The 112,509-nt window shown below is 67.0% G+C and carries 100 protein-coding genes and 1 pseudogene (1 of these 101 only partly in view); 44 read left to right on the top strand and 57 right to left on the bottom strand.

Features of this window, described 5'->3' with window-relative positions; translation table 11 throughout:
• From K4043_RS11195 to K4043_RS11170, 6 genes are all read left to right on the top strand, one after another.
• Window positions 1-750, top strand: the 3' portion of a protein-coding gene (locus K4043_RS11195) for an aminotransferase class IV family protein (RefSeq protein WP_265309384.1). 39 nt of this gene lie to the left of the window's left edge; 750 of the gene's 789 nt are visible here — the last part of the coding sequence; the start codon falls outside the window, past its left edge; its stop codon occupies window positions 748-750.
• 127 nt (window positions 751-877) lie between these two features.
• A complete protein-coding gene (gene rpsP, locus K4043_RS11190; RefSeq protein ID WP_017356068.1) occupies window positions 878-1,138 on the top strand; it encodes a 30S ribosomal protein S16 in 261 nt (86 codons plus the stop codon).
• A 42-nt stretch (window positions 1,139-1,180) separates the two neighbouring features.
• Window positions 1,181-1,693 carry a ribosome maturation factor RimM gene (gene rimM, locus K4043_RS11185; RefSeq protein WP_121043481.1) on the top strand — a complete coding sequence of 171 codons (513 nt, stop codon included), beginning with the start codon at window positions 1,181-1,183 and terminating at the stop codon, window positions 1,691-1,693.
• 5 nt (window positions 1,694-1,698) lie between these two features.
• Window positions 1,699-2,457: a tRNA (guanosine(37)-N1)-methyltransferase TrmD gene (gene trmD, locus K4043_RS11180; RefSeq protein WP_123728688.1), complete on the top strand. Its 759-nt coding sequence runs from the start codon at window positions 1,699-1,701 to the stop codon at window positions 2,455-2,457.
• Window positions 2,458-2,612: 155 nt separating this feature from the next.
• The gene (gene rplS / locus K4043_RS11175) at window positions 2,613-3,020 is read left to right on the top strand and encodes a 50S ribosomal protein L19 (protein ID WP_019184486.1); all 408 of its coding nucleotides are present in this window, start codon (window positions 2,613-2,615) and stop codon (window positions 3,018-3,020) included.
• An 85-nt stretch (window positions 3,021-3,105) separates the two neighbouring features.
• The gene (locus K4043_RS11170; RefSeq protein ID WP_265309383.1) at window positions 3,106-3,483 is read left to right on the top strand and encodes a DUF6404 family protein; all 378 of its coding nucleotides are present in this window, start codon (window positions 3,106-3,108) and stop codon (window positions 3,481-3,483) included.
• On the opposite strand, the gene K4043_RS11165 is transcribed toward K4043_RS11170, so the two are convergent.
• Window positions 3,480-4,967 carry an MATE family efflux transporter gene (locus tag K4043_RS11165; protein WP_265309382.1) on the bottom strand — a complete coding sequence of 496 codons (1,488 nt, stop codon included), beginning with the start codon at window positions 4,965-4,967 and terminating at the stop codon, window positions 3,480-3,482. The genes K4043_RS11170 and K4043_RS11165 overlap by 4 nt on opposite strands.
• Before the next feature lie 109 nt (window positions 4,968-5,076).
• Between K4043_RS11165 and K4043_RS11160 the strand changes: the two genes are divergently transcribed.
• A complete protein-coding gene (locus K4043_RS11160) occupies window positions 5,077-5,373 on the top strand; it encodes a hypothetical protein (protein ID WP_321160149.1) in 297 nt (98 codons plus the stop codon).
• A complete protein-coding gene (locus tag K4043_RS11155) occupies window positions 5,366-5,770 on the top strand; it encodes a S4 domain-containing protein (protein ID WP_265309380.1) in 405 nt (134 codons plus the stop codon). Before K4043_RS11160 ends, K4043_RS11155 begins: the two co-directional genes overlap by 8 nt.
• A gap of 69 nt (window positions 5,771-5,839) precedes the next feature.
• On the opposite strand, the gene katG is transcribed toward K4043_RS11155, so the two are convergent.
• From katG to mutS, 3 genes are all read right to left on the bottom strand, one after another.
• Complete coding sequence (katG, locus tag K4043_RS11150) at window positions 5,840-8,074, bottom strand: catalase/peroxidase HPI (protein ID WP_265309379.1); 2,235 nt, start codon at window positions 8,072-8,074, stop codon at window positions 5,840-5,842.
• Between the two features lie 201 nt (window positions 8,075-8,275).
• Entirely contained in the window at window positions 8,276-8,887 is a 612-nt protein-coding gene (locus K4043_RS11145; protein ID WP_265309378.1) for a DUF937 domain-containing protein, read from the bottom strand.
• A gap of 168 nt (window positions 8,888-9,055) precedes the next feature.
• Entirely contained in the window at window positions 9,056-11,611 is a 2,556-nt protein-coding gene (gene mutS / locus K4043_RS11140) for a DNA mismatch repair protein MutS (RefSeq protein ID WP_265309377.1), read from the bottom strand.
• A 151-nt stretch (window positions 11,612-11,762) separates the two neighbouring features.
• Here mutS and K4043_RS11135 point away from each other — a divergent pair, with 151 nt between their 5' ends.
• Together K4043_RS11135 and K4043_RS11130 are read left to right on the top strand one after the other, a co-directional pair.
• Window positions 11,763-12,548, top strand: a complete 786-nt coding sequence (locus tag K4043_RS11135; RefSeq protein ID WP_265309376.1) for a DUF6491 family protein — start codon at window positions 11,763-11,765, stop codon at window positions 12,546-12,548.
• A 181-nt stretch (window positions 12,549-12,729) separates the two neighbouring features.
• Window positions 12,730-13,092, top strand: a complete 363-nt coding sequence (locus tag K4043_RS11130; protein ID WP_019184476.1) for a glycine zipper 2TM domain-containing protein — start codon at window positions 12,730-12,732, stop codon at window positions 13,090-13,092.
• A 97-nt stretch (window positions 13,093-13,189) separates the two neighbouring features.
• On the opposite strand, the gene K4043_RS11125 is transcribed toward K4043_RS11130, so the two are convergent.
• The 6 genes from K4043_RS11125 to fabR all read right to left on the bottom strand — a co-directional run bounded on the left by K4043_RS11125 (window position 13,190) and on the right by fabR (window position 18,491).
• Window positions 13,190-15,457, bottom strand: a complete 2,268-nt coding sequence (locus tag K4043_RS11125; protein WP_265309375.1) for a hypothetical protein — start codon at window positions 15,455-15,457, stop codon at window positions 13,190-13,192.
• Between the two features lie 56 nt (window positions 15,458-15,513).
• Window positions 15,514-16,200, bottom strand: coding sequence for a hypothetical protein (locus K4043_RS11120; protein WP_265309374.1), 687 nt, complete (start codon window positions 16,198-16,200; stop codon window positions 15,514-15,516).
• A gap of 5 nt (window positions 16,201-16,205) precedes the next feature.
• A complete protein-coding gene (locus K4043_RS11115) occupies window positions 16,206-16,643 on the bottom strand; it encodes a hypothetical protein (protein WP_148045905.1) in 438 nt (145 codons plus the stop codon).
• Window positions 16,627-17,136, bottom strand: a complete 510-nt coding sequence (locus tag K4043_RS11110; RefSeq protein WP_265309373.1) for a prepilin-type N-terminal cleavage/methylation domain-containing protein — start codon at window positions 17,134-17,136, stop codon at window positions 16,627-16,629. The genes K4043_RS11115 and K4043_RS11110 overlap by 17 nt, the downstream gene beginning before the upstream one ends.
• 5 nt (window positions 17,137-17,141) lie before the next feature.
• Window positions 17,142-17,561: a type IV pilin protein gene (locus tag K4043_RS11105; protein WP_321160142.1), complete on the bottom strand. Its 420-nt coding sequence runs from the start codon at window positions 17,559-17,561 to the stop codon at window positions 17,142-17,144.
• A gap of 267 nt (window positions 17,562-17,828) precedes the next feature.
• On the bottom strand, window positions 17,829-18,491 hold the full coding sequence (gene fabR, locus K4043_RS11100; RefSeq protein WP_123729694.1) for an HTH-type transcriptional repressor FabR: 663 nt from the start codon (window positions 18,489-18,491) through the stop codon (window positions 17,829-17,831).
• A 93-nt stretch (window positions 18,492-18,584) separates the two neighbouring features.
• Between fabR and K4043_RS11095 the strand changes: the two genes are divergently transcribed.
• Together K4043_RS11095 and K4043_RS11090 are read left to right on the top strand one after the other, a co-directional pair.
• Window positions 18,585-19,658, top strand: a complete 1,074-nt coding sequence (locus K4043_RS11095; RefSeq protein WP_265309372.1) for a ferredoxin reductase — start codon at window positions 18,585-18,587, stop codon at window positions 19,656-19,658.
• Between the two features lie 2 nt (window positions 19,659-19,660).
• Complete coding sequence (locus K4043_RS11090; RefSeq protein WP_123728700.1) at window positions 19,661-20,794, top strand: acyl-CoA desaturase; 1,134 nt, start codon at window positions 19,661-19,663, stop codon at window positions 20,792-20,794.
• Here the strand turns inward: K4043_RS11090 and K4043_RS11085 are convergent, their stop codons facing one another.
• The 3 genes from K4043_RS11085 to K4043_RS11075 form a co-directional block, all read right to left on the bottom strand.
• Window positions 20,795-22,966, bottom strand: coding sequence for a TonB-dependent receptor (locus tag K4043_RS11085; protein WP_265309371.1), 2,172 nt, complete (start codon window positions 22,964-22,966; stop codon window positions 20,795-20,797).
• 108 nt (window positions 22,967-23,074) lie between these two features.
• Window positions 23,075-24,574: a M23/M56 family metallopeptidase gene (locus K4043_RS11080; protein ID WP_265309370.1), complete on the bottom strand. Its 1,500-nt coding sequence runs from the start codon at window positions 24,572-24,574 to the stop codon at window positions 23,075-23,077.
• Window positions 24,571-24,957: a BlaI/MecI/CopY family transcriptional regulator gene (locus tag K4043_RS11075; RefSeq protein ID WP_123728703.1), complete on the bottom strand. Its 387-nt coding sequence runs from the start codon at window positions 24,955-24,957 to the stop codon at window positions 24,571-24,573. Before K4043_RS11075 ends, K4043_RS11080 begins: the two co-directional genes overlap by 4 nt.
• Window positions 24,958-25,075: 118 nt before the next feature.
• Between K4043_RS11075 and K4043_RS11070 the strand changes: the two genes are divergently transcribed.
• The 3 genes from K4043_RS11070 to K4043_RS11060 all read left to right on the top strand — a co-directional run bounded on the left by K4043_RS11070 (window position 25,076) and on the right by K4043_RS11060 (window position 28,641).
• Window positions 25,076-25,678, top strand: a complete 603-nt coding sequence (locus tag K4043_RS11070) for an ECF-type sigma factor (RefSeq protein ID WP_265309369.1) — start codon at window positions 25,076-25,078, stop codon at window positions 25,676-25,678.
• Complete coding sequence (locus tag K4043_RS11065; protein ID WP_265309368.1) at window positions 25,675-28,371, top strand: serine/threonine-protein kinase; 2,697 nt, start codon at window positions 25,675-25,677, stop codon at window positions 28,369-28,371. Before K4043_RS11070 ends, K4043_RS11065 begins: the two co-directional genes overlap by 4 nt.
• Before the next feature lie 69 nt (window positions 28,372-28,440).
• A complete protein-coding gene (locus K4043_RS11060; RefSeq protein WP_265309367.1) occupies window positions 28,441-28,641 on the top strand; it encodes a hypothetical protein in 201 nt (66 codons plus the stop codon).
• A 6-nt stretch (window positions 28,642-28,647) separates the two neighbouring features.
• On the opposite strand, the gene K4043_RS11055 is transcribed toward K4043_RS11060, so the two are convergent.
• A complete protein-coding gene (locus tag K4043_RS11055) occupies window positions 28,648-29,781 on the bottom strand; it encodes a metallophosphoesterase (protein ID WP_265309366.1) in 1,134 nt (377 codons plus the stop codon).
• A 169-nt stretch (window positions 29,782-29,950) separates the two neighbouring features.
• Between K4043_RS11055 and K4043_RS11050 the strand changes: the two genes are divergently transcribed.
• Complete coding sequence (locus K4043_RS11050) at window positions 29,951-30,997, top strand: cation diffusion facilitator family transporter (protein WP_265309365.1); 1,047 nt, start codon at window positions 29,951-29,953, stop codon at window positions 30,995-30,997.
• An 86-nt stretch (window positions 30,998-31,083) separates the two neighbouring features.
• Window positions 31,084-31,833: a 2,3-diphosphoglycerate-dependent phosphoglycerate mutase gene (gene gpmA / locus K4043_RS11045; protein ID WP_070426899.1), complete on the top strand. Its 750-nt coding sequence runs from the start codon at window positions 31,084-31,086 to the stop codon at window positions 31,831-31,833.
• Window positions 31,834-31,950: 117 nt separating this feature from the next.
• Here gpmA and K4043_RS11040 read toward each other — a convergent pair whose 3' ends face one another.
• Window positions 31,951-32,727: a hypothetical protein gene (locus K4043_RS11040; protein WP_265309364.1), complete on the bottom strand. Its 777-nt coding sequence runs from the start codon at window positions 32,725-32,727 to the stop codon at window positions 31,951-31,953.
• A 286-nt stretch (window positions 32,728-33,013) separates the two neighbouring features.
• Between K4043_RS11040 and K4043_RS11035 the strand changes: the two genes are divergently transcribed.
• Entirely contained in the window at window positions 33,014-35,107 is a 2,094-nt protein-coding gene (locus tag K4043_RS11035; RefSeq protein ID WP_265309363.1) for a M13 family metallopeptidase, read from the top strand.
• Between the two features lie 72 nt (window positions 35,108-35,179).
• Here K4043_RS11035 and K4043_RS11030 read toward each other — a convergent pair whose 3' ends face one another.
• The 4 genes from K4043_RS11030 to rlmJ all read right to left on the bottom strand — a co-directional run bounded on the left by K4043_RS11030 (window position 35,180) and on the right by rlmJ (window position 41,054).
• Complete coding sequence (locus K4043_RS11030) at window positions 35,180-35,761, bottom strand: HD domain-containing phosphohydrolase (RefSeq protein ID WP_123728710.1); 582 nt, start codon at window positions 35,759-35,761, stop codon at window positions 35,180-35,182.
• Window positions 35,762-35,875: 114 nt separating this feature from the next.
• Window positions 35,876-39,343 (bottom strand): transcription-repair coupling factor, encoded by a 3,468-nt coding sequence (mfd, locus tag K4043_RS11025; protein ID WP_265309362.1) that lies wholly within the window; start codon window positions 39,341-39,343, stop codon window positions 35,876-35,878.
• Between the two features lie 180 nt (window positions 39,344-39,523).
• Window positions 39,524-40,069 carry a GNAT family N-acetyltransferase gene (locus K4043_RS11020; protein WP_019184458.1) on the bottom strand — a complete coding sequence of 182 codons (546 nt, stop codon included), beginning with the start codon at window positions 40,067-40,069 and terminating at the stop codon, window positions 39,524-39,526.
• 127 nt (window positions 40,070-40,196) lie between these two features.
• Window positions 40,197-41,054, bottom strand: coding sequence for a 23S rRNA (adenine(2030)-N(6))-methyltransferase RlmJ (rlmJ, locus tag K4043_RS11015; protein WP_123728712.1), 858 nt, complete (start codon window positions 41,052-41,054; stop codon window positions 40,197-40,199).
• A 45-nt stretch (window positions 41,055-41,099) separates the two neighbouring features.
• Between rlmJ and creB the strand changes: the two genes are divergently transcribed.
• The 5 genes from creB (at window position 41,100) to K4043_RS10990 (ending at window position 46,789) form a co-directional block, all read left to right on the top strand.
• Window positions 41,100-41,789, top strand: coding sequence for a two-component system response regulator CreB (gene creB / locus K4043_RS11010; protein ID WP_123728713.1), 690 nt, complete (start codon window positions 41,100-41,102; stop codon window positions 41,787-41,789).
• Between the two features lie 2 nt (window positions 41,790-41,791).
• Window positions 41,792-43,249 (top strand): two-component system sensor histidine kinase CreC, encoded by a 1,458-nt coding sequence (gene creC, locus K4043_RS11005; protein WP_265309361.1) that lies wholly within the window; start codon window positions 41,792-41,794, stop codon window positions 43,247-43,249.
• A 92-nt stretch (window positions 43,250-43,341) separates the two neighbouring features.
• Window positions 43,342-44,661 carry a cell envelope integrity protein CreD gene (gene creD, locus K4043_RS11000; RefSeq protein ID WP_265309360.1) on the top strand — a complete coding sequence of 440 codons (1,320 nt, stop codon included), beginning with the start codon at window positions 43,342-43,344 and terminating at the stop codon, window positions 44,659-44,661.
• Window positions 44,662-44,670: 9 nt separating this feature from the next.
• Window positions 44,671-45,102, top strand: a complete 432-nt coding sequence (locus tag K4043_RS10995) for a hypothetical protein (RefSeq protein ID WP_265309359.1) — start codon at window positions 44,671-44,673, stop codon at window positions 45,100-45,102.
• A 100-nt stretch (window positions 45,103-45,202) separates the two neighbouring features.
• Window positions 45,203-46,789, top strand: a complete 1,587-nt coding sequence (locus K4043_RS10990; protein WP_265309806.1) for a M20/M25/M40 family metallo-hydrolase — start codon at window positions 45,203-45,205, stop codon at window positions 46,787-46,789.
• A 7-nt stretch (window positions 46,790-46,796) separates the two neighbouring features.
• On the opposite strand, the gene K4043_RS10985 is transcribed toward K4043_RS10990, so the two are convergent.
• Window positions 46,797-47,528: a hypothetical protein gene (locus K4043_RS10985; RefSeq protein WP_265309358.1), complete on the bottom strand. Its 732-nt coding sequence runs from the start codon at window positions 47,526-47,528 to the stop codon at window positions 46,797-46,799.
• A 106-nt stretch (window positions 47,529-47,634) separates the two neighbouring features.
• On the opposite strand from K4043_RS10985, the gene gltX reads away from it, so the two are divergent.
• Together gltX and K4043_RS10975 are read left to right on the top strand one after the other, a co-directional pair.
• On the top strand, window positions 47,635-49,038 hold the full coding sequence (gltX, locus tag K4043_RS10980; RefSeq protein WP_123728718.1) for a glutamate--tRNA ligase: 1,404 nt from the start codon (window positions 47,635-47,637) through the stop codon (window positions 49,036-49,038).
• 16 nt (window positions 49,039-49,054) lie between these two features.
• Entirely contained in the window at window positions 49,055-49,540 is a 486-nt protein-coding gene (locus K4043_RS10975) for a Fur family transcriptional regulator (RefSeq protein WP_019184450.1), read from the top strand.
• Window positions 49,541-49,808: 268 nt separating this feature from the next.
• Here K4043_RS10975 and K4043_RS10970 read toward each other — a convergent pair whose 3' ends face one another.
• The 6 genes from K4043_RS10970 to K4043_RS10945 form a co-directional block, all read right to left on the bottom strand.
• Window positions 49,809-50,993 carry an HlyD family secretion protein gene (locus K4043_RS10970; RefSeq protein ID WP_265309357.1) on the bottom strand — a complete coding sequence of 395 codons (1,185 nt, stop codon included), beginning with the start codon at window positions 50,991-50,993 and terminating at the stop codon, window positions 49,809-49,811.
• Between the two features lie 8 nt (window positions 50,994-51,001).
• Entirely contained in the window at window positions 51,002-52,687 is a 1,686-nt protein-coding gene (locus tag K4043_RS10965; protein ID WP_321160141.1) for an MFS transporter, read from the bottom strand.
• A complete protein-coding gene (locus tag K4043_RS10960; protein ID WP_265309355.1) occupies window positions 52,684-53,250 on the bottom strand; it encodes a TetR/AcrR family transcriptional regulator in 567 nt (188 codons plus the stop codon). Before K4043_RS10960 ends, K4043_RS10965 begins: the two co-directional genes overlap by 4 nt.
• Window positions 53,251-53,349: 99 nt before the next feature.
• The gene (locus K4043_RS10955) at window positions 53,350-54,591 is read right to left on the bottom strand and encodes an MFS transporter (RefSeq protein ID WP_265309354.1); all 1,242 of its coding nucleotides are present in this window, start codon (window positions 54,589-54,591) and stop codon (window positions 53,350-53,352) included.
• A complete protein-coding gene (locus K4043_RS10950) occupies window positions 54,588-55,022 on the bottom strand; it encodes a MarR family winged helix-turn-helix transcriptional regulator (protein WP_265309353.1) in 435 nt (144 codons plus the stop codon). The genes K4043_RS10955 and K4043_RS10950 overlap by 4 nt, the downstream gene beginning before the upstream one ends.
• A gap of 115 nt (window positions 55,023-55,137) precedes the next feature.
• Window positions 55,138-57,333, bottom strand: coding sequence for a TonB-dependent receptor (locus tag K4043_RS10945; RefSeq protein WP_265309352.1), 2,196 nt, complete (start codon window positions 57,331-57,333; stop codon window positions 55,138-55,140).
• Window positions 57,334-57,490: 157 nt separating this feature from the next.
• Here K4043_RS10945 and K4043_RS10940 point away from each other — a divergent pair, with 157 nt between their 5' ends.
• Together K4043_RS10940 and K4043_RS10935 are read left to right on the top strand one after the other, a co-directional pair.
• Window positions 57,491-57,904, top strand: a complete 414-nt coding sequence (locus tag K4043_RS10940; protein ID WP_265309351.1) for a MerC domain-containing protein — start codon at window positions 57,491-57,493, stop codon at window positions 57,902-57,904.
• Window positions 57,905-58,022: 118 nt separating this feature from the next.
• Complete coding sequence (locus tag K4043_RS10935) at window positions 58,023-58,205, top strand: 30S ribosomal protein THX (protein WP_019184443.1); 183 nt, start codon at window positions 58,023-58,025, stop codon at window positions 58,203-58,205.
• An 82-nt stretch (window positions 58,206-58,287) separates the two neighbouring features.
• Here the strand turns inward: K4043_RS10935 and K4043_RS10930 are convergent, their stop codons facing one another.
• The 3 genes from K4043_RS10930 to K4043_RS10920 form a co-directional block, all read right to left on the bottom strand.
• On the bottom strand, window positions 58,288-59,550 hold the full coding sequence (locus tag K4043_RS10930) for an ectonucleotide pyrophosphatase/phosphodiesterase (protein WP_265309350.1): 1,263 nt from the start codon (window positions 59,548-59,550) through the stop codon (window positions 58,288-58,290).
• Window positions 59,551-59,638: 88 nt separating this feature from the next.
• Window positions 59,639-60,130: a methylated-DNA--[protein]-cysteine S-methyltransferase gene (locus K4043_RS10925; RefSeq protein ID WP_265309349.1), complete on the bottom strand. Its 492-nt coding sequence runs from the start codon at window positions 60,128-60,130 to the stop codon at window positions 59,639-59,641.
• Window positions 60,127-61,593 carry a DNA-3-methyladenine glycosylase 2 gene (locus K4043_RS10920; protein WP_265309348.1) on the bottom strand — a complete coding sequence of 489 codons (1,467 nt, stop codon included), beginning with the start codon at window positions 61,591-61,593 and terminating at the stop codon, window positions 60,127-60,129. The genes K4043_RS10925 and K4043_RS10920 overlap by 4 nt, the downstream gene beginning before the upstream one ends.
• 176 nt (window positions 61,594-61,769) lie before the next feature.
• On the opposite strand from K4043_RS10920, the gene K4043_RS10915 reads away from it, so the two are divergent.
• From K4043_RS10915 to ubiM, 4 genes are all read left to right on the top strand, one after another.
• Window positions 61,770-62,912 carry a hypothetical protein gene (locus K4043_RS10915; protein ID WP_265309805.1) on the top strand — a complete coding sequence of 381 codons (1,143 nt, stop codon included), beginning with the start codon at window positions 61,770-61,772 and terminating at the stop codon, window positions 62,910-62,912.
• Between the two features lie 61 nt (window positions 62,913-62,973).
• Window positions 62,974-63,519, top strand: a complete 546-nt coding sequence (locus K4043_RS10910; protein WP_265309347.1) for a DUF4019 domain-containing protein — start codon at window positions 62,974-62,976, stop codon at window positions 63,517-63,519.
• A gap of 18 nt (window positions 63,520-63,537) precedes the next feature.
• Complete coding sequence (locus K4043_RS10905) at window positions 63,538-63,927, top strand: MAPEG family protein (RefSeq protein WP_123728730.1); 390 nt, start codon at window positions 63,538-63,540, stop codon at window positions 63,925-63,927.
• A gap of 89 nt (window positions 63,928-64,016) precedes the next feature.
• A complete protein-coding gene (gene ubiM, locus K4043_RS10900; RefSeq protein WP_265309346.1) occupies window positions 64,017-65,201 on the top strand; it encodes a 5-demethoxyubiquinol-8 5-hydroxylase UbiM in 1,185 nt (394 codons plus the stop codon).
• A 15-nt stretch (window positions 65,202-65,216) separates the two neighbouring features.
• Here ubiM and K4043_RS10895 read toward each other — a convergent pair whose 3' ends face one another.
• Window positions 65,217-65,447, bottom strand: a complete 231-nt coding sequence (locus tag K4043_RS10895; protein ID WP_019184435.1) for an RNA-binding S4 domain-containing protein — start codon at window positions 65,445-65,447, stop codon at window positions 65,217-65,219.
• A gap of 267 nt (window positions 65,448-65,714) precedes the next feature.
• Between K4043_RS10895 and K4043_RS10890 the strand changes: the two genes are divergently transcribed.
• From K4043_RS10890 to K4043_RS10870, 5 genes are all read left to right on the top strand, one after another.
• Window positions 65,715-67,658, top strand: coding sequence for a DEAD/DEAH box helicase (locus tag K4043_RS10890; RefSeq protein WP_265309345.1), 1,944 nt, complete (start codon window positions 65,715-65,717; stop codon window positions 67,656-67,658).
• Between the two features lie 177 nt (window positions 67,659-67,835).
• Window positions 67,836-70,265 (top strand): EAL domain-containing protein, encoded by a 2,430-nt coding sequence (locus K4043_RS10885; RefSeq protein ID WP_265309344.1) that lies wholly within the window; start codon window positions 67,836-67,838, stop codon window positions 70,263-70,265.
• A gap of 111 nt (window positions 70,266-70,376) precedes the next feature.
• Window positions 70,377-72,002 carry a diguanylate cyclase gene (locus tag K4043_RS10880; protein WP_265309343.1) on the top strand — a complete coding sequence of 542 codons (1,626 nt, stop codon included), beginning with the start codon at window positions 70,377-70,379 and terminating at the stop codon, window positions 72,000-72,002.
• A gap of 57 nt (window positions 72,003-72,059) precedes the next feature.
• Window positions 72,060-72,782, top strand: a complete 723-nt coding sequence (locus K4043_RS10875) for a pseudouridine synthase (RefSeq protein WP_265309342.1) — start codon at window positions 72,060-72,062, stop codon at window positions 72,780-72,782.
• 47 nt (window positions 72,783-72,829) lie between these two features.
• A complete protein-coding gene (locus tag K4043_RS10870) occupies window positions 72,830-73,900 on the top strand; it encodes a sensor domain-containing diguanylate cyclase (protein WP_123728736.1) in 1,071 nt (356 codons plus the stop codon).
• Window positions 73,901-73,924: 24 nt separating this feature from the next.
• Here K4043_RS10870 and K4043_RS10865 read toward each other — a convergent pair whose 3' ends face one another.
• Window positions 73,925-74,872, bottom strand: a complete 948-nt coding sequence (locus K4043_RS10865) for a DMT family transporter (protein WP_265309341.1) — start codon at window positions 74,870-74,872, stop codon at window positions 73,925-73,927.
• Between the two features lie 78 nt (window positions 74,873-74,950).
• On the opposite strand from K4043_RS10865, the gene K4043_RS10860 reads away from it, so the two are divergent.
• Window positions 74,951-75,607 carry a Pr6Pr family membrane protein gene (locus K4043_RS10860; RefSeq protein ID WP_123728737.1) on the top strand — a complete coding sequence of 219 codons (657 nt, stop codon included), beginning with the start codon at window positions 74,951-74,953 and terminating at the stop codon, window positions 75,605-75,607.
• Between the two features lie 4 nt (window positions 75,608-75,611).
• Here K4043_RS10860 and K4043_RS10855 read toward each other — a convergent pair whose 3' ends face one another.
• Entirely contained in the window at window positions 75,612-76,430 is an 819-nt protein-coding gene (locus tag K4043_RS10855) for a DUF72 domain-containing protein (protein ID WP_265309340.1), read from the bottom strand.
• Window positions 76,427-76,867, bottom strand: a complete 441-nt coding sequence (locus K4043_RS10850) for a VOC family protein (RefSeq protein WP_265309339.1) — start codon at window positions 76,865-76,867, stop codon at window positions 76,427-76,429. The genes K4043_RS10855 and K4043_RS10850 overlap by 4 nt, the downstream gene beginning before the upstream one ends.
• A gap of 111 nt (window positions 76,868-76,978) precedes the next feature.
• Here K4043_RS10850 and K4043_RS10845 point away from each other — a divergent pair, with 111 nt between their 5' ends.
• Both K4043_RS10845 and smrA read left to right on the top strand, forming a co-directional pair.
• Entirely contained in the window at window positions 76,979-78,556 is a 1,578-nt protein-coding gene (locus tag K4043_RS10845; protein ID WP_265309338.1) for a serine hydrolase, read from the top strand.
• Window positions 78,557-78,645: 89 nt separating this feature from the next.
• Complete coding sequence (smrA, locus tag K4043_RS10840) at window positions 78,646-80,478, top strand: multidrug efflux ABC transporter SmrA (RefSeq protein ID WP_265309337.1); 1,833 nt, start codon at window positions 78,646-78,648, stop codon at window positions 80,476-80,478.
• An 85-nt stretch (window positions 80,479-80,563) separates the two neighbouring features.
• Here smrA and K4043_RS10835 read toward each other — a convergent pair whose 3' ends face one another.
• Window positions 80,564-82,372 (bottom strand): DUF885 domain-containing protein, encoded by a 1,809-nt coding sequence (locus tag K4043_RS10835; protein WP_265309336.1) that lies wholly within the window; start codon window positions 82,370-82,372, stop codon window positions 80,564-80,566.
• Window positions 82,373-82,528: 156 nt separating this feature from the next.
• On the opposite strand from K4043_RS10835, the gene K4043_RS10830 reads away from it, so the two are divergent.
• Window positions 82,529-83,299 (top strand): DUF4349 domain-containing protein, encoded by a 771-nt coding sequence (locus K4043_RS10830; RefSeq protein WP_265309804.1) that lies wholly within the window; start codon window positions 82,529-82,531, stop codon window positions 83,297-83,299.
• Window positions 83,300-83,343: 44 nt separating this feature from the next.
• Here the strand turns inward: K4043_RS10830 and K4043_RS10825 are convergent, their stop codons facing one another.
• Entirely contained in the window at window positions 83,344-83,637 is a 294-nt protein-coding gene (locus K4043_RS10825) for a hypothetical protein (RefSeq protein ID WP_019184421.1), read from the bottom strand.
• A gap of 87 nt (window positions 83,638-83,724) precedes the next feature.
• Complete coding sequence (locus K4043_RS10820; RefSeq protein WP_123729697.1) at window positions 83,725-84,675, bottom strand: LysR substrate-binding domain-containing protein; 951 nt, start codon at window positions 84,673-84,675, stop codon at window positions 83,725-83,727.
• 159 nt (window positions 84,676-84,834) lie between these two features.
• Here K4043_RS10820 and K4043_RS10815 point away from each other — a divergent pair, with 159 nt between their 5' ends.
• The gene (locus K4043_RS10815) at window positions 84,835-85,713 is read left to right on the top strand and encodes a DMT family transporter (protein WP_123728745.1); all 879 of its coding nucleotides are present in this window, start codon (window positions 84,835-84,837) and stop codon (window positions 85,711-85,713) included.
• 79 nt (window positions 85,714-85,792) lie between these two features.
• Here the strand turns inward: K4043_RS10815 and K4043_RS10810 are convergent, their stop codons facing one another.
• Both K4043_RS10810 and K4043_RS10805 read right to left on the bottom strand, forming a co-directional pair.
• The gene (locus K4043_RS10810; protein ID WP_265309803.1) at window positions 85,793-86,692 is read right to left on the bottom strand and encodes a peptidylprolyl isomerase; all 900 of its coding nucleotides are present in this window, start codon (window positions 86,690-86,692) and stop codon (window positions 85,793-85,795) included.
• 78 nt (window positions 86,693-86,770) lie between these two features.
• Entirely contained in the window at window positions 86,771-87,226 is a 456-nt protein-coding gene (locus K4043_RS10805; protein ID WP_265309335.1) for a hypothetical protein, read from the bottom strand.
• A 156-nt stretch (window positions 87,227-87,382) separates the two neighbouring features.
• Between K4043_RS10805 and K4043_RS10800 the strand changes: the two genes are divergently transcribed.
• Both K4043_RS10800 and K4043_RS10795 read left to right on the top strand, forming a co-directional pair.
• Window positions 87,383-87,748 (top strand): PadR family transcriptional regulator, encoded by a 366-nt coding sequence (locus K4043_RS10800; protein ID WP_123728747.1) that lies wholly within the window; start codon window positions 87,383-87,385, stop codon window positions 87,746-87,748.
• Window positions 87,745-88,722, top strand: a complete 978-nt coding sequence (locus K4043_RS10795; protein WP_265309334.1) for a sensor domain-containing protein — start codon at window positions 87,745-87,747, stop codon at window positions 88,720-88,722. Before K4043_RS10800 ends, K4043_RS10795 begins: the two co-directional genes overlap by 4 nt.
• A gap of 102 nt (window positions 88,723-88,824) precedes the next feature.
• Here K4043_RS10795 and phaZ read toward each other — a convergent pair whose 3' ends face one another.
• Both phaZ and K4043_RS10785 read right to left on the bottom strand, forming a co-directional pair.
• A complete protein-coding gene (gene phaZ / locus K4043_RS10790) occupies window positions 88,825-90,180 on the bottom strand; it encodes a polyhydroxyalkanoate depolymerase (protein ID WP_259260133.1) in 1,356 nt (451 codons plus the stop codon).
• A gap of 57 nt (window positions 90,181-90,237) precedes the next feature.
• The gene (locus K4043_RS10785; protein WP_265309333.1) at window positions 90,238-90,834 is read right to left on the bottom strand and encodes a class I SAM-dependent methyltransferase; all 597 of its coding nucleotides are present in this window, start codon (window positions 90,832-90,834) and stop codon (window positions 90,238-90,240) included.
• Window positions 90,835-90,994: 160 nt separating this feature from the next.
• Here K4043_RS10785 and K4043_RS10780 point away from each other — a divergent pair, with 160 nt between their 5' ends.
• A complete protein-coding gene (locus K4043_RS10780) occupies window positions 90,995-91,450 on the top strand; it encodes a CopD family protein (protein WP_259260134.1) in 456 nt (151 codons plus the stop codon).
• Between the two features lie 53 nt (window positions 91,451-91,503).
• On the opposite strand, the gene K4043_RS10775 is transcribed toward K4043_RS10780, so the two are convergent.
• The 17 genes and pseudogenes from K4043_RS10775 to K4043_RS10695 form a co-directional block, all read right to left on the bottom strand.
• Window positions 91,504-92,463: an acetyl-CoA carboxylase carboxyltransferase subunit alpha gene (locus K4043_RS10775; protein ID WP_123728752.1), complete on the bottom strand. Its 960-nt coding sequence runs from the start codon at window positions 92,461-92,463 to the stop codon at window positions 91,504-91,506.
• Between the two features lie 113 nt (window positions 92,464-92,576).
• A complete protein-coding gene (locus K4043_RS10770; protein ID WP_265309332.1) occupies window positions 92,577-93,449 on the bottom strand; it encodes a hypothetical protein in 873 nt (290 codons plus the stop codon).
• Window positions 93,450-93,480: 31 nt separating this feature from the next.
• Window positions 93,481-97,062: a DNA polymerase III subunit alpha gene (gene dnaE, locus K4043_RS10765; protein ID WP_123728754.1), complete on the bottom strand. Its 3,582-nt coding sequence runs from the start codon at window positions 97,060-97,062 to the stop codon at window positions 93,481-93,483.
• A 577-nt stretch (window positions 97,063-97,639) separates the two neighbouring features.
• On the bottom strand, window positions 97,640-98,302 hold the full coding sequence (locus K4043_RS10760) for a ribonuclease HII (protein ID WP_265309331.1): 663 nt from the start codon (window positions 98,300-98,302) through the stop codon (window positions 97,640-97,642).
• Window positions 98,299-99,471: pseudogene (gene lpxB, locus K4043_RS10755) on the bottom strand (lipid-A-disaccharide synthase); the annotation flags it as partial. The pseudogene lpxB and the gene K4043_RS10760, both read right to left, overlap by 4 nt.
• 104 nt (window positions 99,472-99,575) lie before the next feature.
• Complete coding sequence (gene lpxA, locus K4043_RS10750) at window positions 99,576-100,367, bottom strand: acyl-ACP--UDP-N-acetylglucosamine O-acyltransferase (RefSeq protein ID WP_265309330.1); 792 nt, start codon at window positions 100,365-100,367, stop codon at window positions 99,576-99,578.
• 19 nt (window positions 100,368-100,386) lie between these two features.
• The gene (gene fabZ, locus K4043_RS10745) at window positions 100,387-100,842 is read right to left on the bottom strand and encodes a 3-hydroxyacyl-ACP dehydratase FabZ (RefSeq protein WP_265309329.1); all 456 of its coding nucleotides are present in this window, start codon (window positions 100,840-100,842) and stop codon (window positions 100,387-100,389) included.
• Complete coding sequence (gene lpxD / locus K4043_RS10740; RefSeq protein WP_265309328.1) at window positions 100,839-101,861, bottom strand: UDP-3-O-(3-hydroxymyristoyl)glucosamine N-acyltransferase; 1,023 nt, start codon at window positions 101,859-101,861, stop codon at window positions 100,839-100,841. The genes fabZ and lpxD overlap by 4 nt, the downstream gene beginning before the upstream one ends.
• Before the next feature lie 507 nt (window positions 101,862-102,368).
• Window positions 102,369-104,792: an outer membrane protein assembly factor BamA gene (bamA, locus tag K4043_RS10735; RefSeq protein ID WP_184997041.1), complete on the bottom strand. Its 2,424-nt coding sequence runs from the start codon at window positions 104,790-104,792 to the stop codon at window positions 102,369-102,371.
• 73 nt (window positions 104,793-104,865) lie between these two features.
• On the bottom strand, window positions 104,866-106,224 hold the full coding sequence (gene rseP / locus K4043_RS10730; RefSeq protein WP_265309327.1) for an RIP metalloprotease RseP: 1,359 nt from the start codon (window positions 106,222-106,224) through the stop codon (window positions 104,866-104,868).
• A 34-nt stretch (window positions 106,225-106,258) separates the two neighbouring features.
• Window positions 106,259-107,449: a 1-deoxy-D-xylulose-5-phosphate reductoisomerase gene (locus K4043_RS10725; protein ID WP_265309326.1), complete on the bottom strand. Its 1,191-nt coding sequence runs from the start codon at window positions 107,447-107,449 to the stop codon at window positions 106,259-106,261.
• A 2-nt stretch (window positions 107,450-107,451) separates the two neighbouring features.
• A complete protein-coding gene (locus K4043_RS10720; protein ID WP_123728763.1) occupies window positions 107,452-108,276 on the bottom strand; it encodes a phosphatidate cytidylyltransferase in 825 nt (274 codons plus the stop codon).
• Window positions 108,273-109,007: a polyprenyl diphosphate synthase gene (gene uppS / locus K4043_RS10715; protein WP_123729699.1), complete on the bottom strand. Its 735-nt coding sequence runs from the start codon at window positions 109,005-109,007 to the stop codon at window positions 108,273-108,275. The genes K4043_RS10720 and uppS overlap by 4 nt, the downstream gene beginning before the upstream one ends.
• A 41-nt stretch (window positions 109,008-109,048) precedes the next feature.
• Window positions 109,049-109,606, bottom strand: coding sequence for a ribosome recycling factor (gene frr / locus K4043_RS10710; RefSeq protein ID WP_123728764.1), 558 nt, complete (start codon window positions 109,604-109,606; stop codon window positions 109,049-109,051).
• Window positions 109,607-109,704: 98 nt separating this feature from the next.
• The gene (gene pyrH, locus K4043_RS10705; RefSeq protein ID WP_123728765.1) at window positions 109,705-110,433 is read right to left on the bottom strand and encodes a UMP kinase; all 729 of its coding nucleotides are present in this window, start codon (window positions 110,431-110,433) and stop codon (window positions 109,705-109,707) included.
• 133 nt (window positions 110,434-110,566) lie between these two features.
• The gene (locus K4043_RS10700; protein WP_123728766.1) at window positions 110,567-112,066 is read right to left on the bottom strand and encodes a GGDEF domain-containing protein; all 1,500 of its coding nucleotides are present in this window, start codon (window positions 112,064-112,066) and stop codon (window positions 110,567-110,569) included.
• A gap of 184 nt (window positions 112,067-112,250) precedes the next feature.
• Window positions 112,251-112,509: integrase core domain-containing protein (locus K4043_RS10695; protein ID WP_265309325.1), on the bottom strand; the 259-nt coding region annotated here is incomplete at its 5' end.

Genomic DNA, 112,509 nt, shown 5'->3' with positions numbered 1-112,509 from the left:
GACCTTGCCGGTGCACTGACCAACTACGGTCATTTCACCTCGCTGCAGGTGCGCAATGGCGCGGTGCAGGGGCTGGATCTGCATCTGCAGCGTCTGCAGGAGGGCACGGTGGAGCTGTTCGGCACCGCGCTGGATCCGCTGCAGGTGCGGGCCTGGATGCACGGCGCGCTGCAGGCCGACGGTGCGGTCGATGCCTCGCTGCGGGTGACCGTGTTTTCACGGCAGTTCGATTTCCGGCAGCCGCTGCAGTCCGTCGCCGTCGATGTACTGGTCGCCGTCGCGCCACCGGTCGATCTGCCGCCGATAGCACGGCGACTGCGGACGGTGCGCTACCAGCGTGAGCTGCCGCACGTGAAGCATGTGGGCACGTTCGCGCTGTTCCAGCATCGCCGCGAGGCCTTGCTGGCCGGGGTGGACGACGCGCTGTTCGTCGGTGACGACGGGCTGGTCAGTGAAGGCACCACCTGGAACATCGCCTTCGCCTCGGGTGACACGTTGATCTGGCCGCAGGCGCCCGCGCTGCGCGGTACCCAGGAGCGCCTGCTGCAGGCCGGGTGGGGCAGCGATCAGCAGGTGCGGCCGGTCGCCCTGGCGGACCTGACTGGATTCGACGCGGCCATTGCCTGCAACGCGGCCGGCATCTGGCCGATCGCGGTGATCGATGGGGGCGTACTGGCGAACTCGGCGGCGTTGTGCGCCAAGGCCCGGCAGGTACTGGCGGCGGCACCCTGGCAGCCGTTGGTGGCCTGAACCACCTGATCGGCAGGCCCTGTTCAGCTTTCCCGGCCTTCACAGGCTTGGAATGACCGGAGGCCGCCGCTATAATCGCCGGCTTACCGCGCCATCCTGGCGACTGGGCAATTGAGGAAACAACACCATGGTCAAGATTCGACTGACCCGCGGCGGCGCCAAGAAGCGTCCCTTCTACCACATCATCGTGACCGATTCGCGCAGCGCCCGTGATGGCCGCAACATCGAGCGCGTCGGTTACTACAACCCGGTTGCCCAGGGTGCCGAGTCCCGCATCGTGCTGGACCTGCCGCTGGTCGACAAGTGGGTCGCCAACGGCGCCCAGATGACCGACAAGGTTCGCAACCTGTACAAGGAAGCGACCAAGGCCCAGGCCTCCGCGGCCTGATCCTGAAGGGCCGCGCCTGCCGCGGCCCATCGGTCTATACAGATGAAAGATACCGAGCGCCGCATCCTGCTGGGCAGGATTGTCGGCGCTTTTGGTGTGCGAGGCGAGATCAAGCTCGAGTCCTGGACCGAGCCGCGTACCGCCATTTTCCACTATCAGCCCTGGATCCTGCGGACCCCCGCCGGCCAGGAGAGCACGCTGACCGGTGCACGCGGACGTCAGTCCGGCAAGCATCTGGTCGCTGTGTTTCCCGACATCACCGACCGCGATGTGGTCGAGGCGATGTACGGGACCGAAGTCTATGTCGCGCGCAGCGCGCTGCCGCCCCCGAAGCCCGATGAGTATTACTGGGTCGATCTGGAGGGCTTGCAGGTGCGTACCGTCGAGGGTGTCGAACTTGGGCGGGCGTCACACCTGTTCTCGACCGGCTCCAACGACGTGCTCGTGGTGCAGGGAGATCGTGAGCGGATGATTCCGTTCGTGCAGCCCGAATTCGTCGTCTCGGTGGATTTCGAGGCCAACCTGATCGTGGTCGACTGGGATCCGGAGTTCTAAGCCGGATGCGTATCGACGTCGTCACGTTGTTCCCCGAGTTCATGGCGCAGTCGGCCGCGCTGGGCGTGGTCGGCCGTGCTGCCGAGCGCGGTCTGCTGGAACTGCACGGCTGGAATCCGCGTGACTATGCCGAAGGCAACTACCGCCGGGTGGACGACCGTCCATTCGGGGGTGGCCCGGGCATGGTCATGCTGATCGAGCCGCTGCGGGCCTGTCTGGCGGCCGCGAAAGCCGCCGATCCGGCGCCCGCGCCAGTGATCTACCTCAGCCCGCAGGGCAGGCCGCTGACCCAGGCCAAGGTCCGGGAGCTGGCGGCACTGCCGCGCATGATCCTGCTCTGCGGCCGCTATGAGGGCATCGACGAGCGCTTCCTCGAGGCCGAGGTCACCGAGGAAATCTCTCTCGGCGATTACGTCCTGTCCGGCGGTGAGCTGGGTGCGGCGGTGATCGTCGATGCGGTGACCCGCCTGCAGGACGGGGCCCTCGGCGATGCCGAATCGGCCGCCCAGGACAGTTTCGAAGGCCCGCAGGGGCTGCTGGACTGCCCGCATTACAGCCATCCGGCCCAGCATGAATGGGGCACTGTCCCGGACGTGCTGCGCTCGGGCAACCATGCCGCCATCGCCCGCTGGCGCCGGCAGCAGTCGTTGCTGCGCACAGCGCTGCGGCGGCCGGATCTGCTTGACGAAGGCCAGTTGTCCAAGGCCGACCGCCTCCTGCTGGAGCAGGCACGGCAGGCCCTTGCCAAGGATCCAACCCCCTAGCGCGGGGGCGGGATCTTGTTTACAATTCGGGATTGCCATCGGCCTTTTGGGGCCCGTTGGCAGGAACCCCTACAAAAAACGTGCAGCACAGTCCGGTGACTGCATGAGCCCACGTTGTCGAACGACACGATCACCCGAACACTATCGGTGCACCCATGAGCAAGCTGAACAAATCCATCCTCTCGGACTTCGAATCCGCCCAGATCACCCGCGAGCTGCCGAAGTTCAGCCAGGGTGACACCGTCGTCGTCAACGTGAAGGTGAAGGAAGGCAACCGTGAGCGCGTGCAGGCTTACGAAGGCGTCGTCATCGGCACCAAGAACGCCGGCCTGAACTCCGCGTTCACCGTCCGCAAGATCTCGCACGGCTACGGCGTCGAGCGCGTCTTCCAGACCCACAGCGCCATCATCGACTCGGTCGAAGTGAAGCGTCGTGGCAAGGTCCGCGCCGGCAAGCTGTACTACCTGCGTGGTCTGGAAGGCAAGGCTGCCCGCATCAAGGAAGATCTGGCTGCTGCTGCGCAGGCCAAGGCCGCGCGCCTGGCTGCCAAGGCTGCCCAGTAATTCCCGGCCGACGACTTCTGTTGTCGCCTCAAACGGCCACCTTCGGGTGGCCGTTTGCATTTGTGGCCTCGTGATGGAGAAACACATGAACCGTTATCCCGCCGATGTTCGTCATGCGCTGCAGGCCATGGCCGACGCCAACGTGCCCGCCGGCATGCGTGCACCGCCGATGCATCGGCTGCTGTGGCGCATGGGCCTGCGCGTGCCGCCACCGCTGCTCGCCAGCTTCAGCGCCAACCTGTTCGTGATGGGCGGGCTGTTTGGCGTGTTGTGGGGCGTGTTGTGGCGCGCCTTGATGTGGCTGGTCCTGGAGCCTGGCTCGCTGACGCTGGGTATCACCATCGGCAGTGCTGTCATGGCCGGGCTGTTGTTCGGCGTGATGATGGCGCTGCTGATGCGCTACCAGCGCCGGCGCTACCAACTGCCTGCCTGGAAGACGCTGCTGCAGGGGCGCGTGGCTTAATCCGGGCGGGCAGTGCCGGCCGGGGCGGGCTGCAGCGGCGTGGCCGGGTTCGGGTCCGCCACCGGTGACGGCGGCGAAGCAGGGACCTCGGCCGGGGCGGCCAGTTCCTCGTGATGGCTGGGCAGCATGCGCGCCTTGCGCCAGCCGCCCCAGCGGTAGTACGCCAGCGACATCAACATCGCGCAGAACGAGCTGACCGGGAAACTCCACCACACCGCGTCTGCCCCCCAGCGGTCCTGCAGCAGTTCGGCGAACGGCACGCGGATGCCCCACAGCGAGGCCGCCAGGATCAGCAGCGGCGGAATCACCGCGCCGGTCGAGCGCACCACGCCGGAGATCACGAAGTTCACGCCGAAGAACAGGAACGACCACACCGCGATGTGGTTGAGGTGGCGCGCCACCTCCAGCGCCTGGCTGCCCTCGGGCAGGAACAGGGCAAGCGTGTAACGATCGAGCAGGATCAGCGGCAGGATCAACACGCCGGTCAGCAGGAAGTTGTAGAGCACGCCGCTGCGGGCGGTACCACGCACGCGGTCCCAGCGCTGCGCGCCGACATTCTGCGCGGCCATGGTCGAGCACGCCGCACCGATCGCCATCGCCGGCATCTGCACGTACGTCCACAGCTGCAGCGAGGCGCCATACGCGGCGGCGGTATCGGTACCGTAGCTGTTGACCATGGTCATCATCAGGATCATCGACAGCGAGATCAGCACCATCTGCAGGCCCATCGGTACGCCTTTGACCACCAGCGCGCGCAGGATCTCGCCATCGATCTTGAGCAGCGCCATGTCCTTGCGCCCCAGCCACAGCACGTGGCGCTTGTTGCGCATGTACCAGAGCAGGCCGAGCAGTGAGAGGGTCTGCGCGATCAACGTGGCCCAGGCCGCGCCGGCGATGCCCAGCTGCGGGAACGGGCCGATGCCGAAGATCAGCAGCGGGTTGAAGCCGATATCCAGCACCACCGAGAGCAGCAGGAAACGGAACGGCGTGCGTGAGTCACCCACACCGCGCAGTGCCGAACTGAGGAAGGCGAAGGCATACAGCGTTGGCATCGCCAGGAAGATGATGCGCAGGTAGGCCTCGGCCAGCGGCAGCGATTCGGCCGGTGTGCCCATCGCCGCCAGCAACGGATGCGACAACCACCAGCCGGCGATCGCGATCACCACCGACAGACCGATGAAGAACGTCGCACTGGTGCCCATCACGCGCCGGGCCTGGGGCAGGTCGCGCGCGCCCATCGACTGGCCGATCAGGATCGAGGCAGCCATGCCGATCCCGAATACCGAGCCGATCAGGAAGAACATGATGTTGTTGGCGTTCGCGGTGGCGGTCAGCGCCGCCTCGCCGAGGAAGCGGCCGACCCAGATCGCGTTCACCGAGCCGTTCATCGACTGGGCGATGTTGCCGGCCAGGATCGGCAGGGCGAACAGGAACAGATTGCGCCCGATCGGGCCCGTGGTCAGGTCAAGCGGCGCTTTGGCCATGTGCGCTGGAGATCAAGCTCAGAGAGCGGCACACTAGCACCAAGCCCATCAAGGGGATATCGCGATGCGCACTTCCGCGTCTCAACGCACGTCAGCCGCTCCCCCGGTAGTGCCGGCCGCTGGCCGGCTGCAGATCCTCCCGGCTGACCGGTTCATCCCCGCCGCGCTGGCCCTCTTGATTGGCGCCGCGCTGGCCGCATGTTCGAGTACGGACGACCGCCTGCGCGATGCGCAGGTGCGGCCGATGGACCGACCGGAATGCCAGGTTGGCAGCCAGCGCCGCGATCTGGATGCCGGGGTACCGGCACTGATCGGTGGCACCGGGTGCCGCGGTAATCCGGACGCGACGCAACCCCTGAACCGACAACCGGCCAACGCCGTGGAGCTGGGTAGAAAGCATGACTGATGCAACACCGGTGGCCGCCGTGCGGCTGGATGTGTGGCTGTGGGCCGCACGGTTCTACCGAACCCGCAGCCTGGCCAAACAGGCGGTGGAAACTGGCAAGGTGGACGTCGCCGGGCAGCGCCCGAAGTCCTCGCGCGCGGTGCGCGTGGGCGAAGCGCTGCAGATCAGCCGTGGCGATGAAGTGTTCGAGGTCGAAGTGCGTGGCCTGAGCGAGATGCGCGGCCCGGCGCCGGTGGCGCAGCAGTTGTACGCCGAGAGCGAGGCCTCGCTTGCGCGCCGCGCGGAACTGCGCCTGCAGCGTGCGGCAGCGAAGAATGGTTACCAGCCGCCGGAGCACAAGCCGGACAAGCGTGCGCGTCGGTTGATCCGCGCGCTGGGGGATCTGGACGCGCTGTGATCTGCATACTGCACGCATGAAAAGACCGGGCCATGCGGCCCGGTCTTTGTCTGTGCCTACGGTGTTGAATCAACGCAGGTCGTAACGGTCCAGCTCCATCACCCGCGCCCAGGCGGCCACGAAGTCACGGACGAACTTCTTCTCACCGTCCGCGCTGGCGTAGACCTCGGCCAGGGCGCGCAGCACCGAGTTCGAACCGAACACCAGATCCACGCGGCTGCCGCTCCAGCGCTGCGCGCCGGTACTGCGGTCGCGGCCGCTGTAGCCATCGCCACTGGCGACCCACTGCGTCCCCATGTCGAGCAGGTTGACGAAGAAGTCGTTGCTCAACGTGCCGACGCGATCGGTGAACACGCCGTCCTTGCTGCCGCCGACGTTGGTGCCGATCACCCGCAGGCCGCCGACCAGGGCGGTCATCTCCGGTGCGGTCAGCGTGAGCAGCTGTGCACGGTCGATCAGCAGCGCCTCGGCCGGCACGCTGTAGCGAGCCTTGACGTAGTTGCGGAAGCCATCGGCATACGGTTCCAGCACGGCGAAGGACGCCACATCGGTCTGCTCCTGGCTGGCATCGGTGCGGCCCGGGTTGAACGGCACGCTGACCTCATGGCCACCGGCCCTGGCCGCCTGCTCGACGCCGACATTGCCGGCCAGCACGATCAGATCGGCCAACGAGACCGGCGCACCGCCAGTGCCCTTGAAGCCGGCCTGGATCTTCTCCAGCGCGGCCAGCACCTTGCCCAGCTGCTGCGGCTGGTTGACGGCCCAGTCCTTCTGCGGGGCCAGGCGCACACGCGCACCGTTGGCGCCGCCACGCTTGTCCGAGCCGCGGAAGGTCGAGGCCGAGGCCCAGGCGGTGGAAACCAGTTCGCCCGCGCTCAGGCCGGCCGCGGCGATCTGCTGCTTCAGCGCGGTGATGTCCTGTGCGCTGAGCGTGGTCTGCGGGGCCGCCGGCACCGGGTCCTGCCAGACGAATTCTTCGGCCGGGATCTCCGGGCCGAGGTAGCGTGCACGCGGGCCCATGTCGCGATGGGTCAGCTTGAACCACGCGCGGGCGAAGGCGTCGGCGAAGGCCTGCGGATCGGCCAGGAAGCGGCGTGAGATCTTTTCGTAGGCCGGGTCCACACGCAGCGACAGGTCGGTGGTGAGCATGGTCGGGCGGTGCTTCTTCGAGGGATCGTGCGCGTCGGGAATGATCGCCTCGCTGTCCTTGGCCACCCACTGGTGCGCACCGGCCGGGCTCTTGGTCAGCTCCCACTCGTGGCCGAACAGGATCTCGAAGAAGTCATGGCTCCACTGCGCCGGGGTGCGCGTCCAGGTCACTTCCAGGCCACTGGTGATGGTGTCGCCGCCCTTGCCGGTGCCGAATCGGTTGGCCCAGCCCAGGCCCTGGCTTTCCAGGCCCGCGGCTTCCGGTTCCACATCGACGTTGTCGGCCGGGCCGGCGCCGTGGGTCTTGCCGAAGCTGTGGCCACCGGCGATCAGCGCGACGGTTTCCTCGTCGTCCATCGCCATGCGTCCGAACGTATCGCGGATGTCGAAGGCCGCCTTGAGCGGATCGGGATTGCCATCCGGGCCTTCCGGATTGACGTAGATCAGGCCCATCTGCACCGCGGCCAGCGGGTTCTCCAGATCGCGCGAGTGGATGTCGCCGTCGGCGTCATCATCGGAGACCAGCACGCCGTGGTCTTCCTGCACGCCTTCGGAGCCATGCGCATAGCGCACATCACCGCCGAGCCAGGTGGTCTCGCGGCCCCAGTACACATCCTGGTCGGGTTCCCAGGTATCCGGGCGGCCGCCGGCGAAGCCCAGTGTCTTGAAGCCCATCGATTCGAGCGCGACGTTGCCGGTGAGCACCAGCAGGTCCGCCCAGGAGATCGCCTGGCCGTACTTCTGCTTGATCGGCCACAGCAGGCGGCGTGCCTTGTCCAGGCTGACGTTGTCCGGCCAGCTGTTGAGCGGAGCGAAGCGCTGCTGGCCACGCCCGGCGCCGCCACGGCCATCGCCGATGCGGTAGGTGCCGGCGCTGTGCCAGGCCATGCGCACAAACAGGCCGCCGTAGTGGCCGAAGTCGGCCGGCCACCAGTCCTGCGAATCGGTCATCAAGGCCTTGAGGTCGGTCTTGAGCGCGGCGTAATCCAGGCCCTTGAAAGCCTCGGCGTAATCGAATGCCTCATCCAGCGGATGCGACCGGGTCGAGTGCTGGTTGAGCAGGTCCACCCGCAGCTGCTTGGGCCACCAGTCGCGGTTGGTGGTGGCATCGCCGACGAGGGCGTGGTTGAACGGGCACTTGGCTTCGCTTTTCATGGGTATCTACCTGTGTACTGGCGAACGTGGCCACCATCGGCGTGGGGGAGGCGATGGCGACGTCGGAAAGGTTGCCTGCACATCGGGCCGTGGGGCACCGCGATGTGAAGGCGTGCCTACACGTTAGCCATTGCTGTTCATTCGGTACATTCGAATGAATCAACTAATGCGATAGGCGCAGGCTATTTCGAGCGCGTGCCCTCAGCGCTTGCCGAACAGGCCGCCGCCGAGCTTGAGCAGATCGCCGACGCCCAGCTGCCCATCGCCGTCCTGGTCCAGCACGGAGGTCAGCAGGCCACCACTGTTGGCGCTCTGCGCTTCCTGGCCGAGGGCCTGGCTGAGCTGACCCGGGTTGGCGTTGCCGCCGCTGGCGAAGCGCTGGGCGAGATAGGACATGACGATGGGGGCGAGGATGGCGAGCAGCTGGCTGGTCTTGCTGCTGTCCAGCCCGGTGGCCTGGCTCAAGCCCTGGGTGGCGCGGTCAGTGTTGCCGCCGAAGACGTGGCCGAGGATCCCGGCACCGTTGGTGGCATTGCCGCCACCGCCGCCCAGCACGCTGCCGAGCAGCCCGCCCAGATCGAAGCCGCCCGCACTGGCAGGGGCATGATCACGCTGCAGCGCGCCCAGCAGTGCCTGTGCACCTTGAGGTTCCTGCGCATTGCGGCCCATCGCGCCGAGCAGCAGGGGCAGGGCAGCGCCCACCGCGGTGCTGGCTTGGTTGGGGGCGATGCCAAGCTGCTGGGACACCTGCTGCAGGCCTTGGCCCTGCTGCAGTTGCTGGAAGAGGGACGCGGCAAGTGATTCGGTGTTCACGGCGGGCTCCGGGGCAGGGATGGGAACGGCCCGAGCATAGCGCTGCGTTCACTACGGGAATGCGAAGAATTCACGCGGGGCCGCACGGACACCCGACCAACGGTCGGGTGCTACCGGTCCTGCGGCGAGCCGGCCAGCGGCCGGCACTACCGCTATCTCAGCATGCGGTCAGAGCAGCGTCTTCAACCTGTACAGCGCTTCCAGTGCCTGCTTCGGGGTGAGCTCGTCCGGATCGATCGCAGCCAGCGCGTCCTGCGCGGCGGTGTTGGGCGCGTTGAACAGGCCGAACTGCTGCGGTGCATCCAGCGCCTGCGCGGCCACCACCGCCGATTGTGTCTCGTGGCTGCGCTGTTCCAGCTCGGCCAGGCGACGACGCGCCTGTGCGACGGTGGATTTCGGCAGGCCGGCCAATGCGGCCACCTGCAGGCCGAAGCTGCGATTGGCCGGGCCATCCTTCACCGCGTGCATGAACACCAGCGCGTCGCCATGTTCCACCGCATCCAGATGCACGTTGGCAATGCCGCTGGCGCCGCCTTCGTGCTGTTCGTCGGCCAGTGCGGTCAGCTCGAAATAGTGCGTGGCGAACAGCGTGTAGCAGCGGTTCTGATAGGCCAGATGCCGTGCGACGGCATCGGCAAGCGCCAGGCCATCATAGGTGGACGTGCCGCGGCCGATCTCGTCCATCAGCACCAGCGACTGTGCGCTGGCGTGATGCAGGATGTAGCTGGTCTCGGCCATTTCGACCATGAAGGTCGACTGCCCACGAGCGAGATCGTCGCCGGCGCCGATGCGGGTCAGGATGCGGTCGATCGGGCCGATCACCGCGCGGCTGGCCGGCACGAAGCTGCCGATGTGGGCCAGCAGCACGATCAGCGCGTTCTGTCGCATGTAAGTGGATTTACCGCCCATGTTCGGGCCGGTGATGACCAGCATGCGGCGGTCCGGATGCAGGTCCAGATCGTTCGGTTCGAACGGCTGCTCGCGTACTGCTTCGACCACCGGATGACGCCCACGCTCGATCTTCAGGCACGGCGCGGTTTCCAGTTCCGGGCGCGCCCAGTCCAGCGCCTGCGCGCGTTCGGCGAAGCCGGCCAGCACGTCCAGTTCGCTCAGTGCGGCGGCACACTGCTTGAGCGGCTCGAGCCCGCTGGCGAGGATGTCCAGCAGTTGTTCGTACAGGAACTTCTCGCGGGTCAGCGAACGTTCGCGTGCGGACAGCACCTTGTCCTCGAAAGACTTCAGCTCTTCGGTGATGTAGCGCTCGGCATTGGTCAGGGTCTGGCGGCGCGTGTAATGCACCGGCGCCTTCTCGGACTGCCCTTTGCTGATCTCGATGTAGTAACCGTGCACGCGGTTGTAGCCGACCTTCAGCGTGGCGATGCCGCTGCTGATGCGCTCGCGCTGTTCCAGATCGATCAGGAACTGGTCCGCATGCGTGGAGAGGCGACGCAGTTCGTCCAGCTCGGCGTCGTAGCCTTCGGCGATCACGCCGCCATCGCTGAGCTTCAGCGGCGGGGTCGGGGCGATCGCGCTGGCCAGCAGATGCGCGCACTCGTCATGCGAGCCCAGTGCAGCGTGCAGCGCGATCAGCCGCGGCGAATCCAGCGGTGCGAGCACCGCGCGCACCTCGGGCAGCAGGCCCAGGCCATCGCGCAGCGTGGAGAAATCGCGCGGGCGCGCCGAGCGCAGGGCCACGCGGGTGAGGATGCGTTCCAGATCGCCCAGCGCCCGGAAGGCATCGCGCACGTCGCCATCGGCGCCGCGATCGATCAGTGTGGCGACCGCATCGTGGCGATGCACCAGCACTTCGCGCAGGCGCAGCGGGCGGTGCAGCCAGCGCCGCAGCAGGCGACCGCCCATCGGCGTCACCGTGGTATCGAGCACGCCGAGCAGGGTGTTGCGGGTATCGCCATCGACCCGCGTATCCAGCTCCAGATGGCGGCGCGTGGCCGCGTTCATGGCGATGGCTTCGCTCGCGGTTTCGGTGGCGATCGCGGTGAGGTGCGGCAGGCGTTGCTTCTGGGTTTCTTCGACATAGCCGAGCAGGGCACCGGCGGCCGCGGTGGCGCGTGGCTTGTCGTCGATGCCGAAGCCGGTCAGGTCATGCAGCTTGAAGAAGTTCAGCAGCTGTCGGCGGCCGCTGTCGGCATCGAACAGCCACGGCGCGCGGCGACGGATGCCACTGCGGTACTGCAGGAAGGCCGGCCAGTTTTCTTCATCGGGCACCAGCAGCTCGGCCGGCTCCAGACGCGCGAGCTCTGCTTCCAGCGCGTCCTCCGAATCCACCTCGTTGACCAGGAAGCGGCCGCCGGCCAGATCAGCCCACGCCAGGCCATAGCCGTTCTTCCCCCGCGAGAGGGCCATCAGCAGCGTGTCGCGGCGTTCATCCAGCAGCGCTTCGTCAGTGACGGTGCCGGGGGTGACGATGCGCACCACCTTGCGTTCCACCAGGCCTTTGGCCAGCGCCGGGTCGCCGATCTGCTCGCAGATCGCCACCGACTCGCCCAAGGCGACCAGACGCGCCAGGTAGCCTTCGTAGGCATGCACCGGCACCCCGGCCATCGGGATCGGCGCGCCGCCCGAGCTGCCGCGCTGGGTCAGGGTGATGTCCAGCAGCCGCGCTGCCTTGCGGGCGTCGTCGTAGAACAGCTCGTAGAAGTCGCCCATGCGGAAGAACAGCAGCAGGTCCGGGTAGTCGGACTTGGCGGCGAAAAACTGCTTCATGAGCGGAGTGTGTTCGGGCGGCTTCTGGGTCACGCGGGGTCCATCGAATAAGTCGGCGTCAGGGGGCGGCGCCGGGTGGGCCATTGTAGGGGAGGGGGCTGTGCCCGGGTGCGTGGTAGATTCGCGGCAGTCTCCGTGCAAGGAAAGCATCGTGATCGCATCGCTGCCGTGGGTTCCACTCGTTCTGGCCGGATTGGCCGCTTCCGCCGCTGTGCAGGTGCAGGCGGCGCCCCCGACGGGTGAGGTACGCATGCCGCCTGCGCCGCATTGCCTGGATGCGCGTGGCGTGCGCCAGGTGGAGCAGGCAACGCCCGGTTCCATCGCGGTGCGAGGCGCCAATGGGCAGGCGTATCGGGTGGACTTCAGCGCGGACTGTCCGGGCATCAACGCGGCGGCCGAGGTGCGCCTGGATGCACCCGCCGGGTGGGCCTGCGGTCGCCCCAGTGAACAGGTGACGGTAGACGGGCACCGTTGTGCGATCAGCGCGGTCAGCGTGATCGACAACCGTGACTTCGCCGAGGCGGCGCGCGAAAGCAGCCGCCAGTTCGCGACGACCCTGCCGACGGTGACCGTCACCGGCAGCGCAGGTCAGCGCAGCAGCCCGCGACGCACGTTCCATGGCACGCCGGAGTTCTGTTTCGCCACGCGCAATGTGCGCAGCTGGAGTGAAGACCCGCAGGGTGTGGTGGTGGAAACCAACCCGCGCCGTAACGGGGGGCATCGCTTCTACCGGGTGGAACTCGGCGGCAGCTGCAGCATCCTGGCGGGGGCAAATGAGGTCGACTTCCAGTCCGGCTTCCAGAATGGCCTGATCTGTGGCAATCCCGGCGACCGCATCGTCATGGCGTCCTCCGGCATCCAGGGCGATGGCCGCTCCAGCACGCCACGCTTCGCTCGCCCGGGGTGCGCGGTGATGGCGGTCTATCCGAAGCAATAGGCGCGAGAGGGTGTGCAGGCTTTCCGGTGGTATGGCCCTCGAGCGCGTGTACGCCAGTCTCATCACACTGGCTGTGCCCTGAACTCCGCGAGGCGTGTTGACGCGACGTGGACGCATATTCACCCCGGCTTGCCCTTGGCAGGCAGACACTCAGGCCATGTTCCATAAACAGGGATCGACCATGAAGACGAGCATCCGCGTGTTGTGCCTGGGCAGTCTGCTCGCTGTATCGGCCGTCGCCGGGGCCCAGACCTATGGCCCGAAGGACGAAGGGCGCCGCTTCAACGACGGCAGCAAAGTGGTATGCCACAACGTCGAGGTGCAGCGTAATTCCAAGGATCCCAACCGGATAACCGGCACCGCGACCGGCGCAGTGGTGGGGGGGCTGCTGGGCAACCAGGTCGGCGGTGGCAACGGCAAGAAGCTCGCCACGGTGGCCGGTGCGGTGGCAGGCGGTGCCGCAGGTCGCCAGATCCAGGGCAACCAGCAGTCGAAGAACGGTGACCGCGTGGTCGAGCGTCGCTGCGAGCGTCAGTACCGCTGATCACAACGTTCGTAGCCCAAGGCGCGGCAATCTTGCCTTGGCAAGACGAAAAAAGGCGACCTCCTGGTCGCCTTTTCCATGAGTGGCTCTCGAGACATCAGCGGTACCGACTCCATCGCACCGTTGCCATCGCTGCCGCGCCCGGCGTGGTCGGCGGTGTTTCGCAGATGCCCGGGTTGTAGTGGTTGTCGCCATTCTGTGGAACGATCACCTGTGCGCCACCCTGCTGCACCGTGGTGCTGCTCCCCGGGGCATTGGTGCCGACGGTCAGGCTGCCGTGGATCACGGTGGTCTGTGCGGCGGTAGCCAGGGTCGAGCCGAGGATCACATTGCCGTGGATTTCCCACCCGGAGAGCTGTGCACCGCTTTCAGTGACCAGCGCGACATTGCCGATCGGCAGGCCGCGGTGCGAGGCGCCGGCGGTATCCGTCCATGCGGTGAACTGCGATGAGGTGCCGGTCTTGTCGCACAGGTTGCCCGGGTAGAAGTCACCATCGCAGAGCAGGGCCGGGGTGGAGAAGTTCGGGGCGATCAGCTTGTCATGACCCGACTGCGTCAGCGTTACGTAGCCCTTGGTGATCAAGGCACTGAGCAGATCGCGGTTGCCATCGCTGTCGCGCAGCTCGGTGCCATCGATCTTGAGCGCGTTGTCGAACCAGAAGACCCCGCGTGGCAGATGGGTCAGGCCGGTGATGGTCCAGGCGCTGGTCGCGGTCTTGTCGCGGAAGCAGTGCGCGGCCGCATTGCCGGCCTGGTTCCAGTTGCAGGTCAGGAACTGCGCGCCGCTGGCAGGCAGGCGGCGCACGTCCTGGGTGGCGAGGTTGTAGACGCCATCGATCGACGCGCCCGAGGCGCTGCGCACGTTGCGGATGGTCAGGTGCGGCGCGTTGTCGATCCACTCGAAGATGTAGTTGGCACTGCCCCGGTAGGCGGTGACGTCGATCGCATCCACGCGCGTATCGCAGAACGGAATGCCGGGCAGGCCGGGGCTGGTGCCGGTCTGCTGGGTCCGCAGGCCGGGCATTGCCGCGCCGATGTTCGGAACTGCCTGGCGGGCCGTACCGTACTTCAATTGACCTGCGACATTGCCGGTGCTGACCGACGGGAAACTCCAGTAGAGGCCGGCCTGGGTAGCGGTGATGTCGCCTCCGCCCACCAGCGTCCCGATGGTGCCGGTGACAATGTCCAGGTCGCCATTGGCCAGGATGGTGGTGTAACGGCCGCCCCAGCCACTGATCGTCAGGTAGTGGCCCCACAGCTGGTCGATGGTGAGGGTCGCCAGATGGATGGTGCCGCCAGCGATGCGGGTGGAGCGGAAACTGAGCTGGTCGTCGAGCGGCGAGGTGCCGTCGCCGGCGATGCGCTGTGCTGCTGCGGCACCGGTGACGATGCCCGTGGTGGCGTCGATGCTCACCGAGGCCATGTCCAGCAGGAACACGTCGCCGCTTGCCAGCGTGATGACGATCCGTCCGGTGCCCAACGGGGACACCGTGCCGACGCTCCAGGGCAGGGCACCGGTCACGGTCGATGCGATGAGCTTGCCGCCCAGTTCGGTGGTGCCGATCAACGTCGCACCGTTGTAGACATTGGCGGTGAACGCGCCGGCCTTGACCGCGGCGTAGTTGCCGCCACTGACACCGCTGCCGATCGTCACATCGCGTCCCCACAGCGTGGTGTTGCTGGGGTTGGCCATCTGGTTGATGTGGATGGTGCCCTGCGAGTGGACATGCCCACCGCTGAGGATGCCGCCGCCGCTGAGCGTGACATTGCCCTTCGCACAGCCGGAGAAGGTCGCCTGGCTGGCGCTGGACAGGGTGATGTCGCCTGCCACCGCGATGTTCTCGAAGCCAGCGGGATTGACCACGCCAAGCGAGCCGCCCGTGATGTTGAGGTCACCGTTGAACACCATCGGTGCGGCCGGGATGCTCGCGCACACCGGCGTGTTGGTGCCGCCCTGGCTGCCCGGGGTGATGTCATACAGCACTTCCACGGTCGCGCTGGTGGTCGTGCTGCCGCTGCCGGACAACGCGGTGATCGTCGCCGAGACCTGGTACTGATTACCGGTGCCGCTCAGCGCGGTGATGCGTGCGTTGCCATCCGGAATGCCGATGTCGGCAAGGCCGGTCACGGTGGCGGGAAGCGGCAGGCCGCCACTGGACTGGCCCCACAGCGCCATCGTGGCCGGATCCACGCCGAGCAGATAGCGACGCAGTACTTCCACACCGCGCCACGCCGCTGCCTGTGCCGAGGTCACCGAATGGGTGGTGACCTGGCGTTGCTGGTTGCCGCGCAGCGAATAGACCGAGGCCGCGACCGTGACCGATACCGCCAGGCCCACCATCAAGATGATCCAGAGCGTGGCCATGCCTTTCTGTCTGGCAGGGCCAGGCGAATGCATCCGTTTCATCGCAGGGCGTCCCATCATGTGGCGGGGGTGAAGGCGAGGTTGGGCAGGCAGACCGAGAACAGCACGTCGTCGACGGATTGGCGCAGGGTGATGCGCTGGCCCGCCTGCTCGACGGTGTCCTGTTGCTGATAGGGCATGCAGGTATCGGCGACGGCATGGAAGGCGTAGCCGCCCTGGAGGGTCAGCGCACCTATTTCGCGCTCAGCGCCGTCATAGGTGGTGCCATCCTTGCGTGTGGGCTCGAAGAAGGCGGCTTCGGAGGCAACCGGCTGCAGTTGGTTGCTGGACCAGCTCAGGCCCACCACGCTGCTGCAGGCTTTCGGTGCCAGGCGATACAGGCCACGCGCGGGGCCCCCTTCTTCGTCGCTGTCGACCAGGCGCAGGCCGGCGCATTGGTCGGCCTGGCCGAGCTCGTGCTTGAAGCGCCAGCTGACCTGTTTGCCATCGCTGCTGACCGACAGCCGGGTGTCCAGCCCGTCCTGCATCGGAATGCCGAAGCCGGCTTCCTGCAGCTCTGACTGTGCCGCCAGCAGCGCGGAGGACACCTGTCCATCGCGCAGCGCCGAACGCGAAGCGTTGCCCGATGACTCGATGATGTTCTTGTACAGCACCAGCATCGCGGCGATGGTCAGCAGTGAAATCACCAGCCCCACCATCATGCTGATCAAGCTCTGGCCGGATTGCCGGTAGCGCGTGGTCATGCGCATCACTGGTGGCTCGACAGCAGAAGATCGACCGCGCCCGCGCCGGCAGTGTCGCCGTCCAGCTCCAGATCGGCGGCTGACACGGTCAGTCCCACCTGGCGCGGTGCATCCACGTCGATCGCGGTGCCGCCCAGACCCACGCTGAGCGTTTGCACCGCCCCACACTGGACGCTGGCGTTACGGCTGAGCTCGGCCGAAAGGGTGAGGTCCACCGTGCCGCTGTCGCACAGCGCGGTGCCGCGGCTCTGCAGTTGTTCGCGCAGTTGGCCGACCACCAGCCGCTCGACCTTGGTCGCCCGTTGGGTGTCCATCAGCCGGGCCTGCACGTGTACCAGACCGGCAGCGATCAGCGATGTGATCAACACCCCGACCAGCGCTTCCAGCAGCATCTCACCGCGCTGTCGGCGCGGCGACCTGCGCAGCTCACAACATGTCGACATAAAGCGGATCCTGGTTGGCGAGTCCCACGGCGATCTGGCCCAGCGTGCCGCTGCTGTCACTGCAGCCTCCGGCTCCAGGCAGGCGCAGGCCGCGCGAATCGAAATTGATGCAGTCCAAGGTCGGGTTGCTGCTCGTGCCCATGCTGCCGGCATCGGCGAAACCGCCGCCGTCCACCAGCTTGAAGGTCACGTCCTGGCGGACGACGGCGGACCAGAGCGGCGTGTCGTTGTCCGGCACCACGACCTCCAGCCGGCCGTTGCTCAGGCGCAGCGTGGCCGAGGGCTCCGCTGCGCGGCGCGCGGACGGGTTGCGCAGTGCCATCGCGCGCGCCTGCGACACGGCTTCCCACATCAACCCGCGCGCCTGCATCTGGCGGTTGCTGTTGACCCAGTACTGCCCCAGCGGGAGGGCCGCCATCAACAGCATGGCCATGATGAAGATGCCGATCATCAACTCGATCAGGGTGACGCCGCGTTGGCGAAGCGGAGCCATGGTCGTTACCAGGCGTCAACGCCGACAGCGCCACAGGCGCTGCTGACGCTTCGCTGGTTGCTGTCGGTCAGGGTCAGGGTGCAGCCACTGGCGCTGCCAAGCGTGCTGCCACCCTCGGCCGTCAAGCTGTAGCCGCCATTTGTCGTCGCGTACCCGAAGGTGAAATCGGCGCTGCTCGCGGCCGGCGTCCAGCCACGTTTCGCGGCCGTGGCATCGGCGGGGTAGCTCAGGGTGCGCTGGCGGACGTTCTCGACGTTGGCTGACAGGGCGAGGAGGTCGCTCTGCGCCAACCGGATCTTGGAGCGCAGCACATAGTTCCGGTACGACGGCAGCGCAATGGCGGCCAGAATGGCGATGATCGCCACCACCACCATCAGCTCAAGGAGCGTGAAGCCGCGCATGCCGCGCCGCGAACGAGGTGCCACTACGGTATCCATCAACGCCTGCCTTCCCTGGGGCCTGGAGCCGTCACTGCGACACGCCACACGACAGGCGCACGGCCTGCAGGCGGATGTCTCCGGTACGCCTGGATGCGCTCAGGACCCCAATTCCCGAGAAGCAGCCGGCAGACAGTGGCGGAGTTACGTTTGTGAGGAATTTCACACTTTATTAGCGGCTGACGCCCGGTGTCAATCGAAATTGGTGCGGCGCAGCGTCGCACCGCAAAGGGCGTTGCGCGTGCGTCGGCCCCGTCAGCGCAGCGGTGGGCTGCCGGCCAGGGTCCGCGCCCCGGTGATGATCATTCGCAGCATCTGTGTCAGCTGATCGATCAATTCGGGGTCTTTTTCCGGTGGCAGGTCCACTGCGGTGGCGCCCATGGCAAAGACCAGCCGGGTGATCGCCTTGGAGGCCAGCGCCGGTTCGTGCAGGCGCGCGCCGTCGGCGGCGGCGAGGCGGATGAGGTCGACCCGCAGTTCGTCTTCGAAGTAGTTCAGTTCGCGATCGACCGCGTGCTTGAACGCATCCGAGCCGGCCGTGCCTTCGCGCAGCAGCACGTGCAGCAGGCGGTCATCGGCACGCAGCTGCTCCATGAAGGTTTCCACCGAGAGCCGGATCACGCTGCGGTCCGAGGAGGCCGCGCGCTGGCGGGCCTCGCCGATGATCGTACGCAGCGAGCGGCCGGCCAGGTCGATCAGCGCCACGGTGAGTTCGTCCATGTCGCGGAACTGACGGTAGAACGAGTTCGGGGCGATCCCGGCTTCACGCGCGACCTCGCGCAGGCTCAACGTGGAGACGCTGCGGTGCGGCCCGATGAGGGCCAATGCCGCGGCCAGCAGATCCTCGCGTGAGATGGAGGCTTTGCGCGCGGGATGGGCGTCGTCGGAGGCAGGCAGGGGCAGGTCTGGGGAGGTCATCGGGGGCAGGGCGGTCAAGTCCCTGAATCATAGCGGGTCCGGGAGGTGTACACCTGTATACACAGCTGTATGCTCGGCCGTATAGTGCGCAGCATGAGCACCGTCCCGCGCATTGCTGCCCGCCGTCACCCCGCCAGCCCCCGCCGCTGGGTCTCCGAAGAGCTGTTCGACTTCTGGGGGACCCGCCTGCATCCGCTGTGGACGCTGCGCCGCCCGTTGGCCCGTCTGGTGTCGCGCACCGCCGAAAGCGCAGATGCCGTCACCCTGGTGCTCAAGCCCAACCGTCATTTCCGCGGGCTGCTGCCCGGCCAGCACGTCACCTTGGGCGTGGAAGTCGATGGCCGTCGGTTGTCGCGCAGTTACAGCCCGACCGTGCTGGCCGACGGACGCCTGGCGATCACCGTCAAGACGATCGCTGGCGGTGCCGTCAGCCAGCATCTGGCCCATGCCGCGGTAACGGGTGAGGTGTTCGAGCTCGGCCAGGCGTTCGGTGAGATGACCTTGCCGGCAGCCTCCAGCGAGCGCTTGTTACTGCTCGCCGCCGGCAGCGGCATCACCCCGATGCGCGCACTGCTGCGCCAGCTCGATGACGCCGGGATGCCGGGGACGGTGGATCTGGTGTACTGGGCACGCCGCCGCGAAGAACTCTGCTTCGCCGAGGAGCTCGCCGCGATGGCAGAACGCCATCCGTCTTTCGACCTGCACATCGCGCTGACCCGCGACCCCGCTGCACCGGCGTCGCGCGTGGATGCATTCGCCTTCGAGGCGCTGGGGGATCTGAGCAGCGCCCGCACTCTGGTATGCGGCCCGGGCGGGTTCGTGGATGCGGCGCAGGCGCGGCTGCAGGACCAGGTTGCTTCGCTGCAGTCCGAAGCCTTCACCCCGCCGGTGCTGGCGGGTGCGGAAACGGGCACGGTGCAGGTCGAACTGCGCCGCAGTGGCCGCACGCTTGCCCTGCCGCGCGGCACCTCCCTGCTCCAGGCGCTGGAGGCCGAAGGGCTGCGCCCGGCCAGTGGCTGCCGCATGGGCATCTGCAATACCTGTGTCTGCGGGAAGGTATCCGGCGTCACCCGCCACACCTTGACCGGCGAACACGCGGCCGAACCGGCTACGCAAGTAAAGCTGTGCGTGAACAGCGCCAGCACCGACCTGATCCTGGAGCTGTGACCATGTCTTCCGTGCACAACCGCGCGCTGTCCCCGGCCGAACTGCAGGCCTTCGGCGATGAACTCGATGCCCTGCGCGCACGCCAGCTGGCCACGCTCGGCGCGCGCGATGCGCGCTACATCCGTCGCGTCGTGGCCGCAGTGCGCTGGACCGGCGTGGCCGGCCGCGCGCTGCTGTTCCTGGGTGCGTTCGTGCACAGCGTGCTGATTCCGGCGTGGATTGCCGGTGTGGTGATGCTGGCGCTGTCCAAGATCCTGGAAAACATGGAGCTGGCGCACAACGTGATTCATGGCCAGTACGACTGGATGGGCGACCCGCAGCTGCAGGGCAGCACGTACGAGTGGGATATCGTCGGCACCGCCGACAGCTGGCGCAAGACCCACAACTTCCGCCATCACACCTACACCAATGTGCGCGGATTGGACGACGATATCGGTTACGGGCTGCTGCGCATTTTCCCCGAGCAGCGCTGGCGCCCGTTCTACCTGATGCAGCCGGTCGTGGCGGTGGTGTTCGCGCTGCTGTTCGAATGGGGCATCGCGATCCAGGACCTGCGCCTGGGCCGCGTGTTTGCCGGCAAGATGACGCTCAAGCAGCTGGGCAAGCAGTTCCGCCCGGTCGGCCGCAAGATGGGCAAGCAGATGTTCAAGGACTACCTGCTGTTCCCGGCACTGGCCGGTCCGTTCTTCCTGCCGGTGCTGCTGGGCAACGTGGTGGCCAACCTGATCCGCAACGTGTGGACCTACGTGATCATCTTCTGCGGTCATTTCACCGCCGAGGCCGAGACGTTCCCGAAGGAATGCGTGCGCGATGAGAGTCGCGGCCACTGGTATCTGCGCCAGCTGCGCGGTTCGTCGAACCTGACCGGTGGCAAGCTGATGAACGTCATGTCGGGCAACCTCAGCCACCAGATCGAGCACCACTTCTATCCGGATATCCCGGCCAACCGCTATGCCGCGATCGCGGTCGAAGTGAAGGACATCTGCGCGCGCTACGGCCAGCACTACAACACCGGTTCGCTGCCGCGACAGTTCGGTCAGGTGATGTGGCGGATCGTGCGCCATGCCTTCCCGAGCAAGCCGGGCCGTGTGCGCGCGCTGCCGGCGATGACCGAGGCCAGCCGCCAGCCGGGTTGATCAGAGCGGCAGCTCCAGTTGCAGGCGCCACAGCGGTGACGCCCTGCGCTGGCGTCGCAGCTGCTCGGTGCCATCGTCGCTGACCCGCGATTGCCCGGTATGCAATGCCCGGTGCAGCGCATTGCTGAGGCTCAACCGCAATTTGCCGCGTGTGCCCAGCGTCCACAGCGAGTAGAGGTCCAGCTCGCGCCCATAGCTGGCGATCTCGAATTGGCCCGGGCTGATCTGTACCGTGCCGCCGGTACGGTAGGTGTAACTGCCGCCCACGGTCCACCCCGAGCGGATCTGACGGTCCGCCCCGAGCGTGCTGCTGAAGCGCACCTGCTCATCGAGGCGGTTGTCGGGGCCGGGCACATCCTCCACGCGCGAATCGTTGGCGGTCGCATTGAAGCGGAGCGCTACATCCGGTGCGCCGGCGATCAGCTGCGGCAGGCGCAACGCAGTATCCATCTCCACGCCCCAGGTCATCGCCGTGCCGCCGTTCACCGGTGAGGCAACCCAACGCCCGTCCTGCAGCTGGGTTTCGGTGCGGATCACATGGGTGATACGGCGGACATAGCCCCCCAGGCTGAGCTGCGTGCCGTCCTTGCCGTAGGTCTCATAGGACAGGTCCATCCCGGTCGCCAATTCCGGGCGCAGCGCCGGGTTGCCGCGTTCGTCGGGATTGAGTGGGCGGTTGTTGGTGGAGGTATACGGACGCGGGATCAGCGAGGCCAGCGTCGGTGAGCGGTAGGTGCGGGTCAGCGCGATGCGCAGCTGATCGCCTGGGGTGCCAGGGAGTTTCCAGAGCGACTGCAGCACCGGCGAAAGCACCTGCTCACGTCGGTGGATGCCGCTGAACCCGCTGCCCTCACTGCGCGTCGTGATCTGCTCCCAACGCGCCCCGGCATAGACCGACCAGCGCTCGCTGAGGGTGATGTCGTCCTGCGCGTACAGCGCCAGCCGTCGGATGCGGGCGTCGAAGGCCAGGTCACTGAACCACGCCGCTTCATCGCCGACCGGCAGCAGACGCTGCATCCGTGATTCGTCACGACGGTCCTCGCTGCCTTCCCAACCCAACTGCAGTGCATGTCGTCCGCTGGCTGGCAGGGTGTACTTGCCGGTGCTGTTGAGGTCGCCCACGGTCAGTCGCGCATCGGTATGGTCCTGCAGGTTCTGTCGACCGTCCGGCGCCTGGCCCTGCTCGCGGTAGGTATAGCGCTCGCGGTTGCCGCCCAGGCGCAGCTTGGTGGTGAACGTGCCGCCCAGCTCGAACGCACGTGTCCACGTTGCGCTGCCGTTGGCCTGTGCGACGTCGATGCGCGTGCGTTGCTGGTACCGGGTCGTGCGCAGCGGGGCACCAAGCGAGGTCATCCAGTCGATGTCGGTGACGCGGTCGAAGCGGCTGGCATCGACCACCGCCTGCAATGCAAGGGTGTCGCCGTTCTCCAGCGTGGTTTCCAGGCTGGGGGCCAGCGAAAGCACATCGCGCGTTCCGCTGGCACGCAGGGCGGTGTCGCGCAACACCGTCGGCGTCCCCTGTGGGTCCCACGCACGTTCGGTGCCGGTTTCTTCAACGAGGAACGCGCGGCGCGATGCGGTCGCCGTGATCGCGCTGCTGCGATGGCCGGCGCGCCGGTTGCGCTGCCAGCTGATCGACGGCGTATTCCGTCCCTGGCTGTTGCCCCAGGCCAACGATAGCTGCTCAGTATCCTTGCGTGCCCCAGCGGCCAGCACGATGTTGATCGAACCGGCGATCGCCTCGCCACGCTGGTCGGCCGTCGGCGCACGAAGAATCTCCACCCGCTCGACCATCTCCGGGGTGAGTGAATCCAGATCGAAGCCGGTGGGCGCCTTCTGGCCATTGAGCAGGATCTGCGTGTAGCCCGCGCCCAACCCGCGCAGCGACAGCGCGCCGCTACGGCCGGGGGCGCCGGTGCCGACGGTGATGCCAGGCAGACGCTTGAGCGCATCGACCAGGCCGAGGTCGCCGTACTGGCGCAGTGTTTCGCTGCCGACCACGATCCGGGTGGCGGTGTCATCGCGGCGGATGTCGTAGGCCTGCGCCTGCACCTGCACGGTGTCCAGCGCGGTGGTCGGCGGGGCCGCTGGCGCAGGCAGTGACTGCGCAGCGCTCGAGAACGCGGTGCATAGCGGGGCCAGGGCCAGGACGGTGCGGAACGAAGGAGTCATGGGCGATCCGTGCAGAAGGGCAGAGTTCGCATTTCGCCGGGCAATACGCGCCCCTCCTGTGGCCAGGAAAACGAAATGCAGCGGTGGTTCGGGGAGCGGCTTAGCGGGTCATGGCAGGTATGCCTGCGGATCGACGCGCTCACCATCGCGCAGCATCTCCAGATGCAGATGCGGGCCGGTCACGCGTCCGGTGCTGCCGACCCGTGCGATCTGCTCGCCGGCGTGCACCTGCTGGCCAACCGCCACGTCCACGCCCTGCAGGTGCGCATACAACGTCTGCCAGCCTTGGCCATGGTCGATCACCACGACGGTGCCGTACTGGGGACCGTCCGGGTAGGCGGTCGTGGCAGCGACAATGCGACCATCCGCAGGGGCCAGTACCGGCGTGCCGGGGCGAGCACCGAAATCGGTGCCGCGGTGCGCACGTTGCCGGATGCTGCCGGTATCGCCGAACGGGCTGGTGATGCGGGGTGCGGCCAACGGGGCCTGGAACCGGACCCCGGCAGGGGTGTCGCGTACCGGCGGCAGCGGCAGTGCGGTAACCGTCGTTGCAACGCGGATCGGGTCGGCACCGACAGCAGCCTCCCGCAGCGGACGTGCGGTACTGGCCTGCATCACCAGCAGCAGGCCGCCGGTCAGCAGCGTGCTGCCCAGCAGCAGGACGCGGCGTGGTCCCGACAGCGGTCGTGCGCCGTCGCCGTGCAACATGTGGCGGATGCGGACTTCATGTCCGGCCAGGTCGCGGTGGGTCAGTGCAGTGGATGGCGTGTGGGTCGCTGCGGTCAGCCGCAGCGTGCGGACATACGCCGCGGCGAAGTCGCGCCCACCGTGTACATCTTCGGCGAGCGCATGTGCGTCACAGCGCAGCTCGGTCGCCAACTGCACGCGTGCGCTGATCCGAAGCAGGAACGGGTTGAACCACAGCAGCGCATTGAACACCGCCATCAGTCCGGCGCGCTGCGGATCGCGGCGCGCAAGATGGGCCGCTTCATGGCCGAGGATCAGGCACAGCGCACGATCGTCCAGTTGATCCAATGCCGAGGCAGGGAGCACGATCAAGGGCTGTGGCCAGCGCACCGCGAACGGGCTCACCGGCAGCACACTGCCCCGGCACGTGATGCCCGCCGCCAGCAGACGCCGTGCTGCAGCACGGCTGCGTGGACCCGGCCATGCCGCCGTTGTGATCGGCGTGGTCGCACGGCACAGCTGGCCGGTGCGCCGCGTGCCGACCAGCACGCGCAGCAGTGCGACGCCGGCACCGATGGCATAGAGCACAGCCAGCCACGTGGCGGCAGACGGAGGTGCCCACGCGGCGGCAACGTGTGCAACGCCTGCCGCACCGGCATCGCCCAGGTCCAGCGCGACCGGCAGCGGCATGATCAAGGCCGCTGGCAACGCCACCAGCGGGGCGGGCGCCCACAGCGCTACTGCCGCGGACAGCAGTACCGGCATCACCGCCAACAGCCACAACCCCATCCAGTAGCCATACGCGGCGTGGGAGAGGCCCAACCACCGATGCAGGCGCTGGCCGGCTGCCCAGGCCAACCCGCCACCGGCCAGGGCGCCAGCGGCGTGCACCACCCAGAACCCCAGCGTCGGCAGGCTCATTCCGGGTCATCCTTGGCGGGAGCGCGCAGCAGCGCATCCAACTGCTGCAGCTCCTGCTCGCTGAGCAGGCGGCTGTCGGCGAACGCCTGTGCCGGCAACGCGCCATCGATCTCCAGCACCCGGCGGGCGAAGTCGGTGCTGAGCGCAGCCAGCGTGGCGACCTTGCCCACCTTCGCGCGGTACATGTTCAACCCATGCTCGACGGTTTCCTCCACCAGACCCTTGTCGACCATGCGCTCAAGCGTCTTGCGGGTGGAGGAGTAGGACCAGTCGAGCGCGTCGGCGGCCCCGTTATGGACTTCGCGCGCACTGCAGGCACCCTGGCGCCACAACGCTTTGAGCAGCTCCAGTTCGGCATTGGAAGGGGTAGGCGGCACGGACATGGTGATCCCGATGTGGCGAGGTGTCGCAAGTGTGCGACATGTGTCGCATTGCGTGCAAGAGGGCCGTCACCGATACTGCGTGTTCGATGCCTGCTGTGACGCACGGATAACGTCCCACATGTCTTTTGATGCGACACCTCCTGTTGCCGAGCGCCAGGAGGTCACCTGCCTGTTGCGCCGCTGGAGCGAGCAGCAGGACATTGCCGCCCGCGATCAGCTGCTTGCGTTGCTCTACACGCAGTTGCGGGGCATGGCCGTGGCCCGGCTGGGCAATCCCCGGGACGGCGTACTGCAACCGACGGTGCTCGTGCACGAAGCGCTGATGCGGATGATCGACGGTGAGGTCGGTTACCGCGACCGCGTGCACTTCCTGTCCTTGGCAGCGCTGAAGATGCGCAGCGTGCTGGTCGATCATGCCCGTGCGATGGCCGCCTCCAAGCGCGGCGGTGGTGTGGTCAATCTGACTCTGTCCTCTGCCGACCTGGAGGTCAGCCCCGACCACGATGCTTTCGAGGTGCTGGCCTTGAACCGGGCGTTGGAGGAACTGACCGCGCTGGATCCGCGCGCGGCGCGGACGGTGGAATGGATGTACTTCGGTGGCATGGGTCGCGAAGAGATCGCCATGGCGCTGGAGGTGTCGGTGCCCACGGTCGACCGCGATCTGCGCTTTGCCAAGGCGTGGTTGAACCGCCACCTGGCCGGGCCGGCGACCCGCGCATGACCGACGCTGCCCGCTGGCAGATGGTGCGCGGACTGTTCGATGCGGTCTGTGATCTGCCCGAGGCGCGCTGGCGCCCGGCGCTGCGCGCGCTGTGCGATGACCCCGCGGCGATCGACGAGACGCTGCAACTGCTGCACGCGCAGACTGGGGATCTGGGGCGGATCGAACAGGCGCTCGCGGCTGTCATGGCCGATATGGACGATCCGTCCGCACTGGTCGGGCAGCGGCTCGGGCCGTGGCGCCTCAGCCGGTTGCTGGCGGTCGGCGGGATGGGGGTGGTGTTCCTGGCCGAGCGTGCCGACGCGCTGTACCGGCGTGAGGTCGCCATCAAGCTGATGCGCCGCACGTACGATCCGGTGTTGGCCACGCGGCTGGCCAGTGAAAGCCAGATCCTGGCGGACCTGCAGCACCCGCACATCGCCCGGCTGTACGACGTCGGCGTGGCCGAGGGCGGCCAGCCGTATCTGGTGATGGAGTACGTGCAGGGCGAGCCGCTGGACGTGGCCTGCAGCACTCTCGGCCTGCCGCTGGCGGCGCGCCTGCGGCTGTTCTCGCAGATATGCCGCGCGGTGCAGGCCGCGCATTCGCAATCGGTGGTGCACTGCGACCTCAAGCCGGCCAACGTGCTGGTGCGGCCCGATGGGCAGCCGGTGCTGCTGGATTTCGGCATCGCCCATCTGCTGGGTGACGCCGGTGATGCCGTGGACTACCTCACTCCGGCCTACGCCAGTCCGGAACGGCTGGCCGGGCGACCGGCCAGCATCGCCGGCGATGTCTACAGCCTGGGCGTGATGCTGGAGACCCTGCTCAGCGATCGCGCCCCGGGCGATGGCCGCGCGGTGCCGACCGACCTGCGCGCAATCGCGGCGAAGGCGCGCGCGGCCGACCCGGTCGAACGCTATGCCTCTGCCGAGGCGCTGGCTGAAGACCTGGAACGGTATCTGGCGCATCGCCCGGTGCGCGCGCGCCGCCCCAGCCGTTGGCATCGCGCACGCCTGCTGCTGCGACGGCAGTGGCGCGTCGGCCTGGTCGCTGCGCTGGTGGCAGCGATGGGGGTGGTGTTCGTGCTGCGCCTGAGCGAGGCCCGCCGCCAGGCCGAGCAGAACGCGGTGGCCGCCGCTGGCATTGCCGATGTCCTGGTGGCCGCCTTCGATGCGGCCGATCCCGGCCTGCGCAACGGCACACCGATGACCGCCCGCGAGGTGCTCGACCTCGGTGCACGCCGGATCGAGCATGACCGCACCGTGTCGCCTGCGTTGCGCGCACGCATGCAGGCTGCGCTGGGGCGGGCCTACCAGAACCTGGGTCAACCCCAGGATGCCGAGGCCCTGCTGCGCGACAGTGTGGCCGGGCTGGTGCGTACCGGTGCGGCGGCGCACGAGATCGCCGACGCCTGGGCCAGCCTGTCGGCGCAGCAGCTCAGCGCCGGCCGTGACAAGGACGCGCTGATCAGTGCCGAGCGCGCCTTGGCGCTGCTTGATAAGGACGACGTGCCGACGGTCAGGATGAAGGCCCTCAACGCGCAGGGCCTGGCGCATGCGCAGCTGGAAGAACACGCGCCTGCCGAGCAGGCGTTCCGCGCCGCACTGGCACTGAGCCGAGGCAGCAACGACGCCCCACTGCAGCGGGGCAGCATGGCCGCGATGGCCAACCTCGGCGATCTCTACCGAAGCCAGGGAGAACTCGGCAAGGCCGAGGCGATCCTGCGCGAGGCACTGGCCGAGGCATCGCGCGAACACGGCGTGCAGGGCGCGGAATACCAGCGTGTGCTGCGCGCCTTGTCCGCCACGCTGCTCAACCAGGGCCGCATCGATGAAGCGCTGGCATTGGCCGAACGCAGTTTCGCGCTGACCCGGCAGATGTTCGGCGCGAACAGCAGCTATACCGCCTCGGCCGAGGCCGGACTGGCGGGCCAGTACCTCGATCTTGGCCGCTATCTGGCCGCCGATCAGCACTTCCGCAACAGCCTGCAGACCAGTGCCGCGGTCGATGGCGTGGACAGCCGAGCCTATACGGTCAAGCAGTACGCCCACGGCCTCATGGAGGAAGCGCGCGGCGATTACGCCCAGGCCGAGCAGAACTACCGCGCAGCGCTGACGCGCTATCGGCGCCTGCTCGGCCCCGAGCACGCCGATACCCTTGATGTGGAGATGGTGCTGGCCCGGCTGCTGCTGCGTACCCACCGGACGGCCGAAGCACAGGCGCCGCTGCAGCAGGTCGCGACCCTGTGGCGGCGCGATCTGCCCGCCGATTCACCGCAGTTGCTGGTGCTGCGGCTGGTCGAGATCGAATGGCTGATCCGGGCAGGACAACATGCCGAGGCCGGCCGGGCGCTGGCGGCGTTCGGCCAGGCCCATCCCACCCTGCCGCCCTGGCTGGCGCTGCGCATGCAGATGCAGCAGGCGCTGCTGGCCCAGCGCCGCGCCGACCCGGCGGCGGTGCCGCTGTCGGCCCAGCTGGTGGAGACCTTCACCGGTTTCTATGGTGCCGATTCCACCGCCACCGCCAAGTGGCGGGTGCCGCTGGCCGAGGCACTGCTCGACAACGGTGATGCCGCCGGCGCCCGCGCGCAGATGGCTCGGGCCCGTCCACACCTGCAGGAACTGGCTCCCTCGTCGGAATTTCTGAGTCGTATCAATGCGCTGGAGTTGCGCTTGGACAATCCGGGGCAGGGCCGCACCGGAGGGCGATAGTTCTGTGATGGTTTTCACGGTTTATCGATCAGGAGGCCGATCCCGGGCCTCATTGATCGAAGAGACGCCATGTCAAACCATCTCCATCCCGATCCCCGCGCCGTTGACGCGCTGCGTGCCTTCAGCAAGGCCTACCGCAAGGCGCGCGACTGGCACTGCTCGCCCGGGCGCGCCTGGATCGTGGCACTGCGGTTCGCCCTGACCGGTGACAGCGGCCGCTTCCGCAGCCATGGCGGCTGGATGGTCTCGCGCATCTACACGCCGCGTTGAATCCGGTCAGTCGCTCTCGCCGATCCGGCCTTCGGCCAGCGGCACCCGCGAGCCATCGAGCAGGCCACGGCTGAGCGTGCCGTTCTCGATGAACAGCAGCTCGCCGTTCTCACCGTTCTTGATGCTGCTGTCGATGGCGATGATGCGGTCGCCATGGAAGCTGCTGACATGCGGCATCGAGGTGTGGCCGACGACGATGCGGGCGAGGTCCAGCTGCTTGAGCAGGGTATGGACCTGGGCGGTGTCCATGCGGCCATCGAAGTAGCCGCGGTACCAGATCGGACTGGCCTTGCCGTCGAACAGGCGCGCAGTGTCCGGCGCGGCCTTGACCTGCTCCTTGGGCAGCCCGACCGCGGCCTGATACCCGGCATTGGTGGCATCCATATCGCGCACCAGATCCAGATTCTCCGGTGCGATGCCACCATGCAGGAACAGGGTGTCGCCGATGCGCAGCAGCACCGGGCGGGTGCGCAGCCACTGGCCGAGGGTCGAGTCCGGCCCGTACAGCGCGGGGTAGGAACGGCCGAGCAGCTGCGCGGTCCTGAGGTACGTCGGGTGGACGTAGCGCAGATCGTTGTAGAGCACCATCGTCTCGTGATTGCCGAGCACGAAGTGCACCGCGCCGCCGGCGGCCGTGGCCTGCTGCTGCAGGCTGTACAGCAGCCAGAACGCCTCGGTGACCTGCGGCCCGCGGTCGAATACATCGCCGGCCACCACCAGCGTGGCGTCGCCCAGCGACCAGCGGTCGTCACTGTCGATCACGTGGTGGGCGCGCAGCAGCTTCACCAGCAGGCGGTACTGCCCGTGGATGTCCGACAACGCGACGATCCGCGGCGTGGCGGGGAACCGCGCGACCTCGGCCGTGCGCGGTGGCAGCACGGTCAGCGCATGCGGGTAGCCACATTCGGGAGCGACTACCGTGCCCCCGTCGCGCGCCGGCAGCTCGCGGCGGATCACATGGTCGTTGCACACCCAGGCCGCCTCCAGCCCGGTGGGGGTGCGGAAGACGTAGGGGCCGTCGGCCTCGACGTGCTCGGCCGGCGCAGCCACCTCGCGCGCAGTGGCCAACAACGGCGACATCAGCAACGCCGACTGGAACAGGAGCAGGGCAGGGCGGGTCAAGGCGCGGCGGATCGACATCGGGGGTGTTCCTGTAACGGACGGCAGTGCCGCGATGCTACGCCGCACGTGCCGCTGCGGACATGCGCCATTGGTCAGCGGGTGAACGGTGCACTGAACGCCGCACCAAGTGTAATAGTCTCCGCGCAAAGCGCTGCTTACCCTGCCGGCATTGTCCAGGAGAGCTTTCATGGGTCACGACCACGACCATCTGCCCAGCGAGATCCGCCACGAGAAACCGCTGTGGTGGGCACTGGGCCTGACCACCACCTTTCTGCTGGTGGAGGTCATCGGCGCGTTCTGGACCAACAGCCTGGCGCTGTTGTCCGATGCCGCGCACATGGCCACCGACACGCTCGCATTGATGATCGCACTGGTCGCGGTCCGGCTCAGCCGGCGCCCGCCCGATGCCAAGCGCACTTACGGCTACGCGCGGCTGGAGGCGCTCGGCGCGATGATCAATGGCGGCATGCTGTTCGTGGTGGCCGGCTACATTCTGTGGGAGGCGGTGCAGCGTTTCCGCGCGCCGCAGGAGATCGCCTCCACCGGCATGCTGGCGATCGCGGTGTTCGGCCTGGTCATCAACCTGATCTCGATGCGCCTGCTGCGCGCCGGCAGCGGCGAGAGCCTCAACGTCAAGGGTGCGTATCTGGAGGTCTGGGCGGACATGCTCGGTTCGGTCGCGGTGATCGTGGGCGCGCTGCTGATCCGCTGGACCGGCTGGAAGCCGATCGATCCGATCCTGGCCGTGCTGATCGGCCTGTGGGTGCTGCCGCGCACGTGGGTGTTGATGCGCGAGGCGATCAACGTGCTGCTGGAAGGCGTGCCCAAGGGCATGGATGTCGTTGCGGTACGCAGCACCCTGTGCGCCCACGATGGGGTGGTGGATGTGCACGACCTTCACGTGTGGGCGCTGGCCTCCAGTACGCCGGCACTGACCGCGCACGTGGTGATGGGCACCGGCGTGGATGCGGACCGCCTGCGCCGCGAGCTGGGCACCCGCTTGCACGAGCAGCACGGCATCGATCATGTGACCCTGCAGATCGAGGCGGATCATTGCGGTGATCCCTGCAGCGTGGGCAGCCCGCGCGAGCGGCATGCTGATGACCATGCCGGGCACGACCACGCCGCCCATGATCATGCCGGTCATGCGCATGACCGCCACGCGCACGGCAGCAACGACAGCCGCCGCGCTGCACCGGACGCGCAGGGCCATCACGCACATCCGCATCCCTGAGGTCAGGGGAGGCCCTCCGGCGGACGGGCAGGGCAGGGTTGCCGCTACAATGCGGGTCTGCCTTGCCATCTGTCGGAGATACTGCAGTGACCCGGAAACTCGTACTGTTGCGCCACGGCCAGAGCCAGTGGAACCTGGACAACCGCTTCACCGGCTGGGTGGACGTGGAACTGACCGAGCAGGGCCGCCGCGAGGCCGCCGCCGCCGGCCGCCTGATGCGTGAAGAGGGCCTGCAGTTCGATGTAGCGCATACCTCGGTGCTCAAGCGCGCCATCCACACTCTGCAGGGTGCCCTGGCCGAACTGGACCAGGACTGGCTGCCGGTCAGCAAGAGCTGGCGCTTGAACGAGCGTCACTACGGCGGGCTGCAGGGCCTGGACAAGGCCGAGACCGCCGCCAAGCACGGCGAGGACCAGGTCAAGATCTGGCGCCGCTCCTACGACATCCCGCCGCCGGCGATGGACATCGAGGACCCGGGCCACCCGATCCATGACCGCCGCTATGCCGGCCTGGACCGCAACGCGCTGCCGGGCACCGAATCGCTGGCCACCACGCTGGACCGCGTGCTGCCGTACTGGTTCGATTCGATCGCCCCGCAGCTCAAGGACGGCAAGACCGTGCTGGTCACCGCCCACGGCAATTCGCTGCGCGCGCTGTACAAGTACCTCAACAATGTCTCGCAGGAAGCCATCCTGGAACTCAACATCCCGACCGGCATCCCGCTCCTGTTTGAACTCAACGACGACCTGACGGTGCAGTCGTTCCGCTACCTGGGCGACCCGGAAGCGGCCCGCAAGGCGGCTGAGGCCGTGGCGAACCAGGGCAAGGCGAAATAACAACGAAAGGCCGGCGCAAGCCGGCCTTTTCGCCTGACTCTGGATTTGGGATTTGCCACAAATGGCTGATCTAATCTTCTTTGATTTTAGCCAGAAGAAACCAAGTGGCTGGCATCGTCAGCTGCACAAATTGCATTGATGGACGAGCTTAACCCCACTGTCGTTCGAGCAAGATTTCGTTTGGGTGCCTGACGGGTGCTCCGCCACTTCTATCAGTTGCATTCCGCCAAAAACAAGAGAATTTGCTGGGTAACTTGGCTGTTGCTGGTAGTTTGGAATGAGCGCTTTTAGGACTTCATGGCAAACTTGCCTTAGCGCAGCTTTCTCGGGGCCCTTCAAGTCTATCGTTGGGCCGCCATCGTGTTGAAATGTCCATCCTAGCGAGTTATTTCGCGAAAGATCTGCGTACGCGGTATCCAGTGACGGGTCAACATGTGCCCCACCATCTTGATTTGCAACCACCAGAACCAAGTCGCGCCTCGATAGCGTTCGTTTCAGGGTGTCCACAAAAACGATCTGATTCCACCAATGTTCGAAGGAGACCCTGTTGGGTGACGAGAATCCGTTGTCCAAAAATGCATGGTAGGTGGCGCGCTGCGAGTTCATTGCGCTAACCACTAGTCCGCTATGCGACGTAAGACTTGCTATCTCAAGTGGCCCCGAGGTGTCCCAGAAATCAATGCCCTTTAAGTTGAGTTGAGAAAGAAGTGACTTGCATTTTTTAGTATCATGCAAAAGAACTCTGACTGCTGTCGCTATCCTCTTCGACTCTCCCTCGTATCCATCATCGAAAGAACGTGCTGAGGACTCTAGGAACGATATTTGATCCTGCAAGTGATTTTCAAGTTCTTCGCGTGATTGCTGATGCCTCGGTGAATCGTCTGCTTCGTTCATGCCTTCCCTCCGTGGGTATGCAAAGTTTCGTTTTTTATATCGCTTGGTGGCGCACTTCCTTTGCCAGATCCGTCAAATTCTATTACTTAAAAGTAGAGTTTGCCTTCGGCAACTGTCTATTTTTTGGTGGGCTGAAAAGGAGAGGGAATGCATCCTCCGTGGGGTGCGTAGGCTTGTGTATCAACTCTTGGGGCATGACCTTTGGGAGGGCAGCGCGCACGCGCAAAGTCGTTATCCTCTTCGGTTCGCCGCGTGAACGCGGTCACATCTGTAGCCGGAGAGTCGAATGAAGTTTTCCAAGCTGGTCCCGCTGGGCCTGACCGCCGCCATCGCCTTGTCGCTGGCCTCCTGCGGCAAGACCGATACCGCGCCTGCCGCCACCGCCGATGCCAAGCCGGCGTTTGATCAGTCGCAGATCAAGACCGCGCTGATCTCGCTCAACAGCGCCGATCTGGATACCGCCATCGCCGCCTGTACCGACCTCAACGGGTTCGTGAACAGCAAGTGGCTCCAGGCCAACCCGGTCCCGAACGACCAGACCACGTGGGGCAGCTTCGAAATCCTGCGCGAGCGCTCGCTGGAAGTGCAGCACGCGCTGGTCCAGCAGGCCGCCGCCAGCCAGGCCAAGGCCGGCACGGTGGAAGCCAAGATCGGTGACATCTGGAAGACCGGTTCGGACGAAGCCAAGATCGACGCCGCCGGCATCACCCCGCTGCAGCCGCAGCTGGACAAGATCGCCGCGCTGAACGACACCGCCGCCATTACCCAGTACCTGCGCGACAGCCAGGCCGTGGGCCAGGGCGTGCTGTTCTCGCTGTTCGCCAATGCCGATTACAAGGATTCGGCCAACGTCATCGCCTATGTCGGCCAGGGCGGCCTCGGCCTGCCGGAGAAGGGCTACTACTTCGACGAGTCGCAGGCCAAGATCCGCGACGCGTACGTTGCCTACATCGCGCAGGTGCTGACCCTGTCCGGCGTCGATGCCGAGCAGGCCAAGACGCAGGCCAAGGCTGTGATGGAGTTCGAAACGCGTCTGGCGAAGGCGTCGATGTCGCGCATCGAAATGCGTGACCCGGCCAAGCGTTACAACCCGGTCAGCGCGGCCGACGCGGACAAGCTGACCCCGAACTTCAGCTGGACCGCGCTGTTCGACACCCTGAAGGTGCCGGCCGCGCAGAAGTTCTCGATGGCCCAGCCGGCCTTCTTCGGTGAAGTGGACAAGATGCTGGCCGACGTACCGGCCGCCACCTGGCAGGCCTACCTGCGCTTCCACACCATCGACGACGCCTCGCCGTACCTGAGCAGCGCCTTCGAAAAGGCCAACTTCGATTTCTACAGCACCACCCTGCGTGGCCAGAAGGAAATGCAGCCGCGCTGGAAGCGCGTGCTGGAGTCGGTCAACGGTGCCATCGGCGAAGGCCTGGGCCAGATATATGTCGACGCCGTGTTCCCGGCCGACTCCAAGGTGCAGATGCAGCACCTGGTGGAGAACCTCTCGGTGGCGCTGAAGGCGCGCCTGGAGAAGCTGGAGTGGATGAGCGAAGACACCCGCAGGAAGGCACTGGAAAAGTGGGCCAGCTTCACCCCGAAGATCGGCTATCCGGACAAGTGGCGTGACTGGTCGGGCCTGGAAACCAACGGCGACAGCTACCTGGGCAACATGCAGGCCGCGCGCACGTTCAACTACCGCTTCATGCTCAACAAGATCGGCAAGCCGGTCGACAAGACCGAGTGGGGCATGACCCCGCAGACCGTCAACGCCTACTACAACGCCACCAAGAACGAGATCGTGTTCCCGGCGGCGATCCTGCAGGCGCCGTTCTTCGACGCCAAGGCCGATCCGGCGCTGAACTACGGCGGCATCGGTGCGGTCATCGGCCACGAGATGATGCATGGCTACGACGACTCGGGCAGCCAGTTCGCGGCCAACGGCAACTTCGACAACTGGTGGACCGACAGCGATCGTGCCGCCTTCACCCAGCGTACCGACCAGCTGGTCGCGCAGTTCGACGGCTATGAGTCGCTGCCGGGCGTGAACGTGAAGGGCAAGCTGACCCTGGGCGAGAACATCGGCGACCTGGGTGGCCTGACCGTGGCCTACGACGCGCTGCAGATGGCGCTCAAGGAAAACCCGAAGGCCAACGTCGAGGTGGACGGTTATTCGCAGGACCAGCGCTTCTTCATGAACTGGGCCACCGTGTGGCGCCGCAACTTCAATGAAGGCGAGCTGCGCGTGCGTCTGAACACCGATCCGCACGCCCCGGCGAACTTCCGTGCCAACGGCGCGCCGTCGAACATGCCGGCGTACGCACAGGCGTTCGAGTGCAAGGCGGGCGATGCGATGGTGCGTGCCGACGACAAGCGCGTTGTGATCTGGTGATCGCACGCGGTTGAGTGATACGAAAAACCCGGCGAACGCCGGGTTTTTTTTCAGGCCCCACCTGGCGTAGGGCTAGCCGGCGGAGGCCATCATCCGAGTGAACAGGCCGAACACCTCCGGATCCACCAGGCCACCCTGCTGCCCGGCAAGGATGCCCATCGCCTTGGCATGCGGCATCGGGCCGCGGTAGGGGCGGGTGGTGGTCATGGCGTCGTAACCATCAACGATGGTGAGCACGCGCGCGCCCAGCGGAATGTCGCTGCCTTTCAGGCCATCCGGATAACCACTGCCATCGAACGCCTCGTGATGGCTGCGGATCAGCCGCGCCACCTCGGCGGCGTCACTGCGCCCGGTGGTGGCGAAGATGCGCTCACCGCGCTCGGGGTGAGTACGCATGATCGCGCGCTGTGCGTCGTCCAGGCGCGCGGGATACAACAGCACGTTGTCGGGAATGCCGATCTTGCCGATGTCATGGAAGCGGGCCGCCAGCGCCAGATGCGCGCGCTGCGTGTCGTCCAGATCGCACAGACGCCCCAGCTGATCGCCGAGCAGGCCGACCCGGTCGCAGTGGAAACGGGTGTACTGGTCGCGCATCTGCAACGACATCGACAGCGCATCGATGGAGCAGACCTGCGAAGGGGCGTCGTCGAACATGGCGGCGGTCACGTGGGGTCGGATGGCCGGCCGTCAGTGCCGGGGTCGGGCAGGCCGCCACGTGGCGCCTGCCCATCGAACGATAGCCCCTGGCGACCGGCGCCAGGCGTGAAATCAACGCGGGGAGAGGGTCAGCAACAAGGCCTTGGCGGCGCTGAAGCGGTCTTCCGGCAGCGGCAAGGGGTGCTTGATGCGCAGCTTGTCCGGCCCATCCATCGTGTACAGTTTGGGCTGCTTCTGGATCAGCTGGATGACCGCCATCGGGTCGATCTCCGGCTTGGCGTTGAACACGATGCGCCCGCCGTTCTCGCCCAGCTCCAGCTTGCGGATGCCCAGCACATTGGCCTGCAGCTTGAGCTCGGCGATCGCGAACAGGTGCTTGGCCGGGTCCGGCAGCAGGCCGAAGCGGTCGATCATCTCCACCTGCAGTTCGCGCAGCTCAGCACTGTCACGCGCACTGCTGATGCGCTTGTACAGGGTCAGGCGGGTGTGCACGTCAGGCAGGTAGGCGTCGGGGATCAAGGCGGGCACGTGCAGCTCGACCTCGGCACCGCGTGCCTCTTCGCCGGCGTCCAGATCGGGCAGCTTGCCCAGGCGGATGCTGCGCACCGCACGTTCCAGCAGCTCGGTGTACAGGCTGAAGCCGACCTCGGCCATCTGGCCGCTCTGGTCCTCGCCGAGCAGCTCGCCGGCACCGCGGATTTCCAGATCGTGGGTGGCCAGGGTAAAGCCGGCACCGAGTTCGTCCATCGAGGCGATCGCCTCCAGGCGCTTCTCGGCATCGGGCGTCATCGCGCGCTTGTCCGGCACCACCAGGTAGGCGTACGCCCGGTGGTGCGAGCGACCGACGCGGCCACGCAGCTGGTGCAGCTGGGCCAGGCCGAAGCGGTCGGCGCGATTGATGATGATGGTATTGGCGTTGGGGATGTCGATGCCCGATTCGATGATCGTGGTCGACAGCAGCACGTTGAAGCGCTGCTTCTGGAAGTCCAGCATCACCCGCTCCAGCTCGCGCTCGGGCATCTGCCCATGGGCGATGCCGATGCGTGCTTCGGGCACCAGCTCGGCCAGCTCGCGCTGCATGCGGCCGATGCTCTCAACATCGTTGTGCAGGAAGTACAGCTGGCCACCACGGGCCAGTTCGCGCTGGAAGGCTTCGCGCAGCAGCGCGTTGTCCCAGGCGGTGATGAACGTCTTGACCGCCAGCCGGTTCGGCGGCGGCGTGGCGATGATCGACAGATCACGCAGCCCGGCCATGGCCATGTTGAGCGTGCGGGGAATCGGCGTGGCGGTCAGGGTCAGCAGATGCACGTTGGCGCGCATCGCTTTGAGCGCTTCCTTCTGGCGCACACCGAAGCGCTGCTCCTCATCGACCACGACCAGACCGAGGTCCTTGAACTTCACGTCCGGCTGCAGCAGGCGATGGGTACCGATGATGACGTCGATGGTGCCGGCGGCGACCTTCTCCAGTTCGGCCTTGATCTCCTTGGTGGATTTGAAGCGCGACAGCACCTCCACCTTGAGCGGCCAATCGGCGAAGCGATCGCGGAAATTGCGGTAATGCTGTTCGGCCAGCAGGGTGGTCGGCACCAGCACGGCGACCTGCTTGCCGGCGCTGGCGGCGGCGAACGCGGCGCGCACGGCGACCTCGGTCTTGCCGAAGCCGACGTCACCGCAGACCACACGGTCCATCGGCTGGCTGCTGGCCAGATCGCGCAGGGTCGCGTCGATCGCGGCCAGCTGATCCGGCGTTTCCTCGAACGGGAACCCGGCCGCGAACGGCTCGTACATCGCGCGGTCCACGTGCAGCGCAAGGCCGGCACGGGCACGGCGACGCGCCTGGATTTCCAGCAGCTCGGCGGCGACGTCGCGGACCTTTTCGGCCGCCTTGCGCTTGGCCTTGGTCCACTGCTCGCCACCCAGCGAATGCAGTGGCGCGGTCTCCGGCGAGGCACCCGAGTAGCGGCTGATCAGGTGCAGCTGGGCGACCGGCACATACAGGCGGTCGCCCTTGGCGTATTCGATTTCCAGGAACTCGCCGGGCATGCCGCCGGCATCGAGCACGATCAGGCCGCGGTAGCGGCCGACACCGTGGTCTTCATGCACGATCGGCGAGCCTTCGCTGAGCTCGCCGAGGTCGCGGATGATCGCTTCCGGCTCGCGCCCGGCACGGCGGCTGCGGCGCTGCTGGCCGGCGCGTTCGGGGAACAGCTGGCGCTCGGTCAGCACCGCGATCGGCGGGCTTTCCAGTGCGAAACCGTCTTCCAGCGGCGCCACGGTGATGCCGAAGCGCACGCTGTCGTCGGCCAGGAAACCGGGCAGATCAGCGACCACCGGCGGCTTCAGCTCGGCGGCGAGCAGCACTTCCAGCAGGGCTTCGCGACGGCCGGCGGAATCGGCGGCGATCAGCACGCGGCCCGGATAATGACCGATGAAGGATTTCAGCGCCTCGGCGGCCGGGGCATCGCGTGCGGCCACCGGCAGCGGCGGCAGGGGCTGGTCACCCAGCGGCTGTGCATCGCCGATGCGGTCGTGATCCAGCGGCCAGACTTCGACGCGGGCCAGGCCGTTGAGCGTGGCGCGCAGTTGCTCGGGGCTGGCATACAGTTCTTCCGGCGCCAGCAGCGGGCGCTCGACATCGTGGCGGCGCTGCTCGTAGCGGTTCTGCGTCTGCGCCCAGAAGGCGGCCGCAGCATCGAACACGTTCGGCGCCAGTACCGGCAGCACGTTGGGCTGCAGGTAATCGAGCAGGGTCGCGGTCCTGTCGAAGAACAACGGCAGGTAATACTCGATGCCGGCCGGCGCGATACCGGCCTTGAGATCCTGGTACAGCGCGCTGCGCCGGGTATCCACATCGAAGCGCTCGCGCAGCGTGTTGAGCACGCGCGAGACGCTGAGATCATCCAGTGGTACTTCACGGCCGGGCAGCATGTGCACCGCCTCGACCTTGTCCAGCGAGCGCTGCGATTCCGGATCGAACGCGCGGATCGAATCGATGTCTTCGTCGAGCAGTTCCACCCGCAGCGGCGCCTCGGCCCCCATCGGGTAGACATCGAGCAAACCGCCACGCACGGCGAAATCACCCGGGTCCATCACCTGCGGCACGTTACGGTAGCCGGCCGATTCCAGGCGGCGTTTTTCCGCGTCCAGATCCAGACGCTGGCCGACCGTCAGGTCGAAGCTGCCGCCGATGACGTATTTGAGCGGTGCCAACTGCTGCAGCAGCGTCTGCACCGGCACCACCACGATGCCGCGCTTCAGCGCTGGCAGGGCATGCAGCGCGGCCAGGCGCTGGGAAATGATGTCCGGGTGCGGGCTGAAGGCGTCGTAGGGCAGGGTTTCCCAATCCGGGAAGGCCACGATCGGCACGTCGTCGGCACTGCCGAGCAGGGTGTGCAGATCGGCTTCGATCTGGTTCGCGCCATGGTTGTCGCGGGCGACTACCAGCAACGGCCCGTCGTGCGACTGTGCCGCGCGGGCGATGTACCACGCCAGCGCTGTCGCCGAAGCGGGAGCGCGCCACCAGGCGCGGAGCTGTCCAGGACGTGGCAGCGGCGGAACGGGATAGGAGGTGCGTGACATGAACCGTCGATTTTAGCAGACCGCAGCGTGGCGGCTGCGTCATCCGGCGGCAGGCAAGCGTACAGCCGATCCGCGTTACCGGTAGTGGCCGGCCGCTGGCCGGCTCCAGGCGATGCGTGACGTACGGGCAGCCGGCCAGCGGCCGGCGCTACCGATCAGGGCGCGGACAGGCGCCCCGCGTCAGCTGTCGAGTTCGAGCACCATGCGCACCAGGCCCGGCGTACCGTTCGGGTGCGGGATCGGCTGGAAGCCCAGCGAGGCGGCCAGCTGCTTCATCGGCTCGTTCTCTTCGGCAACATCCCCGTACAGACGATCCAGGTACTTGCCGCGCGCCCACTTGACCAGCTTGCGCATCAACTGCCGGCCCAGGCCCTGGCCGACCAGGAAGCGGCTGACCAGGATTGCGTATTCGGCCTCGCGGGTGCCGGGGATGATCGAGGCGCGCGCGACCGCACCCACCACGGCTTCACCGGCGGGCAGCGACTCGGCCGCGACCAGGGTGATTTCGCTCTTGGGATTGGGGTGGGTCAGGCGCTGCGTGGTTTCCGGCGACAGCTCGGTCACCGACTGCAGGAAACGATCGCGGATCTCCTCCGGCCCGAACAGGCTGAAGGCGGCATGCAGCGGCGGGCCGTCTTCCGGCCGGATGGGGCGGATCAGCAGCTCGTGGCCACTGGGTGCCTTGAAAATTTCGTGCCAGGGCGGCATGCGGTTACGGGTAGCCATACCGGTGATTCCTTGGTGGTCTCAGGATTCTCGCATCCCGGGTGCAGCGTTCCGTGAACGGATCACTCACGCCGATCCGGCCGGGAGGAGTCGGTCAGGCCGGGATCCCGGCCTGACCTGAAGGGGGTCATTCGGCCTGCTTGAGCCACTGCAGGCGGGTCGAGGCGCCTGCCTCGCCCAGGTGCTGCTTGAGCGCCGGCATGGCCGGGGCCAGGACCTGGTCGAACTGCCACGGCGGGTTCAGCAGCAGCATGCCGCTGCCATTGAGCCGCAGCGGGGAGTCGTCCGGGCGGATCAGCAGCTCGGCGGTCAGCACCGATTTCACCGGCAGGGCACAGGCCTTGCGCAGGAAATGCAGGACGGTCCGGCGCTGCTTGATGGGGAACCAGATCGCAAAGCTCGCCTGCGGCCAACGGCTCAGGATCTCGGTCACCGAAGCCAGGATGGCCTGGTACTCGGCGTCCTGCCCCTCGTAGGGCGGGTCGATCAGGACCAGCCCACGGCCGATCTTCACGCCGTTGGCCTTGGGCGGCAGCAGTTTCTTGTTCTGGGCATAGCCATCGGCGTGATACACGGCCACCCGGCTGTCATGGGCGAACAGTGCCTTCAGCGCCGTGGCTTCGGCATCCTGCACTTCGCACACGGCCATGCGGTCCTGCTCGCGCAGGGTCTGGGCGGTCAGCAGCGGCGAGCCGGGGTAGCTGATCATCGCCCCGACCGGGTTGTCGGCCTGGACCGCCTTGAGGTAGCGCTCCACCACCGCAGGCAGCTGCGGCTGGGCCATCAGGCGCATCACGCCGTCTTCGGCCTCCAGCGTCTTGCGGCTTTCCTCGCTGGCCAGCAGGTAGCGGCCTGCGCCGCCGTGGGTGTCCAGCACGAAGAACGGGCTGTCCTTGCGCTTGAAGGTGTCGAGCAGGGCAAGCTGCACGATGTGCTTGAGCACATCGGCATGGTTGCCGGCATGGAAGGCGTGGCGGTAATTCATCGGCGCAGTGTACGGGGCGGCGGGCCCAGCGGCTATGCTGCGCGCATGAGCCACCCCCTGCACAACGTCCTGGTGGTCGAGGACGAAACCGCCATCGCCGACACCGTTCTGTATGCACTGCGCAGTGATGGCTACGGCGCCCAGCATTGCCTGCTCGGCGGAGAGGCGCTGGCCCGCCTGCGCCAGCACGCCTTCGATGTGGTGGTGCTGGATGTCGGCCTGCCGGACATGAGCGGTTTCGAGGTCTGCCGCACGCTGCGCACCTTCAGCGAGGTGCCGGTGATCTTCCTGACCGCCCGTAATGACGAGTTCGACCGGGTGCTCGGCCTGGAGCTGGGGGCGGACGACTATATGGCCAAGCCGTTCTCGCCGCGGGAGCTGGTAGCGCGGGTGCGCGCGCGCCTGCGCCGGTCCGCGGCCCCTGCCGATACCACCGGCTGGCAGCAGCTTGGCCGCTTCTCGATCGACCGCGAGGGCAGCCGGATCCGCTTCGGTGACCAGCCGCTGGATCTGACCCGCTACGAATACGCGCTGATGGCGGCCCTGCTGCAGCGCCCCGGCGCGATCCTCAGCCGCGCCCAGCTGATGGACCGCGGCTGGGACAGCGACGCCGACAGCGCCGACCGCACCGTGGATACCCACGTCAAAACCCTGCGCGCCAAGCTGCGTGCCGCGGGCGCCGAGACCGACCCGATCCGCACCCACCGTGGCCTGGGCTACGCACTGGAGGTGTAGGCATGCGGCTGGGCCTGAAACTGTTCCTGGGCTTCTTCCTGATCGTGGGTATCGCCGCGTTCTTCGTGATGCGCATTTTCGTCAACGAAGTGAAGCCCGGCGTGCGCCAGGCGATGGAGTCCACGTTGGTCGATGCAGCCAACGTGCTGGCGGAAATGGCCGCGGCCGATCTCAAGGCCGGGCACATCCGCGACGGCCGCTTCGTCGCCGATCTGGCGCGCGCCAAGCGCCGCGACCCGAAGGCGATGGTGTGGCGTTTTCCCAAGCGCACGCTGGATTACCAGGTCACCATCACCGATGCCAAGGGCATCGTGGTGTACGACTCGACCGGCCGTGATGTGGGGCGCGACAACTCACGCTGGAACGATGTGTACCGCACCCTGCGTGGCGAATACGGCGCGCGCTCCAGCCCGGAGACGCCCGGCGACGACACCCACTCGGTGATGCACGTGGCCGCGCCGATCTTCGATCCGGCCGACGGACGCCGCTTGATCGGTGTGCTCAGCCTGGCCCAGCCCAACCGCAGCATCGATCCGTTCATCGCGGCCAGCCAGCGCGCCATCATGAAGCGCGGTGCGTGGTTGATCGGCCTTTCAGCGCTCATCGGCCTGCTGATGACCGCGTGGCTGATGCACGGCGTGAATCGGCTCAACCGCTATGCCAAGGCGGTCAGCGCCGGTGAGCCGGTGCCGCCGCCGAAGCCGCGCCGCGATGAGATCGGCGATCTGGGCCAGGCGCTGGAAACCATGCGTCGCAAGCTGGAAGGCAAGGCCTACGTCGAGCAGTACGTGCAGTCGCTGACGCATGAAATGAAGAGCCCGCTGGCTGCGATCCGCGGCGCGGCCGAGCTGCTGCAGGAACCGCTGCCGGATGCCGACCGTGCGCACTTCGCGCGCAGCATCGAAGGCCAGGCGCAGCGCCTCACCGAGACCATCGACAAGCTGCTGGCGCTGGCCGAGGTGGAACAGTACGGCTGGTTGCAGAAGCACGAGCGGCTTGCACTGGCGGCGTTGCTGCAGTCCGCCGCCGACGCAGTGGCGGTGCGTGCGCAGGCCGCCGGGGTCACGATCGCGGTGGAGGCGCAGGCCGAGAGCGTGCAGGGCGACGGCTATCTGCTGCGCCAGGCACTCAACAATCTGCTGGAGAATGCCGTGGCCTTCTCACCGGCGGGCAGCACCATCACGCTCGGTGCCGGTGCGGAAGGTGAGGGCATCGCACTGACCGTGGCCGACTGCGGCAGTGGCGTGCCGGACTACGCGCTTGATCGCGTGTTCGAGCGCTTCTATTCCCTGGCGCGACCGGGCACCGGCCAGCGCAGCTCCGGCCTCGGCCTGTCGTTCGTGCAGGAAGTCGCCCGCCTGCACGGCGGCCGTGTCAGCCTGCGCAACCGCGATGACGGCGGTGCACAGGCGGTGTTGTGGCTGCCGTCGCGCCTGCCCTCTGTACCGCCGCGGCGCTGATCGCTGCCGCACTTCACACAGACTTCAAACTCGGCACAAACCCCGCACACCGGCGCGCGGGAAGCTGGCCCCCTCCCAACCGAGGACGGGTCATGAAATCCCTGAAGATGCTGTTGCGGTTCGCCATTGTCGGCGGGCTGATCCTGTTGCTGCTGATTCCGCTGAGCCTGATCAAGGGCGTGATCCGCGAGCGTGAGGCGTACCGCGACGAGGCCTACCAGCGCGTCGCGCAGAGCCGCGCCGGCGCGCAGATTCTGACCGGCCCGATCCGCGTGGTGCCGTGGACCGAGACGCGCGAGGTCGAGGTGGTGGATGCGGCCGGTACCAAGAAGAAGGAAAAGCAGGTCGAGCAGGGCCAGTGGCTGCAGATGCCAGCCACGCTCACGGTGGACGGTGTGATGCAGCCGGACGAGCGCCGGGTCGGCCTGTTCCGCGTGCCGGTCTATAGCTGGAAGGCCACGATCAGTGCCGCGTTCGCCGATGACGACTACCCGGTGAAAGCAGGCCGCGTGTATGGCACGCCCTTCCTGACCGTGGGCATCGCCGATGTGCGTGGCCTGGTCGGTTCGCCGAACCTGCGCGTGGATGGCAACGCCGTGACGCTGTTGCCCGATGCCGGCGGCGTCAGTGGCATCGGCACCGGCCTGCATGTCGGCTTGCCGGGCCTGGCGGATGAACGGGGTGGTGTGCTCAAGGGCAGCAAAGTCGAGCTGGAGCTGGTGCTGGATGGCACCCGGTCGCTGTCGGTGGTGCCGGTGGGCGATGACAGCCGCATCGCGCTGCGCTCGCCGTGGCCGCATCCGCTGTTCGGTGGCAGCTTCCTGCCCAACGAGCGCAAAGTGGACGCGCAGGGCTTCGACGCCCAGTGGGCGGTGTCCTCGCTGGCCTCGCGTGCCCAGCACCAGCTGCGCAACCGCCCGGACATCGACGCTGAAGCGGTGAGCGTCGAGCTGGTGAATCCGGTCGATGTGTATACCCAGGCCGACCGCGCCAGCAAGTACGGCATCCTCTTCATCCTGCTCACCTTCGTCGGCTTCATCCTGTTCGAGCTGATCAAGCAGCTGCGCATCCACCCGCTGCAGTACCTGATGGTCGGCCTGGCGCTGGCGATCTTCTTCCTGTTGCTGCTCAGCCTCTCCGAGCACATCGCGTTCTGGCAGGCCTATGCGCTCTCGGCACTGGCGTGCATCGGCGTCCAGACCGTGTACCTGTCCGGCGTATTGAAGAGCTGGAAACGCGGCCTGGGCTTTGCGCTGATGCTCAGCGCCCTGTACGGCGCGCTGTATGGGCTGCTGATCTCGGAGAACAACGCGCTGCTGATGGGCTCGCTGCTGCTGTTCGGCGTGCTGGCCGCGGTGATGTGGGTGACCCGCCGGGTCGATTGGTACGAACTCGGCGCAAGCCTGAAGTAAGGAGCGACCATGAGCTGGCGTCGTTGTCTGCATGAACGTGTGCGTCGGGCGTTGCCCGCCCGGCTGGAGGTGGCCTCGCTGCTGGACGGCGAGGTGTCGGGATGGCCTTCGCCGTTGAGCGCGCTACCGGGCGTGCAGGCCGCCCCGGGGCTGGTCCGCTTCGGCTTGGCGCCGGTCACGTGTGACGCGATCACGGCGCATGGCCTGCGCTTTCTGGAACAGGCACGGCAGGCGCGGGGGCGCCTGCCACTGCCGCGATGGTGTGGCGCGTATCGGCCGTGGCGCGAAGGCGCCCAGGCCCTGCGCGAGATCGGTATCGGCGGGCTGCCGCTGGACTGGCCCGTGCATGCCCCGGTCTACGCCAGCGCCTCGGTGGACCACAGCCGCTGGCTGCTGGTGCTGCCTTCCCGTGGCCAGCTCTGGTACGGCTGGTTGGAATGACCATGACTCTTGGCCCGGGGGCGCCGGGACAACGCTCGATAGACTCGGGGATTGTTCGTGGTCTGGCCGAAAGGCGGGGGTAATCGTGTTCAAGTGGGGCATGTTGAGCGTGGCATTGGCATTGAGCGGCGTCGCCGATGCACAGACGAGAGAAACGGTGGACCTGGACATGGTCAGCCGGATCCGCCAGGAAGCCTTCCACCGGTCGCAGGTGATGGCGACCTTCAGCCATCTGACCGAGCAGATCGGCCCGCGCCTGACCAATTCGCCCGCGATGGGCGAGGCCAACACCTGGACCCGCAGCAAGTTCAACGAGTGGGGCCTGGTCAACGTGCATGACGAGGCCTTCGATGCGTTCGGTCGCGGCTGGGAGTTCAGCAACGCCAGCGTGGAACTGCTGAGCCCGCGCGTGGTGCCGCTGTATGCGCTGCCGAAGGCCTGGACGCCGGGTACCCATGGCCCGGTCGAGGGTGAAGTGATCAAGGTCGAGATCAAGAAGCTCGCCGATCTGGATCAGTACAAGGGCAAGATCGCCGGCAGAATCCTGCTGCTCAACGATGCGCGCGATTACGAACGGGCCACCAAGTCCGATTCGCACCGCCACGATGACGCCGGCCTGGCCGAGCTGCAGGTGTTCGCGGTGCCCAAGGACGTTGCCGATGCCAAGGCCGACCGTGCCAAGAAGGCCAAGGAATACCTGGAGAAACAGGAGCTGACCCGCGCCACCAACGCCTTCTTCGCCGAGCAGGGCGTGCTGGCCACGATCAGCATCAGCGGCTGGGACAACGGCATCATCCGTGTCGGTGGCGGTGGCTCGCGCAAGGCCGGTGAACCGGTCGGCGTGCCCGAACTGGCGATGATGGCCGAGCACTACAACCAGCTGGTGCGGGCGGTCGACCAGAAGCAGGCGGTCAAGCTGCGCGTGAATGTCGAGGCCCGTTTCACCGATGCGCAGGACCAGCCAGGCTACAACACGCTGGCCGAGATCCGCGGCAGCGGCAAGGCTGATGAGATCGTGATGCTTGGCGCGCACATGGATTCCTGGCATACCGGCACCGGCGCGGCCGACAACGCGGCCGGCGTGGCGGTGATGATGGAAGCCATGCGCATCCTCAAGGCGGTGGGTGCCAAGCCCAAGCGCACCATCCGCGTGGCGCTGTGGAGTGGCGAGGAGCAGGGGCTGATCGGCTCCCAGGACTACGTGTCCAAGCACTTCGCGCGCTACCCCGAGCCGACCGACCCGGCGCAGCTCAAGTTGCCGGCCTCGATGCGTGAACCCACCGGCGCCCTGCAGCGCCAGCGCGATTACGACAAGTTCTCGGCGTACTTCAACATGGACAACGGCTCGGGCCGCTTCCGCGGCATCTACGCGCAGGAGAACCTGGCCGCGGTGCCGATCTTCGAAGCGTGGCTGGCCCCGTTCCACGATGTGGGCGCCACCGCCGTGGCCACGCGCAACACCGGCAGCACCGACCACATCGCGTTCGATCGCGTCGGCCTGCCCGGGTTCCAATTCATCCAGGATCGGCTGGATTACTTCACCAACGTCCACCACAGCAACCTGGATACGTGGGACCACGCCGAGCCGGAAGACCTGAAGCAGGCCGCCGCGATCGTGGCCTCGTTCGTCTACAACGCGGCCATGCGTGAGGAAAAGCTGCCGCGCAAGCCGTTGCTGACGCCCTGAGGGCGGTCTACCGGGCCGGCGACGGCCCGGTGCGGAGCGTGGGATCGAGCGAGAAGGCGAGGCGGTAGACTGTGGGCTCGCCGTCTGCGGAGAGAATGCTGCGCACCATCGCTTCGTTGACCGGCAACTGGCGGCCTACCGCATCACGGGGTGCCCCGAACAGCACGGACGGATTCTCCAGCGTGCCGGTGACCTCGCCCAGACAATGGGAAATGCCGCAGTGCAGGCGGCTCAGCCGCGGCGCGTCCGGGCCGGTGCCCAGCCGTTGCTGCAAGGCGTGCTGATAGCTGCTGCGGACGTCCTGCGCGTCCCCATCGGCGGCGTAGGCGAGGTCCAGCGCCGCCATGGCCTGGTCGAAGCGCGGGCCGTCATTGAGCAACTGCCGCAGCGCATCCGAAGACAGGCCATCGGCCAGGCCAAGCGCCCGTTCCGTGTCTCCGGCGACCGCCGAGGCGTTGACGGCTGGCGTCTGCCTGCCAGCGAGCGTGCGCGAAGGGGGCGTGCCAGGCGGCAGCGCGGATGCGCTGGGCCCCACGTCCGCCGGTAGCGCCTGCTGGGCGGGTGGGTTTGTGGCCACCGCAGCAGCCGCCGCGCCGTCGGTGCCCGGTGCAGAACACGCGCCCAGTGCGGCGAGCAGGATCAGGGCGGTGGCGGCGCGGGTAGCGGCATGGCGCAGTGACGGCGGCTCAACGCGGGCAGTTGTCATGGTCGATGGATGAAAAGCGGACAATCCCGCCATCAGACCATGTCCACGCGCAGCAGACTGTAGGGATTCTCCGATTTAGGCAGGGTCCGGCCCGGACAGGTAAAATTGCCGGGATTCCGTTTCCCGCCCTGAGCCCTCCATGACCTGCCGCACCCGTTTTGCCCCCAGTCCCACCGGCTACCTGCACATTGGTGGCGCCCGCACGGCGCTGTACTGCTGGCTGGAGGCCCGTCACCGTGGCGGCGAATTCGTGCTGCGCATCGAAGACACCGACCGCGAGCGCAGCACCCAGGGCGCGATCGACGCGATCCTGGAGGCGATGGAGTGGCTGGGCCTGGGCTATGACGAAGGCCCGATCTACCAGACCCAGCGCGTGGCCCGTTACCTGGAAGTGGCCGAGCAGCTGGTCGCGCAGGGCAAGGCGTACTACGCCTACGAGACCAGGGAAGAACTGGACGCGATGCGCGAGGCCGCCATGGCCAAGCAGGAAAAGCCGCGTTACAACGGCGCCGCGCGTGACCTGGGCCTGCCGTACAAGGACGACCCGAACCGCGTGATCCGTTTCAAGAATCCGCTCGAGGGCACGGTCGTGTTCGACGACCTGATCAAGGGCCGCATCGAGATCGCCAACAGCGAGCTGGATGACATGGTGATCTTCCGCCCGGATGGTTTCCCCACCTACAACTTCGCGGTGGTGGTGGACGATTGGGACATGCGCATCAGCGAGGTCATCCGCGGCGACGACCACATCAACAACACCCCGCGCCAGATCAATCTGTACGAGGGCATCGGCGCCCCCGTGCCTAAGTTCGGCCATATGCCGATGATCCTGGACGAGCAGGGCGCCAAGCTGTCCAAGCGCACCGGCGCGGCCGACGTGATGCAGTACAAGGACGCCGGCTACCTGCCCGACGCGCTGCTGAGCTATCTGGCCCGCCTGGGCTGGTCGCATGGCGACCAGGAGCTGTTCAGCCGCCAGGAGCTGATCGATCTGTTCGATGTGACCCACTGCAACTCCAAGGCCGCGCGCCTGGATATGGCCAAGCTGGGCTGGGTCAACCAGCACTTCCTGAAGACTGAAGCGCCGGCCGACATCGCCCCGCACCTGGTCTACCAGCTGAACAAGCTGGGCCTGGATCTGAACGCCGGTCCTGCGCCGGCGGACGTGGTGGTGGCGCTGCGCGATCGTGTGCAGACGCTGAAGGAAATGGCCGAGAAGGCGGTGGTCTGGTACCAGCCGTTGACCGAGTACGACGAAGCCGCCGTGGCCAAGCACTTCAAGCCGGGCGCGGAACTGGCGCTGGGCAAGGCCCGCGAGCTGTTGGGCGCGGCCGGGGAATGGACGGTGGAGAGCGTCTCGGCGGCACTGCACGACGTGGCCACGGCGCTGGAGATCGGCATGGGCAAGGTGGCGCAGCCGCTGCGCGTGGCCATCACCGGCACCCAGGTCAGCCCGGACATCTCGCAGACCGTGTTCCTGGCCGGGCGTGAAGAGGCCTTGAAACGCATCGAGGTCGCACTCACTAAAGTACCGACTGCCTGACCACAGGAGACCGCGCATGTCCGCAAAGACCGCTTGTACCGCTCCGCACCATCACGTTCACGACGCCTCCGACTTCGTGAAGGTGGTCGAACGCGTGTGCTCGGAACGCGGGCTGCGGCTGACGCCGATCCGCGCGAACGTACTGCGCCTGATCGCCGAGGCCGGCAAGCCGGTCAAGGCGTATGAGTTGCTGGAGTGGGTGCGCAACGGCAAGGGCGTCGGTGCCGACGCTCCGCCGACGGTATACCGCGCGTTGGATTTCCTGATGGCCAACGGCTTCGTGCACAAGCTGGAATCGGTGAATGCGTTCGTGGCGTGCCACCATCCGAGCAGTGCGCAGCATTCGGTGCCGTTCCTGATCTGCAACAGCTGCCACAGCGCGGTGGAGCTGGAGGACAAGGAGATTGTCAGCCAGCTGGAGAAGCGGGCGAAGGAGCTGGGGTTCCAGCCGCAGGCGCAGACGCTGGAAGTGCATGGCCTGTGCGCGCGCTGTGCGGGGTAGGTACCGACCGTTGGTCGGTACGCTGTTGATGTTGAAAAGCCGCGCATCTGCGCGGCTTTTTCGTTTCTGCTGCGAAAGCAGCCACTCTGTTTCCCGCTGCGGAAGCGAGCCGGGCAACCTGGAGCGGGACGCGCCGTAAACCCATCCTTGGGGGCTCGTGAGCGGCATCCATGCCGCTCCAACGGTCCCGTTCCAGGCTGCCCAACTCGCTTCCCTATGGTTTCGGACTGGGGTGGGGAAAGGCGTTGGCCTTCTGCGCGCGGGCGCGTTACGGCTTCGCACCGGCCGGCTCGTGCCCTTCGGCGGCGGTATCCACCTTGACGATCACCGACATGCCCGGACGCAGACGCGGTGCCAGCGGCTGATCGGGATCGATGGCGATGCGGATCGGCAGGCGCTGGACGACCTTGGTGAAGTTGCCACTGGCGTTGTCCGGACGCAGGACACTGAATTCGGATCCGGTCGCTGGGGCGATCTGTTCGATGTGGCCGTGCAGCTTCTGGCCATCGAAGGCATCCACGGAGAAGGTGGCCGGTTGCCCGATGCGCATCTTCCAGGTCTGGCCTTCCTTGAAGTTGGCGACCACCCACAAGGCATCGGGCACCAGGAACAGCAGCTGCGAACCGGCGGTGACGTATTGGCCCAGGCGCACCGAGGCTTCGCTGACCTGACCGTCGCGCGGCGCCTGGATCACTGTGTTGGCGAGGTCGATCGTCGCCAGTTCCAGCTGGGCCTGGGCGGTCTCGACGCGGGCTTCCAGACCTTTGCGGGCGACCTGGGTGGAGGTCAGGGTTTCCTCGGCGATGCGGATCTGGGCCTGCGACTGCAGCACGCTGGCCTGCGCCGATTGCGTGGTGGTGCGGAACTTGTCGCGGTCGTTGAGGGCGACCAGTTGCTGGTCGGCGAGTTCTTCGTAGCGCTTGAGTTCGGTACGCGAGCGCGAGAGCTCGGCCTGGCCAGCAGACAGGTTGGCCTGCGCGGCCTGGATCTGCGCGCGGTTCTGCGCCTGGGATTGGTCGGAGTTGGCCAGCGCGGCCTTGGCGCTGTCCAGGTCGGCTTCGGCCTGGACGACCTTCTCGCGGTAGATGCGGTCGTCGATGCGCAGCAGCGGTTCGCCTTGTTTGACGTGCTGGAAGTCCTTGACCAGCACCTCGGTGACATAGCCGCTGACCTGCGGGGCGAGCACGGTGATCTGGCCGCGCACGTAGGCGTTGTCGGTGGTCACCCGGGACGTCTCGAACGGCCACAGGGACCACGCGCGCAGGATCAGCGCGATGCCGATCAGGGCGATCACTATCATGATGATCACGGCACGCAGGCTCGGCTTGAGGTACTTGGGCGCGCCAGACGGTGCAGCGGCCGGTGCCGGCGCAGGGGCGGGCGCGGCGTCCGTCGGCGGCGGTGGATTGACGTTTACCGGGGCGGTATCGTCGTGCGGGGGTTGGGTCGACATGGGCGGGCTCATCGGGGCGCGACGCTGCCAGGCGTCGGCGCGGAAAGGGGAGATGTCGGCGCGTGGCGTTTGCGCCACTGCTTGAGCACGGCGGTGCGCACCGCCAGCAGCAGCAACCAGCCAAGGAAGACCAGCGCGACGCGGCCGCTGAGCGCGAACACGTCATTGAACGCGCGCACGTTGGCTTCGCGACGGGTGATCTGCGCCAGTTGCGCGGTGCCCTGCGCGCTGCGCTGCACCGGGTCGGTGATCAGCCTGGCGTAGAGCTGCTGTTGCTGTTTCAGGCGTTGGGCGACCACGGTGTCCGCGGGATCCAGCTGGCTCACCAGCGCGCCGGAGTACACCTGCTCGCGGTGCAGTTGATAGGTGCCCAGCACGGCCGAGCCAGCCAGCCCGCCCAGGGTCTGGGTGATGGAGAGCGTGACCAGGAAGGTGATCATGTGGTCCACGCCCTGCTTCAAGGCTTGGGTGATGCCGAGCATGATCAGCGGCCCCATGAACATGCCGGCGCCGACGGACGCCAGGAACTGGCTGGCAAAGAAATCGTGCGGGCGATCCAGGCTGGTGCGGCTCTGGTCGAGCAGGGCCGCGCTGCCCAGCAGCAGGATGGCCATCAGCAGCTGCGGAATGAGCCGTTTCGGCCCGAAGGTCAGCGAGCTGGCAGCGATGCCGGTGATGACGCCGGCCAGGATCACCGCGAACAACGGGCGCATCTGGTCCGGGCCCATCCCGAGCGCGCGCATCAGGCCGACCACGCCATAGGACTGCTCGGTGGTCAGGAAGCGGATCAGGAACGCACCGATGATGAAGTGGATCACCGGCAGGCTGGCAAGCCAGCGCGTCTGCAGCAACGGGTTGCGGCGGTAGTGCTCGATGATGAAGGCGGTGGTGGACAGCGCGATCGAGGCGACCAGTGCCCAGCCCAGCCACGGCGTATCCAGCCACCAGCGGGTGTAGCCCTGCGCGAGGACGACGACCAGCAGGCCGACGGCTGGGGCGAGCAGCGCGAAGGTGAGGAAATCCATCGGTTCGAACGCCTTGATCTGCGCACCCGGCGGCAGCTTCAACACCACCACGGCGGCAAACGCACACAGCGCGAGTCCCGCTTCGAACAGATACAGGTTGTGCCACTGCCCGGTGTCCACCAGCCCGGGCGAGACCAGCCACGCGATCGGTACCGCAAGCTGTGAGATGCCCACACCGATCACCAGCAGGTTGCCGGTGTACTTGCGCGGCAACGACTGCAGCATGTACAGCGTGCCCAGGGTGGTGCAGGCTGCGCCGGCGAATCCGCTGGCCGCGCGCATCAACACGGTCGTTTCAAAGGTGCCGACGAACAGATGCAGCACCGCCAGTGCGGCATACAGGCCCAGGCCGATCTCGGCGAACAGGCGGATGCCGTATTGCTGACGGAACTTGAAGGCGAGCAGGTTGGCGGTGACGTTGACCATGGCATACGCGGCCACCAGCCAGCTGCCCTGCGCCGGGGTGAGCCCGAGCTGGCCCTGCAGGAACGGCAGGTTGGCGCTGACCAGGGCATTGCCCAGGCCGCCGGTGATGCCGACCAGCAGCGCCACCAGTGCATACGCAAGGCGACGGTGCGGCGGATGCCACGGCATCGACGCCGAGCCCGGCAGGGTCGGTTTTTCGTGCTCCTCCCAGTCCGGAACCGGCTTGAGGTACTGCGGCATCATCCCTCCCCGTCGGCAGGCCCCCGCAATCCGCCACGCAGCAATTGCAGGGCGCGCGTGGCCAACTGGGCGCGTTCGTCACGCGTTTTGCCACGCAGCGCGGCTCCCAGCATGCCTGAGATCAGTGAAATGTCCGTCGTTTCCAGATCGGGGCGGCACAGGCCGGCGGCGACCGCACGGGCGATCGGTTCGCGCAGCAGTTCGAAGATGGTTTCGCGCGCGGCCCGGATCGGGATCTGATCCGGATCGACCGCGCGCCAGTAGTCCGACAGCGCCGGCGACTGCACGATCCGGTTGGCCATCCCTTCCAGCACCTCGAACAGTGCGTCGTCGCGGTCGCCGAGGGTCTGCACCTGGCGGGCGATGCGGTTGACGGTGCGCTGGAGCAGCGCCTCGACCAGTGCGGTGCGGTCAGGGAAGTTGCGGTAGAGGGTGGCGCGCCCGACCTGGGCGCGCTCGACCACCAGGTCCAGCGGGGCGGTAACACCATGCTGGCCGAAGACCGCATCGGCAGCGTCGAGAATCTGGGCGCGGCGGGCGGCTGCGTCGGCACGTTGGGTAGGCATGCGCCATCATCGGACAGAACTGTCCGGGGCGGAAGGGGATCTGTCGCTTACCGCGCGCCTTGGTTGGCGCGCGCTTGGCAATGTGGACGGCAGGTGAGCTCAGCGCTGGGCGGGCACGCCGTGACAGCCGCCCATCCGGGCTTCACGGATCGGCAGGTTGATCAGTGCGGCAAGGACGGCCAGGCCCATGTCGGCGTACCACATCCACAGGTAGTTGCCGGTGTGCGCCAAGGCGAGACCGCCGAGCCAGGCGCCGAAAAAGCCGCCCAGCTGGTGCGAGAGCAGGGTCAGGCCGAACAGGGTGCCGAGGTAGCGGGGGCCGAAGAGCTTGCCGACCAGGCCGGCGGTGGGCGGAACGGTCGCCAGCCAGGTGAAGCCGAGCGCGGCGGAGAACACGTAGAAGGTGAGCGGGGTGGGCGGCGCAACGAGGTAGACGCCGATCATCACGGCCCGGCTGGCGTACATCCAGAACAGCAGGTACTTCATGCGGTAGCGCTGACCGAGCGCGCCGACGATCAGGCTGCCGGCGACGTTGAACAGACCGATCAGGGCGATGGAGGACGAGGCGACGGTGGGCGAGAGCCCGCACAGCGCGATTTCGCCGGGGAGGTGGGTGACCAGGAAGGCGATGTGCAGGCCACAGGTGAAGAAGCCCAGATGCAGGTACCAGTAGCTGCGATCGCGTGCGGCGATGCGCAGCTGTGCGGGCAGACCGCCGTCATCGGTGGCGCCCGCGACAGGCGCATGGTCGCCGGCACGACGTCGCAGTGGCCAGGCCAAGGGCACCGAGAGCAGGGTGATGACGGCCATCGTGATCATGGCGCGGGCCCAGCCGGCGGTGCCGATGATCCATTGGACCAGTGGCGCGAACACGAACTGGCCCAGCGAGCCGCCCGCGTTGATGAGGCCGGCCGCGAATGAGCGTTTTTCGGCCGGCAGGCGGTGGGCGGTCGCGCCGATCAGCACGGAAAAACTGCCGGCACCGGCACCGGCGGCCATCAGCAGACCGAGGGTGAACGTCATGCCGAGCGGGCTGGTCAGCAGCGGTGCGAGCAGCAGCCCGGCGGCCAGCAGCAGGGCACCGAAGATGAGCACGGGCAACGCGCCGCGCTGATCGGCGACGGCCCCGAACACGGGTTGCACCGCGCCCCAGACGAATTGGCCGATGGCCAGCGCAAAGCTGATCTCGACGATGCTCACGCCGGTGCCGCGGTGGATCGGGTCGACGTAGAGGCCGGAGGTCTGGCGCACGCCCATCGTGACCATGAGGATGGCGGAGGCGGCGACCAGCAGGCCCAAGTGCATGGTGGGGGCGCGGGCAGCGGTGGTGGATGTGCTCATGCGTCGGCTCCGGCAGGCAGGGCGTGGTCGAGTTGGTCGAGCAGGGCGTTGAGCCGGGCGGTCGGGGTGGGGCCGAAAGTAGTTTCTACCTCATGTTGCGCGCGTTGCCAGAGTGGGCGTGCGCGGCGCAGGCAGGCCTTGCCGGCAGGGGTGATGACGATCAGGCGTTGCCGCGCGTCATCACCGCGGCGTTGTTCAAGCCAGCCGGCGGCGAGCAGCGGTTTGAGGTTGCGGGTGAGCGTGGTGCGGTCCATGCCGAGCGCCTCTGCAAGCTCGCCCAGCTGCCGCGGTGCGGGGGCGCGACGCAGGATGGAGTAAGCGTTGAGGCTGAGCCCGGCGGGGGCGAGGTGGGTGTCATAGATCTGCGAGAGCCGGCGTGCCGCGCGACGCAGACGGAAGCAGGTGCAGGGGCTCTGGGTCAGCGGGTCCATGGGCGTGTGCCGGGGTGGGTGGCTGGATGATACGTGCATATGCACGTAGTTGGTCAAGCACAAAAAAAGGGGGCCTTTCGGCCCCCTCGGGTCAAGCAACCACCCAGTCAATCGATCAGAAGTACGCGCGGATCCCGAATGCCACGCCGCGGCCCGGCAGCGGGGAGTAGTCGCGCAGCAGGGAGGTGTGCGGGCGGACCTCGCGGTTGGTCAGGTTGCTGCCGTCCAGGAAGACTTCGTAGCTGTTGCTGTCGGTCCGGTCCCAGCGGTAGGCGAAGTGGGCATCGACCAGGGTGTAGCCGTTGCTCGGCTCCTCGTTCTGGGCGACGTCCTTCTGGTTGCTGTAGCGCACGGCACCGACCGAGGCGCGCCAGCCATCCTTGGACCAGCGCAGGTCCGCGCCGACACGGCCCGGGGCGATGCGCGGGAGGTAGCCGGTGTTGGCCAGATCCACGGTGTAGTTGTGGTTATGATCACCGTGCGGGACGGCGATGTCGACGCTGCGGCTGCCGCTGCCATCCAGTTCGGCTTTGACGTAATCACCGAACACGCGCAGGTCCCAATCGCCAGCGTTGCCTTCGAAGAGATGGAACAGTGCTTCGGCTTCAGCCCCCTTGAAGGTGGCGTCCTGCTGGGTCCACAGGCGGACCGGCAGCGATTCGACCACGCCGGTGTCGGCCAGGTAGATGAAGTCCTTGAACCTGGTCTGGTAGATCGAGGCGGAGAAGTCGACGCGGTCGCTGTGGGTGTGGATGCCCAGTTCGACGCGCTGGCCGCGTTCGGTCTTCAGGTTCGCATCACCGATTTCCAGCGAGCGGGTGGCAATGTGCGCGCCCGCGGCGTAGAGCTCTTCGTTGGTCGGGGCGCGCTCGGAGCTGTCGATGCCGAAGCGCAGGTCGACGGCGTCGTTGAGCGTCCAGATGCCGGCGGCGGAGAGGTTGGTGGCGTCGAACCTGCGGGCGCGGTAATCACCGGTCGGGTCCAGCTTGACCTGGTCATGGCGGCCGCCGAGCTCCAGCTTGAACGGGCCGAACTGCTTTTCCTGCAGCACGAACAGGCCGATGTTCTTCGTCGCGGTATCCGGCACGAACGCTTCCTCGCCCTTGGCGCCGAAGTCGCTGTTGCCGAACTGCAGGCCGAAGGCGCCGTCCCAGCCACCGATCTGTTCCTGCACGGCTTCCAGGCGACCTTCGATGCCACGGTTGGTGAAGCGCGTGGCCGGCGTGCCGGCTTCGAGTTCGGTGTGCTCGTAGTCGGTGTAAGCGGTACGCAGGCTGATGTTCTTCAGGAACGAGGTCGGCTGGTAGATGCCGCCCTTGGCTTCGAAGCGGTTCTGCACCATGTCGATGCGGACGTCATGCTCGTCGCCCTCTTCTTCGTCGCCATGGTCGTGATCGTGGTCATGATCATGGTCGTCGTCGGCATGCACGTGCGCGCCGTTGGGAATGCCGTAGTTGGTGCGGTAGGTGCTGGCGGATACACCGAAGTAGCCGTCATCGCCCAGCCAGGTGGCGCCGACGCCGCCGGCGCGGGTACGGACCGAACTGTTGTCCAGACGGCCGCGGCGCGGTTCGTCGGTGTCGCCTTCCTCATGGTCGTGGCCGCTGTGATCTTCCAGGCCATCGATCACCGCGTAGCCGGGAATGCGGTAGTCATCGCCGTTGCGGACCAGACCGTCGACATGCAGCACGACGTTGCCGCTGACACCGTCCAGGCGGAACATGCCGCTGCGCTCGTCGTTGACCGAATTGCCGCGCAGTTCGGCGCGGCCGCTGAGCGGACGGTCCGGCAGTTCGCGGGCGATGCGGCCGTCGACCACGTTCACCGCGCCGCCGATCGCGCCGCTGCCGAACAGCAGGGTGGCCGGGCCCTTCAGGACCTCGATCTGATCGGCCAGGAACGGCTCGATGCTGGTGGCATGGTCGGCGCTGACGGTGGAGGCATCCATGTTGCCCATGCCGTTGGACAGTACTGCCACACGCGGGCCTTCCTGGCCGCGGATGATCGGGCGGCCGACGCCGGGGCCGAAGAAGGTGCTCTGCACGCCGGGTAGCTTGGCCACGGTGTCGCCGAGGGTGCCGGCCTTCTGCTCGTCCAGGCGTTCACCGGCCAGCACATCCACCGGGCGCGCCAGCGATTCGGCATCGCCCTGCAGCGGCGAGGCGGTGACCTTCACGGTGGACAGTTCGGTCAGGTGACCATCGCGGTGGCTGCCGGGGGCGTCCGCCGCCATGGCCAGCGAGGGCAGCATCGCGGCGGCAAGTGCCAGGGACAGGGCGTGAGGTTTGAGCAGGAGGGAGCTGTAGCGCATAGGGCAAGGGCCTTCGGTCAATTGTTACAATATATCAATGGTGGGGCGCGCGAATCCCGTAAAGGGACGGGGAAAGGAAGTAAGAGGGGAGGCAAGGGTGCGCGTCAGGATTGATGTTATATTATTCCATAACGCTTCGCCGACCCTGCTGGAAGTCATGCCCTTGTTCCCTCGCCTCCGCCATCTGATCGATCGTTTCGGTGCCACCGGCTCATTGCTGTGCGCCGTGCACTGCGCTGTACTCCCGGTGCTGCTGGCCGCTGCGCCGTCGCTGGGGCTGTCGGTCTGGATGGGTGACGGTGTGGAGCTGGCGCTGGTGAGTTTCGTCACCCTGCTGGGCCTGTTCAGCCTGGTCTGGGGCTGGCGCCGGCATGGCGCGCTGCGCGCGCTGGGCTTCCTGATCCCGGGCCTGACCGCGTTGTGGGCGGGGCTGTTGTACGGCCCGCTGCACCACTCGGCGGTGCCGCATGCGGTGGTGATGACCCTGGGCGGTGTGCTGGTGGGCGTGGCCCATCTGGTGAATCTAAGGCTGAACCACGGCCACGTCCATGACGCCAGCTGTGCTCATTGAGAGCGCGCATGGTAGGCTTTCCGATCGTGCGCGGGGGCGCCTGAGAGGGCGGCCCCGCCGAACCCGTGTCAGTACGGGGTAATCAGATTTCGCAGCATTCAGACTAAGGAGTTACGACATGGGTAAGGGTGACCGCAAGACCGCCAAGGGCAAGCGCTTCAATGCCAGCTACGGCAATTCGCGTTCGCACGTCGTGAGCAAGGCGGCCGTGGGCGCAGCTGCGCCGGTTGCCAAGAAGACCGTGACGAAGGCGCCGGCCAAGAAGGCCGTTGCCAAGAAAGCGGTGGCCAAGGCCGGCTGATCCAGCCAGGCGGGTCATGAAAAACGCGGCGCTTGCGCCGCGTTTTTTTTTCGTCCGGGTTCCGGCCGACGCCAGCGCGTGCTCAGCGCAGCGCCGGCAGCAGCCGTTCGGCGTCGCCGTCATTGCGCGCCGCTGGAATGCCCAGCAGGCGGGTCAGCAGCGGGTAGACATCCACGTTGTCGAACGCAGGAACGGTCTGCCCCTGTTTGAACGCCGGGCCACGTGCCACGAACACCGCGCGCATGGACGGCAGCGCATTGTCATACCCGTGGGAGCCGCGATCGCCCGGCCCGCGTTTGGCGATGCGCTCGCGGGTCAGGGCATCCCAGCCTTCGTGCATCTGGCAGACGATCGGTGGAATGCGCGGGTTGCTGCCGTACTTCCAGTGTGCCGGCAGGGTCTGGCGCGTCCAGCAGTCGTACTGGGCATGCGCGCCCAGCAGGATCTGCTCGGCCTGCGCCTGCTTGCCCGGCAACGGGGCGAACCCGATCGACTGGCCGACCGATATTTCCCGGGCAATGGCCGGGTCGATCATGTCTTCGGTCGCCACCACCTGGCCGTCCGGCACGCCGGCCATGCCGTGGTCGGAGACCAGGATCACGTTGGTGGCGTCGGCCAGCCCACGTGCCTGCAGACCGTCCAGCAGACGACCGACCGCGCCGTCGGCCAGTGTCACCGCGGCGGCGTACTCGTGCGATTCCGGACCGTGATTGTGGCCGGCCTTGTCCACCTGCTCCATGTACAGCGTCACCAGTCGCGGCGCCTGCGGGCCGTGCTGGTCCAGCCAGCCCAGTACCTGGTCCACGCGATCGGGCAGGGTCACGGTCTCATCGTAGCCATGCCTCTGGCTGGGGCGGATGCCCTGGATTGCCGCTTCACTGCCCGGCCACGACCACACGGCCGTGCGCACGCCAGCCTTTTCCGCACCCACCCAGATCGGCTCACCGCCCCACCAGCGTGAATCGGCCACCGATTCGCGCACGTGCAGCTGGAATCTGCCCAGTGCGTCTTCCTGCATGCTGTTGTGGATGATGCCGTGGTGGTCCGGCCGCAGGCCGGTCACGATCGTGTAGTGGTTGGGAAATGTCAGCGAGGGATAGGAGGGCGTCATCCATTGCGCCCGCACCCCCTCGTCAACGAGCCGGCGGATGTTCGGGGTGATGCCGCGGTCGAGCATGTCCGCCCGCAGGCCGTCGATGGAGATCAGCAGCAGCTTCTGCTGCTGCGCCGGGACGCTCCGGGCTACGGTCGCAGCCGACGCGACAGGCGGGGAAGACGGTGCGGTGGCGCAGGCGGCCAGCGAGAGAGCGGCGGCAAGCGCCAGCGGAAGGCGGACGGAAATCATCGCGACATGATAGTGCGTGGCGGTGACGCGTCGAAGACAACCGACGGCATACGCTGCGCGACGCCGCACGGGTCCTGCGCATGCCGCACTACGCGAACAGCGAATCGCGCCCTGCTTCCAGCTGCAGCAGGGCGGCCTTGGTCGCCAGTCCGCCGCCGAATCCGGTGAGTGCACCACTGCTGCCGATCACGCGGTGGCAGGGCAGCACGATCGGCAGCGGATTGCGCCCGTTGGCGGCACCGACCGCGCGGCTCGCGGTGGGGTGGTCGATGTGCCGCGCCAGTGCCACGTAACTCCAGGTCTGGCCGAACGGAATATCGGCCAGCGCCTTCCACACCCGCAGCTGGAACGGCGTGCCGTGTGGGGCAAGCGGGAGATCGAAGCGCACGCGCTCACCGTGCAGGTACTCCAGCAGTTGCCCGCGTGCACCGCGCAACGCATGGGCATCGCGCTGCCAGTGCTCGCGCCCCTTCGCGTCGTAACGGTTGTTCTCGAACAGGATGTGGTGGATGCCCTGGCTGTCACCGGCCACGGTGAGCGCGCCGATCGGGCTGTCGAAGGTGTCGTAGAGCAGGGTCATGAGGTAACTCCCGAAGACGGTGTGGCCAGATGCCACAGATGCAGAACGGCGTAGGCACGCCACGGTCGCCACGGCTGCGAGCGGGCCTCGGTGGCGCGTTCGCTCAGTCGCGTATCACCACCGAGCACCTGCTGCAGTACCAGATCGCCGGCTGGGAAGGCATCGGGCAGCGCCAGTGCGCGCAGTGCCATGTAATGCGCGGTCCATGGGCCAATGCCGGGCAAGGCGACGCAGCGCGCCACGAAGCCGGCCAGCGACTGGCCGGCACGGAAATCGAGCCGGCCATCGACCACCGCCTGCGCAACCGCACGCACGGTGGCCGCGCGGGTGCGCGGCAGCCCGATGGTTTCCAGCGGTGCCTGTGCCAGCGCTTCCGGCGAGGGGAACTGGCGGTCCAGTCCTGCCGGCATGCCTTCGAGGGTGGCGCCGAAGCGATCCACCACCCGGCGCGCCAGTGTGGCGGCGGCCGCGACGCTGACCTGTTGGCCGAGCACGGCGCGCACGGCCACTTCAAACCCATCCCAGCCGCCGGGTACGCGCAGCCCGGGGCGTTGTGCGATACCCGTCGCCAGCAGTGGTTCCTGCGCCAGCGTCGCATGGACCATGCGCAGGTCGGCATCGAGATCGAAGATGCGGCGCACCCGGCGTACGATCCCCGGAATTGCACGCGGATCGACCTGGCCCAGGTGCAGCAGCAGCTCCGGGCGCCGCGGGTCGGCGGTCACGCGCAGCAGTGAGGGGTGCTCGGGCGGCCCGATCACGCGCTGGTAGCTGTCCGTGTCGATCTGCTCGATGCCGGGGATCGCGCGGCGACGCAGGAAGCTGAGCATCGCGGTGAAATCCAGTGGTGGCCGGTAGCCCAGGCGCAGGGTCAGCGCGCCCTCGGTAAGTGAGCCGCGTTGACGGCGGATCGCGGTCGGCGGCATGCCGCAGCCGTCCAGAAAGGCCGCATTGAAACGGCGCAGACTGTTGTAGCCGGAGGCCATCGCGACAGCGGTGACCGGCAATGCGGTTTCGGTCAGCAACTGCTTGGCCAGCAGCAGCCGACGGGTCGCGTGGATCTGCGCCGGCGCCGCACCGAGCCGGCCCACGAACAGGCGCTGCAGCTGGCGGGCGCTCAAGCCGACGTGCGTGGCCAGATCGGCCACCGGCTGGTCCTGCAGATAGCCATCGTGGATCAGGGCGAGCGCGCGCTGCAGGGTTTCATTGTTGAGCGCGTCCTGCGCCTCGGGCGCCAGTTCGGGGCGGCAGCGCAGGCAGGGACGAAAGCCCGCGGCCGCGGCGGCGGCTGCGGTGGGGTAGTACGTCACGTTGGACGGCTTCGGCGCCGGTGCCGGGCAGACCGGTCGGCAGTAGATGCCGGTACTGCGCACGGCAGTGAAGAACACCCCGTCAAAGCGTGCATCGCGGGCAAGGCGGGCGCTTTCGCAGGCGGCGTGGTCCAGGGGCAGGGCGGTCTCCATGGGGGCCAGTCTATGCCCGGTGAGCGGGCCTGGCTCGCCATTTTCGGACGCCAATGCCAGCCCCGGGTCGCCCGGTTCAGGACAGGTTGCCGCGCCGCGCCGGTCGCGCACTAGACTGTGCATCTGCGCTGGTTTTGCCGCGCATTCCCCCTCGCAAGGATTCCGGGTTGTCCATGTTGCTCAAGTCGTGGTGGTTGCCGTTGTTGTGTCTGGGTCTGTCCGGTTGCAGCCAGCTGGAAAACCCGGGCAATGTCACTGCCGCCGACAAGGCCGTGCGGGCACAGACCGCCGATGGCGACCACATGGTCTCGATCAACGCCGCCGATGCGCCGCCACCGCCGCCGCCCGCGCCCAAGCGCGGTGATATGAACTGGCCCGAAGCAGCCCTGGAAAACGGCAAGGCGTGGATCAGCTGCGATACCGACTATGCCGGCGACGCGGGCGATGGCGCGCCGCTGGAGGCATTGGACAGGGCCAGTATCGATGCCGCGCTGCAGCCCTGCGCCGAACGTGGCCTGCTGCGCGTGCGCTACGTGGGCAAGATCAATCCCGGCTTCTCAGAGCTGGTCGCGCGGCTGGCCGTGGTCGCCGATGCGCAGCGCATTTCCCGGCGCATCCTCGATCTGGATTCCAGCGGCGGCCAGGTCGAAGCGGCCATCGTGGCGGGGGATCGCATCGGCGAATCCAACTGGACGATCTGGGTGCGCGAAGGCTCGGTCTGCCACAGCGCCTGTGTCTTCGTGCTGGCTGCCGGCGACAACCGGTTGGTATCGGGCAAGGTCGGCATCCACCGCATGATGCGGATCAGCTCCAAGGCCACCTCGCGCGCCGAGCTCAACCGCGAACTCCACGAGGTGTACGACAACGTCAAGGATTACCTGCAGCGCAACGGCGTGGCGGTGGGTGTGGCCGATCTGATGATGACGGTGCCCAACCGGAGCCTGCGCCTGCTCACCGCCGAGGAGCTGCGTCAGTTCGGGCTGGATGGCACCAATGCCGTGCAGGACGACCTGGAACGGATCAAGCAGATGCGCAAATGCGGCGACGCGTTCGTCCGCCGCAAGGACGCGTTCCTGGTCGCTTTCGATCAGGAGTGCAAGCGCGAAGGCAGTGAACTGGAGGCCGTCAACAGCTGTGGCCAGGCACTGAAGCAGCGCTTCGGTTTTCCGGATGAAACCTGTCCGGACGAGAGCCCGCTGTCGGAGATCGATGTCTCCACGCTGCTGCCGGCTGCTACCGCGCCCGGTCAGCCGGACGCCGTGGAGCAGACGCTGGGCGATGCCCGTCCGGCACCGGTCGAGGCGGCCGAGCGCAACTGACGGAGGACTCACGCCCTTCCCGTAGACTGGAGCGCAGTTCCTTTCAGCCAACGGTGTCCTGATGCGTGTTCCGCTGCTGCTGTTGTCCGCTCTGCTGCCATTCGCCGCGCTGGCCCAGACGCCTCCGCCGCCGGCCACGCCTGCACGGGCCCCGGCGCGCTCCGCGCCCGCTGCCACACCGGTCGCCGCTCCCGCGGCACGCCCCGCATTGAGTCCGGCACAGCAGGCCCAGGTGCAGAAACAGGACGCGGAGATCACTGCCGCAGCGCTGCAGATTGCCCACTTGATCGACGCCAACCGCGCGGGTGAGGCCTGGAAAGGCGCCTCCGCAGTGGCGAAGAAATCGGTGACCGAGCAGGCCTTCGTCAGCCAGCTCACCGCTGATCGCCAGCGCCTCGGTGCGTTGGCCTCACGCGGCCAGCCCGTGGTGACCCGGGTCAAGTACGCCGCCGGGGCGACCGTGCCCGAGGGCCTGTACATCAACGTCAGCTTCCCCACGCGCTTTGCCAACAGTGCCCAGCCGGTGCGCGAACTGGTCTCCTTCCGGTTCGATGAAGACCGCATCTGGCGACTGGCTGGCTACAGCGTGCGTGCCGCCACCCCCTGATTGCCGGAGTCTTCGCTGATGAGTATCGAAATCCAGATGCTGGTGTGGTCGATGTTGCTGGGCATCGTGCATGTGTTCGCGCCGTCCACGCTGATCACCCGTGAGCGAGGGCTGGGCTGGAATGCGTCCGCACGTGACCAGCCTATGCCGGCGCCGAGTCCACTGGCCGGGCGCCTGCAGCGGGCGCAGAGCAACTTCATGGAGACCTTTCCGTTCTTCGCCGCCGCGGTGCTGGCGGTGGTGCTGACCCAGCGCCAGGATGGGATGACCGCCGTGGCCGTGCAGCTGTACTTCTGGGCGCGGTTGATCTACCTGCCGCTGTACGCGGCCGGCGTGCCTTACGTGCGCAGCCTGGTCTGGCTGGTCTCGCTGCTCGGCATCGTCATGCTGCTGTGGGCGTTGCTGTGAACCTGCGCTGGCGCGCCTGATCCAGATCAAGGACGGTGCCGGCGCTGCAGCGTTAAGCTGCAGCGGACACGCAACGGCAGGATGGAATCATGCAGTCAGTGGATGTGGTGGTGGTGGGTGCCGGCCCGACCGGGCTGTGCTTCGCACGCGCGCTGGACGATACCGGCCTGAGCGTCACCCTGATCGAACAGCAGCCGCGCGCGGCACTGGCCGAGGCGGCGTTCGACGGCCGCGAGATCGCGCTGACCCATGCCTCCCGCCAGATCCTGGAATCGCTGGGCCTGTGGGCGCAGCTGGATCCGGCCGAGATTTCCCCGCTGCGCGATGCCAAGGTGATGGACGGCGGCTCGCCGTTCGCGCTGACCTTCGCCGCGCACCAGCGCACCGGTGATGACCTGGGCTGGCTGGTGCCCAACCATCTGATCCGCCGCGCCGCCTGGCAGAGCGTGCAGGGTCAGGCCGGTCTGGAGATCCTGGACCAGGCCAGCGTCGCGGCCGTGAACCCGGGCCCGGCTCACAGCGTGGTGACCCTGGCCGATGGTCGCCAGCTGGCCGCGCGGCTGGTGGTCGCTGCCGACAGCCGCTTCTCCTCCACCCGCCGCCTGCTGGGGATCGGCGCGCAGCTGCGTGACTTCGGCAAATCGATGCTGGTCTGCCGCATGCAGATCGAGGTGCCGCACCAGCACACCGCCTGGGAGTGGTTCGGTTATGGCCGCACGATGGCCCTGCTGCCGCTCAATGGCGACCAGGCCTCGGCCGTCATCACGCTGCCGCCGCGTCAGATCGCGGCCTTGATGGCCCAGGACGAGGCGGACTTCGGCCGCAGCATCACGGGCTTCTTCGAGCATCGGCTGGGCGCGATGCGGCCGGTGGCCACCCCGGTGGCCTATCCCCTGGTGGGGGTGTATGCCAACGCGTTTGCAGGCGATCGCAGTGCGTTGATCGGCGATGCCGCCGTCGGCATGCATCCGGTCACTGCGCATGGCTTCAACCTGGGGTTGCAGAGCCAGCATCGATTGGCCGGCATTCTGCGCACGGCCGCCGGGCAGGGGGGTGATATCGCCGCGCGCTCAGGGCTGGCCGCTTACGAGCGTGGCCATCGGCTGGCGTCGCGCCCGCTTTATGAGGCGACCAATGCGATCGCTTCGCTGTACACCGATGACCGTCTGCCGGCGCGGCTGCTGCGCCGGGCCGGGCTGCGGCTGGCGCACGGGGTGGCCCCGTTCCGCCAGCTGATCACCGCCCATCTGACCCAGCGCGATACACTGCGCTGAGTCCGGCCGGAGCGGTCAGGGCGCGTCGCTGTCGGCGATCACGTGGATGACCGTATCGGCGAACTGCACCTGCTGGCCCGCGCGGATCTTGCAGGCTTTGCGCAGCTCCACCTCGCCGTCGACCAGCACCTGGCCGTCGCCGATCACGGTCTTGGCCTCGCCGCCGCTGGTGACCAGGTCGGCCAGCTTGAGCAGCTGCTTGAGCTCGACGTAGTCGCGGTCCAGTTCAAATTCGAGGGTCTGCATGGAGCGGGTATCCTGGGAAGAGGCGCGGACGTGGGGCCGGGCCGGGAAAGGGCGCGTATTGTGCGCCAGCCGGCGGCGCAACGGCATCCATCCTGGAATCTGTATACGTTGTTCAGGAACGATGCGGTATCATTGGCCCCTGAGTGAGTGAATTCTCCTCCGACCGAGCAGCGCCAGGGCACGCGATAAGAAAGGGCGCCCAAAGCGCGGACCATCCCCCTTTTTTATCTCACTGCCATCCAAAACGGCGGTGTTTCGGAGTTTCCCATGTCCCAAGAATCCCCCGCGCCGCTGCTGTTCGCAGATCTCGGCCTGTCCGACGCTGTGATGCAGGCCGTCGCCACTGTCGGTTACGAAACCCCGTCGCCGATCCAGGCAGCCACCATTCCGGCCATGCTGGAAGGCCGGGACGTGCTGGGCCAGGCCCAGACCGGTACCGGCAAGACCGCCGCCTTCGCGCTGCCGGTGCTGTCCAACCTCGATTTCAACCAGACCAAGCCGCAGGTGCTGGTGCTGGCGCCGACCCGCGAACTGGCCATCCAGGTCGCCGAGGCGTTCCAGACCTATTCCTCCGGCATTCCCGGCTTCCGCGTGCTGCCGGTGTACGGCGGCCAGCCCTACGGCCAGCAGCTGTCGGCCCTGCGCCGTGGCGTGCACGTCATCGTCGGCACCCCGGGCCGCGTGATCGATCACCTCGAGCGCGGCACGCTGGACCTGTCCGAGCTGAAGACCCTGGTGCTCGACGAAGCCGATGAAATGCTGCGCATGGGCTTCATCGACGATGTCGAAGCCGTGCTGAAGAAGCTGCCGGAGACCCGCCAGGTCGCCCTGTTCTCGGCCACCATGCCGTCGCAGATCCGCCGCATCGCGCAGACCTACCTGAAGAACCCGGCCGAAGTCACCATCGTCAGCAAGACGACGACCTCGGCCAACATCCGCCAGCGTTACTGGTGGGTGAGCGGCATGCACAAGCTGGACGCGCTGACCCGCATCCTGGAAGTGGAACCGTTCGACGCGATGATCATCTTCTCGCGTACCAAGGCAGCCACTGAAGAGCTGGCCGAAAAGCTGCAGGCGCGCGGCCTGGCCGCCGCCGCCATCAACGGCGACATGCAGCAGGCCCAGCGCGAGCGCACCATCGGCATGCTGAAGGAAGGCAAGCTGGACATCCTGGTCGCCACCGACGTGGCCGCCCGTGGTCTGGACGTGGAGCGCATCAGCCACGTGCTGAACTACGACATCCCGTACGACACCGAAAGCTATGTGCACCGCATCGGCCGTACCGGCCGTGCCGGCCGCACCGGTGACGCGATCCTGTTCGCCACCCCGCGTGAAAAGGGCATGCTGCGTGCCATCGAGCGCGCCACCCGCCAGCCCATCGAAGAGATGCAGCTGCCGAGCGTGGACGCGGTCAACGACACCCGCATCACCAAGTTCATGAGCCGCATCAGCGATGTGCTCGATGCCGGTGGCACCGAGTTCTACCGCGACCTGCTGCAGCGCCTGGAAGGCGAGAAGAACGTGCCGGCGATCGAGATCGCCGCCGCGCTGGCCAAGCTGCTGCAGGGCGATTCGCCGTTCCTGCTGACCCCGCCGGTCCGTGGTGCCCGTGAAGAGCGTGCCCCGCATCAGCGCAACGAGCGCAGCAACGACCGTGGCGAGCGCCCGGCCCGTTTCGAGCCGCGCTTCGAGCGTGGTCCGCGCCGTGAAGACGACCGTGGCCCGCGTCCGCCGCGTCCGGAAGGCGACTTCGGCAACAGCGAAGGCGGCGGCGAGCGCGCGCCGCGCCGTGACATCGCCCCGCGCGGTGCCGCCGAGCCGGGCATGGAAACCTTCCGCATCGAAGTGGGCCATGTCCACGGCGTGAAGCCGGGCAACATCGTCGGCGCGATCGCCAACGAAGCCGGCCTGGAAAGCCGTTTCATCGGCCGCATCGACATCCATGACGACTTCTCGGTGCTGGACCTGCCGGCCGAAATGCCGCAGGACCTGCTGACCCACCTGAAGAAGGTGTGGGTCTCGGGCCAGCAGCTTCAGATGCGCAAGGTCGAGCCGGGTGAAGACCTGACCCCGTCGGCGCGTCCGCCGTTCAAGCCGAAGTTCGGCCAGGGCAAGCCGCGTGGTCCGGGTGGCCCGCGCAGCGGCCCGGGCGGCAACGACCGCCCGCCGCGTCGCGACGGCTTCAAGCCGCGCGGCCCGCGCAACTTCTGATCACCCCCGGGTGATTGCCTCAACGCCAGCCTTCGGGCTGGCGTTGTCGTTTCCGGCAGGGCATCCTGCCACGGGGGCGGCTTCGCGCCGTCTCAACATGGCGCGTTCTAGCCTGTGGATTGGACAGGGTCCACATGGAATGAGTTTCCACACACGCAGCCCCAGGGGGGATCGGCGATGGTTGGAAGTCGCAAGGATGGTGGCGTTACCGCAGTACCATATTCAACGCGGGGGTTGACCCTGCGGTTTGCACTGTTGACCGGCATGGCCATTGGCCTGGTCGGCATTTCCGCGTTGATCCAGGAACTGCAGGCCGCGTCCACGGCCTGGATCATGGGCCAGAGTCACTGGTCACGCGGGCAGCAGCAGGCGACGCATGCACTGTCGCGTTACATCGCCTCCGGCGAGCCGCGCGATCTGGCCGCGGCCCGGCAGGGACTGACAGTGCCGCTCGGCGATCTTGGCGCCCGACGCGCACTCGAGCAGGCCAGCCCGGACATCGCCGCGGCACGACGCGGCTTCATCGCTGGCGGCAACGCCCCAGGCGACATCAACCGGCTGATCCTGTCGTATCGCTACCTGCGCGAGCAGCCGTATTTCCGCGATGCGGTGACGCTGTGGCGTGACACTGACGATGATCTGATGGAACTGGTCGCGATTGCCGGCCGCGTTCAGGCCGGGCACGCTGCAGGCAGCCTGACGCCGGCGGTGAAGGAGGGATTGCTGGCGCAGGTGCAGGCGCTGGACACCGGCATGCAGAACCAGGCGCGGGCCTTTTCGGGCGCGCTGCTGGATACCGCGGCGGCCGTGCGGATAGCGACCTTCATCGTCGGCGGACTGTCCGTGTTGGCGATCACGCTGGTGGCCGTGCTGCTCGCGCGGCGCGTGCGCAACGACCTGACCGAACAGGAAAGCCGATTCCGGGCGGCGTTCTACCAGGCCACGGTGGGCATGCTCAAACTGGACGAGGAAGGCGGGATCGTCGAGGCCAACCAGGCGATGGCCGACATCCTCGATCACCGGCGTGAGGCCTTGCTGAGCCTGTCGCTGGCCGATGTTCTGGTGGAAGGCGAGCTGGTACTGGACGAGCATGGCCGGATTGACTGGCCGCGGCAGCTGCGCCCCGGTGAGCTGCGCTTCCTGCGTGCCGATGGCAGCCTGATGTGGGGCCGCTGGAGCGGCACCGTGGTGCGCACCCGGGCTCGGGCGCCAACGGTGTTCGCGCTGGTCGAGGATGTCTCGCAGAACCATGCGCTGGCGCGGGAGGTGGAACACCACGCCAGCCACGATCCGCTGACCGGTCTGATCAACCGCCGTGAAATCGAGCGGCTGCTCGAGCAGGCGCTGGTGACGGTGCGGGCCGAGGGCGGTACCCATGCGCTGTGCTACATCGACCTGGATTACTTCAAGCTGGTCAATGATGGTCTCGGCCACGCGGCGGGCGACCAGTTGCTGCGCAGCTTCGCCGACTACCTGGTGGGTGCCGTGCGCGATGGCGACTGGGTGGGCCGCCTGGGCGGTGACGAGTTTGCGTTGTTCCTGGCCAACGCCAGCCAGGACGAGGCCAAGCAGGTCCTGCAGCGGGTGATCCGCACGTTGGGGCAGGTGAGCTTCCAGCATGGCGAAGGCGCACCCAAGGTGAGCTGCAGCATCGGCGTGGTCGAGGTCACCGCGGAAGCGCCGGATGTGAACTGGCTCATGAGTGCGGCCGACAGTGCGTGCTACGCGGCCAAGGAGGCCGGTCGCAACCGCGTGCATTGCTACAACGAAAGCCGCATGGCGCTGGACGAGCGTCGGCGCGAAGCGGAGCGGTTGGCCAATGTCTCCAGCGCGATCGCCGAAAACCGCATGCTGCTGTACGCCCAGCGCATCGAGCGGGTCGGCGATCCGGACTTCCTGCATTACGAAGTGCTGGTGCGCATGCGCAGCCCGGAAGGCGTACTGCAGGGGCCGGGGGAATTCATGGGCGCGGTCGAGCGCTACGGCATGGGCATGGCGCTGGATCGGCACGTGCTGTCGCTGTTGTTCCGGCATCTGCAGGTGTGCCCTGCGCACGTGCAGCAGCTTGGCCTGTGCAACGTCAACGTGTCCGCGCAGTCGATCGCCGAGCCCAGTTTCCTGGCCTTCGTCACCGATCTGCTGGAGCGCAACCGTGGCCTGGCCCGCAAGCTGTGCTTTGAGATCACCGAAACCGCAGCGGTCAGCAACATCGACCAGGCGCGCACCTTCATTGATGCGGTGAAGGCCCGCGGCTGCCGGATGGCGCTGGACGATTTCGGTTCGGGGCTGTCTTCGTTCGGCTACCTTCGCCAGTTGCCGGCGGACATGCTCAAGATCGATGGCGTGTTCGTGCGCGACATGAACCTGGATCCGGTCAACCGCGCCGCGGTGCGCGCGATCACCGAGGTCGGGCGCGAACTGCACATGATGGTGGTCGCCGAGTGGGTGGAATCGGCGGTGGTGGCCGATCAACTGGCGCAGATGGGGGTGGAAGGTCTGCAGGGGTATGCGATCGAGCGGCCGATTCCGTTGGAGCGCATGACCCAGCCAGCCCTGCGGGCGGCCCGTGCCGGTGTGTCATCGGATGCATGGCGTGGCACGCCATGATGCGATAATCGTGGAAGACGGCAGCGGGCGGGGTGTCCACTGACGACCATGGGCGGGCGGGGCACAGGTGTGAGCAACGGGGGCGGATTTTCAAGCGGGGTGGTGCTGCTGATGCTGCTGCTGTGGCTGTTGCCATGGAGCGCGAAGGCCGCATCGCCGACGGTGGGGCAGGATTTTCTGTTGCTCGGCGGGGCCACCGATGAGGTGACGCCCCAGCGTGCCTGTGCGCCGGATGTCCTGGCCCGCCACCAGGAGGTCCTGTCGATTCCGTCTCCGCAGCAGGGCTGGTCGGGGAAACCGCAGGCCGTGGATGTGTTCGGTGTGCTCACCGGCGAGGTCCGCATCAGTCATGGCGACCGCGAAATCTGCGGCAGCATGCACGACGCCCGCACGCGCGATTCCCGGTTCCGTGCAGGTGTCGGGCTGGTGGTGGTGCCCGAGGCCGGCAACCACGAGCCGATCGTGGTCTCCTGGACACGCCCGCTCAAGCCGCGCTGGGTGCCGACCATCCAGTTGGGGGCACCGAGCCCGGTGCAGCAGAACGATACGGCACGGCTGCTGATGCGCGCGGCCTGCATCGCGGTGGCGATCGCGCTGGCATTGTCGGCATTGATGGGCTGGGTCACCACCCGCGACCGCTCGTTCCTCGTGTATGTCGGCGCGTGTGTGGTGTTCGTGCTGTGGCAGGCGGTGCTGGGGGGCTTGAGCGGCTATCCCGAGCCGTGGCTGCCCGTGCATGAGCACGCCTCGTGGTGGCTGGTGGCGCTGAGTGCCTTCAGCGAAGCGCTGCTGCTGCCGATCCTCTGGCGCCTCAACGGCGGCGATCGTCGCTGGCCGCGCTCCCGCCCGGCCCAGTACGCCGTGCTGTGGGGACTGATGGCCATGGGGCTGACCGTGCCGTGGTGGGGGCCGGACGGTCTGGCCGTGGTCTCCGAGCTGCTCGAGTGGTTCTTCATGGCTGGCTGCGTGCTGTGCCTTGGCGCAGGCCTGTGGGGACTGTCGCGGCGGGACGCGTATGCGCTGCGGGGACTGCTGGCGCTGGCACCGTGGTGGATCATGATCGTGGCCGATGCGTTCAACACGCAGTGGCTGGTGGCGTACCGGATCGAAGCGCTGCAGTTGTCCACGACGTGGTTCCTGATGATGGCCGCCTATGCGCTCAATCTGCGCCTGGGCCGCCTGCGCCGCCAGCGCGATGAGATGCGCCAGCTGGCCGACACCGACGTGCTGACCGGCCTGCCCAATCGTCGCGCTGGCCTGCGCCTGCTCGCGGAGTACCTGGAGCAGGCGCGCCGTGAGCCGATGCCGTTGGCGATCGGCTTTCTGGACATCGATCTGTTCAAGGACATCAACGACCAGTTCGGGCATGAGATGGGCGATCAGGTGCTGGTGGCCGTGGCCCGTGCCCTGCGGGGGGCCGTACGCAACCAGGACAACGTGATCCGGATGGGCGGGGAGGAGTTCCTGGTGCTGCTGCCGGGGGCTGGCCACGCCGCAGCGGTCGCCCGGCTGGAGACCGTCCGCCAACAGGTCGCCACCGTCGCGCAGGGCCTGGGCATTCATGGGCTGCGGGTGTCAGCCAGCATCGGCCTGGCCGTGCTCAAACCCGGCAGCGATGACCTGGCCGGCCTGCTGCGCCGGGCCGACCACGCCATGTACTGCGCCAAACGCAACGGCCGCAACCAGATCCATGATGGGGAACGCACCACCACGGCCGGCGATCCGTTGCCGGCCTGAAACGGCGGCGCGTTCGAAATCCGCAGCGGGACGCGGCTTTTGCCCGATAATGGGCGCATGACAATCCGACTCAACAAGCACATCGCCGATACCGGCTTCTGTTCCCGGCGCGAAGCCGACCGCCTGATCGGCGAGCGCCGCGTCACCGTCAATGGGCATCCCGCCGGTACCGGCGCGGTGGTTGGCGAGCAGGACGTGGTACTGGTCGGTGGCCAGCCGCTGCGCGCCCGCGAGGCGAAGAAGGCCGGCGGCCGCAAACACGTCTATATCGCGCTGAACAAGCCGGTGGGCATCACCTGCACCACCGAAAGCTCGGTCAAGGGCAACATCGTGGAGTTCGTCGGCCACGAACAGCGCATTTTCCCGATCGGGCGCCTGGACAAGGATTCCGAAGGCCTGATCCTGCTGACCAGCAACGGCAACATCGTCAACCAGATCCTGCGTGCCGAGAATGGTCATCAGAAGGAGTACATGGTGGCGGTGAACAAGGCGGTCACCGATGAGTTCCTGCGGGGCATGGCGCGCGGCGTGCGCATCCGCGACGAAGTCACGCTGCCGTGCCGGACCAGCAAGCTGGCCAAATTCGGCTTCCGGATCACCCTGCAGCAGGGTCTGAACCGGCAGATCCGCCTGATGGCCGCCGCGTTCGGTTTCCGCGTCACCCAGCTGCGCCGGGTGCGCATCGACAACATCAAGCTGGGTGCGCTCAAGCCCGGTCAATGGCGCAACCTGACCGACGCCGAGCTGAAGGGCCTGCTGCCCAAGCAGCTGGACTGGTAACGCCGCGCTCGGGATAGACTGCGCGGGTACTGTCGATGCCCGCCGCGATGATCAAGCCTTCCAAGCCGGACAATGAAGCGCAGCGCCTGTTGGCGCTGCAGCGCTACCAGATTCTCGATACCCCCCAGGAACGCTCGTTCGACGACCTGGTGACGATCGCCACCGCCCTGTGCGGTACCCGGATGGGGGCAGTGACCCTGGTCGACCAGGACCGCCAGTGGTTCAAGGCGCGCCAGCAGCTGGACGCCTGTGAGACCCATCGCGACATCTCCTTCTGTGCCCACGCCATCCTGACCCCGGATCAGGTCATGGTGGTCGAGGACGCGCGCAGCGATCCACGTTTCTCGGACAACCCGGTGGTGGTGGACGACCCGCACGTGCGCTTCTACGCCGGCGCGCCGCTGCTCAGTGTCGACGGGCTGCCGCTGGGCACGCTGTGCGTCTTCGATGCGGCCCCGGGTCATCTGGACAGCAGCCAGCTGCTGGCGCTCACCGCGCTGTCCCGGCAGGTCTCGCTGGTGATGGAACTGCGCCGGTATGCGCATGAAATCCAGCAGCACATGACCGACCGTGCCTGGTACGAACAGCGGCTGGCCGAATACAACGAACTGCTGGAGCAGCAGAACGCGGACCTGGCCGAACAGAGCCGGACCGATCCGCTGACCGGCCTGCCCAACCGCCGCGCGATGAGTGCGGCGCTGGAAGCGGCGGTACGCGATGCCGATGGCCAACCGCGTTCGACCGCCGTGGCGTTGCTGGACATCGATCACTTCAAGACCGTCAACGATCTGTACGGGCACGCCACCGGTGACCATGTGCTGTCCGAACTGGCCCGGCTGCTGCGCGCCCATTTCGCCGGGCACGGTCTGGCCGCGCGTTATGGCGGCGAGGAGTTCGTGGTGCTGATGCCGGACACGCCGCTGGCCACGGCCGAACTGCAGTGCGATTTCCTGCGCATGGCGGTGACGGATCTGCCCTTGGGCCTGCCGCTGACGATCAGCATCGGGGTGGCCGCGCACCGCCACGGCGATGCGATCGAGCAGACCCTGGCCCGCGCCGATGCGGCGCTGTACCGGGCCAAGGGCGACGGCCGCAATCGGGTGATCCGCGCCGACTGAGCTGTGTGGACCGTGTCGGCCCGCTCAATCGGCGATGTTGCGCGCTTCGGAGGTCGCCATCAGTTCCGGATGCTGGACCTTCCTGCGGCGGTTGAGCAGCGGGTGCAGGAACACCGCGCCAACGATGATCGCCACACCCGCATAGAACAGCGAGGTCAGTTCGCGCTGCTCGCTGAGCAGCACCATCGCCAGCAGGATCGCGTAGACCGGCTCCAGGTTGGTGACCAGCTGCGAGGTGTAGGCGCTGATGTGGCGCAGCGCCACCAGCGCCAGCGCGAACGGGAGCAGCGTGCACAGCCCCGCCAGGGCCAGCAGCAACAAGCCATCGTGCAGGTCCGGGATCACCCACAGGTCGCTGGCCAGGGCCGGCAGCAGGAACGGCAGCACCGGTGCCAGCAGGGTCAGGGTGAGGGTGCCTGCACCCAGTTCCAGCGCAGTCACGGTCAGTGGGTCGGCGTGGCTGACCAGGCGCTTGTTGAGTGAGCCGAAGATCGCCACCAGCAGCGCCGACAGCGCGCCGATCAGCACGCCCAGGCGCATGCCATCGGGCACGCCACCCACGACCAGTGCCACGCCCGGCAAGACCAGAATGCCGAAGGCCAGTTCGCGGAACTGGAACGGGCGCTTGGCCACCCACGGTTCGATCACCGCGGTGAACACCGGCGCCAGCGCGATGCACGTGGCGGCCACCGAGGCATTGGCGAGCTTCACTGCGCCATAGAAGGTCAGCCAGTGCAGCGCGACCAGGGCGCCCACACCGCAGTAGCCGGCGACCAGACGCGGCGACAGTTGGCGCAGCCCACGCCACACGCGCGGGACCAGCGCCAGCATTGCCACGACCAGCAGCATGCGCCACCACACCAGCGGCAGGGCGGGCAGGGTAATCAGCTTGCCGAGGATGGCAGTGACGCCCCACAGCAGCACACAGAAATGGATTTGCAGCAGGGCCCTGCGGGTATCGGTCATCGGCATCTGCATATTGTGCGGCAAGCCGCGCCCGTCGCGATGCCCTCCACGCGATCCTCTGCAGGGCCGTGGCATTCTGCGCTGATGACACGCCATCACATCGATACGCTTGCCCCCGTCCTGTCACCGGCGTTGCGCGGCTGGGCCGGTCTGACCGCCGCGGTCGCGGTAGTGTCCCTGCTGCTGCAGTACGCCCTGCTGCTGCGCACGCCGGGCCTGGCGGTGGCGGACGCGACGCTGCGCTATCTGGGCTACTTCACCATCCTCAGCAACATCGGGGTGGCGGTGGTCTGCCTTGCGCTGGCCTGCGGCCGCCGGACAGGGCTGGCCGGTCCGGTACCGCGCGCGGCGGTGGCGTTGTTCATCGGCATCACCGGGCTGATCTACGTGACGCTTCTAGCCCCGTTGTGGGATCCGCAGGGCGCGCAGTGGTGGGCCGATACCGGGCTGCATTACGTTGTACCGGTGACGTATCTGGCTGGCTGGCTGATGGGATTGCATGGCGGTCTCCACTGGCGGGGGCTGATCGCTACGCTGGCGTTCCCGACGGTCTACCTGGGTTGGGCACTGCTGGTCGGCCGCCTCAGCGGTCAGTACCCCTACCCGTTTCTGGATCTGGGCGCGCTGGGCACGGCGCTGGTCCTGCGCAACGTGCTGGGCGTAGCCGTGGTGTTCGTGGTGGGCGGTGCGCTGCTGTGGTGGCTGGACGGTGCGCTGGCCGCCCGGCGCCGGCGCGGCTGAGGACTTACCCGTCGCCGGGCTGCAGCAGTTGGTCGCGCAGGGCCATTGCCGCGCCGGGATTGCGCTGTTTGGCCGCACCGATGAACAGCACATAGACCTCGCGCGATGGCCCTGCGGGAGCCTCGGCAGCGAGGTGGGGCAGGTCCAGGTTGTCTTCGCCGCGGGCCCACCGCGCAGCGCGCAGCGACCACTGCTGGATCGCCCGTGCCGGGTAACCGGCATGCAGGTTCGCGCGTGAGTGCATCAACCGCGCATAGATGAAGTCGGTGGTGGGGTCGGCGAAGCTGGGGTACTCATCCGAACCACTGAACACCAGCGCGGCACCGTGCGCACGGGCGGCAGTCAGCAGCGCCGGCGTCCATGCCGCGGGGTTGCGCACCTCCAATGCGTGCTGCAGGCGATGGCCGTCGACCTTGCGCGGCAGCATGCCCAGGAACCGGTCGAATTCGGCCGCACCGGCGGGGTGGCTGTCGCCAAACTGCCAGATCAACGGACCCAGCCGGTCCTCCAGCGCACTGATGCCGGTGATGAAACGTTCGGCACGTTCGCCGACGGTGGTCAGGTCGTGGGTCTGGGTAATCGTGCGCGGCGCCTTGGCCGAGAAGCGGAAGCCCGCGGGCGTCTGTTCGCGCCACTGCGCATAGATGGCCGGCGTCTGCGCACGGTAGAACGTGCTGTTGATCTCGATGCAGCCCAGGTGTTGGCTGGCGTAGGCCAGCTCTTCGCGCTGCGGCAGGCCGGGCGGATAGAACGTGCCGCCGCGCCATGCCGGGAAGACCCAGCCGCCGATACCCGTGCGGATGGAGCCGGCCGCAGCGCTCACGCGTCGCCCTCGTGGTCGACCCACGGGTCGTAGCTGCCGAACCACCACAGGTAACCTTCCAGACCACGGCAGGCATAGCCGCGGCCGCCATAGGGCTGGTCGGCGATGTCCATGACGATCTGCGCGCCGGCGGCGACGGCGCGCGCATGATGCGCATCCGGATCGGCGACGATCACGCAGGCGCTCTGGGTCTGGCGACCGCCGACCTCGTCCGGGTGAACGCTGTAGCGGCCCCACTCACTGCCGTTGTCAACCGAGCCGAGCATGATCATGCCGTGGCCGTAGACCAGCTGGGCGTGGTGAACGGTATCGCCATCGGCGTAGACCGCCTGTTTCTCGAAGCCGAACGCGCGCTGCAGCCAGGCAATGGCGGCGTGCGCATCGCGGTAGCGCAGGCAGGGAATGACGGTGGCGATGGTCTCGGCGGGCGCGGTCATGGCGGGCCTCCTTCTGGCACAGGCGAGCCTGATCCGGGCCGCGTTACCATCGTGCGAAACCGGGGCATCGGCACCCTCGACGCCCCCGCCACACGCAACCGGAGACGCTGCTTGAATACATCCTGGATCGGAGGCGCCGTGCTGCTCGCATGCGCACCCTTAGCATCGGCCGCCGTGCCGGCCGAACTGCAGCGGCTGGACGCCACCATCGAACGCGCCCGCAGCGAGTTCGACATCCCCGGCATCGCCGTGGCGGTGGTCAAGGATGGCAAGGTAGTGATGGAGCGCGGCTACGGGGTACGCGAGCTGGGCAAGCCGGATCCGGTCCAGGCCGATACGCTGTTCGCGATCGCGTCCAACACCAAGGCATTCACTGCCACCTCGCTGAATCTGCTGGCCGAGCAGGGCAAGCTGAAGATGGACGATCGCGTGATCGATCATCTGCCCGGCTTCCGCATGTCCGATCCGTACGTGACCGGGGAAATGCGCATCCGCGACCTGCTGTCGCACCGCAGTGGCCTGAGCCTGGGCGCGGGCGACCTGCTGTTCTGGCCGACCACCTCCTACAGCAACAAAGAAGTGGTGCAGCGGCTGGGCAAGGTGCCGTTGAAGGCCGGCTTCCGTGATCGCTATGCCTACGACAACATTCTCTACGCGGTCGCCCAGCAGGTGATCGAACAGGTGTCCGGGCAGGCCTATGCGGACTTCCTGCAGCAGCACATCTTCACCCCGGTGGGCATGCAGGGCACCCGCTACAACGCCGATCATCTGCAGCCCGGCGACAACGCTGCAGTGGGGCACGCCAAGTACGATTTCAGCCAGCTGCGCACCGTCGCGCCGCTGACCTGGTCCAACAATGCCGGCGCCGGCGGCATCTATTCCAGCGTGCACGACATGGCGCGCTGGATGAACGTGCAGCTGGCCCAGGGCACGCTGGAGAACGGGCAGCCGCTGTTCACCGCCAAGACCCAGCAGGCGATGTGGCAGATGGTCACGCCGCAGGTGGTGCCCGAGCCGAGCGTGCCGCAGCTGGCGGCGGCACGGCCGAACTTCGCCGGCTATGGCGAGGGCTGGAGCCTGAGCGATTACCGTGGCCAGAAACTGGTCTGGCATACCGGCGGCTGGCCGGGCATGGTCTCGCGCGTGACCCTGGTGCCGGCGCAGAAGCTGGGCATCGTGGTGTTGACCAACCAGGAAGTGGGCGCGGCCTTCAACGCCATCACGATGGAAGCGCTGGATGCCTATCTGCAGGCACCGGCCACCGACTGGGTCGCCGCGTATGCGGCCGCCGTGGCCAAATCGCAGGAAAAGGCGGACGAGGGCTGGGCCAGGCACCAGGCCGCACGTGATGCGAGATCCAAGCCGTCGCTGCCGCCGGCGCGCTACGCAGGGGGCTACCGCGACGCATGGTACGGCGATGTATTCGTTGAGCAGCAGGGCGGCAAGCTGCGCCTGCGCTTCGGCAGGACCGCGCAGTTGATCGGCACGCTGGAGCATTGGCAGCACGATACCTTCCTGGTGCGCTGGGACGACCGCTCGCTCAACGCCGATGCCTTCGTGAACTTCAGTCTCGATCCGGACGGCAAGATCCGCGAGGTGCGCATGCAGGCGGCGTCCTCGCTGACCGATTTCAGTTTTGATTTCCAGGACCTGCTGCTGCTGCCCATCGCGCCTGCACAGGCCGATTGAGTGATTGCCGTCAGGCCGTGACGGAAATGCAAAAACAAACGCAGGCTGCGGTGGGATAATCGTGGTCTGCTTTGTTTCTGGATGCTGCGATGTTCCGCTGGTTCGAGTCGTTGATCCCGGTGTTCCCACCGGTTGATGGCCGCATGCCGCCCCGCAAGGTCGCAGCGTTCTATGTGTACTACCTGCGGCCGGTCTGGCCGGTGCTGCTGGCCACCCTGGTCGCCGGGCTGCTGCTGGCGTTGGTCGAAGTGGCCATGTTCGACTTCCTCGGCCGCATCGTGGACATGGTCGCCGAACAGCCCGGCAGCGATTTCTTTGCCCGCCATGCCGACACGCTGTTGTGGATGGCCGGCATCACCCTGATCGCGCGGCCGCTGCTGGTCTCGCTGCACAGCCTGCTGGTCAACCAGGCGATCGTGCCGGGGCTGAGCAACCGCTCGCGCTGGCTGATGCACAACTACGTGGTGCGGCAGAGCCTGAGCTTCTTCCAGAACGATTTCGCCGGCAGCATGGCAAACCGGGTCATGCAGACCGGTACGTCGCTGCGCGAATCGGCCGTGCAGATGGTCGATTCGCTGTGGTACATCATCGTCTACACCGGCACCGCGCTGTACCTGTTCGCGCAGGCCGACTGGCGCCTGATGATCCCGCTGGGGCTGTGGATGGCCGCGTATGCGGTGATCATGTGGTACTTCGTGCCGCGCGCGAAGGAGCGCGCCTGGATCGCATCGGAAGCGCGTTCCAAGGCGATGGGCCGGATCGTGGACGGCTACACCAACATCCCCACGCTCAAGCTGTTCGCCCACGGCGGGCGCGAGCAGGCCTACGTGGCCGAGGCGATCCAGGAGCTGGCGACCAAGCACCGCGGCCAGACGCGGGTCACCACCGGGCTGGAAATGAGCCTGGCCACCGTCAACGGGTTCCTGATCGTCGGCACGTGCGCGCTGGCGCTGTGGCTGTGGAGCGGCGGGCACATCACCGTCGGTGCGATCACCCTGGCCACCGGCCTGGTGATCCGCATCCACAACATGTCCGGCTGGATCATGTGGACCATCAACGGCATCTTCGAAGACATCGGCACGGTGCAGGATGGCATCACCACCATCTCCCAGCCGTTGACCGTGCAGGACCGCGCCGAGGCCGCGCCGCTGCAGGTTGAGCAGGGCGGGGTGCGTTTCGATCACATCCACTTCCATTACGGCAAGGCCGGTGGCGTGATCGCCGGGCTCGACCTGGACGTGAAGCCTGGCGAGAAGATCGGCCTGGTCGGGCCCTCCGGCGCGGGCAAGTCGACCCTGGTCAACGTGCTGCTGCGCCTGTATGACCTGGAGAGCGGGCAGATCCGCATTGACGGGCAGGACATCGCCGGGGTCACCCAGGAAAGCCTGCGTCGGCAGATCGGCGTGGTCACCCAGGACACCTCGCTGCTGCACCGCTCGATCCGCGACAACCTGCTGTACGGGCGTCCTGATGCGACCGAGGCGCAGCTGCACGCGGCGGTGGCCAAGGCGCGCGCTTCGGCCTTCATCGATACGCTGGTTGATGGGGAAGGGCGCCGGGGTTACGACGCGCATGTCGGCGAACGCGGGGTGAAGCTGTCCGGTGGCCAGCGCCAGCGCATCGCGATCGCGCGGGTGCTGCTCAAGGACGCGCCGATCCTGGTACTGGATGAAGCCACCTCCGCGCTGGACTCGGAAGTGGAAGCAGCGATCCAGGACAACCTGGACGAGCTGATGGCGGGCAAGACGGTGATCGCGATCGCGCACCGCCTGTCCACCATCGCGCGCATGGACCGGCTGGTGGTGATGGATCAGGGCCGCATCGTGGAGACCGGCACGCACGCCGAGCTGATCGCGGCCGGCGGGTTGTATGCGCGGCTGTGGGCGCGGCAGACCGGCGGCTTCGTGGCTGCCGACGCGTAAGGCGCGTCATGCCCACCACGCAGAAAAGAGAACGGCCCGGGTCACCCCGGGCCGTTTGCCTGTCTGACGAGGAACCAGGCAGTCCTTACTCGATCGGCTGATCCAGCATCAGCTGGCGCGCGAAGCGCACCGGCGGGGCGCCGTAGGACAGCATCTGGTCGTGGTACGCCTTCAGGTTGAACTTCGCGCCCTGCTTGTCCTGCACGGCCTTGCGGGTATCGAAGTGTTCCTGCGCGCCGACGAAGTAAGTCGGCAGCTGCGCGGAGGTCAGCTGCGCACGCACCCACTTGCCCGACGCTTCGCTTTCCTGCTGGAAGGCATCGTGGGTCATCAGGTGCATCGCCTGCTCACGCGTCCAGTTGTCCACGTGCACGCCCTGATCCAGGATCGCGTTGGAGATGGTGCGCAGGTAGAACTTCAGCTGCACCAGGTGGAAGAGCGGATCGTTGTCCAGGTAACCCTGCTCCTGCATCATCCGCTCGGTGTAGACCGCCCAGCCTTCGGCGAACAGACCTGAACGCAGCACCGCGCGCAGCGTGGACGGGAACTTGCCCGAGTGCCAGCCTTCCAGGTAATGGCCCGGGGTGCCTTCGTGAATGCTCAGCAGGTGGATCATGCGGCTGTTGTATTCGCGCAGGAACGAATCAACCTGCTTGTCGGTCCAGTCGTCCGGGATCGGCGAGACCGCATAGAAGGTCTTCAGGTTCTTGTCGAGCGGGCCCGGCGAATCGCAGTAGGCCACGGCGACGCCACGCTGGAATTCCGGCATCAGGATGATGTCGACCGGCGAATCGGGCAGGGTCATCAGGTCATGCTTGCGCACGAATTCGGTGGACTGCTCCAGCGCGGCCTTGGCGTCTTCAACGACCTTGTCGCGTGCCGGCTTGTCCGCATAGGCCAGCTCCAGCGCGGCTTCGATCGCGGCCTGCTGCTGCTCGTCGCTCGGGTTGGCCGGCAGCGCCGGGGCGCCGGGCTTGTCCTTGAGCACGGTCTGCGCGATGCCATACATGTCCTGGCGCACGCGCTTGAGTTCGGCACGCGCGCGCTCGCCGATCTCGGCGCGCGAGAGCGAGGAGTTCAGCGCGAACGTCAGCTTCTGGTCGTACAGCTCCGCACCGATGCGGAAGTCCCCCTTCGCGTTCGGCACCAGGGTCTTGTCCAGCCAGGTCTGCTGTTCGTCGACAGCCTTCTTCAGGCCCTCGATCGCAGCCTGCAGGCGCTTCTGGTCTTCGGCCGGCAGCTCACCGATGTGCGGGGTGATGAAGGTATCGACGATGCTCAGGATGCCGCGGTTCTGCTTGGCCACGGTTTCGGCGTGGATCTTCGGCACGCGGGCCGGGTCCAGGTTCTCGCGCGCCTGGGCGAAGATCTGCGGCAGCTTCTCCATGCGCGCGGTGGCCGACTTCAGGCGGTCGGGGAGCGGGGCGAACTCACGCGCCATCAGGCCGTAGAGCGCGCTGCCGGCCATGCCGTTGTACATCTGCGGGTCCCACTTGGGCGACTGCAGCACTTCCGCGGTCCAGACTTCGGACTGCAGCTGGTTGCGCAGGATCGCCGCGTCCACCTGGTTCTCGCGCGAGAGCTTGCTGACGTCGATCTTGTCCAGATCGCCCAGCAGTGCCTTGTATGCGGTCAGCACCTTCTGCTGGCCGGCCGCGCTCAGGTCGTCGATCTCGCTGTCGTAGCGGTGGTCGCCGATCTGGGTGGCGCTGATCGGGGACAGCTGCATCCAGGTGTCCAGGGCGCGCTTGGACAGGTCGGCGAAAGCCGTATCGACCGCAGCGTCACCGGCCGGGGTGGCCGCTTCGGTGCCGGTGGTGGGCGTGGGGGAGTCGGCCTGCTGGCAGCCACCAAGGGCGGCGATCAGGGCGAGGGCAAGCAGATGCTGGCGCATCGGTGTTCCTGTACTGGGGACAATCCCCGAGCATAGGGCCGATGGCCGCCTTTGTCCCCGTGCCATTGGATTACCATGGGCCGTGAAGATCACCGCTTTTGATGGAGCTGCACTGTGACCGAGTGGAAAGGACGGGCCCGCGCCGGGCTGGCAGGGATGCTGTTGTTGGGCCTGGTGGCCTGTGGCCGCAGCGGCGAGGACTACGCGGCCGATACGGCCGCCGGGGCCGTGGCCTCACCGGAAGGTGCGTTCCTTGCCTATGAGCATGACCTGCGCATCCAACTCGATGCAAAGCGGATCAGTGAGCGGGTGAAGGCCGTGTCCGAGGCCTGCCAGAGCAACCGGTTCGGGGATTGTGCCGTGCTGCAGGTAGGCGAGGAAGGCGGTGAAAGCCGTTCCGGCTCGATCCGCGTGCGCATCGCCCCCAAGGGCGTGGAACCGATCATCGCGCTGGCCGGTGAAGGCGGCGATGTGGCTTCGCGCAACACCCATGCCGAAGATCTTGCCCAGCAGGTGGCCGATACCGCGCTGACCCAGACACGGCTGAAGAAAGAACATGCACAGCTTCAGGCCTATCAGCAGCGCAGCGACATGAAGGTCGCCGATCTGCTGGCGGTCTCGCAGCGCATGGCGGAGATCGAGGCCGGCCTGGAGCAGGCCAACAAGGACGCGGCACAGCAACGCCGGCGGATCGACACCCAACTGGTCACGATGCACTTCGAAGGGCCGGCCGGGCAGCGCAGCCGCAGTGAAATCGGCAAGGCATTCAGTGAGTTCGGATCGATCTTCACCACCAGTATTGCCTTCGTGATCCGCGCGGTCGCCGCGCTGCTGCCGGTGGGCGTGGTGGTCTGGGCACTCGGAGCCGTGGGCCTGGCGCTGTGGCGCCGTCGCAAGCGGCGCAAGGCCGCGACGGCCGCACGCTGATGGAGCGATCGTGCCGCGCCTGAAAGCGCGGCACGACGGTTGACTCAGCCTTCGTCCTGCTCGTATTCCACGAACACATCCAGTTCCAGCGCCAGTTCCTGCACGGCATCACGCACGCGCTGGGCACCGAGTGCATTGCCCACTTCCACTTCCAGTTCGTGGGTGCCCGGGCCGATGTCATCGGACAGGCCGGCCGAGCTGGAATCGTCGTCGTCCATGTGCGGCATCAGGTCGTCGGTTTCCTCGACGTGTTCGATCCCCTCGATGCTCTGCAGCAGGTCGGTGATGGCACGTGCATCGTCTTCGGTGCCGGTGATTCGCAGTCGCAACAGGGCCATGGGCGGGTCCTCGGGGAAAGGGACTCCAGCCTAGCCAGCGTGCGGAAAAGATCGGGTGAGGATGCGTGCTGGATCGTGGCATCCGGTTCAGTCGTGCGCGCGGTCCGCAGGCGGCAGGCCCAGCAGTTCATCGGGCAGGGCCGGCAGCGGGGTGCGCTCATCCAGTGCTTCGCGCTTGAGCCAGTCCATGAACGCCTGCGCGGTCGGGCTGAGCGGCCGGTGTTCGGCGTGGACCACGTAGTAGGCGTAGCGCGCCTTGAGTGCGGGGCCGGGCAGGCGCACCAGCTCATAGCGCTGCAGGTAGGGCTGGGCGATGTGCTTGCGCGCCAGCACTGCGCCGATGCCGTACACCGCGGCGCGCATCGCATCGGTGCTGTCGCTGAAGGTGTGCAGCGAGGGCAGGTCCAGTCCGCGCACACCCGCCGCCCGGAACCAGTCGCGCCAGCCCTGCGGTGACATGTCGCTGAGCAGCGGCAGCGCGGCGATCTGCGCCGGGTCGCGCAAGGCCGATACCCCCGGCAGTGCCGGTGAGGCGACCGGGCAGAGTTCGTCGTCCATCAGGTGATGGGCGGTCATGCCCGGCCACTGGCCAAGACCGTAACGGATGCCCAGTTCCGGCCCCGTCTCGTCGAAGCGGACCAGCTCGGTGCTGGTCTGCAGTTCAATGCGCATGCGCGGATGCTGTTGGGCGAAGCGCGGCAACCGCGGGATCAGCCAGCAGTACGACAGCGAGCGGATGGTGGTGACCCGCAGCGGCACGATGTCCGCCTGCGGATGCAGATTGCCGGCCACCGCATTGAGATCGCTCAGTGCCGCCGCTGCGGCATCGGCCAGCTGGCGGCCTTCGGCGGTCAGGCGCACACCGCGCGCGTGGCGCTGGAACAGCACGGTCCCGAGCAGCTCTTCCAGCCGTCGCACATGGTGGCTGACCGCACTGGCGGTGAGGTGCAGCTCCTGGGCGGCGTGGGCGAAGTTCTGGTGGCGTGCGGCAACGGCGAACACCCCCAGGGCAGGCAGCAAAGCCGGGCGGAGAATCATGGTCGAGACCCAAATCATATTTGTGGCTTGCACGGATACTACGCGCTTGTGGGCACGCAGCGGCAGGCGGATGCTGTCGCCCTTCCTCCCCGGATTCACGCGCATGTTGCCGTCCCTTATCGCCTGTTCCCCGCGCCTGCCTTGTTTCGGGGGCTGGTCATGAGCGGGGCACCGCTGGCCGCCGGTACGGTGGAGCGCGATTGGCGCACGCCGCTGGAACTCACCGTGCTCGGCGCGATCTGGGGGTGCTCGTTCCTGTTCATGCGGATGGCCGTGCCTGCCTTCGGACCGTACGCACTGGTGGAGGTACGGCTGCTGCTCGGCGCGCTCGTGCTGTTGCCGTTCCTGTGGCAGGCGCGCGCGCAGTTCCCGGCGCGACGCTGGTTGTGGCTGGCACCGATCGGCCTGATCAACTCGGCCATTCCGTTCGTGCTGTTCGCCTGGGCCGCGCAACGCGCCCCGGCCGCGATCGGTGCGATCTGCAATGCGATGACCGTGCTGTTCGCCGCGCTGATCGCGTTCCTGTTCTTCGGCGAAAAGATCGGCATGCGCCGCGCGATCGCCCTGCTGGTCGGCTTCGCCGGCGTGGTGGTGCTGGCCACGGCCAAAGTGTCCGGTCTGAGCATCGGTGCGGCGGTGATGGCCGGTGCCCTGGCCGCGCTGTTGTATGGCCTGGGCGTCAATCTGGTGAAGCGCCACATGACCGGCCTGCCACCGGCGGCGTCGGCCGGTGCCACGCTCGGCTGCGCGGCCATCCTGCTGCTGCCGATGGCGCTGACCCATTGGCCGACCGCCCCGATCCCGATGCTCTCCTGGGCCTGCGCGATCGCGCTGGGCGTGGTCTGCACCGGCCTGGCGTTCCTGATGTTCTATCGCCTGATCGCCCGCATTGGCCCGGCCCGTGCCTCGACCGTGACCTACCTGGTACCGATGTTCGGCGCGCTGTTCGCGTGGGTGTTCCTGGGTGAACCGGTGACCGGGGCGATGGTCGTGGCGGGCGTGTTGATTCTTGGCAGCGTGGCGGTGTCGCAGCGATAGGCCGTCGGGTCCGCGTGCAGCCACCCATGGGGTGGCTCTACCGAGGCATCCGGACGCTGACGCGTCGGTTATCGCATCCTCAGCGCACCGGCACCGGGATGTTGCACAGGTCGATGTGGCCGGCCGGGCGCTTGTAGAAGTCATCGACGCGGTTGCGGCGCGCTTCGGTCGCATCGGCAAAGGTCCTGGAGTCGGTGCGCAGCACCTGCAGCCTGGGTCGCTCCGCAGCCGGTACATCGCTGGCACGCTGGATCGACTGGATCGCCGTGCGCTGCGCCGGATCGGCGTAGAAGCCCATCGGTGCCGGTCCACGCGGCAGCGCGCTGAGCAGCTCCATGCCCTGCAGCACGCGGCCGACCACCGTGATGTTGCGGTCCAGCTGACGCGGGGACTGCCCGGTCACGACGTACAGCTCGGCGCCGATGCTGCTGTCTTCCTCGTTGTTGCGGCCGGCGCCCAGTGCACCGTAGCAATGCGCCAGCCAGGTCTTGCCGTCCTTGCGATCCTGGCCCACCGGGAAGCCGTCGACGAAACCGGTCTGGTCGGCCCAGCCGTCACGGTCGGGCAGCAGGCTGACCGTGAGCCCCTTGCTGTCGCGCTGGAATTCGGCAGGCAGTTTGCGCTTGGCACTGCCAAGGGCTTTTGCCTTGGCCGCGTCATCCGCATCGGCATCGCCGAACTGCACCACGAAGTTGTCCTGCGCGCGGTAGATGCTCTCGCCATCCCAGAAGTGCTCGTGGGCCAGGGTCTGGATGTTGCCCACATGCTGCGGCGCGAACGCCGGGGCCAACTCGATGATGACCCGGCCGCCGGGCAGATTCATGTACAGCAGGTTGGCCGGGTCGGGCGTGCGCCAGTCGCTGTCCGGTGACACGTCCAGGATCTGCTGGGCGCTGCGGTAAGGCGTGGCCGCGCTGGCAAGGCTGGGCAGCAGGCAGGCCAGGGCGAGGGTAAGCACGGCGAAGCGATGATTCTGCATGGTGTCCCCGAAGATGGTGGCGTCCCGATAATGCGCGAGCGGCGTACTGCGTGTCATGTCACGGTGCGGGTTACCTCGTCACTCCGCGTGAGCGGCGAAGTAATCGTCCAAGGCTTTGCCGGCGCACTGACCCCGCTGCCGCGGACCCGGTTGGGCTTCACAGGCAGCCAGCGCGGGGTGGATCGCTACGTAATCCACCACTACGTCTTCGGCCGGGCGCGTCGAGGCGCGATAGCAGATCATCGCGCGGTAGACCGTGTATACCGCCGCATCCACAGGGGGCAGGTCGCTGAAGACCTCGTCGACCGTTTCGCGCGCCATCGCGGCGTGCCATGACGGGTCCGTCTTGATCGGCTCCGCACGGGCCAGCACGCTCTCCCGGCTATCGCCGCGCTGGCGCGCGTCCAAGGCCAGCAGCGCGACGCTGATCGACTCATGCGAGCCATCGACGAAGTTGCATCCCTTCATGGCGTGGGCGGGGCCTGCGGCAGCGGCCAACAGGGCAAGCGAGAGGACGGCAGTGCGGGTGTTCATGACGTCATGTGCGTTCCATGGGGAGAGCGATTCTGACAGATCGCCTCGCACCGGGGCCTTCGGATCGTCGGGCATCCCAACCGGCACGGTGACTAACGACACATCCGCTATAGCGAAGTTAGGACTAGTGTGGACTCCACGCTAGCGGAGACCGCCATGAGCGACCACGAAGTCCACCTCAAGAAGTTCCAGAAAGAGCTCAGCTCCGGCACGGTATCCCTGGCCTTGCTGGCAGTGTTGGCCAAGGCCGGTGAGCCGCTGTATGGCTACCTGATCGCCAAGGAGCTGGAGCGGGTAGGGGAAGGCGTGCTGAGTGGCAAGCAGAGCGCGCTGTACCCGGTGCTGCGCAACCTGGAAGGGGCCGGGTTGCTGGAAAGCCATGTCGAGCCGTCGGTGGCCGGGCCACCGCGCCGCTATTACCGCATCAATGACACGGGGCACGAGGTGCTCAGGCAATGGACCGCCGCGTGGCGCGCCACCCGTGATTCCGTCGATTCCGTCCTGGAAGGGGTAACCGCATGAACATCGAATCCGTGGCCGGTCGGGCCTTGCCGACCACCATTCCCGCGTATCTGGCACAGCTGCGCGCGGCGCTGCACGACGCCGATCCGGCGATGGTGCAGGACGCCCTGTACGACGCCGAGGAGTATCTGCGCTCCGAGCTGGCCGCCCAGCCGGGCCGCGGCGAGGCCGAGGTGATCGCCGATGTGGCCGGCAGCTATGGTGCGCCGGAAGAAGTGGCCGAGATCTACCGCGAAACGGAAATCACCGTGAACCGCGCGCTGCGCACGCCGAGCGCGGGTGCGGCGCCGCTGCGACGTGCGGCGGCGGTCAGCGCTGGCGCGGACCCGGTACCACCGCCGGCCCCGCCCAAGCCCCGCTCGGCGCTGGCGAGCTTCTTCGGCGTGGCGCTGGAGGCACGCACCTATGGCGCGCTGTTCTACATGCTGCTCTCGCTGGCCACCGGTATCTTTTTCTTTACCTGGGTGGTCACCGGCCTGTCGCTGTCGCTGGGCCTGATGGTGTTGATCATCGGCATTCCAGTGGCGGTGCTGTTCTTCGGTTCGGTGCGCGGTCTGTCGCTGCTGGAAGGACGACTGGTGGAGGCCCTGCTGGGCGAGCGCATGCCGCGCCGGCCGACGTATTCCGACCGCAGCCGCAGCTGGCTGCAGCGCATCGGTGACATGTTCACCGATGGCCGGACCTGGCTGACCCTGCTGTACTTCGTGCTGATGCTGCCGCTGGGCATCGTCTACTTCACGATCGCCACCACGCTGTTGTCGACCTCGATCGGCTTCATCTGGGCACCCGTGGCGGCGCTGTTCTCCAGTGACTACGTGGGCATCCACATCGACGGCATCCAGATGCTGCCGATCTGGGTCACACCGCTGCTGGCGATCATCGGCGTGCTGCTGCTGTTCGCGACGCTGCACCTGGCCCGCGGCATCGGTCACCTGCACGGGATGATGGCCAAGCATCTGCTGGTGCGGCTGTAACGTTCGGCCACAGGTCGGAACCCGAGGATCCGGTAGTGCCGGCCGCTGGCCGGCATTCCCCAGCGTAAGCCCCCTGGTCGGGGGGCGGTCGCCAAGCGCTCGTCAGCCCGCTTTACGGCGCAACGGCGTCACGTTGCTCGCGATCTTTGCGGCCTTCTTCGGCTTGCTGGCCACGGTCTGCGCATGGGCCGCGAAGAAATCACGCACCTTCGGATAGACGGTTTCGCGCCAGCGGCGGCCGCTGAAGATGCCGTAGTGGCCGGCGCCTTCGACGATGAAATGCTCGCGATGCGCGGCCGGAATGCCGGTGCACAGGTCCTGCGCCGCTTCGGTCTGGCCGAGGCCGGCGATATCGTCCAGCTCGCCTTCGATGCTCAGCAGTGCGGTGCCGGTGATCGCGCTGGGATCCACGCGTTCACCCTGCACGTACCACTCGCCGCGCGGCAGCAGGAACTCCTGGAAGACCACGCGGATCGTGTCCAGGTAGTACTTGGCCGGCATGTCGAGCACCGCGTTGTACTCGTCATAGAAACGACGGTGCGCGTCGGCATCTTCCATGTCGCCCTTGACCAGGTCGGCATAGAAATCCCAGTGCGAACTGAAGTGGCGGCTCGGGTTCATCGACAGGAACCCGGCGTGCTGCAGGAAGCCGGGGTACACGCGGCGGCCGGCGCCGGGGAAGGTGGCCGGCACGGTGTGGATGACATTGTTCTCGAACCACGACATCGGGTTCTGCGTGGCCAGATTGTTGACCGCGGTCGGGCTGCAGCGCGCATCGATCGGTCCGCCCATCATCACCAGCGACCGCGGCGTGGTTTCGCCACGGCTGGCCATCAGCGAGACGGCGGCAAGCACCGGCACGGTCGGCTGGCAGACGCTGATCACGTGCAGCTTCTCCGCACCGAGGTGGCGGATGAATTCCTGCACGTAGGCGATGTAGTCATCCAGCCCGAACTCGCCTTCGCTGCCCGGCACCATCCGCGCATCGACCCAGTCGGTCACGTACACGCGGTGATCGCGCAGCAGGGTGCGCACGGTATCGCGCAGCAGCGTGGCGTGGTGGCCGGACAACGGCGCCACCACCAGCACGAACGGCTGGTTGAGCATGGTGTGCAGCTGGTCGGCTTCATTGCTGTGGCGCTTGAAGCGCAGCAGTTTGCAGAATGGCTTGCTGATCTCTTCGTGGACGACGATCGGCACGCGCTCGCCCTCGACGTCGATTTCATTGATGCCCCATTCGGGCTTCTCGTAATCCTTGCCGATGCGGTGGAACAGCTCGTTCACAGCGGCCAGGCGATCCGCGCCGGGCATCTGTGACCACCAATGACCTTGATTGGCGAAGAACTTCGCGTTGGCCTGGGCCTGGTGCACCCACGGGGCGAGCAGGTTGCGGGTCAACTCATGCAGCTGATATAGCATGACGTCCAATATGTATGGTCTTATGTTGCCGCGCAGCATAGCGCACCCGTCGCGCGGGCGCGTTAATGCGGGTGCTGTCTCAATTGTTATCGAGACTCAGGGCGCGCCACGTTCCAGTGCAGCCGCGTGACCTGCCAGTGCGGGCGACAGCCAGCAGTGCGAGCCCAAGCCGGTGAAGCCGACCCGCTTGAGCTGGCTGCGGTACCAGCGCGCCGGGCGCGGCTGGAAGCCTTCGTGGTCGCCATCGAAGTCATCCTCGGCGGTGAATGCCTCCAGGAAGGCCACGCCGGCGGTCAGTTCGGCAAAGCCTTCCAGCGCCGGGCGAAGCTCGCGGCTGGGCACGTAGTGCATCACGTCCGAGCAGATCAGCAGATCGACCGGTGCGCACGGACGCAGCCAGGCGAAATCGCCGACCTTGGCCGGGTGCAGGTTGCGGCTGCGGCCGTAGCGGTGCACGGCGTAATCGCTGCTGTCGAAGCCCAGGTACTGCACGCGCGGGCGCAGCTTGAGCAGCGGGGCGCGCCAGGCGCCTTCGCCACAGCCGATGTCCAGCACGCTGCCGATCGGGCGTTCCAGGTAGTACTCGGCACTGGCCACCGCAAGCGCCACCTTGCGCGCCAGGCGCGCGGCGCCACCGGTCTGGTCAGGCTGGTACCAGCGCTGGAAGTAGGCGGCGTCGTAGGTTTTGTCCATGGAAGATGTGCACGTGGGTGAAAGCGGCGCTTATCGTACGGCGTGGCGCGCGCGGATGCGTAGTGGAGGTGTGGCGATGGGTCGCGTCAGCCCCCCATTGGTGGCTCTACCGGGCATGCGAGAATGGCGGCCACCCCATGCCAGCCGCCGGAGCAAGCACATGCAGTCCTACTACTGGGTCAAGACCTTCCACCTGTTGTTCGTGGTGGCGTGGATGGCGGCGGTGTTCTATCTGCCCCGGATCCTGGTCAACCTCAGCGAGACGGCCGGCCAGCTGCCGGTGACCGAGCGGCTGCAGCTGATGGGCCTGCGCCTGTACAAGTTCGGCCACATGATGTTCGGCCTCGCGTTGATCCTGGGCGTGGTGCTGTGGCTGGGCTACCGCGTGATTCCCGATTTCCCGACCATGGTCGCGCCCGGTGCGGCGGGCTGGCTGCATGCCAAGCTCGGCCTGGTGGTGCTGCTGCTGGTGTATTACTCGTGGACCGGGCGCCTGTTGAAGGGCGCGGTACGCGGCAAGCCGTTGCCGTCCTCGCGCGCGCTGCGCTGGTTCAACGAACTGCCGCTGGTGCTGTTCATCGGCGTGGTCTGGCTGGTGATCGCCAAGCCGTTCTGAAAAAAAAGCCGGGCGCTTGCGCGTCCGGCTTTTTCGTCTGCACTGCAGCCTGATCAGGCCACTTCGTAGGTCCCGTAGCTGCGCAGGCGCTCGTAACGCTTCTGCAGCAGCTCATCGACCGGCAGCTTCTCCAGCACGTCCAGCTCGTTGAGCAGCACGGCCTTGAGGCGTTTGGCCATCTGGTTCGGGTTGCGGTGGGCCCCACCGGTCGGCTCACGCACCACCTTGTCCACCAGGCCCAGGCCCTTCAGGCGCGGGGCGGTCAGGCCGAGCTGTTCGGCGGCGTCCTTGGCCTTGGCCGGGTCCTTCCACAGGATCGAGGCGCAGCCTTCCGGGCTGATGGTCGAGTACACGCTGTACTCCAGCATCACGGTGCGGTCGCCCACGCCCAGGGCCAGTGCGCCACCCGAGCCGCCTTCACCGATCACGGTGCAGACCACCGGCACCTTCAGTTCGGCCATTTCCATCAGGTTGCGTGCGATCGCTTCGGACTGGCCGCGTGATTCGGCGTCGATGCCCGGCCAGGCGCCGGCAGTGTCGATCAGGGTCAGCACCGGCAGGCCGAAACGCTCGGCCATCTTCATCAGGCGCAGCGCCTTGCGGTAGCCCTCCGGCTTGGGCATGCCGAAGTTGCGCTTGATCTTTTCCTTGGTGTCGCGGCCCTTCTGATGGCCGATCAGCATCACCGAGCGGCCACCGATGCGGGCCAGGCCGCCGATGATCGCCTTGTCGTCGGCGAACGCGCGGTCGCCGGCCAGTTCCTGGAACTCATCGCAGATGATGCGGATGTAGTCCTCGGTGTACGGGCGGGACGGATGCCGGGCCAGCTGCAGCACCTGCCAGGAGGTCAGGTTGCGGAAGATCTGCGCGGTGCGCACCCGCAGCTTGTCCCGCAGGGCATGCACCTCGGCCTCGACATTGACCGCAGGTCCGGCGCTGGCGCTGCGCAGTTCCTGGATCTTCGCCTCCAGATCAGCGATGGGTTGCTCGAAGTCGAGGTAGTTCGGATTCATCGGAAACCGTCGTGAAGAAAAGAGGGAAAGTGTAGCCGAATGCGCCGAAAAGCCCCGTACGCCGACGTCTGGAAACCGACGGTAGCGCAGCAGGGCCAGGGGCGCCAGTCAGGTCAGGGGACGACCAGCGCCGCGCTGCCCATCAGCGTGCTGCGGGTCTTCACGAAGGTGTTGTAGCCCTCGTTGGCCTCCTTGGGCAGGCCCGAGCCCAGTCGGGCGGTCGCTGCGGTGAACGCCATCTGCGCCTGGAAGGCCTCCTGCTGGAGCTGCAGCTGCGCATCGGCAGAGGTGGCGTGCAGGTAGCGGGTGTACAGCTCGCGCAGCGGGCCGGCATGGACCTCGAAGGCTGGATCCAGCGGCGGCAGGGCGGTCGGGGCCGCGTCCAGCGTGTAGGCGGGGGCCACGTAGCCCTTGGGCTGCTGGCGTGCGTAGGCACCGGGCTGGCCCATGCCTGCTTCGACGTAGGCGATGAAATCCGGGGCGGTGAAGATCTTGGCGTTGATCCGGCCGCCGCTGGCGTCCACATGGGCCACGGTCTGGACCTCCGGGAACGGCTCGCGGACGCCGAAGCTCCAGGCCTGGTCGATGAACAGGTCATGGGTGGTCTGGTACGGCCCTTCGAACGTCACGCCGCCCAGCTCGATCTGGTTCTTCAGGCTGCCGAAATGCTGCAGCTTGTCTTCACCGGTGACGTAGATCTCGTTGGCGATCACGTACTCGGCCAAGGTCGGGTTGATCAACCCACCCTTGCCGCTGGCGTAGACGATGAAACGCACATCGCCGAGCTGTTCGGTCTGCAGATGATGTTCACCGGGCTTGAGCTTGACCGGGCGCGAGGCGTGCGCGGCGATCGGCAGTTCATTGCCATCGATGCGCAGGGTCAGCGGCGTCGCGCCCGGGTTGTCGATCTCGAAGGTCTGGGCGGGGCTGGAACAGCCGGTGATGGCGACGGCTGCACTCAGCAGCACGGCAAAACGCTTGATCAAAACAAAATACCTGTGTTGCAACAGAAAAAAATCAGTTCGCCCAGGGCGGGCTGTAACGCACTTTCACCGTGCGGACCGCAGGATCGGCGCGCAGTGCGTCGACCAGGTGGCTGTCCACGCGCACGGCGATGTCACCGGCGACATCGAGCATGCCGGCCACCGGGCCCTGTTCCGAGCCAAGCAGCAGGTCCAGGCGCAGCGGTGTGCGGCCGGGGCGATGCCGGTCGAGCAGGGTGTTGACGCGGTTCCACACCCCACCGTCCTGGCGCAGGTCCACCCGCAGCGACAGCCGCGTGGCGTAGTTGGCGCAGATGTCTTCGTAATCCCAGACCTGGCGGATGCGCAGCGCATAGCCGCCGTTGAACTCGTCTTCGCGCAGGCCGCCCTTGACCACCAGGATGCGGTCCTTGGTCATCAGGTGACCGAACTCGGCCAGGCCATCGGTGAAGGCGCTGCATTCCACGCGGCCCTTGCCGTCTTCGAGCTGCATGAAGATCTGGCTTTCGCCCTTGCGGCGTACGCCGACCACCAGGCCGGCCAGGATCACCGGCGTTTCCTGGCGCCAGGCGCGCTTCTCGCCGTCCTTGCTCGGGCGTGCCGGCGGGATCAGTTTTTCCAGCTTGCCCAGGTCGGTACCGACCAGTTCCTTGACGTCATCGGCGTAGGGATCGAACGGGTGGCCACTGAGGTAGAAGCCCAGCGTTTCGCGCTCGCCGTCCAGCAACTGGCCCAGCGCCCACTCTTTGGCTTCGGGCAGTTCCAGCTGCATCGCGGTGCTGACCGGATCGGGTGCGCCGAACAGCGAGTTCTGCCCGGAGGCCTTCTCGCGCGCCATCTGGTCGGTGGCTTTGAGCACTTCGGGCAGCTGCAGCATCAGCGAGGCGCGGTTCTTGCCGAGCCCGTCCATCGCGCCGCAGTTGATCATCGCTTCCAGCGTGCGGCGGTTGAGCTTGCCCGATTCGGCGCGCATGCAGAAATCCAGCAGCGACGCATAGCGGCCGCCACGCTGGCGCTCTTCCACGATCGCTTCGCAGGCGCCCTGGCCGACACCCTTGATCGCGCCCAGGCCGTACACGATGGTGTCGGCGCTGGAGGCTTCGAACATGTACGCCGATTCGTTCACGCGGGGCGGCAGCACGGTCAGGCCGAGGTTGCGAACTTCGGCGAGGAAGCCGACCACCTTGTCGGTGTTGTCCATGTCCGAGGACAGCGTCGCGGCCATGAACTCGGCCGGGTAATGACGCTTGAGCCAGGCGGTCTGGTAACTCACCAGTGCGTAGGCGGCGGCGTGCGACTTGTTGAAGCCGTAGCCGGCGAACTTCTCCATCAGGTCGAAGATCGCGTCGGCCTTGGCTTCGACGACACCGTCCTTGGCCGCACCTTCACGGAAAATCTCGCGGTGCTTGGCCATTTCGGCCGGCACCTTCTTGCCCATCGCGCGGCGCAGCAGATCGGCGCCGCCGAGCGAGTAACCGCCGACGATCTGCGCCATCTGCATCACCTGCTCCTGGTACACCATGATGCCGTAGGTGTCTTTCAGGATCGCTTCGGTGCGCGGATCGGGGTAGATGATTTCTTCCTGCCCGTGCTTGCGCGCGTTGAAGGAGGGAATCAGGTCCATCGGGCCGGGGCGGTACAGCGACACCAGCGCGATGAGATCTTCGAAGCGGTCAGGACGCGCGTCTTTCAGCAGGCGGCGCATGCCCGAGGATTCGAACTGGAACACCGCGCCGGTATTGCCGTTGGCGAAGATGTCCTTGTACGTGGGGACGTCATCCAGCGGCAGCGCGGTGATGTCCACCGGCGGAATGCCGGCGCGCTCATGGCGCTTGTTGATCGCCTTGACCGCCCAGTCAATGATCGTCAGCGTGCGCAGGCCGAGGAAGTCGAACTTCACCAGGCCGATTTCTTCGACGTCGTTCTTGTCGAACTGGGTGACCGGGTTGCGGCCCCTGCCGCCTTCGTCATGTTCGGCGAACAGCGGGCAGAATTCGGCCAGCGGTTCCGGTGCGATCACCACGCCACCGGCGTGCTTGCCGGCGTTGCGGGTGAGGTCTTCGAGCTGGCGCGCCAGGTCGATCAGGTCGCGGACATCGTCTTCGTTCTGGTAGCGCTGGATCAGCTCCGGCGAGGCCATTTCCGAATCCTTGCCTTCGCCCATCGCATCCTTGAGCGAGATGCCCAGGATGTTGGGGATCAGCTTGGAGACGCCGTCGACCAGGCCGTACGGGAAGCCGAGCACGCGACCGGAGTCGCGCACCACGGCCTTGGCCGCCATGGTGCCGTAGGTGATGATCTGGCTGACGCGGTCGCGACCGTATTTACGCGCGACGTAGTCGATGACTTCGTCGCGGCGGTCCATGCAGAAGTCGATGTCGAAGTCGGGCATCGACACGCGTTCGGGGTTGAGGAACCGTTCGAACAGCAGGTTGTACGGGATCGGATCCAGATCGGTGATCTGCAGCGCCCAGGCCACCAGCGAGCCGGCACCGGAACCGCGGCCGGGGCCGATCGGAATGCCCTGGTTCTTTCCCCACTGGATGAAGTCGGCCACGATCAGGAAGTAGCCGGGGAAGCCCATCTTGATGATGGTGGCCAGTTCGAATTCGAGGCGCTCGAAATAGTCGGCGCGGGTCTTGCCCGGCGCCAGCGGATTCTTTTCGAGACGTGCTTCCAGGCCCTTGCGCGATTCGCTGCAGATCCAGCTGTCGAGGGTTTCCTCTTCGGGGACCGGATAGTTGGGCAGGAAGTAGGTGCCCAGCCGCATCTCGATGTTGCAGCGTTCGGCCAGCGCCAGGGTGTTGTCGATCGCGTCGGGAATGTCGGCGAACAGCGCGCACATGTCCTCGGCGGATTTGAGGTACTGCTGGTCGCTGTAATCGCGCGGGCGTTTGGGATCGTCCAGCACGCGGCCGGAGGAAATGCAGACGCGCGCTTCGTGGGCGCTGAAGTCTTCCGGCTGCAGGAAGCGCACATCGTTGCTGGCGATCACCGGCAGGCCACGCTGGCCGGCGGCCTGCAGCGCAAACTGGTTGAAGGCTTCTTCGCCATCGCGGCCGGTGCGGGTCAGCTCCAGGTGCAGGCCGTCCCCGAACACGCGCTGCCAGTCGGCGAGCTGTTGCTCGGCCAGATCGTGGCGGCCGTCGCCGGCGAGGCGGCCGGCGAGGCTGTCGCGGCCGGCCAGTGCGAACAGGTTGTGGCAGCCGGCTTTGAGCCAGTCCGGGTGCACGGCGACGCCGCCTTCAGGGCGATGGCCTTCCATCCAGGCGCGGGTCAGCAGCCTGGAGAGGCTGAGGTAGCCTTCGCGGTCGCGGCAGAGCAGGGTCATGCGCCAGGGCGTCATGCCTTCTTCGGCGATCATGATGTCCGCGCCGGCGATGGGTTTGATGCCCACGGTTTCGGCGGCTTTGTAGAACTTGACCAGCGCGAACAGGTTGTTGAGATCCGTCACTGCCAGTGCAGGCAGCTTCAGTTCGACCGCGCGGCTGAGCAGGTTGGCCTGCTTTGCTTTTTTCGGGTCAGCCTGATCCGGCTTCGCCGGGACACGGATGGTCGAATCCGCCAGCGAAAATTCGGTGTGGACGTGGAGATGTACGAAACGGGAAGTGGACATGCCGAACCAATGTGATGCCCGGTCAGGGTAGCGGTGGCGGTGTTCGCTAACAAGGCTTGACAGGGGTGTTGCGGGGGCGCGGGTTGGCGGTGGGGTTCAGGTTTCTTGCGGTTGCAGCGATTGCGGGGCTTGGCGCTGGTGGGGCACGTGCAGGAGAGGCAAGTGCAGGAGAGGCAAGTGCAGGAGCGGTGGGCTCGGTGGTGCTGCGGGCTGGGGCGGCGGGGGCAGAGTCGCGGGACGCGCTGTGAATACGTCCGTGTAAGCTCGTAGGCAGCATCCATGCTGCCTGATGGTCCCGCGCCTCTACCCCCGCCACCCCTTCGACAGATGGCCGGTGCGTTGGGGCAGGCGACAGCGCTCCTTCGACAGATAGCCGGTTCGTTGGGGTGAGCAACAGCCGATCCTTCGAGAGGGTGCTGGTGCGCAGAGGCAGGCAACCGTCATCCTTCGAGAGACATCTGATACACGGGAGCGAGCAACCGCCAAGCTTTCGACATCGTTGATGCGGACGAGCTGACAATCGCCGTGTGCTGAGGGGTGTCATGCCGTGCCGGGCGGCGCCCAGCCGTTGCTGCGCTCAGGCGGGAAGGCTGCTGGGGTCGGGTTCCAGGCACGCGCGGACGGGGGCGAAGCTGCGGCGGTGCTGGGGGCAGGGGCCGTGGCTGCGCAGGGCGGCGAGGTGGGCGGGGGTGCCGTAGCCTTTGTGCTGGTCGAAGCCGTACTCGGGGTGGGCCTCGTGCAGGGTCTGCATGAAGCGGTCGCGGCTGACTTTGGCGAGGATCGAGGCGGCCATGATGGCGCGGTCGAGGGCGTCGCCGCCGATCAGGGCCTGGGCCGGGCAGGGCAGGCCTTTGGGGACGACGTTGCCGTCGATGCGGGCGAACTGGGCGACGTGGGCGACGCCTTCGACGGCGCGGCGCATGCCGAGCATCGTGGCCTGGTAGATGTTGAGGGCGTCGATGTCGCCGACGTCCACCATCACCACGTGCCAGGCCAGGGCGCGGTCGAGGATCTTGTCGTAGAGCTGGTCGCGGCGGGACGCGGTGAGCTGCTTGGAGTCGTCCAGGCCGTTGAGGCGCGGTCGGTCGGGGCAGAACACCACGGCGGCGACGGCGACCGGGCCGGCCAGCGGGCCGCGTCCGGCTTCATCCACGCCGGCCACGTAGCGCGGGGCGACGGTGGCCAGGGTGGCGCCGTCGAACAGGGCCAGGGACGCGGCTGCGGCGTGGCGGCGGCTCATGCGGTGCGGTCGCGGTTGGCGCTGCGTTCGAGCAGCTCGGTGACGGCGTCGGCAGCGCGCGCCGAGGCGTCGCGACGCAGCTGCACGTGCAGGCGCTCGTACGTGTCCTGCAGGTCGGTCACGCGCTGGGGGTGGTCGAACCACTGCAGGATGGCGGCGGCCAGTTTGTCCGGGGTGCAGTCGTGCTGCATCAGTTCCGGAGCAAGGTCCTTGCCGGCCAGGATGTTGGGCAGCGCGAAACGGTCGACCTTGAGCAGCCCCAGCGCCTTCACGATGCGGTAGGTGAGCTCGGCCACGCGGTAGCCGACCACCATCGGGCGTTTGACCAGCATCGTCTCCAGCGTGGCAGTGCCGGAGGCGAGCACGACCACGTCGGCGGCGATCATCGCGTTGCGCGCGTTGCCGTCAAGCAGGTGCGAATGCGCCACCGGCAACGCCGAGGCGGAGAGTTGCTCGCTGATCAGGCTGCGGCAGGCGGCGTTGGCGGCCGGAACCACCACGTGCAGGCCGGGGATGCGTTCGGAGACCTGCCAGGCTGCTTCAAAGAACGGTTCGCCGAGCTTGCTGATTTCACCCAGACGACTACCCGGCAGTACCGCCAGCACCTTCGCGTTGGAGGGCAGGCCGAGCTCGGCACGCGCCTGTTCGCGGTCGTTGTGCAGGGGGATGTCATCGGCCATCGGGTGGCCGACGAAGCGGGCGTCGATGCCGTGCTTGGCGTAGATCGGCGGTTCCATCGGGAACAGGCACAGCACGAGGTCGGCGCTGGCCCCGATCTTCTCGGCACGCTTTTCGCGCCAGGCCCACACCGAGGGGCTGACGTAGTGGACGGTGCGGATGCCGCGCTCCTTCAGCCAGCGCTCGACGCCGAGGTTGAAATCGGGCGCGTCGATGCCGATGAACACGTCCGGCTGCCACTCCAGTGCACGCGCGCGGAACTCGCGGCGCAGCTTGAGCAGGCGCGGCAGGTGGCGCAGGATTTCGGTCAGGCCCATCACCGCCAGTTCGCTGGCGTCGAACCAGGTCTGGCAGCCGGCGCTGCGCATGGCGTCGCCGCCAATGCCGGCGAACTCGGCGTTCGGGAAGCGCAGGCGCAGTTCGCGGACCAGGCCCGCGCCGAGCAGGTCACCGGAGGCTTCACCGGCGACCAGGGCGATCCGTACCGGGCGCTCGGAGGTGCGCACGGCCAGCGTCTGCTCAACGCTGGTCGCCATCGCAGCGAGCGGGATGATCTCGGCGGTCGTGAGGCCCGGGGTGTGCCCGCCTTGACCCGTCATCGCAGCAAGGGCCTCTCGGCGCTTTCGATGAAGTCCAGCAGGTCCTTCACGTCGGCGCTGTGGCTGGCCTGTTCGGCCAGCTGCACCTTGGCTTCGGCCAGCGGCAGGCCGGCCACGTACAGGGTGCGGTAAGCGCGCTTGATGCTGGCGATGCGTTCGGCATCGAAGCCACGGCGCTTGAGGCCTTCGCTGTTGATGCCGCGGGGGCGGCCCAGCGATTCGCTGCCGACCATGGTGAACGGCGGAACGTCGCCATTGGTCAGTGCGCCCATGCCGAGGAAGGCATGCGCACCGATCCGGCAGAACTGATGGGCACCGGCGAAGCCGCTGATGATCACGTAGTCGCCCACGGTGACGTGGCCGGCCAGCGTGGTGTTGTTGGAGAACACGCAGTGGTTGCCGACGTGGCAGTCATGCGCCACGTGGGTGTAGGCCAGCATCCAGTTGTCGTTGCCGACCGTGGTGATGCCGCCGCCACCGGCGGTGCCGCGGTTGATGGTGACGAATTCGCGGATGACGTTGTCATCGCCGATCACCAGTTCCGTGCGTTCGGCCTTGTACTTCTTGTCCTGCGGTTCGCCACCGATCGCGGCGTGGCCGATGAAGCGGTTGTTGCGGCCGATGCGGGTCGGGCCATGGATCGAGCAGTGCGGACCAACCTCGGTCCCGGCACCGATCTCCACGTCCGCACCGATCAGGCAGAACGCACCGACGCGCACATCCGCAGCCAGCTTCGCCGACGGGTCGATGACCGCGGTGGGGTGGATGAGAGGGGCGTTGTCGCTCATTGCAGGTCTCCTGCCTGGGTCATTCGCGGGTGCCGGCGCACAGCACTTCGGCGCAGGCGACGACTTCGCCGTCGACCTTGGCCACGCAGTCGTACACCGCCATGTTGCGGATCACGCGCTTGATCTCCACGTGCATCTCCAGCACGTCGCCGGGGACGACCTGCTTGGTGAAGCGGGCCTTGTCCACCTTGACCATGTAGAACAGCTTGGACTGCGCGTCGCGGCCCAGGGTGAGCTGGGTCAGCACGCCACCGGCCTGGGCCATGGCTTCGATGATCAGCACGCCGGGCATGATCGGCTGGCCGGGGAAGTGCCCCTGGAAGAAGGGCTCGTTGACGCTCACGTTCTTGTTGGCCACGATCCGGCGGTTTTCGTAGTCGATAGAGACGACCTTGTCGACCAGCAGGAACGGGTAACGGTGCGGGATCAACGCTTTGATCTGGTTGATGTCCGGCAGCTTTTCGGTGGTGCTCATTCCTTCTCCTTGCTCACAGACAGGATGCGCCGGGCGAGCGAATCGAGCTGCTTGAAGCGCGCGGCGTTCTTGCGCCACGTGCGGTTGTCGGTCAACGGGGTGCCGGACGAGTATTCGCCCGGCTCATGGATGGAGTTGCGCACCACCGATTTGCCGGTGATGACGACCTTGTCGCAGATTTCCAGGTGGCCGACCACGCCGACATGCCCGCCGAGCAGGCAGTAACGGCCGATCTTCGCGCTGCCGGCGATGCCGGTGCAGCCGGCGATGGCCGAGTGCGCGCCGATCTGGACGTTGTGCGCGATCTGGACCAGGTTGTCCAGGCGCACGTCGTTGTCGAGCACGGTGTCTTCCAGCGCGCCACGGTCGACGCAGGTGTTGGCGCCGATCTCGCAATCGTCGCCGATGCGCACGCCGCCGAGCTGGGGCACCTTGATCCAGTGGCCGGCATCCATCGCCAGGCCGAAGCCGTCGGCACCGAGCACGGCGCCGGGGTGCACGCGCACGCGCTTGCCGAGCTTGACGCGGGTGACCAGGGTCACGCGGGCGATCAGTTCGCAGCCGGTGTCCAGGGTGCAGTCTTCGCCGATGATGCTGCCCGGGCCGATCATGCAGTTCTCGCCGACGACGCTGCGCGCGCCCACGGTGACGAACGGGCCGATGTGGGCGCTGGCGGCGACCTGGGCCTCGGGATCGATGCAGGCACTGGGGTGGATGCCCGGCGCGCGCGGCGGCGCGATGTCGAACAGGGCGGCGATCTTGGCGAAGGTGGTGTACGGGTCCCTGGCGACCAGGGCGGCGCCGGGCGCGGCCTCGGCATCCTCGGCGCGCAGCACGACGATGGCGGCCTGGCTGTCGGCCAGCTGCGCGCGGTAGCGCGGGTTGGCCAGGAAGGTGAGCTGGCCGGGGCCGGCATGGGCGAGCGTAGCCACGCCATGGATGGCGGTGCTGCCATCACCATGGACCTGCAGGCCAAACTGCTCGGCGAGTTGCTGGGCGGTATAGGTAGGAGTGTTCACCGGGGGAGTTTACCGTGTGATGCCGAAACGGTCATGCGGGGCGGGGGTTTTGGGTGTCTTGGTCGGTTTGTTGCGGCGTGGCGCTTCGGTTGCCATCGCGCGGGGTCATGACGGGCAGCCCTGGCCAGGACGCGCCGTAAACCCATCCTTGGGGGCTCGTGGGCCGCATCCATGCGGACCAACGGTCCTGGCCAGGGCCACCCGCCACGACCCCCGACAGTGTCATGCGAGCGCGGCAGGGTAGTGTCGGCCGCTGGCCGGCTCTCGTTGATCCCGGACGTTCGTGCCAACCAACGGTCGATACCTACCAAAATCGGCACGGACTAAGGAGCGGTCCCACCCCAAATCGGTATTGAGCAACGATCGGGCACACCCCCAAAACGAAAACGCCGGGCAATGCCCGGCGAATGCGTACCGCGTCTGGTGGAGAGCCCCCTTCTGTTGAAGGGGGCGCGCCGAAGGCGCGGGGATGAGGTGGAATGCGCGGACGAACTGCGAAGCAGTTCGTCAGAACTGACCGCCAAAGGTGAATTGCAGACGCTCGACTTCGTCGCCATCTTCCTTCTTGAGCGGGAAGGCGTAGCTGATCGAGATCGGGCCGACCGGGGCGCGCCACAACAGGGCCACACCGGTGGACACGCGCAGTTCGTTGGCCTTGAAGTTGCTCACGCCGGTGTACACGTTGCCGAAGTCCACGAAGGCCGAGATACGGGCCGACGGGCTGTCGAACAGGCGCGGGAAGTAGGCTTCGACCGAACCGACGGTCTTGAGCGAGCCACCCAGCGGCTGGCCGCGGTTGTAGCTCAGGGTCGGTTCCGAACGCGGGCCCAGGGTGTTGTCTTCGAAACCACGCACCGAGTTGGTACCACCGGCGTAGAAGTTCTCGTAGAACGGCAGGCCCGTGGCGGTGACGGTCTTGATGTAATCCGACGAGGCCGGGTTGCAGTCGATGGTCTGGGTCGGATTCGGATTGGCGTTCGAGGGCGCGGTGTAGCAGAGGTCGCGCGTCACGTCCTTGCCGTAGCTGTCGCCGTAGCCGATTTCGGCGCGGGTGTTGATGACCAGCTGCGGGATGATCGGCCAGTACTTGGAGAACTGGTAGTTCAGCTTGTAGTACTCGACGGTCGAACCCGGCAGCGTGGTTTCCAGGCCGACGCGCTGGTAGGTACCGCGGGTCGGCATGAAGTAGTCGTTACGGGTATCGCGCGCCCAGCCCAGCTCGCTGCGCCAGGAGTGGAACGTGCGCTGGCCGACGGCGTTGATGTAATCGATGATCGCCTGCGGGGTCGAGCCCTGGTAGGTGGTGATCTGGTTGCTGTCGATGCCCACCATCAGCGAGACGGTGTCGTTCTCGGTGATCGGCACGCCGAACACCACCTGCGCGGCACCGTTGGTGCTGTTGTACTGCGCGGTGTTGAAGTCGGAGTAATCCAGCTCGCGCCAGGACAGGTTGTAGCCCAGCGAGACGCCGTCATCGGTGAAGTACGGGTTGGTGTAGCTGAAGCCATAACGCTGCAGGTAGCTGCTGCGCGAGGCTTCGACCGACACGCGGTTGCCGCCGCCCAGGAAGTTGTTCTGCGACAGCTGCACCGACGTGGTCATGCCGTAGGACTGCGAATAGCCCAGGCCGAACACGAAGCTGCCCGAGGTGGTTTCCTTGACGTTGTAGACCACGTCGACCAGATCGTTGCTGCCGGTGACCGGCGGCGTTTCCACGTCGACCGATTCGAAGTAGCCCAGGCGCTGCAGACGGATCTTGGAACGGTCGATCGCGGCCTGCGAGTACCAGCTGTTCTCGAACTGGCGCATTTCACGACGCAGCACTTCGTCGGAGGTGCGGGTGTTGCCCTTGAAGGTGATGCGGCGCACCGACACGCGCGGACCGGGAACGACCTGCATGTTGATGGACACCGTGCGGTCGGCACGGTTGCTGGTCGGAATCGGGTTCACCTTGGCGAAGGCGTAACCGATGTTGGACAGCGAATTGGTGATCTGGTCCGAGCTGAATTCCAGCAGCGCACGCGAGAACGTATCGCCGGACTTCTGGATCACCATGCGCTCGACATCTTCCTGCGGGAGGATGGTGTCGCCGGTGACCTTGATCTCGGAGATCTTGTACTGCTCACCCTCGGTCACGCCGGCGGTGATGAACATGTCGCGCTTGTCGGGGCTGATCGAGACCTGGGTGGAATCGATGCTGAAATCCACGTAGCCGCGGTCCAGGTACCAGGAGTTCAGCTTTTCCAGATCGCCGGACAGCTTTTCCTTGGAGTACTGGTCATCGCGGCGGTACCACGAGGCCCAGTTGTGCTCCTTCGATTCCCAGGTTTCCAGGATGTCTTCGGAGGCGAACTTCTCGGTACCGACCAGGTTGACGTGCTGGATCTTGGCGGCCTTGCCTTCCTTGATCGCGATGGCGATGTCCACGCGGTTGCGGTCCAGCGGACTCACCGTCGGGGTGATGTCCACGTTGTATTTGCCACGGTCGTTGTACTGGCGGCGCAGTTCCTGCGTCACGCGGTCCAGGCTCAGGCGATCGAAGGTGCCGCCCTCGGTCAGGCCGATGTCGCTCAGGCCCTTGAGGAGCTGGTCGCTCTTGATGTCCTTGTTGCCGGTGACGGTCAACTTGTTGATCGCCGGGCGTTCCTTGACCGTGACCACGAGGATGTCGCCCTGGCGGTCCAGCTGGACGTCTTCGAAGAAGCCGGTCTTGTACAGCGCACGGATGGTTTCACCGACCTTGTTGTCGGTGATGGTGTCGCCACGTTCCACCGGCAGGTAGGTGAACACGGTACCGGAGGTGATGCGCTGCAGACCATCCACGCGGATGTCGCTGACGGTGAAGGGCTCGGCTGCCTGCGCCAGGGCGGGCGCGCCGAAACCGGCAACGAGTGCGAGGGCCAGCAGGCGGCGATTGGGGAGTCGCGTCATGTCACGTCCGGTTGGAGTCGATTTCAACATTGCGGGATGCCGGCGCATAAGACGACGACAAAAGGATAAAAGTTCATCGCGGGACCAGACCGAGGATGTCGTTGTAGAACGCCAATCCCATCAGTCCGGCCAGCAGGGCCAGGCCGACATACTGTCCGGCGGCCATGGCACGCTCGCTCAGCGGGCTGCCCTTGACCAACTCGATAAGGTAATACAGCAGGTGCCCGCCGTCCAAGATGGGGATGGGCAACAGGTTGATGATGCACAGGCTCAGGGACAGCAACGCCAGGAAATACAGGAACCAGTCCAGGCCGCGCTTGGCCGAGACATTGGCGACCCGGGCGATCGTGACCGGCCCGGAAATGTTCTGCAGCGAGGCATTGCCGGTGACGATGCGTCGCATCATGCCCAGCGAATCGCCGGCCATGCGGGCGGTTTCACGCAGGGCGACCGGGACTGCCGCAAACGGCCCGAACTTGAGTTCGGCGTCATACGCCGGGGCATGGGTCTCCGGGAATCCGATGCCAATCTGCCAAGTGGCCTGGCCGCGGCCATCCACGCCCTGGCGCGGGGTGATTTCCAGCGCCAGCCGTTCGCCGCCGCGCAGGACGTCGATCATCCCGGGGCCGCCGCGCTGGCCCAATGCGGCGATCTGGGCCGGCACCTGGTCGGCGCCTTCGATCCGCTGGCCGTCCACGGCCACGATCAGGTCACCCGGCACCAGGACGCCCTGGGCGGCGCCATCGGGCAGCACTTTGTCCACCAGGGCCGGCTGCAGCCAGAACTGCCAGCTCAGGCCGGCCAGCTGCGGTACACGGCGCTCGTCGAAGCCAGCGGGCAGCTGCGACAGCGGCACGGTGCGGGTGCGGGGCTGATCCAGGCCATCCAGCACCTCGACCTTCGCGTCCTGGCGGTCCATGGCTGCGGTGGTCAGCGCCATGCTGGCCTCACCGGCGGTGGCCACGCTGCGGCCGTCGACCTTCACCACGCGGTCGCCGGCCTGCAGCCCGGACGTCTGGGCCATGCCGGTGGTACGGCCGATGGTGGCCGAATAATCCTGTTTGCCGATCACGAACATCGCCCACAGCAGGGCGATGCACAGGATCAGGTTGGCGGCCGGACCGGCGGCCACCACGGCGATACGCTGCCAGACGGTCTTGTGGTTGAAGGCCTGGCCGCGCTCGGCCGGGTGCACCTCCACCTCGCGCTCGTCCAGCATCTTCACGTAGCCGCCGAGCGGGATGGCGGCGATCGCGAATTCCGTGCCGGCGCGGTTGCGGCGCGACCACAGCGGCTTGCCGAACCCGACAGAGAAGCGCAGCACCTTGACCCCGCAACGGCGGGCGACCCAGTAATGACCGAATTCGTGGAAGGTCACCAGCACGCCAAGGCTGACGATCATCCACCAGACGGATCCGATGAAATCACCCATGGTGATCAGCGCTGTTAAAGGACGTGTCGGGCATTCAGGCGTGGTCGATGGCGGCTTGGGTGATCTGGCGGGCGCGCTGATCGGCGGTCAGCAGGCCCTCCAGTGTATCGGCGGACTCGGTCGACAGTGTTGACAGAGCGTTAGCGACCAGCGCGGGAATGGCAAGGAAAGCTGCCCGCCCCTGAAGAAACGCTGAAACAGCGACTTCATTGGCCGCATTGAGGATCGCCGGGGCCGTGCCGCCGGCCGCCATGGCCTGCCAGGCGAGCGTCAGACACGGGAAAGCCTCGGTGTCCGGTGCTTCGAAATCCAGCCGACCCTGGGTGAGCAGGTCCAGCCCGCCGACCCCCGATTCGATCCGCTGCGGCCAGCCCAGGCCCACGGCCAGGGTGGTACGCATGTCCGGCAGGCCCATCTGGGCCAGGGTCGAGCCGTCGACGAACTCGACCAGCGAATGCACCAGGCTCTGGGGGTGGACGAGCACGTCGATGCGCTCGCCGGGCACGTTGAACAGGTGGTGGGCCTCGATCACTTCCAGGCCTTTGTTCATCAACGTCGCCGAATCGACTGAGATCTTCGGGCCCATGGACCACTTCGGGTGGGCAACAGCCTGGGCCGGGGTGACCTGGGCAAGCTGCTCGCGGCTGCGGCCACGGAACGGACCGCCCGAGGCGGTCAGGATGATCCGGCGTACACCGGCGCCGTCCAGGCTGGCATCGCGCGAGCGCAGGCACTGGAAGATCGCGCTGTGCTCGCTGTCGATCGGGATGATCTCGGCACCGGCGGCAGCGGCCTGGCGCATCAGCAGTTCGCCGGCGAGCACCAGCGATTCCTTGTTGGCCAACAGGATGCGCTTGCCGGCGGCGGCGGCGGCCAGGGTCGAGGACAGCCCGGCCGCGCCGACGATGGCCGCGACGAGCGTGTCGCACGCGTCGCTGGCGGCCAGCTGATCCAGCGCCGCGGCGCCGGCGTGGGCCTGGGTGGCCAGGCCGGCGTCACGCAGACCGTCGCGCAGAGCGGCGTACAGCGCTGCGTCGGCGATCACCGCATGGGCCGGCCGGTGCGCGGCGCACAGCGCGACCAGTGCATCGACCTGGCGGCCAGCCGCCAGCACGGTGACCTGGTAGCGGTCCGGATGACGCGCGATCACATCCAGCGCGGATGCGCCGATGGAACCGGTGGCGCCGAACACGGCGACCTGGCGGGGGGCGGAAGCGCTGGACATGGTTAGAACCCGAAGATTTCCTTGCCGAGTGCGAACACCGGCAGGGCGGCAAGCACGCCGTCAATGCGATCCAGCACGCCGCCATGGCCGGGGATGATGTGCCCCGAGTCCTTGGCACCGGCGTGACGCTTGATCAGGCTTTCGTACAGATCGCCCAGCACCGAAGCGAACACGGTGACCACGGCGGTGATGACCAGGCCAACCAGATGACCGCTGTCGATGCCGGCCAGCCAGCCGAAGCCCAGCGCCACGATCAGGCCGGCGACCATGCCGCCGCCCAGGCCTTCCCAGGTCTTGTTGGGACTGATGCGCGGGGCCAGCTTGGTGCGGCCGAAGGTGCGGCCGGCGAAGTAGGCGCCCGAATCGGCGGCCCAGACCACGGCCAGCGCGGTCAGCAGCCACAGGTGGCCGTTGTCACCGCTGGCATGGATGAGCACCAGCGAGGCCCAGGCCGGAACGATCGCCAGCGTGCCGGCCAGCAGCTTGAGCGCACGCGCCGGGCTGCTCGGGCTGGCGCCGAAGTTGAAGAAGCGCAGCCACAGCAGTGCCAGCAACCACCACCCGATGCCGACCAGCGCGGCGATCTGGTACAGCACCAGCGAGCCCGCATCGGCCCACACGATCAGCACCATCAGCACCAGGTTCAGCACCAGCAGGACGGTGCGGGCGAGGGTGTCTTCGACGTCGGCCAGCTTCAGCCATTCCCACAGCCCGATCAGGAACACGGCGGCGGCGGCGGCGGCCAGCCACTGGGTCGGCAGCATGAGGATGGCGAGGATGGCGACCGGCGCCATAATCAGCGCGGCGATGACTCGGGTCTTGGTCATGGGGAAGAGGTCTCGGTGGCCAAGGCGGCGATCTGGGCGCTGGTCAGGCCGAAACGGCGTTCACGCGCGGCGTAGGCGTCGATCGCCTCCTGCAGGACGGCGGCATCGAACTCGGGCCACAGTACGTCGGTGAACCACAGTTCGGTGTAAGCCAGCTGCCACAGCAGGAAATTGCTGATGCGGGTATCGCCGCCGGTGCGGATGAACAGGTCCGGGGGCGGCAGGTCGGCCAGCGCCACCCGGCTGCTGAGCATTGCTTCGTCGATCTGCTCGGGGAGCAGGCGACCGGCCGCGACCTCGGCGGCGAGCTCGCGCGCGGCACGGGCGATGTCCTGGCGACCGCCGTAGCTGGCGGCGATGCTCAGGGTCATCGCACGGTTGCCGGCGGTGCGTTGTTCGGCCAGTTGCATGCGGCTGACCAGCCCGGCGCCGAAGCGCTCACGCTCGCCGATGAAGCGTACGCGCACGCCACGGCGATGCAGCTCGTCCACTTCGCGGTCGAGTGCATTGAGGAACAGCTTCATCAGCGCGTCGACCTCATCGGTCGGCCGGCCCCAGTTTTCACTGGAGAAGGCGAACAGGGTCAGCGCGGCGATGCCGTGGTCGAGGCAGAAATCGATGGTGCGGTTGACCGCGCGCGCGCCGGCACGATGGCCGATCACGCGCGGGCGACGACGCTTCTGCGCCCAACGCCCGTTGCCATCCATGATGATGGCAACGTGGCGCGGCATGGGCGCGGCAGAACTGCTGGTCGGGGCCTGGGACATAGGGCTCAGACTGCCATCAGTTCCTTTTCTTTCTCGGCGACAACACTATCGACGTCCTTGATGGACTTGTCGGTCAGCTTCTGGATGTCGTCTTCGCCGCGCTTCTTGTCGTCTTCGCTGATCGCCTTGTCCTTGATCAGGCTGGCGATCGCCTTGTTGGCGTCCTGGCGGATGTTGCGGATGGCGATCTTGGCGCCTTCGCCTTCCTTCTGCACCTGCTTGCCCAGCTCCTTGCGGCGCTCTTCGGTCGGCGGCGGCAGGTTCAGGCGGATGACGGTGCCGGCCACGTTCGGGGTCAGGCCGAGGTCGGAGGCGTAGATCGCCTTCTCGACGTCCTTGATCATGCCCTTGTCGAACAGCGTGATGACCAGCGAATGGCCTTCGGAAACGCTGATCGAGGCGACCTGGTTCAGGGGGGTGTCGGTGCCGTAGGCCTTGACGGTGATGCGATCCAGCAGGGCCGGGGAAGCACGGCCGGTGCGGATGGAGGTGAGGGTGTGCTTCAGAGCATCGATGCTCTTTGCCATGCGCGTCTGCGCGTCCTGCTTGATTTCGTTGAGCATCGCCCGAATCCTGGATGTCACTGGGAATCGGGCGATTATAGGCGAAGAAGGGTCTTCGCCGGGCCGTTCAGGGCGCAGGCGTGGGCCTGCGCTCAGGCTCAGCTGTTGTCGCGGCCCTGCACCAGGGTGCCGATGTTGTCGCCGTGCAGGATCTTGAGCAGTTCGCCCGGCTGGCCCATGTCGAACACGCGCAGCGGCAGATCGCTGTCACGGGCCAGGGCGAAGGCGGCGGTGTCCATCACTTCCAGACCGCGGCGGATGACTTCGTCGTAGGTCAGGCTGTCGAAACGGACCGCATCGCTGTACTTGTTCGGATCCTTGTCGTACACGCCGTCGACCTTGGTGGCCTTCAGCAGCAGGTCCGCGCCGATTTCGATCGCGCGCAGGGCGGCGCCGGAATCGGTGGTGAAGAACGGGCTGCCGACGCCGGCGGCAAAGATGACCAGACGGCCTTTTTCCAGATGGCGGATCGCGCGGCGACGGATGTAATCCTCGCAGACGTCGTTGATCTTGATGGCGCTCATCACGCGGGCCTTGGCGCCCAGCTTCTCCAGGGCGTCCTGCATGGCCAGCGCATTGATCACGGTGGCCAGCATGCCCATCTGGTCGCCGGTGACCCGGTCCATGCCGCCGGCGGCCAGACCGGCGCCGCGGAAGATGTTGCCGCCGCCGATCACCAGCGCCACTTCGGCACCGGCAGCCTGCGCTTCCATCACCTCACGGGCGAGACGGTGGATGACCTTGGGGTCGATGCCGTAGTCCTCGTCTCCCATCAGCGCCTCCCCGGAAACTTTCAACAGGATGCGGCGATAGGCGAGCTTTGACATGGCGATCTCTGGGTGCGTGGAAAACGCCCGGATTCTACTGGAAGCCGGGTCATCGGGCAGCATAAATCTGCTGCACTGCGGCAAATGGTGGCCTCGAGCCAAGGCGGCAAGGGCGCACCACCGGGGCAGGGGATCAGGCCGGCGCAGTCCCCGGCGAGCGTGCGATGACGCGGTTGCGGCCCAGGTTCTTGGAACGGTACAGCACGTCGTCGGCGGCCTTCAGCAGGTCCTGAACATCGGCGAAACGCTCGTAGCCGCCCTGGGTCGCCACACCGGCCGAGAAGGTCACGAACAGGGGACCGCTGGGCACTTCGGCCATCGGGGTGTTGACGATGTTGGCCAGTACCCGGCGCACCACTTCCAGCGCCACCGGCTCGGTGGTGTTGGGCAGCAGCGCGATGAATTCCTCGCCGCCGAAGCGGGCCACGGTGTCGCTGTTGCGCAGCTGTTCCTGCAGCTTGCTGGCGAACATGCGCAGGACCTGGTCGCCCATCAGATGGCCGTGCGCGTCGTTGATCTTCTTGAAGTCATCCAGATCGATGAAGGCCACCGACAGCGGCCAGCCATGCCGGGTGGCGCGCAGGAATTCCTGCTCGAGCACGGCTTCCAGCTGGCGGCGGTTGAGCACGCCGGTGAGGGCGTCGCGGTGGGCCTGTTCGGCCAGCCGGTTGGCACGCGCCTCGAACTCATCGGCACGCTGGCGGGCCAGGGCCGCGTCCTGCACCTCGCGCAGGTTGCGCAGGGTCGCCAGTTCCTGTGCGTGATCGATCAGCTGCTGGACGCGCGAGGGCGAGAACAGCGGGGTCTCGAACAGGGCGCTGATGTCCGGCAGGGATTCACCGATCCGGGTCAGCACCTGGTCGAACTGGGCACTGTCCAGCCCAAGCGTGTCGTGCACCTGCTGCAGCGCGTGTTCGCGCGCGGCGTCGGCATCGGCGCTGAGCCAGATATCGGCCACGGCGCCGGACAGGGCGACGCAGCTCTGGAAGCTGTCCTCGCCATCAACCGGCGATTCACTGCGCGCGATGCTGTCCACCAGGTAGCGCGGCAGGCCCCACTCTTCGGTGATCCATGCGCCGACATCGGCATGCGTGCACTGCAGGTGTTCACGCTCCAGCGCCACCAGGGCGTCGTTGTCAGTGGCCTGGCGCAGCAAAGGCAGGTACGTGTCCGGTTGGGTCTGGGCGAGGGCGAGGATGCCGATGTCCTGCAGCAGGCCGGCCAGCATCAGCTCTTCGGCCTTGCGCAGGCCGCGGGCCTGGCCGAGCAGGCTGGCGGCCAGTGCGCTGAGAATGCTGCGGCGCCAGGCGCGCTCGCGCAGGTCCTGGCCATCGCCGGCGGCGGTCAGTCCCTGGGTCACGGTGAAACCCAGCGCGAGCGTCACGGTCGCGTTGAGGCCAAGCATGGTCAGTGCCTGGCCGAGGTTTTCGATGCGTCGGCGGCTGGCATACAGCGGCGAATTGGCGATACGCAGCATGCGGGCACTCAGCGCCATGTCGATGGCGATGATGTCGGCGGCGGTGGTGATGTCCGCTTCCGGGTCCTGCGCCAGTTCGATGATGCGCAGGGCAATACCGGGCGGGGAAGGCAGGTTGCGGCAGAGCGCCAGGGCGGCTGTCAGCTCGGGAGGCATGGCGGGGTTTTCAATATGTTCGGGCAAGAATACCTGAGGTGGATCACAGTTTTGTCCCTGATTTCTTGCGTTGACGCGGCAGATCGGTTTGGAAGTATTGCCCTGATCCGGCACACAAAGCAAAACCAACGGACTGACCCGTCCTGCCATAGGTTGACACCTGTGGCGGATGATCCAGCCGCCGCTAGGCGGCCAGAGACGCCCGATGCACCGCATCGGGCGTCTGCATTTTAAGGGACAGATGTGGCCGCTCGGCGTTATAGATCTCTACCGATTCGGCCACCATCTGGCGCGCCTGCGCCAGGTCTCGAGGCCGATACAGCAGGAATTCGCCTTTCAAGATCCCATTCACCCGTTCGGCCAGCGCATTCTGGTAGCAGTCGTAGCCGTCAGTCATCGAGCAGGTCACGCCGTGCTTGGCGTGGATCTTTTGGTAGTAGTCC

Source organism: Stenotrophomonas sp. SRS1 (assembly GCF_026130205.1).
Classification (GTDB): domain Bacteria; phylum Pseudomonadota; class Gammaproteobacteria; order Xanthomonadales; family Xanthomonadaceae; genus Stenotrophomonas; species Stenotrophomonas rhizophila_B.
This window is presented reverse-complemented; position numbering and strand designations above follow the sequence as displayed.

What these genes read in the sequence shown, in the direction of transcription:
- K4043_RS11130 (WP_019184476.1), top strand. Translation starts at nt 12,730, where the DNA reads ATGAAGACGAGCATCCGCGTGTTGTGCCTGGGCAGTCTGCTCGCTGTA.
- rlmJ (WP_123728712.1), bottom strand. Translation starts at nt 41,054, where the DNA reads ATGAATTACCGCCACGCCTTCCATGCCGGCAACCATGCCGATGTGCTC.
- K4043_RS10875 (WP_265309342.1), top strand. Translation starts at nt 72,060, where the DNA reads ATGACAATCCGACTCAACAAGCACATCGCCGATACCGGCTTCTGTTCC.
- uppS (WP_123729699.1), bottom strand. Translation starts at nt 109,007, where the DNA reads ATGCCGCGCCACGTTGCCATCATCATGGATGGCAACGGGCGTTGGGCG.
- rpsP (WP_017356068.1), top strand. Translation starts at nt 878, where the DNA reads ATGGTCAAGATTCGACTGACCCGCGGCGGCGCCAAGAAGCGTCCCTTC.
- K4043_RS11115 (WP_148045905.1), bottom strand. Translation starts at nt 16,643, where the DNA reads ATGTCGACATGTTGTGAGCTGCGCAGGTCGCCGCGCCGACAGCGCGGT.
- K4043_RS10930 (WP_265309350.1), bottom strand. Translation starts at nt 59,550, where the DNA reads ATGATTTCCGTCCGCCTTCCGCTGGCGCTTGCCGCCGCTCTCTCGCTG.
- K4043_RS10700 (WP_123728766.1), bottom strand. Translation starts at nt 112,066, where the DNA reads ATGCCTCCCGAGCTGACAGCCGCCCTGGCGCTCTGCCGCAACCTGCCT.
- K4043_RS10720 (WP_123728763.1), bottom strand. Translation starts at nt 108,276, where the DNA reads ATGACCAAGACCCGAGTCATCGCCGCGCTGATTATGGCGCCGGTCGCC.
- K4043_RS10920 (WP_265309348.1), bottom strand. Translation starts at nt 61,593, where the DNA reads ATGGAGACCGCCCTGCCCCTGGACCACGCCGCCTGCGAAAGCGCCCGC.
- K4043_RS11030 (WP_123728710.1), bottom strand. Translation starts at nt 35,761, where the DNA reads ATGTTCGACGACGCCCCTTCGCAGGTCTGCTCCATCGATGCGCTGTCG.
- K4043_RS10955 (WP_265309354.1), bottom strand. Translation starts at nt 54,591, where the DNA reads ATGAGCACATCCACCACCGCTGCCCGCGCCCCCACCATGCACTTGGGC.
- K4043_RS11075 (WP_123728703.1), bottom strand. Translation starts at nt 24,957, where the DNA reads ATGTCCGTGCCGCCTACCCCTTCCAATGCCGAACTGGAGCTGCTCAAA.
- K4043_RS11040 (WP_265309364.1), bottom strand. Translation starts at nt 32,727, where the DNA reads ATGAACGAAGCAGACGATTCACCGAGGCATCAGCAATCACGCGAAGAA.
- K4043_RS11050 (WP_265309365.1), top strand. Translation starts at nt 29,951, where the DNA reads ATGGGTCACGACCACGACCATCTGCCCAGCGAGATCCGCCACGAGAAA.
- K4043_RS10970 (WP_265309357.1), bottom strand. Translation starts at nt 50,993, where the DNA reads ATGTCGACCCAACCCCCGCACGACGATACCGCCCCGGTAAACGTCAAT.
- K4043_RS10890 (WP_265309345.1), top strand. Translation starts at nt 65,715, where the DNA reads ATGTCCCAAGAATCCCCCGCGCCGCTGCTGTTCGCAGATCTCGGCCTG.
- K4043_RS11060 (WP_265309367.1), top strand. Translation starts at nt 28,441, where the DNA reads ATGTCAAACCATCTCCATCCCGATCCCCGCGCCGTTGACGCGCTGCGT.
- K4043_RS10965 (WP_321160141.1), bottom strand. Translation starts at nt 52,687, where the DNA reads ATGATGCCGCAGTACCTCAAGCCGGTTCCGGACTGGGAGGAGCACGAA.
- K4043_RS10860 (WP_123728737.1), top strand. Translation starts at nt 74,951, where the DNA reads ATGACACGCCATCACATCGATACGCTTGCCCCCGTCCTGTCACCGGCG.
- trmD (WP_123728688.1), top strand. Translation starts at nt 1,699, where the DNA reads ATGCGTATCGACGTCGTCACGTTGTTCCCCGAGTTCATGGCGCAGTCG.
- K4043_RS10975 (WP_019184450.1), top strand. Translation starts at nt 49,055, where the DNA reads ATGTCCGCAAAGACCGCTTGTACCGCTCCGCACCATCACGTTCACGAC.
- K4043_RS11110 (WP_265309373.1), bottom strand. Translation starts at nt 17,136, where the DNA reads ATGGCTCCGCTTCGCCAACGCGGCGTCACCCTGATCGAGTTGATGATC.
- ubiM (WP_265309346.1), top strand. Translation starts at nt 64,017, where the DNA reads ATGCAGTCAGTGGATGTGGTGGTGGTGGGTGCCGGCCCGACCGGGCTG.
- K4043_RS10885 (WP_265309344.1), top strand. Translation starts at nt 67,836, where the DNA reads ATGGTTGGAAGTCGCAAGGATGGTGGCGTTACCGCAGTACCATATTCA.
- K4043_RS10945 (WP_265309352.1), bottom strand. Translation starts at nt 57,333, where the DNA reads ATGCGCTACAGCTCCCTCCTGCTCAAACCTCACGCCCTGTCCCTGGCA.
- creB (WP_123728713.1), top strand. Translation starts at nt 41,100, where the DNA reads ATGAGCCACCCCCTGCACAACGTCCTGGTGGTCGAGGACGAAACCGCC.
- K4043_RS11055 (WP_265309366.1), bottom strand. Translation starts at nt 29,781, where the DNA reads ATGTCGATCCGCCGCGCCTTGACCCGCCCTGCCCTGCTCCTGTTCCAG.
- K4043_RS10795 (WP_265309334.1), top strand. Translation starts at nt 87,745, where the DNA reads ATGAACATCGAATCCGTGGCCGGTCGGGCCTTGCCGACCACCATTCCC.
- creD (WP_265309360.1), top strand. Translation starts at nt 43,342, where the DNA reads ATGAAATCCCTGAAGATGCTGTTGCGGTTCGCCATTGTCGGCGGGCTG.
- K4043_RS11080 (WP_265309370.1), bottom strand. Translation starts at nt 24,574, where the DNA reads ATGAGCCTGCCGACGCTGGGGTTCTGGGTGGTGCACGCCGCTGGCGCC.
- K4043_RS10990 (WP_265309806.1), top strand. Translation starts at nt 45,203, where the DNA reads ATGTTGAGCGTGGCATTGGCATTGAGCGGCGTCGCCGATGCACAGACG.
- K4043_RS10780 (WP_259260134.1), top strand. Translation starts at nt 90,995, where the DNA reads ATGCAGTCCTACTACTGGGTCAAGACCTTCCACCTGTTGTTCGTGGTG.
- gltX (WP_123728718.1), top strand. Translation starts at nt 47,635, where the DNA reads ATGACCTGCCGCACCCGTTTTGCCCCCAGTCCCACCGGCTACCTGCAC.
- K4043_RS11165 (WP_265309382.1), bottom strand. Translation starts at nt 4,967, where the DNA reads ATGGCCAAAGCGCCGCTTGACCTGACCACGGGCCCGATCGGGCGCAAT.
- K4043_RS10820 (WP_123729697.1), bottom strand. Translation starts at nt 84,675, where the DNA reads ATGATTCTCCGCCCGGCTTTGCTGCCTGCCCTGGGGGTGTTCGCCGTT.
- K4043_RS11070 (WP_265309369.1), top strand. Translation starts at nt 25,076, where the DNA reads ATGTCTTTTGATGCGACACCTCCTGTTGCCGAGCGCCAGGAGGTCACC.
- K4043_RS10960 (WP_265309355.1), bottom strand. Translation starts at nt 53,250, where the DNA reads ATGCCTACCCAACGTGCCGACGCAGCCGCCCGCCGCGCCCAGATTCTC.
- K4043_RS10725 (WP_265309326.1), bottom strand. Translation starts at nt 107,449, where the DNA reads ATGTCCAGCGCTTCCGCCCCCCGCCAGGTCGCCGTGTTCGGCGCCACC.
- K4043_RS11120 (WP_265309374.1), bottom strand. Translation starts at nt 16,200, where the DNA reads ATGACCACGCGCTACCGGCAATCCGGCCAGAGCTTGATCAGCATGATG.
- K4043_RS10880 (WP_265309343.1), top strand. Translation starts at nt 70,377, where the DNA reads ATGCTGCTGCTGTGGCTGTTGCCATGGAGCGCGAAGGCCGCATCGCCG.
- K4043_RS10785 (WP_265309333.1), bottom strand. Translation starts at nt 90,834, where the DNA reads ATGGACAAAACCTACGACGCCGCCTACTTCCAGCGCTGGTACCAGCCT.
- K4043_RS10800 (WP_123728747.1), top strand. Translation starts at nt 87,383, where the DNA reads ATGAGCGACCACGAAGTCCACCTCAAGAAGTTCCAGAAAGAGCTCAGC.
- katG (WP_265309379.1), bottom strand. Translation starts at nt 8,074, where the DNA reads ATGAAAAGCGAAGCCAAGTGCCCGTTCAACCACGCCCTCGTCGGCGAT.
- K4043_RS10825 (WP_019184421.1), bottom strand. Translation starts at nt 83,637, where the DNA reads ATGGCCCTGTTGCGACTGCGAATCACCGGCACCGAAGACGATGCACGT.
- fabR (WP_123729694.1), bottom strand. Translation starts at nt 18,491, where the DNA reads ATGACCTCCCCAGACCTGCCCCTGCCTGCCTCCGACGACGCCCATCCC.
- rimM (WP_121043481.1), top strand. Translation starts at nt 1,181, where the DNA reads ATGAAAGATACCGAGCGCCGCATCCTGCTGGGCAGGATTGTCGGCGCT.
- K4043_RS11035 (WP_265309363.1), top strand. Translation starts at nt 33,014, where the DNA reads ATGAAGTTTTCCAAGCTGGTCCCGCTGGGCCTGACCGCCGCCATCGCC.
- K4043_RS10830 (WP_265309804.1), top strand. Translation starts at nt 82,529, where the DNA reads ATGCTGTTGTTGGGCCTGGTGGCCTGTGGCCGCAGCGGCGAGGACTAC.
- mutS (WP_265309377.1), bottom strand. Translation starts at nt 11,611, where the DNA reads ATGAAGCAGTTTTTCGCCGCCAAGTCCGACTACCCGGACCTGCTGCTG.
- frr (WP_123728764.1), bottom strand. Translation starts at nt 109,606, where the DNA reads ATGCTCAACGAAATCAAGCAGGACGCGCAGACGCGCATGGCAAAGAGC.
- K4043_RS10810 (WP_265309803.1), bottom strand. Translation starts at nt 86,692, where the DNA reads ATGCAGAATCATCGCTTCGCCGTGCTTACCCTCGCCCTGGCCTGCCTG.
- K4043_RS10925 (WP_265309349.1), bottom strand. Translation starts at nt 60,130, where the DNA reads ATGACCCTGCTCTACGACACCTTCGACAGCCCGATCGGCGCGCTCACC.
- dnaE (WP_123728754.1), bottom strand. Translation starts at nt 97,062, where the DNA reads ATGTCCACTTCCCGTTTCGTACATCTCCACGTCCACACCGAATTTTCG.
- K4043_RS10835 (WP_265309336.1), bottom strand. Translation starts at nt 82,372, where the DNA reads ATGCGCCAGCATCTGCTTGCCCTCGCCCTGATCGCCGCCCTTGGTGGC.
- K4043_RS11155 (WP_265309380.1), top strand. Translation starts at nt 5,366, where the DNA reads ATGACTGATGCAACACCGGTGGCCGCCGTGCGGCTGGATGTGTGGCTG.
- K4043_RS10995 (WP_265309359.1), top strand. Translation starts at nt 44,671, where the DNA reads ATGAGCTGGCGTCGTTGTCTGCATGAACGTGTGCGTCGGGCGTTGCCC.
- K4043_RS11085 (WP_265309371.1), bottom strand. Translation starts at nt 22,966, where the DNA reads ATGACTCCTTCGTTCCGCACCGTCCTGGCCCTGGCCCCGCTATGCACC.
- K4043_RS11090 (WP_123728700.1), top strand. Translation starts at nt 19,661, where the DNA reads ATGTCTTCCGTGCACAACCGCGCGCTGTCCCCGGCCGAACTGCAGGCC.
- K4043_RS10895 (WP_019184435.1), bottom strand. Translation starts at nt 65,447, where the DNA reads ATGCAGACCCTCGAATTTGAACTGGACCGCGACTACGTCGAGCTCAAG.
- K4043_RS10985 (WP_265309358.1), bottom strand. Translation starts at nt 47,528, where the DNA reads ATGGCGGGATTGTCCGCTTTTCATCCATCGACCATGACAACTGCCCGC.
- K4043_RS10950 (WP_265309353.1), bottom strand. Translation starts at nt 55,022, where the DNA reads ATGGACCCGCTGACCCAGAGCCCCTGCACCTGCTTCCGTCTGCGTCGC.
- rseP (WP_265309327.1), bottom strand. Translation starts at nt 106,224, where the DNA reads ATGGGTGATTTCATCGGATCCGTCTGGTGGATGATCGTCAGCCTTGGC.
- K4043_RS10870 (WP_123728736.1), top strand. Translation starts at nt 72,830, where the DNA reads ATGATCAAGCCTTCCAAGCCGGACAATGAAGCGCAGCGCCTGTTGGCG.
- K4043_RS10850 (WP_265309339.1), bottom strand. Translation starts at nt 76,867, where the DNA reads ATGACCGCGCCCGCCGAGACCATCGCCACCGTCATTCCCTGCCTGCGC.
- K4043_RS10940 (WP_265309351.1), top strand. Translation starts at nt 57,491, where the DNA reads ATGCCCTTGTTCCCTCGCCTCCGCCATCTGATCGATCGTTTCGGTGCC.
- mfd (WP_265309362.1), bottom strand. Translation starts at nt 39,343, where the DNA reads ATGTCACGCACCTCCTATCCCGTTCCGCCGCTGCCACGTCCTGGACAG.
- K4043_RS11125 (WP_265309375.1), bottom strand. Translation starts at nt 15,457, where the DNA reads ATGGCCACGCTCTGGATCATCTTGATGGTGGGCCTGGCGGTATCGGTC.
- rplS (WP_019184486.1), top strand. Translation starts at nt 2,613, where the DNA reads ATGAGCAAGCTGAACAAATCCATCCTCTCGGACTTCGAATCCGCCCAG.
- fabZ (WP_265309329.1), bottom strand. Translation starts at nt 100,842, where the DNA reads ATGAGCACCACCGAAAAGCTGCCGGACATCAACCAGATCAAAGCGTTG.
- pyrH (WP_123728765.1), bottom strand. Translation starts at nt 110,433, where the DNA reads ATGTCAAAGCTCGCCTATCGCCGCATCCTGTTGAAAGTTTCCGGGGAG.
- bamA (WP_184997041.1), bottom strand. Translation starts at nt 104,792, where the DNA reads ATGACGCGACTCCCCAATCGCCGCCTGCTGGCCCTCGCACTCGTTGCC.
- K4043_RS10935 (WP_019184443.1), top strand. Translation starts at nt 58,023, where the DNA reads ATGGGTAAGGGTGACCGCAAGACCGCCAAGGGCAAGCGCTTCAATGCC.
- K4043_RS10905 (WP_123728730.1), top strand. Translation starts at nt 63,538, where the DNA reads ATGAGTATCGAAATCCAGATGCTGGTGTGGTCGATGTTGCTGGGCATC.
- K4043_RS10775 (WP_123728752.1), bottom strand. Translation starts at nt 92,463, where the DNA reads ATGAATCCGAACTACCTCGACTTCGAGCAACCCATCGCTGATCTGGAG.
- K4043_RS10865 (WP_265309341.1), bottom strand. Translation starts at nt 74,872, where the DNA reads ATGCCGATGACCGATACCCGCAGGGCCCTGCTGCAAATCCATTTCTGT.
- creC (WP_265309361.1), top strand. Translation starts at nt 41,792, where the DNA reads ATGCGGCTGGGCCTGAAACTGTTCCTGGGCTTCTTCCTGATCGTGGGT.
- K4043_RS10760 (WP_265309331.1), bottom strand. Translation starts at nt 98,302, where the DNA reads ATGAGCCGCCGCCACGCCGCAGCCGCGTCCCTGGCCCTGTTCGACGGC.
- phaZ (WP_259260133.1), bottom strand. Translation starts at nt 90,180, where the DNA reads ATGCTGCGCGGCAACATAAGACCATACATATTGGACGTCATGCTATAT.
- smrA (WP_265309337.1), top strand. Translation starts at nt 78,646, where the DNA reads ATGTTCCGCTGGTTCGAGTCGTTGATCCCGGTGTTCCCACCGGTTGAT.
- K4043_RS11170 (WP_265309383.1), top strand. Translation starts at nt 3,106, where the DNA reads ATGAACCGTTATCCCGCCGATGTTCGTCATGCGCTGCAGGCCATGGCC.
- K4043_RS11020 (WP_019184458.1), bottom strand. Translation starts at nt 40,069, where the DNA reads ATGGCTACCCGTAACCGCATGCCGCCCTGGCACGAAATTTTCAAGGCA.
- K4043_RS11095 (WP_265309372.1), top strand. Translation starts at nt 18,585, where the DNA reads ATGAGCACCGTCCCGCGCATTGCTGCCCGCCGTCACCCCGCCAGCCCC.
- K4043_RS11065 (WP_265309368.1), top strand. Translation starts at nt 25,675, where the DNA reads ATGACCGACGCTGCCCGCTGGCAGATGGTGCGCGGACTGTTCGATGCG.
- K4043_RS10815 (WP_123728745.1), top strand. Translation starts at nt 84,835, where the DNA reads ATGAGCGGGGCACCGCTGGCCGCCGGTACGGTGGAGCGCGATTGGCGC.
- K4043_RS10910 (WP_265309347.1), top strand. Translation starts at nt 62,974, where the DNA reads ATGCGTGTTCCGCTGCTGCTGTTGTCCGCTCTGCTGCCATTCGCCGCG.
- K4043_RS10805 (WP_265309335.1), bottom strand. Translation starts at nt 87,226, where the DNA reads ATGAACACCCGCACTGCCGTCCTCTCGCTTGCCCTGTTGGCCGCTGCC.
- lpxA (WP_265309330.1), bottom strand. Translation starts at nt 100,367, where the DNA reads ATGAGCGACAACGCCCCTCTCATCCACCCCACCGCGGTCATCGACCCG.